Here is a 115,343-nt window from a genome sequence, read left to right on the forward strand (position 1 = left end):
AACCGAAAGGCTACGCCGCCTTTCTCCTATTTCCACACCTAAAGATGATACCTCTGGGGCTTGTCCTAACATTTCGTGAGGGGATGTCTGTAGACGTGTACATACCCGTTGATGCAGATGTCAGTGCCGCCTCTGCATGTTGCAGCGTTCAGTTCCTTTGGGAGAGCGGCGGCCAGAGTACCTATATGAGCCCGCTGCTGGTAAGAGCCTGAGCAATCGGAAGCGCTGAGACTGCCAGTGCTGTCCGCGAGTGTGAAAGGGGGTTTTTTGAATTTGATGTATGAGCGTTGTGGCAGGAGGATATCTATGTCTGAGTCTCAGCAAGAAAGTCGGCGAGCGAAATGATGGCACTGTTTGCGTGGCGTTTGAGCGCCAGGAGGTGCCGATCGCCGGAAACGATCCATTCCGCCTGAGCGGCCATTGCACATTCAAGAATGCGGTTGTCTGGCTCGTCTCGTAGTAGGTGTAGGGTCGGGCGGGGGCGTAACACTTTGGCAATGTGACTGATGCTCTGAATCGCCTGCCGAGTCCTGTCTTCTGCCCAATCGAACTTTGTCTGGAGCACTCGTGCGGTTTCTGTCAGGATTGCGACTGAGGTGAAGAGTTCAAAATGGCCTTTGATCGCTCGGAGGTAGGCTTCCTCGGCGTTCCCTCCAGGAATAGCAAAAGCCGAGATGTAGATGTTGGTATCAAAGACGACACGCACGATCAGCGGCCTTGGAAGACGAGTTTCTCCACGTCGGCTTCGGTCAGCACTCCTTTCTTTCTGGCTTTCTTTGCACCGTATCGCTGTAATTCGTGGAATTGCTCTTCTCGACGCCGTTGTTCATAGACCGTGAGCATTTCCCTGAAGAGTTGGCTCTTATTCTTGGCCTCTGCTTTGGCCAGTCTGTCAAAATTCTCAGCCAGATTGGACGGGAGGGAGACCGTCACTGGAACGCGCGAGTGTTTCATGGGCACCTCCTGTATGACAAAATCATACAGTGGAGGATGCGGCGAGGTCAAACGCAAAGCCGAAGAGATAAGAGGGTGAGTCTCGGGGGGCAGAAATCTTGCCTAGGCGACAGTATGCTACCGTACTTTGGCTGTGGCCAGGATGGATTTGGCTGCCGCGATGCCGGACAGCGCTGCGCCTTCCATAAACCCTTGCCATTCATAGAACGAATTCGTGTGTTCTCCAGCGAAAAAAAAGGTTGCCCGCCGGCACTCCCTCCAGACCGGCCATCGTTGTGAATTGGCCGGGGCGGAGAAGTCTGAGCCCTGAGTCAGTTCTTACATCGTTCCGACGGCGTCGTCAGCCGACCAGACTTGACGCTTGGCCAGCAAGGCGGCTGTCATTAATCGTGCGGATGAACGAAATGCAGCGGTTCAAACCATCGGCCAGACTCTCGGTTGCGAATGGTCAGGGGCGGTATCTTACTGAGGGTGAGGCAAGCGGAAGGAGATTGGATACGAGCGGTGGTACCTCTATTCGATCGAAGGAAGGGGCGAACACCGGCCAGAAAAAACGGCGTAGGGGAGTGTCTGCTCCCTCATTCGCTTTCAATCAGCACAGGCCTCGATGAGTTCTGTCTTGACGAATAATCAGAGAGCACCACGGTCGACTGTTGGAGTTCATCGACCACCGGATGGGAACCCATGTCGATGGATCCTTTAAAGAACGCGCCTTCTTCCAGTGAAAACGACGGGGAGGCAATATCGCCGAGCAGGACCGCCGGCTTCAGGAGCTGGATCTTGCTGCTCGCGGTGACGTTCCCTTGGATTTTCCCTCTGCAGACAACGGATTCAGCAACGATCGAGCCTCGGATGAGCGCATTTTCGCCGATGACCAACATGCCCTTGGCGTGGATTTCTCCTTCGATGGAACTATCGATTTGAACGGTGCTGTGAAAATGGACGATGCCTTTGAACGTGACGTCTTTCCCTAGAACTGTAAAATTTGCATCGCCCGTTTCGAGCTCTCGTTTTTTGTCCCACATGATGGCGATCCTCTTTTAAGCTGGAGATGAGCGTATCCAATCCCTCTGATCGACACAGGCCCTTCATCCTAACGAAGTGGGAATAGCCCGTGCGTCCTGTCAGCAGAAATCGAAGGACAACATACAGGAGTCGAGGGAAAGAATCAAAGGCAGGTTTGTACGTATCTCTCTTGGTCTGGATCGAGGGCTATTTCTTGGCGGAGGGGTGTTGCTGAGTTGGTTTCTTTTCCGAACTAGATCTGGTGATGGAGGTGACGGTCTTGCCGATCGCCGGTCCGATCGTGGGAATTTCTTGTTCGATGTTTTGCGCGGCGCTCCGTACTCCGCGCGCGAGGTCTTCGACGGTCAGGACCTTGCTGCGTTCAGTCTGCTGGGATTCAGCCGACACGAGCCCGCTTCCAACCACAGAGAGCAGAGTCAGGAGCGAAAGGAACTGTTTCGTCACACCCTGTCGCGCCATGGAAAAACTATAGCATACGCGTACGAGGAACGGTTATCGGCACGATGCGTTGGATGGAGTATTCGGGTGGGATCGCGTATGATCGCCTCGCAGGATGCGGAAAAAGACCGCCAGCGGCGTTCTCGCATCGCTCAGAGGCTCAACGTACGGCCCAGAGTACGATTCGCCTCTTCGCTCGCTGCGGCCTTGCTGGGCAGCCTTTTTGCGCATCCTGCATGACTATTCAACGTCGTCTTACGCCTCAATATCCGTGACGGCGACAACAGGTCAACATGAGTTTTTCCGCAGCCTACTAGGTCTGCAACCGATATATCAGTAGGGAGTGTCCAATGGATGTCGATGTCTCATCTCGGCGGTTGATCGTTGTTGGGTGTCTCTGTGCCGGACTCGGCGTGGCAGCCGGCGCATTCGGCGCTCATATGCTGAAGGAGATCCTAGAGCCACCAATGTTGGCCGTCTACGACACGGCGACCCGTTACCAGATGTATCATGCCTTCGGCATGGTCTTGAGTGGGTTTGCGGTGCGTCTCGGCCGCGATGCGGGAGCGGCCAAAGCGGGCTGGCTGTTTTTGGCAGGGATGGTGTTATTTTCCGGGAGTCTGTATGGCGTGTCGTTGTTGGGAGTGCGCTGGCTCGGAGCGGTGACGCCGGTCGGTGGCGCGCTGTTTATCGTGGGGTGGTCGGTGCTGGCTTGGCGCGCCTACCGTGGGGCAGGATGTTGAAAAATCCTGCCAGCTTTGTTCTCGCATCGCTCAAGGCCTCAACGTGAGGAAGTCGAAGGCGAAGTACCTATCCGCTCGTATGTGATCGAAACGAGCGGTTCAAGCGAAGCTTGGTATGTACATCCTCGGCCTTTCGCTCGCTGCGGCCGCGGTCGGTGGAATGCGCGTCTTGGCGCGCTGGGGTGGGAGGGTGAGAACGGCAGAATTTTTGAACATCCTGCAGGGGATGTGTTGGCAACTGTGCGTTAGGGCTGACAGGGGGCCATGCGTTTGGCGCTAATCGGTCCCCATCCTCCCATGTTGTTCACGAACGACCCTTCGATCTTCGCATCGTCCTTGATGAACAGCAGGCTGTCCTCTTGGAGCTGGCCGTTATGCTCCCAGCGTAAGTAAATGGCATCTCCCAGGATGATGATCTCGGTCGGTGCTGCGGCCTGAGGCGAGACCTGTTCGAGTGGGGGGAACATGATGGTGGACTTCTGTTCTCCGTGCTTCTGGTGGTTGTGAATGGTCCATTGCCATGTCCCGCACAGTCGAGCCCGGCCTTTGGCCTGCCGGATCCGTTCCTTCCACGCATAGATGTCCCACCACGCGGCGGTTGCCTTTTGACTGGCTTCCAGCGCGGTACGGTTCGCAGCGAGTAACAGCTCCGTAGTCTTCGGCGAGACTGTCGCTTGAGATGGTCCTGTTTCCTGGTCTGTCTGGATGAGACGGAACAGGTCGGAGAGTGAGGTCATCTTGCTGCGGCTCGTTACCCAATCTTGCTGTGTGGCGTGTAGGGAGGTGCTAGTCGTGGAAGGCTTCTCTTCATTGCCGATCGAATCAGCAAACTGCCAGACGGCCATGGCTGCCATCAGTTCAGAGATGGATTGGGACAACTCAGCCAGGCGCAACTCCTTGACCAACTTGCTTGAAAGTCGTTTGGCCCCGACGGCCCTTGCCGCATCGTTGAGACCGAGAGCAGGGCCGATGGTTGCGGTGAATAACGCTTGGGCACTCTCGTCTGAATCGATTGACGCGAGTTGGTTCCCCTTTTGTGAGATTATCTGAGAGAGCAGCATCGGCGACGCGTCTTCCGATCGGACCGGAGAGGACGATAGAAGGATGGAGATCCCCATGATGATTGCAAGGAGCCCGACTGTGGCATCCCGATGTATGCCGAGCTCTCGGCGATGACAAGATGGGCCAGCGAGAATTGAGTGGGTGTGAGTCTGGTTGCGCGGAGACGGTGTGCCTTGGGTCATGTTCCTTGGAAACAAGACTTTAAGAACATCGCGGTTCGTTCCCAGGCGAGGGCTGAATCGCTCGGGTCATAGGAGGCTGGCTTCATCTCGTTGCAAAAGGCGTGGGCCGCCTCAGGGTAGCGATGAATCTCGACGCGCTTGGCATATTCGGCGGCGGCGCTGCGCAGTTGCTCGACGTCGTCCTGCGTTGCCCAGGTGTCCTTCCCTGCCTGGTGATAGAGCACCGATGAAAAGAGGTCTTTCATCAGCTCTTTGGGCGTGACCGGCTTGCCGTAGTAGGAGACGGCCGCCCGCAGCCGTTTTCGATGGCAGGCAAAACGGAGCGCATAGGATCCGCCCATTCCGTAGCCGACGACTCCATGAATGTTTTTCTTCACGAAGTGGGTTGTATTCAGGTATTCACAGCAGGAATTGATATCCGTGATGACATGCGCGTCGTTCTGACGTTCCTGCAGCGCGGCCGCCACGTCATCGTTGGCGGTCACCATTCCTCCCAACCGGCCGTAGAGATTGGGAATGATCACTGCATACCCTTCACGGGCCAGCTGAGCGCCCACATCCTTCATCTGTCCAGTTAATCCCCACCAATCATGCAACAGGACAAGCCCTGGATAGGTCCCCGGTTGTTGCGGCCAGAAGAGCAACGAATCGATTTGGTGTTCCTTCGGCATTCTGCTCTTGAAGTAGGGATCCACCATCTGATCGGTGTGCGTGGGAATCGGTACGCCGCTTGGAAAGCGGGCTGTTCCTGTTCCGATCTGTTCTAAGGTGAACGGTGTGGCGTGTGTCGTGGACATGGTTGGAATGTGTTATCGGAGCGGCTTTGTACTCAGCATGATCGTACTATATGAAGCCCCTTCCAGGAATGTCAAATGAGTGTCATTGACGGATGTGCCACGCCGTTTTACAGTGACGGTCTTGTGAGGTTGCGTGAATAAGGATTGCATCGGTGTGGGGTTAATCGGCGTGGGTCGGCATGGGATGCGCTATGCCCGGCACATCGTGCAGGATCTGCCCATCGCTTGTCTCAGGGCCATCTGTCGGCAGCATCCCGAACAGGGGTTTGATCTTCCCGGAGCTCCCTCGGTCACAGTGTACAAGGAGCCTCAGTCGCTGATTGCCGATCCCCTGGTCGATGTGGTTCTTGTCGTCACGCCGCCAATCTATTCCCTGGATATCTGTCGGATGGTGGTCCTGGCCCGCAAGCCCTTCTTGATCGAAAAACCGCTGGCAACTACCGCTGCCGATGCTCAGGCGATGGTCGTCCTGACTCGTGAGGCGGAGGTGCCGTTGATGACGGCGCAGACCCTCCGGTTCGACCACACGATTCAGCAGATGAAGACCCTGCGGCATCGGATCGGGCGGTCGGAACGATTGGACTTGATCAGCCGGATCGAGTTCAAACCAACGGCTCCTGACCATGCCGATGGCTATGGCAAGCGGGGAGCCCTGCTGGAAATCGGAGTGCATATGCTTGACCTGGTCCGATTTCTGACCGGGGAAGAAGTATCAGAAGTGCGTTGTACGACGGACATTCTTCCGTCTGCCGGGCCGGAAACCTCAGCCTCCGTTGACCTCACCACTGGGGGAGGAACGGTATGCCGGATCGAAATTGCACGGGTAGCCGCGGGGCGTGTTGGGCGAGCAGTATGGAGCGGTTCGTATGGACGACTGGAGGCTGATTGGGGCCAGCGTCGGCTCCAGTGTTCCGACGAAACCGGAACAACTGATTTCGATCTCCCTCCGGCCCAGACGGTCCTTGCCACCCTCACGGCATTTTTGCAGGCGGTGAACGAGGATACACCAATGCCCATCACGGGCGAAGATGGATTCCGTGCGGTGGAAATTGCCGAAGCCTGTTACCGCTCAGCGCAAGATACTGGTGCGCCGGTCACTCTGCCTGTTCTCCCGTCTCATTCCGCGACGATGTGAGTATCAGTTTCTTCGACGCCGTCGACTGCATGGACCTTGGTGATGACGACGTCGGACAGCGCGCGTTCATCCTGGACACTGATAAAGAGGAAAATATCTGGACGGCCGAAACAGGAATGGGCTTGTTCGACTCCGGGCATGCGCTTCAGCGTGGCGACGACATCTTTGGTTTTGCCCGCTTTGACCTTGATGAGAATGTAGGCTCTCGTTGCCATGTGTTCCTCCTTCTAAATTAGGTGTGCGATATGAGCTAGAAACTAGAAATCTGAAACTTGCAAGGCCTATCGTCCCCCCGCTCCCGGCATCGCGTTCCGTCGGGAGGTGTAGATCTCTTCAAACGTGTTTCCACGCGCGGCAAGTGCCGACCGGCTATCTTTCACGAGCTGCATGAGTCGCGTGAAATCATCGATGGACAGGTTGAACTGTCGTAGTCCTGTTGTCAGCCGCTGTCGTTCTTCGACCGCTGTCGGCAGGTTCGCGTCCGCGAGCGCCTCCAGCATGTCTGCAGTCCATCCGCTTGAGCGAAATCGTTCCAGGACTGTTGAGGTGTTCTCGCCGTGTTTGGCAGTCACGGCACGGTGCGCAAAATCCTGCAAACCCCCATCTGTACCTGTGGCGAACGCGGATTGAAGCTGAATGACGGACTGAATGATACGATCAGCTTCTCGGCTGCCCTCAGGCGGCAGCACCTGAGCCTGTTCCAGTGTCGCGAGAACGGCCATGGCCGATCCGACATACGGAGATGCGCGCTTTGACTGCTGCATCGGGATTGCAGGGGATTGGTATTCTGCAAAGGCTGAAGCCTGTTCCATTGTGAAGGACAAGAGTACGAGGCTGACGGCCATGATCAGGCCAACCAGCCAGGTGGATGGTGATCGAATTGAAGGGACCGTTCCCTCGGGGGAGTGCCAGAAACGCATAGGAGGATTATGACAGAGTCGGTAGGAGAGGCGATAGAGAGGACTTGGCAGCCGGCCCTCTATTGAAAGCTCCGTAGGGACTTCATATAATTGTCAGGTTTGGCCGCGGTCCGGCCTACATTCATTCATGACGATTCGTAACGAAACCGCCAAGACGCCATGCGAGACGGGCACGCGGAGCCCTGAGGGACCGAGGCATACTTGAAACAGTATGTCGAGGTCACGAACGGGCGAGCCTGCCCGCTTGGGCCGCGCGAAGTTAGCGGCCAAGCTGGTCGGAGCGGCGTATCGGCGGTTGCAGTAGAAGCGCTCATGAATAATGTGGGCTAGAAAGGCAGTGTGGTTATGCTTGCCAAGGTGAGGAGCGCGGCACTCGTCGGGCTCGATGCGCATCTGGTGGATGTCGAGGTCGATATCTCCGGAGGCCTTCCACAATTCTCAGTCGTTGGCCTGCCGGATGCCACGGTCAAGGAGAGTCGTGACCGCGTGCGTTCCGCGCTGAAGAACACGGGATTTCACTTTCCCGCCAAACGGATTACCGTCAATCTTGCACCAGCTGGAGTCAAAAAAGAGGGATCGGGACTTGATCTTGCGATCGCGGTTGGGATTCTCGTCGCCGAAGAGGTGATTCCACAGGCGATGGTGGACAAGCGGGTTCTGGTCGGAGAACTCTCGTTGGACGGTCGTGTGAGACCGATCATGGGCGCGCTCTCGTTTGCGCTCGCCTGCCGGGCCGGATACGATCTGTTGCTGCCGGCTGACAATGGCGCTGAAGCTGCGTTGGTGGACGGCATCAGCGCCTATCCACTCCATAGTCTGCCCGAAGCCGTGGAATTTCTGAAGGGGAATCAAACCATTCTGCCGAGCTATTCGAACCATGCGTTGCTGGAGTCTGCCAGGACGGCGGAGGACGAGGACTATTGCGACGTCCGTGGGCAGGACCATGCCAAGCGGGCATTGGAAGTGGCTGCGTCGGGTGGACACAATGTGCTGATGGTCGGTCCCCCAGGTTCCGGCAAGACGATGTTGGCGCGCCGACTCCCTTCGATTCTTCCGCTGCTGGAATCAGAAGAAGCTATTGAAACGACCCGTATTCACAGCGTCGCCGGGCAACTGGCTCCGGACCGGCCCTTGCTGACGGTGCGGCCCTTCCGCGCTCCTCATCACAGCATTTCCGATGCCGGTCTTGTCGGAGGAGGCACCGTTCCGAAACCTGGAGAAGTCTCCCTTGCGCATAACGGCGTACTGTTTCTGGACGAATCTCCTGAGTTCAAACGAGGTGTGCTCGAGGGATTGCGGCAACCGTTGGAAGATGGCCATATGGTCCTGACCAGAGCCAGCGGAACCCTGAAATACCCAGCCCGGTTCATGCTGATTGCCGCAATGAATCCTTGTCCCTGCGGATATTATGGCGATCGAACCAGACCTTGTATTTGTACCGTCACTCAGATTCGCCGATATCGCGCGAAACTGTCCGGGCCGCTGCTGGATCGGTTGGATATCCATCTGGATGTGCCGCCTGTTCCGGTGCGAGAGCTCCGTACCGAACTACCGGCACCAGAGGGATCAGCTGCGATCCGATCGCGTGTCGTCGCAGCTCGAGCACGTCAGCGGCGACGGTACCAACAGGACGGAATATATACGAATGCGCAGTTGAAGCCGCGGATGATAAAGCGGTATTGTGGGCTCGATCAGCCCGCTCAGGAATTGCTGGAGCAGGCGATGGCGAGGTTGCGACTGTCGGCGCGAGCGCATGGCCGCATCTTACGGGTTGCGCGCACCATTGCCGATTTGGCCGACTCGGAGAGGATTGAGACCGTGCACATCGCGGAAGCCATTCAATACCGTTCATTTGACCGTAATCCCGAGCTGTGAGGTTTCGGTGACGTCGACAAGAGTCTTTCTGTGGTGGTTCGTGATAGGTGCGACGATGGCGCTGGCTGTCATCATGGTGCAAGGGGGCGTCAGGGAAGTGATGCAGGCTCAGGGGTCTGTGTGGGAGCTGAAACTGGTTGAGTTGCTGACCACCATCATGGGCGGTGGGTTGTTGGGGGGCTGTATTGCGTTGATCCTCGATCGAATCAAAAAGTCCTAATTCTCTGTAGTTCCGAACATGTACTGAGTATTCACATACCTCCAGCTCTCTGTACTTCAAAACAATATGGATATTGAAATCGGCTCCAACCTCTATCGCAATTCAAACGGCACCATTGAAGTTGAGGGAGTTCCACAACTTCAACTGGCGCAGCATCCCACAAGCGGTGCGCTGTTGGTGAACTTTGCGCTGTTTGACTTGAATGGCCGGATGCTGGCCAAGGTGGTGGACAGCACCATGATGTTCAACGAACGGCGCGCCTATGAATTGACGAAGACGGATAAGAGCGTGTCAATGAAGGAAGCCGAGTCCGGCAAGATTCTTCTCCAGTTCGACGTGAAGGCTCCGGATATAGTGTCTTTGTCACGCGGGGAGTTCCATACGATGAAAGGCCACCTTTTCCACGTATCGCCGACGGGGTGGAAGCTTGAGAAGCAGCAGAAAAGTGGACTGATGCACGATGCCAAAGGGGGTGCTGTGTCTATCGGCTAGGTTGAGATGTCCGCTCGCTCGTGATAGTCGGCACCACGACAAGCTCCCCATTTTGTGCATCGACCGACGCCGTATCCCCATCACGCAACTCGCCTTTGATCAGCAACTTCGCGATCGGTGTTTCTAATTCCTGTTGAATGAGGCGTTTGAGCGGTCGGGCTCCGTAGACCGGATCATAGCCACGTTCTCCTAGGTGCTTGAGCGCGGACGGGCTGATTGCCAGGGGAATCCGCCGCTCGGCCAATCGAGTGCGGAGACGTTCCAGCTGAATTTCTACGATCTTGATCAAGTGTTCGGTGCCGAGTGGATGGAAGACCACAAGTTCATCCACCCGGTTCAAGAATTCCGGGCGAAACTGTTGCCGCAGCTCGCCCATCACCACCGTCCTCACGTGCTCATGGGACGCGCCGCGTTGCTGTGCCTCGAGGATCTGAGGGCTGCCGATGTTGGAGGTCATGATCAACACGGTGTTCTTAAAATCGACCGTGCGGCCTTGTGAATCGGTCAGTCGCCCATCATCCAGCACTTGCAGCAAGACATTGAAGACGTCGTGGTGCGCTTTCTCGATTTCATCGAATAGGATCACCGAGAAGGGGCGCCGTCGAACGGCTTCAGTGAGCTGGCCACCTTCCTCGTACCCGATATAGCCGGGAGGCGCGCCGATGAGGCGGGCGACCGTGTGTTTTTCCATATATTCAGACATATCGATTCTGACCAGATTTCCTTCGTCGTCGAACAATATTGCGGCCAGCGCACGGGCCAATTCGGTCTTCCCGACACCGGTGGGGCCTAGGAATAGAAAGGAGCCGATCGGGCGATTCGGGTCTTTGATACCCGATCGCGCACGCAGCACGGCATCTGCAACGGCTCGGACACCCTCGTCTTGTCCCACGACGCGTTGATGCAGCAATTCTTCGAGTTTCAACAGTTTATCGGTTTCCCCTTCGAGGAGACGAGAGACCGGAACACCGGTCCACCGGCTGACCACGGCGGCAATCTCGTCTTCATCGACCTCTTCCTTCAGTAGCCGTGTTTCATCCTGCTTCTTTCCCAAGTGCTGCTGTTCCAGCTCCAGTTCTCGTTCTAACCGAGGCAGTTCTCCGTACCGAAGTTCCGCCACGCGATTGAGGTCGTAGGCCCGCTCGGCCTGCTCGATCTTGAGCTTGATGTCCTCGATCGCCTCACGTGTTTTACGGAGCCTGGAGACGGAGGCTTTTTCAGACTCCCATCTGGTCTTCAGTACCTGTAAGTCGCGTTGCTTTTCGCTCAGCTCCGTTTCGAGGGTGGTCAACCGGGCGGCACTAGCCGGATCCCTCTCTTTCCTCAACGCTTCCCGCTCAATTTCCAGCTGGAGCACCTTGCGTGACACTTCGTCCAACTCCGCGGGAAGGCTGTCTATCTCGGTTCTAAGACGAGCAGCGGCTTCATCGACCAGGTCGATGGCTTTATCCGGAAGAAACCGATCTGAAATGTACCGCTGTGACAGCTTTGCCGCAGCGACGAGTGCGCTGTCTTTGATGCGCACGCCATGATGGACTTCGTACCGTTCTTTCAGGCCGCGCAAAATAGAAATGGTGTTCTCCACGGATGGTTGGTCGACCAGGACTGTCTGAAAGCGACGTTCCAACGCGGCATCTTTTTCGATGTGTTTTCGGTATTCGTCGAGCGTCGTGGCGCCGATCAGATGCAGCTCACCACGTGCCAGCATCGGCTTCAGCAGGTTGGCTGCATCCATCGCCCCTTCAGCCGCTCCGGCCCCGACGACTGTATGTAATTCATCGATAAACAGGAGGATTTGACCTTGAGACGATTGAATCTCCTTCAACACGGCTTTGAGCCGTTCCTCGAACTCGCCGCGAAACTTGGCTCCGGCGATGAGCGATCCCATGTCCAAGGCGAAAAGCTTCTTCTGTTTAAGACTTTCTGGAACATCGCCTTTGACGATACGGATCGCCAGCCCCTCCACGATCGCAGTTTTCCCGACTCCCGGTTCACCGATAAGCACGGGGTTGTTCTTCGTGCGGCGGGAGAGAATTTGAATCACTCGCCGGATTTCATCATCTCGTCCGATGACGGGATCAAGCTTGCCGTGCCCCGCTAATTGGGTCAGATCGCGCCCGTACTTCACCAGCGACTGGTAGGTGCTTTCCGGGTCCTGACTGGTGACACGCTGATTGCCGCGCACCTGTTGCAATCCGGACAGGAGACGGTCCCGGGTGAGTCCCAGTTTCTTGAGCACCCCTCCTTCCTGGACCATGGCCAATAACATATGCTCGACGCTGAGAAAGTCATCCTTGAGCGATTGCTGTTCGTCTTCTGCGTGGGCCAAGACCTGGTTGAGGCGGGTGGCCACATGTATTTGACCAGGCGAGGCGCCGGCGCCTTGTACCTGGGGCAGCTTGGCTAAGGCCTGTTCGACTGCTTGTCGAACAGCAGACAGAGCGAGACCGGCGCTTTCCAGCAGTGCTGGGGTTGTTCCGCCTTCCTGATCGAGCAGTGCCAACAGCACGTGTTCGACGTCGATGCCCTGATGGCTCCGACGTTGAGCATGCCCAGAGGCGGACTGTAAGGCCTCCTGCAGCTTGACGGTCATTCGATTCATGTCCATGGCGATTCACCTATCAAAGTGGACTAAGGCACTCTCGCTGAATGATGTGATAATCATTTGGCCTGGTAAGTCAACTACGAAGGCAGTTCTTCTAGCCCACGCGACTAGTTCTTGACCTCTTGGGCAATCCCGATTAGGGTACGCACCGGAATGGTCAACCTCGTGTCAGTGACGCTTCAACTGTATCGACAAGTCTTGTACTCGACGGGACGTTCGCTCACCCGAAGTTGGGTGACGATGGTCGTACTTATGGTGTTTGCTGTGTTGTTTGTGGGGGTATCGAGAATCGCCGCTCCATTGGGAATGGCCGGCGGGTTCATCCTGGGTATGGTGAACGCCTTGTTGGTCGGGGCGACGCTGCGGTTGATTGAACAGTCTCTCAGCGCGGCCCGGACGATTCAGTTCAAGGATGTGACCGACAGCTTTGGGCATTACTTTTGGGATGTGATCGGCGTCGGGTTTGTCTTATGGATTCCGACGATGCTGCTCGATATGGGCATGCAAGCCAATCCGTACGGCCACTTTCTTTCGTCCGCGTTTCTGCTTCTGGTGTTTATCCTGCTGAACCCGGCCCCGGAAGTGATCTATCAAGTCCGACACGATTCATCTCTGGAGGTCCTGAAGACCTCCTATCAATTCATCCTGGAACATTGGGTCGAGTGGTTTCTCCCATTCGCGATTCTCATGTTGCCGGTGGTGCTTTCTCCCAGCGGCCTACTGGAGTTTTTTTCGTTGTCCGATCGTGTCGGTCGAGGAGCCGGTCTCGACTTCTTCCAAATTCTGCTGCTCCCATTCACCGCGATCGGGGGGTGGTTGTCCTATGTCGGATTTGATTCCGAAGGACAAGAGATTGTGCTCCTCCTCCTCACCCCACCAATGGCCATGGTCATTCTATTGTTCCGCGGCCATCTGTTTGCTTTGCTCCATGGATCTTCCAGGCGGCAACGTCTCTTTTCTCGCCATTTTGATACGAGGCACTAGGGTCTGAAGTCACGATAGGGCGTCATCGAGAGGTGTTTCATGGTATTGGTCACTGTACCAACTTGAGCCACTTCTTGGGTCATGATGGTTCTTGGCTTGTGATTCTGAAGTGAAATAGCGTATGGTTTACCATACACTTGAGTTCTACCCCTTCATAATGTGGCCAGGATACGGTGCGGACTCATGCAGCTTTCTATCTTTTGGCGGTTGGTCATAACGTCTCTCATCATTATTACGGTCATGGGAGGAGTCAATATTTATGCGCTCTTTCAGCTTCGGCAGTTGACGGCAATGAGCACGCAGATGGCGTCCTACCATTATCCAGCTGCCGAATCCGCGAAGAGGCTGTTGGGGTCGCTCTATGCCCAACTGAACAGTGAAAAGAAATACCTTGCGACAAGAGATCGCACCTTTCTGACGAATCTGACAGAAGAGGTTGATGAATTTGAGCGCAATCTTCAGCTGCTGCGAGGGCGGGAAAGCTCTTCTCAGGGGTTGACGCTGCTCCAAAAGACGCATGAATTACTCCAGGAGCGGCTGAAACTTTTCCAGGATGAATTCGAGACCACAAAGAGGAAGATCCGTCAGACCGCTCCGGAGTATGAACACCGACGTGATGGCCTCATGGATCGGATGTCCGCCTCGATTCAGAGCTACATCGATCTGCACGAGGCTCGAGTGAGTGTCGGGGTGACGGAATCTCGAGCCAGCGCGGCCCAAGCAGAGGCTGTCACGGAGCAACTGGTCCTAGTGGCGTTAGTGTTCGGGGTGGGGCTTGCCGGTATCGCCAGCTATACGATTTTGCGTCCACTGCGACAGCTGCAAGGGCATATTAAACAGATTGGGCAAGGCAATTTGGGGGCATCTCTTCAGATCAATGCGCCTGCGGAGTTACGGGAGTTAGTCGATAGCGTCAATTGGATGGGTAGAAAGTTACAGGAAATAGACGATATGAAAACGGAGTTTTTGGCGCACGTGTCTCACGAATTGCGTACCCCCATGGCCTCGATTCAAGAAGGCACGCATCTCTTGCTTGATGAGATTCCAGGTCCACTCGTCCAGGAGCAACGAACTACCCTTCGGATTATGGCCGACAGCAGCCGGCGGCTGATTCATCTGATCTCCACGATTCTGGATTTGTCAAAAATGGAAGCAGGGATGATGGAATACCACATCGTCCCGGTGGATTTCCAACGAATCGGGGAAGTCTCCATCAACAAGGTTCGTCTGTTGGCGGACTCCAAACATGTGCAGCTGGTGCTGGAAAATATCGGGGAGCGTTCCTGGGTCAAGGCGGATGCCTCTCGTCTCGAACAGGTGCTCGACAACTTGCTATCAAACGCTTTGAAATTCAGCCCTGAGGGGGGTGTGGTCAAGGTGCAGGTGAAACCCGACCTCCAAGCCGGAGTGCTTGAGGTGACTGTTTCGGATACGGGACCCGGGATCGCTGCAGAAGATCTCCCACATATTTTTGAACGGTTTTATCAAGGTCGCACGAAAGGGAAGCATACGGCGGGGAGTGGGTTGGGCTTGGCATTGGTGAAGAGGGTCGTTGAGGCTCACGGCGGAAGGATTTGGATCGAAAGTGAGAAAGGCAAGGGGGTAACTGTACGGTTTATCCTACGGTTGGCAAAACCGGAAAAGGTAGGGCACGCGTGATTAGAACAGCAGTGTCTCTGACAATATGCTCTCTCATCATCAGTTCTCTCTTGCTAGTCGGGTGTGCGGCATGGATAACGCCAGTACCTGGCTCGCGTCCATATTTTTCGGCAGAGCCGCGAGAAGTTAAGTTGTTTCAATCATTTTCAACAAGACAAGAGAGTATGGCCTTAAAATGTGGTGAATCGAATTCCTGCGATCACGTGTACTTTACGCGGGGGTTGCTTGGCCTGTATGAAAGCCGCGAAATTGCGGAGAAATATTTCGGGAAGGTCGTCGCTCTTGCTCCCAAGAGCCAGCTGGCTGCGTCAAGCAAAGCCTGGCTGGCGTTGTTACAACAACCTACTCCTGGGAACAGATCATGGCCGGAAGCCGTTTTCAGAGCACCAGTTCTTGCGGAGGTCAACACCTCATTCGCCGTGACCACAGATCGTCTGGTGCGAGACTTGCTTGATCAGGAGATACTCATTCAACAGAGTCGTGCATCCAAGGAGGGCGAATCCGAGACCATTGAGGCGTTGCAGCGCGAGTTGACGGATCGAGATCATAAGATCGAGGCACTCTTGTCGAAGAAAGATTCGGCCAAGACGTCAGCCGACCCAGCATCGATTCAAACTCTGCAAAAACAGCTTACTGAGCGGGACAGAAAGATCGAGGAGCTGTCTGCGCAACTCGAGGCATTGAAGCGAATTGATCAGGAGATGCGGGAAAAGGTGCGCCCGATACGTCCACCATTGACCACGGTTCCCGTGCCAGGTCCCGAGACGACACCGTAACGAACCGCAGAAGGAATGATGATGATTATGGAACAAGAAAATATTCTCGTAGTCGACGACGATGAGGGGTTGTTGCATTTATTGAAAATGCGGTTGTCCGCGATGGGGTTTGCCGTCACCCCCTGTACGACAGGGCAGGATGCTGTTGGTGAGGCGAAGAAAACGATGTTTAACTTGGCGATCACCGATCTGCGCCTTCGCGGCGAGGATGGGCTGGAGGTGACCGAAGAGCTACTTCGAAGTCACCCGGGGCTTCCGGTCATCATCCTGACGGCCCATGGGAGTATTCCCAATGCCGTCGAGGCGATGCAGCGGGGGGCGTTCGGGTATCTGACGAAGCCATTTGATGATAAGGAGCTGAAAGCCACGATCGAGAAAGCACTCGCGCAACAGCGGATGAGCCGGGAAATTCAGCGGCTCAAGTCGCTGGTCAAAGAACTATACGGACTCGAAAATGTCGTGGCGCGGAGTCCGGAGATGCAACGGCTCTTCCAGCAAATTGCACAGGTGGCCGAGTCGGATGCGACCATTTTGTTGCTTGGAGAAACCGGAACTGGCAAAGAGGTGATGGCTCGCGTCATCCATACGAACAGTCGGCGCGGGAAAGGTTCCTTCGTGGCACTCAACTGCGCCGCCATACCTGAAACACTGTTTGAGAGCGAGCTGTTCGGACATGTGAGGGGCGCGTTCACGAGCGCTCATGGTGCGAAGCGCGGATTGTTTCAAATGGCCAATGGCGGCACGTTGTTTCTCGACGAGATCGGCGAGATGCCGCTGTCCATGCAGGTCAAATTATTGCGCGCCGTACAGGAACGGGAGATTCGAGAGGTGGGGGCAGAGACCTCGGTCAAAGTGGATGTTCGCATCATTGCGGCGACCAATAAGGACCTCGGTGAGGCGGTGAAGAACGGGACGTTCCGCAACGATCTCTACTATCGAATCTCAGTGGTTCCTCTGTCCATCCCACCGCTGCGGGATCGCCGGGATGATATCCCGCTGCTGGCTCAACATTTTCTCCAACTCAGTGTGAAACGGTCGAATAAGGAGGTGAAGGGATTCACACCTGCAGCACTGCATCGATTGATGATCAATCCCTGGCCCGGCAATGTGCGCGAGTTGGAGAACGTGGTCGAGAAGGCCGTGGTGATGTCGCGGCAAGATATGCTCACGCCAGATTTGTTGCCGGCGGTCAGTGTGTCGGCCGAGTCACCGCTTAAGCCGCTGACGGAGGCCAAAGAAGAATTTGAGCGGACCTACTTGAAGACCGTCCTCCAATTGACGAGCGGAAATATCTCTCGTGCTGCGCAGTTTGCCGGCCGGTACAGAGCCGATTTTTATAAGATGCTGAGAAAATACGGCCTTCACCCGTCGACGACGAAGGGAAAGCCTGATTCCGAAATGGGCGAGCTAGAATCCGAAACAAGTTTGACCGAGGCGGAGCGATAGACCTCATTCCTCCGGTCTGCGGTGATTCCTCTGTGGAGCTGTAAGGCCGCGTCTCAGGTGACGCAGCCTTTGTCTTTGAAGCAGCGCTCAGCTCGTTACGTTGCGTTCCGTGGTATCTCGTACAACCGTGGTTACCTGTGATGCGTTGTGCCTTTCCCGCGTGCCTGCTGTGGACACGTGAAAGAGCGTGTCCACGAACTCAAGAAAACGGCGGTTTCTGGGTTGTGTGGGCGAGAACTCTCTATGCGCATGTGATGATTCTCGTCGAGAGGTACCCGTCACCCTAGCAAAACGCCAGGATGGGGGACGGGAAAATATCTGTCATAGCGGGATGGCTGTCAGATCGAAAGATGGGGTCTACGGCGGGGCGCATCATGTCGCGCTAAACACGTGTTCTGTGGATTCTGGATGGCGATAGGGAGTGGGGATGAAGTTCACGAGTGATATTCATCTGGCGGCGTAATTGCCATCGCGCAATGAAGAGCCGCCAGCACGGAGGAAGTGCGATATGGAGCTGGCGAGAGGAATCGAACCTCCAACCTGCGGTTTACAAAGACCAACCCATACAGATTCTCCGAGTGATACAACGCCACCAGAATCAGCGGAAAGTGGCGATCAGCTTGCTTCCTAGCTGATGGGGAATGTTGCATGGCGTTGCATGGGATGGGCAGAGATAGGCAAGGGGCGGGCACAGGTATGGGCACACCTGATTAATCGGCTAATGAGGGGGTGCGTCCATAGGTTGATTTCACGTCTTTGAGATATACACGGATTGTGAAGTTGCCGATTTTATAGGTGCGCACTTCGCCGATGAGGGCGAGTGCGGTGTCCATGGTGATTGGTTTACGCATTGTGTGCTCCTTGGTTAACACAGCCAGCCGGTTTTGACGCACCACCAGGCGGTAGTGACAGAGGATACTCACGCCAGATAATAAATCAAGCTACTTATGATTCACTACACTAGCACTGTTGGCTCTGGAAAAGTCCCAGTCGTTTCCCCAGGGGTAGCGTCGGCTGTCGATCCCTCGTGCAGCCTTCTCCCATTCGGCTTCGGTGGGGAGGCGCTTCCCGGCCCAGCGGCAATAAGCGGCGGCATCTTCCCAACTCACGTTCACGACAGGATGGTGTTCGATGTCTGGGATGGGGCGATTGTTCCTCCAGAGAGTTGCGGTCTGGCTTGCATTCACCGGAGAGCGATGCCCTGTTGCCTGGACGAAGGTGTCATAGGCGTGGTTTGTCACCTCAAAACGGTCAAGGAAGTATCCACTGAGGAAGACCCGTCGTTCCGGACGTTCATCAGGGAAACCATCGCTTCCCTCGGGGCTTCCCATCGTAAACTCTCCTGGAGGAATCAGGGCCATGTCTGTGGGAATCTCAGCGCCTGTAACTGATGGATGATGGCTGATGGCAAGGAAGAATACACACCAGGAGAGGAAAGCTCGGGTCATGAAAGTTGCTTGATGCCACAGGCCCGAGCGACCGCATCACGATAGTTCAGCCATAGAGACAAGCTCTTTTTGACCCCTGTCAGCACTGATTGCCGAAGCGCAGGCGGTGTGTAATTGAGGACTATATCGTAGGCATCGTGCCGATGGCCTGCTTCAACCATCTGGTGGGCTCGGATCAGGTCCATTCGGCTTGGCGAAACTCCATGATACCGGACCAAGGGATGAAGGCTGATGATGGATTCGATGTCTTCCGGATGTTTGCTCTCAGGTGGCGCAAGAATCTCCTTGCGATCCTTCACGCTGCCTTCAACGAAGATGGTCAAGACCGCAGCGGCAATCACCCACTGGCGATGGCTCGACATGTGCTCTAGCCAGGTACGATAGGTTCGAGCTGCGGGCAGCAGGCGGGCGTGTTCAAAATCCCGTCGGCGGAAGCCCAATCCTTCCATCATCGTCAGGAAAAGCTCAGGATGAGATTGTCCCAGTGAGAGCCCTCCGGTTTCTTCCTCATAGATGTTCTCCGCCAACATATGGCGGACTGAAAGCGGGGGATTTGTTCCAAGGATTCGTGATAAGAAGACGGGAAAGTCTCGAACATAGACGGCGTACTCATGCTGAAAGTGAGTTTTGAGCTGGGTTTTGCTGAGTTGGCCGGAAGAAAAATGCTCCCAGGCCCAGTGATGCTTGTCGTCCATGACCCGGAGGAGCGATTCGAGAAACGCAGATTTCTTCATGTGGACGGGCACGATGTCTTGCCTTCTTCGGTGGAGCGTCGTTACAATTCGGATTACAGAGTAACAGCCGATGAATCCAATAACGATTCAGAATCCTGAAGAAATCCTCACGGTGTTGGCCGACGTGACCCTTCGTGGGACGGGCTTTACGACCGAATCGCTACTCGACTACGTATTAGAAGAGGGATTTACCGAGCCAATCTTCCTCAATGCCAATGGCGTGGACCCCACGGCGTTCTTCAAGGGCCAACCGAATGCCTGGGCCATTTACCAGATCCGTGAGTGGAAGCGCGTGCTGACTATCTCAGGTGGTCCTGGGCAGGAACGGCGCGCGCGAATTACAGAAACTCCATAACTCGTGTTCGAGTGTAAAGCGAGAGAGGCCAAAGTGCAACCAATGGGCACGTTTCGCGCATGAACGGCCGATCGGCGGGCGGCTCGTGCGGATGATTCATCTCACCAATGCCCAAGACGTCGGCGAGCTGGCGATGATCAAGAGCTTGCTCGACGGCAACAGCATCGCCTACGTCGTCCACGGGGAACATGTCAGTAGCCTCTATCCCGGTATGCCGTTCTTTGTCAGCCGTGTCATGGTCGACGCATCAGATCAGGCGCGTGCCGAAGTCCTTCTGAGCCGGCTCCGACTGTCTATCCGGGAGACGTCAGCCTAACTGCAGCTGAATCAGGCACAGTCGTCGTTCGTGAAGCCCGCTTTGCCCACGCCCAGCGAGCGGAAGCATAACTGTGGCAGATGCGTTCTTAACGGCGCGCGAGAGACGCCGATTCACGAGGTCGCTTGCCTGTTGGAAGGCTACGGCTGAATTTTTGGGTGCGGTTTTTCTGCAGGGAAATCGCCTGAGCGGCGTTCGCGCGAACCTTCGTACCATCCGCCCATCAGAGTCCCTTCCTCGAAGTAGAGATAGCGGTGACGGACAATCGCCGAGCTTTCCCAATCTTCAAAAATCCATTCTTCTTGCCGGATTCCATCCTTGGTGAACGTCGTATTGATGGTCTGTGGTCCGCCCCAGGATTTCAGTACTTGTTCTTTGGTCATTCCAACCAGGACACGGTGTTGCTCGATGTGCTTCTGAAAGTCCGGATCGCTCAGTTGAACGACCAGTGGCCAGACCACAACCATGAGGACAAACAGCGCAAGCCCAACATAGATGATGACTCGGACTGGGCGGCGGCGAATGAACGACGGTTCCTCAGTGTTGGGATCAAGGGCAAGGGGTTGAGATTCAGTAGTCATGGAGAAAAAAATTTGAATGCTAACAGCGTGGTTCCTCGCGAGTCAAGGAACGGCCAATAATATTCAATAAAATCATAGTGGTATGGGATGCGCTATACTTATCAAGAGGTTTCTGAGCGCTCCTGCAATATTTATGGTTACACGCAACAGCCAGATGGTCACAAAGCTTCAAAATCTGATCCTAATGATGTGTCTGTGCATCATGCTCGGACAGGGAGTCTGCGCTGAGGCGTGGGCTACGACTATTTATTCTTATATTGATGATCGCGGGAATCTTGTCTACACCGATTCCTCGGAAACAATTCCTGAAAAGTACCGCGCGAAAGTGAAGACGCATGAGCAGTCTGATTCTGTTTCAAAGGCTCCTTCCATGATGCAGTCGATGCAACAGAAGGTCAGAGAGCAAGTCAAGAATTATGGATGGAGCATGCCGTCGTTTCACTTCGCGATGGAAGGTCTGACCCCGGCTCAATCCAAGATTGTGACCTATGCCGGCGCCGCTGCGGTGGTCTTGTTACTGATGATGTATCTCAGCAAGAGCCAGTTCATGCGGATGTTAGGATTGTGTCTCCTCATGGTGATTGGAATTGGAGCCCCGGTGTTGATCTATGTGAGTGATAGTGGTCCTATGGATGTCATGAAAAAGAAAGCCGTGTCGTCTGGACAAGTGCAGCAAGATCGACTTCAACAAGTCTCGCGGTAAGCCCCTCTCTTCCGGTATCTCTTTCAAATACTACTCCGCATACTTAGGAACTGGGATTGATGTGACTGATGGCTTGAGGGGAGGACCTTGCTTGTCGAATTGGTGGGAGTATGGATTCGGAATCCGTTCATGGGTGTGCCGCTGTTGGAGGGTCACCAACTGCAGACTCTGAGTGCTGATCTCCACACGGTCTATCAACGCCTCGGTTGGTAAGCGATCAGGAAGCCCTTGCATCGAGAATAGTTGATAGCAAAGCGTCCAATCGAGCTGCTCCTTCCCTGGCTCTCTCACGATAAAACGGGCATCAGACGAAGGGGGGCCTTTGAACAACAGCACCCAAATGTTGGATCGAAAAGCGGGATTGGTCGGATCGGTCGAAGGATGAAACTCCGGAATCAAACCTGGGAGTCGACTGATCAGCACGGCCGGGGAAAATTCGATGTCTACTAGCCGTACGGTCAGCAGTCGGTTCTCACTGTGATCGTTCGGGTCAACCGCATAGCTGAAGGAATAGCGGATATCGATACCCTCACGCGAGAAGGTGTACACATCTTCGCCGTTTTCAGGCGACACGAGTTTGCTGAAGTACGTTGACCAGTCGGTAATCGGATAATATGTAAAAACGCGCAGGGCAGATTTTCGGTCCCGCACGGCCTGCGGTATGCCAAGTTTCTCGTGCAGTTCTTTCTGAGAAAGCCCCAAGAAACCATCTTCGAAATAGGACGCTCCATGAGAATGGCCGGGAAGGGTAACAGGGATTCCAAGAATAGACAGTGCCAACAAAATTCTTGAGACAAGATGCGGAATCAACATGGCTGTCCATGGTATGTGGATCGGCTGAAGACTGTCAATTTGTAGTCTGGCCTGGCAGAGATCAACTGCCTGTGGGGGCGCAACCCAGCCGAGGAGCCTTGGCCATGATGATTTCCAGCTCTGATGAGCCCGATCGAACACATTGACGAGTGCTTCCGTCCTGACCGATGCATGGCTTATGGCTAGGACAGTTCCCTTCGCATAGTTCCTCAGTTGCCAGATAATGCTCGTGACTTCATCCTTCCTCTACCGTCCTGTGATTAACTCTGGGGACAGCGCTACCTTGGCAGGGCGTGACCGCTTTGAGCGCCGGACCCTTTCCTTTCAGAGATCAGAACCGAAAGCCGACTCCGACTGCCACGCAATGGGATTGAAATTGAAGGCTATGGAGCGGAGGCGTCGTACAGTTTGCTCGTCTTTGGCAACTGTACTTGGTACAGATAGTACACCTGTCACCTTCCTTTCCAGTAAACAGCATAGGTTTATATTCCACGAACCCGAAGAGATGGTTTGTGACAAGCAGCCGTACTCCAATGATTCCTTGCAGGGCAAACCCCGCAAATCCGTCGGGTTCGAGAATGCCGTCGGAGCTTTGTGTGTAGCCGTCCAGTCCCAGAATAGAGAATCCTAGTCCGACACCTGCGTAGGGCTGAATGATGTCGCCGGGGTATCGAGCGAGGGCATTGACCATGAAGTTGAACTGAGTTGTATCCAATTGAGTGGAGCGTACGGTGTTGCCTACTACCGTTTGAGGTGCCGTGATTGATCCCCCATGACCAGATAGCTCAACCTCTGCACCAAACACAGACTTGTATGAGGGGAAGACGCCTATCTTGAGACCTCCCCCCGTTGCGCTATTAAAGCTGGTGTCCGGAATCTTGTCGCCATCGACTTTGAGTGAGCCGCCGATCGGGTAACTACGCAAAAGAAATCCGCTTACATACCATTCCTTCCGCAGAGGCTCAGCGGCTTCTTCAGCCTCGGCCTCGTCGAGTTCGGCGATGGGACACATAATCAGTATTGGTAGGTTGAAAAGGATGAACCACCAACGCGAGTCGGAGCTGTTGAGAAACACGGCAATAATTTTCAGCGTGGATTTGCCTGATCTGGACTGCCGGGCACGTTGGGAGGCCATAGTCACCTCCAAGGTACGTACACTCAATGCAAGAATCACATGATGACGTCATCGTACTAAGCGAAAAATGGGTTTGCCAGAGGAGTCGCAAAAAGAAATTGTAAAAGGAGATATGAGCAACACTTGCGCCAGGATGCCGTCTGAACGCTCTTGCGGGAACAGGCGTGCTCCAGTTAGGATCGAAGGCGATATCCTATTGCTGAAGAAAGGATTGTTGTTGATGACGGTTGCCCACACGAATAGCAGTATTGAGCAGCTTCTTCATGAGCGGATTCTAATCCTCGATGGAGCGATGGGGACCATGATCCAGCAACGTAAGCTGGACGAGACCGCCTTTCGTGGCGAGCGCTTCAAGGATTGGAAAAAAGATCTGAAGGGACACAACGATCTGTTGAACCTTACGCAGCCCACCATCATCGAAGAGATTCATCGACAGTACTTAGAAGCTGGTGCGGATATTGTTGAAACCAATACATTTAATTCCCAGACGATCTCCTTGGCGGATTATGGGATGGACGCCCTTGGCTATGAACTGTCCAAAGCTGGTGCAGAGTGTGCCAAGCGAGCCGTCGAGGCGGTGCAGCGAGCGCAACCTGGACGGCGGTGTTTCGTCGCTGGAGCCATCGGACCGACGACCAAGACCTCCTCGATTTCCACCGATGTCAACAATCCGGCAGCTCGAGGGGCCATCTATGAAGAGTTGGTGGGTGCCTATGGCCAACAAGTTAGGGGCTTGCTCGACGGCGGTGCGGATCTTCTGCTCGTGGAGACGATCTTTGACACGCTGAATGCGAAGGCCGCATTTTTTGCGATCCAACAGGCGTTTGCATCCGGCGCGCGCCGGGTTCCAATTATGGCATCGGTGACGTTCATCCAGGCCGGCAGCAATCGTGGAGTGACTGGGCAGACCGTCGAAGCCTTCTGGAATTCGATCTCCCATGTGCCATTGTTGAGCGTCGGGATGAATTGTGCACTCGGCCCAAAAGAGATGCGTCCGTTGATCGAAGAATTATCACAGATCGCGCCGATCTATATCAGCGCCCATCCCAACGCCGGTCTGCCGAATCCGTTGTTGCCGACAGGCTTTCCCGAAACGCCAGAGACCTTAGCGCCGCAACTGCGCGAGTGGGCTGAAAATGGGTGGCTGAATATCGTCGGTGGCTGTTGCGGCACCACGCCATCTCATATCAAGCGCATTGCCGAAGCCGTGCGTGGGGTGAAGCCGCATGCGCTCTCTACGGTTGATCCCTACACAAGATTGAGCGGCCTTGAAGCCGTCACGATCAGGCCCGATTCGAACTTCGTGAATATCGGTGAACGAACGAATGTGACCGGTTCGCCGGCCTTTGCGAAGCTGATTCTGGCCGGTGATTATGAGGCAGCGCTGTCGGTGGCGCGTCAGCAAGTGGAGGGCGGAGCCCAGATTGTTGACATCAATATGGACGAAGGCATGCTTGATTCCGAGGCTGCCATGGAGAAGTTTCTTCGTCTGGTCGCGTCGGAGCCGGACATCTGCAAAGTGCCTATCATGGTGGATAGTTCCAAATGGGAGGTGCTGGAGACTGGCTTGAAGAACATTCAAGGCAAAGCCGTCGTCAACAGTATCAGCATGAAAGAAGGCGAACAGAAATTCATCGACCAGGCGACCCTCATCCATCGCTATGGTGCGGCTGTTGTCGTCATGGCGTTCGATGAAAAGGGCCAGGCCGATACGTTGGAGCGGAAGCAGGAGATCTGCGCGCGCTCGTACAAGATCCTCACGGAGCAAGTCGGCTTTCCTCCGCAAGACATTATCTTCGATCCGAACATCTTGACTGTCGCAACGGGGATTGACGAGCACAACAACTACGCGATCAATTTCATCGAGGCCACGCGCTGGATCAAACAGCATCTGCCGGGTGCGAAGGTCAGCGGGGGGATCAGCAACATCTCCTTTTCCTTCCGTGGCAACAATGTGGTGCGGGAAGCGATGCACGCCGCCTTCCTATACCACGCCATCAAGGCCGGGTTGGATATGGGCATCGTCAACGCTGGCCAGCTGGCGGTGTATGAGGAGATTCCGAAGGACTTGCTCGAACTTGTCGAGGACGTGTTGTTTAATCGACGACCCGATGCGACCGAACGACTGGTGAATTTTGCCGAGACGGTGAAGGCGAAGGGGAAAGCGGCTGTTAAGGACGATGAGTGGCGTCAGGGGACGGTTGAGGAGCGGCTCTCCCATGCGCTGGTCAAGGGCATCACCGACTACATCGATCAGGATACGGAAGAGGCGCGTCAGAAATACCCAAAGCCTCTGGAAGTGATCGAAGGCCCGCTGATGGCCGGGATGAATATCGTCGGCGACCTATTTGGATCAGGCAAGATGTTCTTGCCGCAGGTCGTCAAGAGCGCGCGGGTCATGAAGAAGGCCGTGGCCTATCTCATGCCGTATATGGAAGAAGAGAAGAAGCGGTCCGGTAATTTTCGGGCGCAGGGGAAGGTCTTGCTTGCGACCGTGAAGGGAGATGTGCACGACATCGGAAAAAACATTGTCGGCGTTGTCCTTGGCTGTAACAACTATGAGGTTATCGATCTTGGTGTGATGGTATCCTGCGAGAAAATTCTTGCCGCGGCTCGTGAGAACAAAGCCGACATCATCGGCCTGAGCGGGCTCATTACGCCCTCACTCGATGAGATGGTCCATGTGGCGAAGGAAATGACGCGCGAGGGGTTCGATGTGCCTCTCTTAATCGGCGGCGCCACGACCAGCAAGGCCCACACGGCGGTCAAGATTGCTCCCTCCTATGCGCCGGGCGTGGTCCATGTGCTTGATGCCTCTCGTGCAGTGGGTGTCGTGGGGAGTTTGGTGAGCCAAACCAAGAGGGAAGGTTTCGTTCGACAAGTACAGGACGACTATGCGCGAATGAGACAAGCGCATCAGGATCGAGGAGCCAAGCCGCTTCTTTCGATCGCCCAGGTGCGCGCCAATCGGTTCATGTCCGACTGGGCGAATGTCGATATTCCCGTGCCCAGGGCGTTGGGCGTCCGGACGATTGCCGATCAACCGTTGGTCGAGTTGATTCCCTACATCGATTGGTCGCCCTTCTTCCATACGTGGGAACTCAGAGGTCGGTATCCGACGATCTTTGATGAACCAACTGTCGGCCCTAGGGCGAAGGAATTGTATGAGGATGCGAGACGCCTCCTGGATGAGATTATTCATAAGAAACAACTCAAAGCCAGAGGGGTCTATGGGTTCTTCCCTGCATCGAGTGTTGAGGATGATATTGAGCTCTATCAGGATACGTCTCGAAAGACGGTGCTCACCACGATCCATCATCTGCGACAGCAATCGGAGAAGCCTGCCGGACAGCCCAATCTCGCACTGGCTGATTATGTTGCACCGAAGGAATGCGGTCGGCAGGATTACATCGGAGCGTTTGCCGTAACAACCGGCATCGAGCTAGATGAGCTCTGTCGGAGGTTTGATAACGACCATGATGATTACAATTCGATCATGGTAAAGGCTCTTGCGGATCGACTGGCAGAAGCCTTTGCGGAATGTCTCCACAAGCGAGTTAGAGAAGAGTGGGGATACGGGAAGCATGAACAGCTGACGAGTGACGATCTGATCCGTGAGAAATACCGCGGCATCCGGCCAGCACCTGGATATCCGGCTTGTCCGGACCATACGGAAAAGGGGTTGCTGTTTGACCTCTTATCGGCAGAACAGAACAGCGGCATCACTCTGACCGAAAGCTATGCCATGTTGCCAACCGCGTCAGTGAGCGGGTTCTATTTCGCCCATCCGGAGGCGAAATATTTCGCAGTGGGGAAGATCGGGAAAGATCAGGTCGAAGACTATGCCCGTCGTAAGGAAATGGATCTGTGCACCGTCGAACGCTGGCTCTCGCCGAATCTGAATTACGAGCCTGAATGAAGAGTGGGAAATTCTGGATCTACGTAGATTGTTCAGTCGGACAGATACCAGGCGTAACTGGTAGGACGATTCTTCATTAGAGTTTCACCGTCAACCATCCCATCACACGTGTGCCGAGCAAATCCCCGAGCGGGTGTTCGCGGTGGGTATCATTTGAATGGATGCCATGTCGTACTGAGACCGGCATTGATCTTATGGTACGGGAAACCTCGACGACTGAATCCAGTGAAAAATTGACCAACTTCCTGATACGCATACTTGGCAAATCCAGGAAACCAGGGGGTTAAGAAGACTTCTACACCCGCTTCTCCTCCAAATACATCTGCCACACGGCCATTGATTGGGCGTACAGGATTCAACGGTGGAGAGGGCTACATCAACATCTCACTCGCACGACAACTGTATAGCCTACATGGCTGATTTCAGTAAATCGTCCTCGAATTCTGTCATCTTGCTGTGCAGCGCATGCACAAGCTGCAGATATCGCTCTTCAGCCCAAGCATTGAATGACTCAGCGTCTGGGAAGACGAGGTCCCAGGCCTTTGCTGCTTCCAGCATCAAGAGCTGCTGCGGCTTGTTGTGTTCGGGGAACAAGACGATGAGTACGGCGGAGTTCCCGGTGAGGCTGATGTCGGTGAAGATATGCAGCAGGGAGGCGGAGGGGAGCACGATTTCCCGAGAGGCGGCCTCGACGAGCGGTTGATAGAGGCGATGCAGTAATTGCGCGGTGACCTCGTGTGGATTGGTGGGAGTCAAGAGGCGAGGGTTTGGCTTTTCTCCGAACAAGTTCTCTGTGAGATAGGTGGCTGCTTCCCAGGTCGGCATGGTGCCTGAAGCCACAAGGGATTCACAGAGGTAGGCGATCCAGTTTCGGTTCCGGGGACGTTTACGAATGGCCGTCAACTTTTTCGCCATACTCGGCAATCCCTTCTGCCTCTGGTCTCTCTGGTTGGGAGCTTACTAGGTTATTCGGTAGGTTTAATTAGGTTTAAAAAGTATAGCGGTGGCGCCACAGTCGGTCAACGAATTGCTGACAATCGAGCAATGTGTCGGGGCAGCTGCGGAGAGGCGTTATGGTTGGCGGAACGTATTGGAGTGTACTCGGTCTGCGTATTGATCGTGGATGCGCACTAGTTCCTCCGTAGATGCGACAAAGACATCGAGCAGCTCTGGGTCGAAATGTTCACTTCGGTGCTTGAGCATGAGCTCAATCGCATGGCTGACTTCAAAGGCCGGCTTGTAGACCCGCTGCGTGGTCAGGGCATCAAACGCGTCAGCAATCGCGGCAATGCGGCCTTCGATGGGAATGGCCTCGCCTTGTAACTTGCGAGGATATCCTGTGCCGTCGAAGCGCTCATGGTGGGTGTAGGCGATGACGGCCGCGACTTTTAGCAGCTCTGCCTCCGACCCGCTGAGGATTTTATACCCAATCTCGGCGTGCTGCGCGATCACCCCGAATTCCTCTGGTGTGAACTTCCCGGGTTTCAGCAACACATGATCCGGGGTGCCGATTTTTCCGATGTCGTGCATGGGGCTCGCTGTCCGAATTAAGTCGCATCGTTCAGGCGACAGACCGGCTTTGCGTGCGAGCATCTCACAATAATGGCTCATACGTTGAATATGTTGAGCGGTGGCATGGTCCCGGAACTCCGCGGCAATGGCGAGCCGCTGAATGGTTTCCTCGCGAGACAGTCGGAGCTCTTTTTCGCTACGTTCGAGCCAGTCCAACGCTTGCTGTAACGCGAGTGTTCTTGTTCGGACAACATCCTCAAGATTCTCACGATGGAGGCGGTTTTCCATCTCAAGCCGGCGGCGGCGGAGGGCATTGGCGACGTCGATGAGCACTTCATTGGATTCGAACGGCTTGACGATATAGCCGAACGCGCCGCCGTCGAGTGCGGCGTTGGCCAGGACGGAGCTGTCGAGGCCTGTGACCATGATGGCTGCTGTATGGTTCTGGTCTGAGAGAAGGTTGCGCACCAGGTCCATGCCCGATTCTCCCGGCATATTGACATCGCACAGCATCAAGGCGAAAGGCTGATCGCTCAGCTTTTGCCGGGCCTCTCGGGCATCAGCGGCGCAGTCGACCGTATACCCATGGGATTGGAGCAAATAGGCGAGGAGGCGCCTAATCGACTCTTCATCGTCAACCACCAGAATGTTACGATTATCGAGCAGGGCTTGATGAGTGGTCTGGTCTAGGAGGGTTGCCATGAGTCGGGTATTCTTCGGGTCGTCTGGGTCGAGGACTGTGTCGTTTCTTCTTTATCGGCTCATTGGAGTATAACCTGAGTGATGCAGGAATCTCACAGTGTTCTGCACTTTGTGTGCCATGGAATTCCCCCCGTGTCTTGAACTATCAGCTTGTCTTTACATCGTGGTTTCGCGGGAGCGAAAGTTGGAATCCTCTTACCTGGAGCGGTCTTCAGCGTTAGCTACTGCGATCAGGATCAGATATCAGTGCTAGAGTTGGTGGGCTATATGCCCGTGGGATGTACGGAATTCGCCAAACGCGGGGGGTGGGATTTGTACAAACTAGAAGACGTTGGGAGAATCTGACCTCTTACTACCGCTGGCGATGCTTGGCCGGCCGATCGGTTTGCGATTTCTTAGGGCCTTCACTATAATTCCAACCTTACTCTTGAGGAAGGGGCCTACGAATGAGCGCAATTTCAGGGTTGGTCCGTTTCGATGGGCGTCGCCGAGATCAGGTTCGCCCGGTGAAAGTGACCCGCAACTTTACCAAACATGCCGAAGGTGCGGTTCTGATCGAAATGGGAGATACGAAGGTTATTTGCACGGCGTCTGTTGAAGAAAAGGTGCCACCTTTTCTCAAAGGCAAGGGGACTGGATGGGTGACAGCCGAATATGCCATGTTGCCGCGTGCCACTCATGAGCGATCGCCACGAGAGGCGGTCAAGGGAAAGCAAGGCGGCCGGACTCTGGAGATTCAACGCCTCGTCGGACGTGCGCTGCGGTCGGTAACGGATATGTCGCAACTGGGTGAGCGGTCCATTTGGATCGACTGCGATGTGATCCAAGCAGATGGGGGGACCAGAACTGCGTCCATCACCGGCGCCTTTATCGCTTTGGCGGATGCCTGCGCCATGCTAAAAAAAAGGGATCTCCTGAAGAAGATTCCCCTGACCGATTACTTGGCGGCCATCAGCGTCGGAAAAGTTGGCGGAGAAGTGATGGTGGATCTGGCCTATACCGAAGATTCTATGGCGGAAGTGGATATGAACCTCGTGATGACTGGTCGTGGCCGGTATGTCGAGGTACAGGGTACGGCGGAACGTACGCCATTCGCAAAGCAAGATATGGATGAGTTTCTGAATTTCGGCTGGCAGGCCATCCAACGATTAACCGCCATTCAGAAAGAGCTGATCGGTGCACTCGACTGAGAGCCCGATCAAAGAGATCCTCCTCGCGACCAGAAATTCTGACAAAGTCAGGGAGCTCGCGGCTCTTCTTGGAGATCTTGGCATTCGCATCCGTACCCTGGCCGATTTCCCGACCGCACCGGAAGTCGACGAAGACGGTGAAACCTGTGAAGCGAACGCACGAAAAAAGGCAAGAGAGATCGCTGCTGTGACAGGCCTCCTGTCGGTTGCGGATGATACAGGACTCGAAGTTGATGCGTTGGGTGGAAGGCCAGGTGTCTTTGCGGCCCGATATGCGGGAGAAGGCGCCACCTACGAAGACAACTGTAGGAAGCTGATCAAGGAATTGGATGGCGTGCCGCAGGCCAGGCGGACTGCCCGGTTTGTAACAGTCGCTGCCTTGGCGATGCCGGGAGGAGAGACTCGAGTAGCTACTGGCACGCTTGTTGGTGTCATCGCTGAAGCGTCGGTTGGTGTGCAAGGGTTTGGGTACGACCCTGTATTCTTCGTTCCGGAGCTCGGTCGTACGTTGGCTGAATTGACGGCTGAAGAAAAGAACCGTATCAGCCATCGGGCTAAGGCATTTCGAGCCATGGCCGACATGCTTCGACCGTTAGCCGCTGAAAGGCTCTGAGCCGCGTGGTGCTGGCACATGGTCCAATTGTAGGTGTTGCCTGGACACCAATCGGAACATTCCTGTATATAAGGACCTGCAGCTCGTGGTGCCGTTGCTCTAAGAGTTGTGAAAGTGAAGAGCTTGTCGGGGCGTAGCGCAGCCCGGTAGCGCGCCTGCTTTGGGAGCAGGATGTCGGAGGTTCAAATCCTCTCGCCCCGACCAAACCACACGTCGTGTGGTTTGCGTGCCAACCATCTCGTCATCGTGATTGATGCGCGGATAATACCATTCAGCTAGTCCTACTCTTCTCTTTCCAAACCAGGCTTGCTCGAATGGAAAACGAATGTGGCTGATAGGTAAGACCGATCTTGACGCATTGAGAATCGATCCCGCAGATTGCGAAGCAGGACTCCCCAGCGAAATTGAACGGATTCGTGACAGTGTTTGACCTGTTCGATACGAGCCGGAGGGGTGACACCCTCATCCCGGCTCGCATCCAGACCCATTCCTCACGATGAAAACTTCTTTGGTGCGTGATCAAAACCAGTCGCTTCACCATTGATTACTTGCGGTCAGGGCCAAGCGCGCCATACATGAGGAACACCGCACCGATCACCAGCACTCCAATATTCAATAGCATCAACATCATCATCACCTTTCACCTCCTTTCGTCGTAAGCTGCGCCGTGCAAGATTGAGTCATGTCTTTCGCATGAGCATCGCCAACATCGTCACTGCGAAACATATCGCGCCAGAAATCGTTAACATAGCCATCTCATCACTCAGCATATTCATACCCGTTCTTTCTATGTTCCCTCGTGATTCATTCACATGGAGGTCGAAGTGGTCGATCATGAAGTCCGAATTCCATGGTGATCATTTCTTCATGCCAAGGACTAAGCATTTCTTAGGCCACGCGCGACAGGCATCTTACTTCTAATATTTTCAGCACTTGCACAGAGAGGCCCATGCTGTGGCGACATGTACCTGAATCTGAATGGATTCCAGGATGGATCAAATTAGATGCGGACGTGGGGAAACGACGGTCGATGATATGGTGAGAAATCGAACGGCGAGATGAAGCTTTTGTAGGAGTATTGTTCTTTCAGTCTGAGGGATCAGTAGGCGGCTTGCTTGGAATCTGCTTCTGCCGGAGCAGTTTGGTCAGGTAGGTCCGTTGCAGACCGAGTTCGGCTGCCGTCTTTGTCTGATTCCACCCATTCCGATTTAAGGCCGCCTCAAGGAGTTTCTGGCTATAGGCGTCCATACTCTTATGATAGGAGAAAAATAGTATGTCAGAAGTAGGCTCCTGATTTACTGGGGATGTGGCGATTCTTGACGTCGTTGGAGCAGTCAAAGCGAGGTGTTCTGGTCCAATCGTGTCGCCGGGGCATAAGATCAACGCACGAGTGAGGACGTTTTCTAGTTCACGCACGTTGCCTGGCCAGGAGTACTGATGCAGCGCTTGGAACGCGGCATCGCTGAGCGTCAGGTGTTTGCACGGACCCACATGACTGGGCCGGTTGAGGAAATGGTGGATCAGCGCAGAAAGATCTTCCATCCGTTCCCGGAGTGGCGGCAGGGCGAGAGGAATTACGGCAAGGCGAAAGTACAAGTCTTCGCGGAACGTGCCGTGATGAATCGCCTGTTTCAGATCTTTATTCGTGGCGGCGAGAAAACGCACGTTGGCCTGTACTTCTTGCGTTCCACCGACACGGTAGAATGTCCGATCTTGCAGAACTCGTAAGAGATGGCTTTGCATGGTGAGGGGCATATCGCCGATCTCGTCAAGAAACAGCGTGCCTCCCTCGGCGATCTCGATTTTTCCGGGCTCCCGCTTGATGGCTCCGGTGAACGCACCCTTCTCGTGGCCAAAGAGCTCATTCTCCAGTAGGTTCTCAGGGAAAGCAGCGCAATTGACGGCAATAAATGGTTTCGTGGAGCGAGGGCTCCACCGATGAATGGCGCGGGCGACGACTTCTTTCCCTGTCCCCGTTTCGCCAAGCAACAAGACGGTCACGGAGGAAGGCGCCGCCTGTTTGGCCACAGCCAGTTGTTCGCTCATTTTCTTGCTGGTCGAGACGATCGGTTCGAACTGATCATCGACCTCCTTGCGGAGCGAATCGACGTGTCGGTGGAGGGCGACGGTGGCCAAGGCCTTGTTGATGACGACGGTGAGGTGGTCCGAGGTGAATGGCTTCGGCACAAAGTCGAAGGCGCCGAGTTGCATAGCTTGTACAGCGAGTTCGATGGTTCCATATGCAGTCAGTATGACGATCAGCGGGGTCGTATAGGGGGGTGTCTGGGCTGCCTCCTCATCTGTTGGTTCGCTCGGAACTGATGCCGCACTGACCTGCCGTAACACGTCAAGCCCGGTTATCTCTGGAATTTTCAAGTCCAGCAGGACAAGATCTGGTTCCTCTTCCCCAATAAAGCGCAAGGCATCCCTGCCGTTCGTCGCCGTTAGGGGCTCGTGTCCCATAAAACTGACACGATTCTGCAAGCTCAGGAGGATATCGGGGTCGTCGTCGACAACAAGAATTTTAGCGCGCATCGTCGGTTGCTCCTTTCAAAATAGACAACGTTGGGCTCGCACACGACTGGGACGCCACTGGCTCGTCAGGTTGTTTTGCCGGTTCATTCTGTGACCCAGCGAGTGGGAGCGTGAAATAAAAGCGTGACCCGACCGCCGGTTGACTCTCTACCCAGATCTGTCCACGATGCATGGTGACGAGTGTCTTTGTAATCCAGAGGCCAAGTTGCGCACCCTGTGACGTGGGCATCGCTGACGGCACCCTGGAAAACTCCTCGAAAATGTTCGGCAGGTAGGACGGGTCGATCCCGCAGCCGGAGTCGGCAATACACGTTTGTACGAAGCCTGGTGGCGACACGCAAAACTCCACCGTCACACGACCGCCAGCCGGGGTGAATTTAATCGCATTCCCGATGAGGTTCCACAGAATTTGTTCCAACTTGTCGCGATCACCTTGGACCGGTGGAAGCGACTCGGCCGACGCCACGGTAAGGGTTACGGTTTTCTCGCCGGCCACCATCTGTAAGCTGTCAGCCGTGATCGTTGCGATCTGGTGGATGCAGACTTCCTCCACACGAAGCTGGACGCTTTCGGTATCGAGACGCGACCAATCGAGCAGTTGCACGATGATTCTCCCAAGGCGGGCGACATTGTGTTGGATACGTGTGAGATAGGTATGTTGCAGTTCGGTCAGCGGCCCCGTCACGCCGTCTAACATATTTTCCGCAAAGCTGCGAATCGCCGTCATGGGCGTTCGCAGCTCGTGTGAGACGACAGAGAGAAACGTTGACCGGTGCCGATCATGTTCCTGGAGCTGTGTGTTGGCGCGCGACAGCTCGTCGGTCCGTTGCTCGATACGCTCTTCCAGATGTTGGGTAAGCTCGGTTAAGTCAGAATAAGTCTTGGCATTGTCGATAGCAGCCGCCACGTGGCCAGCGATCGTCAGTAAAATATGAAGATCATCTTCTCTACATTTGAGAGGACCTCGATCACCGGCTAAGTATCCGAGGATCTTGCCATGGTTCTGGAGTGGTACCGCAACGATCGACTCTAAACCTGAATGGCGCATCAATGCGAGCACTGGTGGGTATAAGCGATGAGCGACAGTTTCGATATCATGAATCAGTAGCGGTTTGCCGTGAATAAGTAGCTCCTCCGAGAAGCCGTCTTTCACGATAGGGATAGTAAGCTTTCGAGCTGCTTGCTCAATCTCCGGTGGAACTCCAATCATTCGAGCGATGGAAGCTCCGTTTCGGTCGGGGTGGTAAAGGAGAAATGCCATTCTGGAAAAACCAAGGTTCTCGACGAGTAGTTGGAGCACGGTCTCGAGCAGCTGACTCATGTTCAGCATGCTGGTGCTTGCGATTGCGGTGCTGGCCTGATGCACCGTGGTCAAGTGCATGACCTGCCGCCGGATCGTTTTGATATTCATCGTGATGGCTTGATTGCGATCATGCAAGGACTGCGTCATCACGTTGAACATATCGGTCAGCTGACCAACCTCATCGTGAGTGGATGCACGAAGAGCCGCTGGTGCATCATCCCCTTTGGCGAGTTGGCGAGCCGAGTTGGCGAGGATTCGGAGCGGCGTCGTAATGCGCGACGTGAGTAGTGACGCACTGAAGAGGCCTGCCGTGATAATGAGTATCGTGAGAAGCGACACATTGTGCACGACTTCCAGTAAGGCTTTCTTGGCCTGTGCATCCGTAATTCCGATCCGCACGAGGCCGACGACCGGAGAGCGTCTCATCGGCAGAGGGACACGGTTTTCTTCCACTTCGACTGAGAGCTGAGGCATGGCAGTCTCGGTCACAGATTTACGGAGGACGAGCATGGCGAAGTCGTAGAGAGTTTCCTCTCTCAGGAGAAAGGGCAGAAGCCAGTCTGAGGATTCATCTTGAGGGGTGAGCGTCTGCTCTGAGGAAAATATGAGCTGGGTCATGAGCGGAGTCGTCAGTGGAGCCTGCAGCAGTGATTCTGAGATTCGATCATTAGGATAGACCGGCTGTGGGGCTGGTTGAGGGGATCTATTGGACGGTTTCTGCGTTCGTTTGCTCTGCTGGTCCAGAATGCGGCCATCGGCTGTGGTGATGACCACATAGACGATGTGATCAATGGCCATGAGACTTTGTACAAATTGATCAAGCGTGACGCGATCTTCAAGTACAACCCCGGCAATACGGAAGTGTTCATTGCGTACGGTGTTGGTCAGCAAGATTGTTCCCAGTTCTTCCAGGCTGTCTGTCATCGCGTGGCGCCTGGATTCTATGAAATACCAGCTCAAGGATGAGCAGGTTATGATGAGAATCAAGCTGAACAGGACCACGAATTTCATGCGGAGGCCGAAGAATCGACCGGTCGGCCTTGATTCTGGATTCCGGTCTACCTGGAGCGTTGTGCTGCTCATGGACTGGTCCATTCAATAGGTCTCGTCGATCATGCTTTCCAGCTCTTTGGGAATTGTGATGCCCAAATACCGCGCCGTCTTCTGATTCACTGTGATTCTGATCCGTTGAACAGAGATTGGCTTGAGCGGCAACTGTCGTTCGCCATTCACGATGCGCTTGGCCAAGAGACCGGCTTCTCGACCGACTTCGCCGTAGTCGATCGACATACTGAGCAGGGCGCCAAGGCGCGTAAACTCAGACGAAAAACCGATGACGGGAACCTGCTTGGCCACTGAGGATTCGAGGATGAAGCGGATCGATTCGTCCGTCAGGACGGTCGAGTCTGGAATGAGCCACAAAGCTTCCGATTCGGATAAGAGCGTCCGTAGTTGCTGTGGAACATCTTTCTCATGTTCAACCGGAAACCCCTGCAAGCGAAACTCATAGGTAGAGGCTCGCGATGCTGCCTCCTTCAACTTGGGTGCAGACTTGTCGGGGTCGTACATCATGCCGATCCGGCGCAGGCTAGGGAGGAACGTGCGCATGATCTTGAACTGACGGTCCGTCTGAATTTCCAGTAGGACTCCGGTCATATTGTCAGCCGTGAGGCGATGTTTCAAGGGGTCGAGAATCATCATATAGAGAATCGGGATATCCACGATCTCTAATTTCGCCGCCAGCGCCGCCTTCAGGCCGACCGCAACCACGACAGAAGAGTTCGTCGCGCGAATCTTCCTAGCAAGGTGTTTCCCTTGATCAAGATCACCGCGCAGATCATATTCCATATAGGTTGCATCGCCTGGCGCTGTTGCCTTGAATCCTTCGATCGCATCGTTGTAGGCTTTCAGGTCGGATGATTTGAGGATGGCGATTTCGGTGCCGGCAGCGGTGGCTTGGGGAGGGGCAGAACAATAAAGCGCGATGAGTATGAAGGACCCCAGCCAGATATGCAGCGAACGCAAGTTTCTCTTTCCTCGGCTTCTGAAGGGGAGTTCCGTCATCATCGTGTCACTCTGGCAGAATTTCAAGATACTGTAAAAGACGAATCCCTAGAGCTATCAAAATGTCGCATGAGAGCACGTTCTCACTCTCGACAAGTACCGCTAAAATCGTACTGTTAACCAGCCTATGACTCAACTGCCGATTGTATTGTCCAAGGGATGTTCTTTGTGCTTGTTGTTCAATGCGTTAAAATCGGAAACTGCTACTTCGGCGTCCCGTAAGTATCTTCCCGCCGCTTGCTGCTTCAAAAACCTAGGCGCGCCTCGAAGGTCGAGCAAACTGCTACAGGCTCTGAAGAAGGTTCCTCGATGGTCTTGCCCACATCCAGGCTTCATGAGTGTGGACATAGGAATGTCGACAGCGTGGAGGTCGCGAACGACATCATACTGTGGAGATGGGAGGAGGTTTAGCAGCGAGTAAGCGGGACAGAGGACTCCTCTGGGCGCCACGTGGATATGCTGTTGATTGCCGGCGAGCTGCAACATGGTAAGGATGTTTCTTGTTATCCTTCTTCGTCTCATGCGAGGGATGATGTGGTAAAGGCTGTGACATGGAGCGGCGAGTGACCTCTGTGCAATGCTCTCTTACTGCAGGTCGACCGTGTCATGATTCAGATATGGGTGGTTCTGTTCTGGATGGATACTGCAACTGCAAGTCACGAACCATCAACTCACCTCTGTATCCGCTCAGTGAGAACGAGTACTACCGATGGAATGCGCTTGAATAGTTGCGATACAGCAAGCTCCGTACCATGGCTATTGTAGGATTTAGATAGGCCGTTTCGTCAGTTACAGCTGTCTTTTGAGGGGGCAGTTGAGATGTGGACTTGTCGGTCTCGAAAAAAGTCTCCTATCAGGGTGTATCTAAAGAGATTCAACCTGAATCAAATATGATTCAGGTGATTGGAGCGAACCCAGGGTAGCAATGGGATCAGCTGATTGGAGCTGTTGTTGATGGAGATAGCGACGCCGAGAGCCACACGATGTATTCCTCTAGCAGGATGCGGAAAAAACCCGCCAGCGGCGTTCTCGCATCACTCAGGGCTCAACGTACGGCACAGAGTACGATTCGCCTCTTCGCTCGCTGCGGCCTTGCTGGACAGCCTTTTTGCGCATCCTGCATGGCTGCTCAGCGTCGTCTCAACTCTCGATATTCGTGACGGCTACAGTGGGAAGAATAAGTTTTCCCGCAGCCTGATAGAAGACATAAACGAGGAGTTGCGTGTGAAGATCTATTTACTCATGGTCTGAATGGATCTGAGATCCCAGTCCGCTACGCCGTTGAGGCCAACTTGCCTCAGGAGGGCCGCGCGCAGCCTCCGAAGCGACGGGTCCGCTGGTTCTTTTTCAATCAACGAACAGACACAGCCCATCGCATCGTACCAGAACCCGATGAGGGCATTGGTGCGCACGCTCTCCCGGTCGCAGGTCAGGTTCACTGAGGTGATCGTCAAGCATTCGCTGAACTCGCATCGCTCGATCATCCCACCGGCGACGATATCTTCCGAATGGGAGTCTGTGTTGCGCCTGGCCGATACGAACCAGCGGTATTGGACGTTCGGTTCAAGCGTGAGTCCTAGAGTCTTGAGATCAATCGATTGGACCCCTGCTTTCATGGGAGTAGGAAGGGGGCCTTCATAGAGGGGGGCAATTTTTTGGGTGTCGTTGAGTGTAAATCGTAAGGGATAGGCCGTTGACTTTGAGAGATACCAATTGAGTGTGGGGGTTTGTCTCACAGTCAGGCCTACGTGGTCAGGCACCAACGCGACAAGTTCTGGCTCATGGCCTTCAGTCCCCCGCAATGTGCCTCCGACTCGCGCGCGAGGAGTCAGTTTCTTGGGCAGTGTGTAAATGGGAGGCTGCTGGTCATCCTGTTGACCGGCCGTCGCTGCTGTCGGCGCATCGGCGGCGTTGAGGAGGTAGACTTCCGCGATAGTCAGGAAAAGGCTCAACCCTATGATTAATACGCACTTCACGGTGATCCTCCTTTCACAGCCAATTATTGAGCAGCAGAAATGGCGACCAGTAGGCCGGATGTTCATAAATCCTGTCGCTCAACAGCTTCAACTGCGCACGTTGGAGTGCCACGGCTTTCGAGCGATCGGGATTGCGCAGTTGTCGATAAAATTCAGAGATTAGTGTGGCCGATGCTTCGTCATTGATGAACCAGAGGGTGGCTAAGGCGCTGCGGGCTCCGGCCTTCAGCGCGACGCCGGCCAGGCCAAGCGCGGCACGATCATCGCCGACACCGGTTTGGCAGGCGCTCAAGGTCAATAGTTCGAGTGGCTCTTGCCGGAACCGAAAGAGGCCGATCAGTTGGTCGAGGGTCTGCATCGTCAGTTTCCCATCGAAGGTCAGGAGAAACGAATCGTTCACCTCAGTCGAGAACCTGCCGTGCGTGGCGATATGCAGGCCACCATACCGTCCTTCACGCAATTCCCGTTCCAGTCTGGAGGCTTGAAAGGCGTTGTTGAGCAGTTGGTCGCTCTTATAGTGCCGTTGGATGGATTCGATCTCGTCTGCGACGTAGGGAAGAGCGGGAAATCCCTGGACCGATTTGGTAAGGCCCGCTGTGAGAAACCGGAGCTTGTCGCGGTTCAGCGGTCGTGGGTCGGTCAACGTCAAGCCGGGTGTCATGGCGAGCGCGAACTTGCTGATCAGAAACGATGCACCGTCGTGGAGCGCAGCCAGTGGGATGGTTCGAAGGGCGCTATCCGGCACGAAGACCAACGTGGTGATGTTCAACCGTGAGAGGTCAGTTTCGAGCGGGCGGATCAGCCAGTCGTACAACTGTTGCGCATGGGGCACATATTCACGCGTCGTACGTTTTTCAATCAGGCGGCGAAATTCCCGGATTTCCTGTGTCAATCGCTCAGCAGTCACAGGCACTGAGATACGCTTCAGACCGGACGGAAGGCTCATGAGCAGTTCCAGCCGTGCACTGAACATAATGGGATAGATCACGGCGGTGTCCGAGGACAAGCGATCAAATGTGGTCAGCCTGGACCGCACGGCGTCGACACAGTCATCTTTGAAATAGTCCCGCAACTCAGCTGTTTTGTAGGCTTCGATCGCATCGCGAGCGGAGAGCAAATACCCTTCGGCTGCTTTAGCGTCTTCCGTCAGTGAGGCTCGTTGGAGCAAGAGGTCGGCCAGCTCAAAGAATAGAGGCTTCACGGTGTCTTGGTCGGCGACATGACGGTCAGAAGAGGCGTGCGCGAGTTCAACGCGAAGCGGTTGAAGTGTCGATGCAGCTTGTCGATAGGAATCGATGGCCTTATCCAATTGCCCGGTTGCGGCCAGCTGGCGTCCTAACTGCCATTGCCAACGATAGAGTGACTCGGGAGCATCCACTGCTTGCGCGACGAACAGGGCCCGCCTAGTGAACTGCAACGCCTCGTCCATGCGAAATTCTGTTTCATAGAGATGTCCAAGATATCCGAGGGCATAGGACAGCGTTCGTTTGTCGCCCTGTTGCTCAGCGAGGGTGGCCGCTTCCTGGAGCACACCCGCGGTTCGCAGCACGAGCGGGTCATGAGCTTGTGGCAGCTGAGGGGTGAGGTGTTGGTAGGCCAGCGCGATGCCGATCAAGCCGAGTGATTGATCACGAGATGGGGGCAAGTCTTTTAAGTGATCAAGCGCGTCGTCGAGGGCTACGCGACTGTTGGCTGGTTGGCCGAGTCGCAGCAGGACTCGCGCGGCGTTCGTGCGGGCTGTTGCGGCGAGCAGGAGAAGTCCAGCGCTCTGTGCGTGAGACACGCTGTCCTGAAATGCGTCCAGTGCGCCCTTGTCCTGCTGTTTCAAGACTGAAAGAATACCAAGATCATTCAGTGTGGTCGCCATGAGGGGCGAGGCCTTCTGCTTGTTTGCGATGTCGGCTGCTTGCTGGAGGTATTCCGAGGCCTCGGGAAGTTGCCGCAGGGCCAAGTAGATCCGTCCCAGATGCCCAAGGATGGGAGCTTCGATGAGCGGATCACCACTCTTCTGTACGAGCGCAAGCGCGAGCTCCAGTGACTGGAGTGCTTGTTTGGATTGTCCCAAACCCATGGAGGCCTGAGCCGAGAGGACCAGGGCCTCGACCTGTGCCGGGGCGTTTCCAGAACCCTTGTAGAGCTCCACGGCTTGTTTCCAATGAGACAACGCTTCACCGAATGCTCCACGTTCGAACGCTTGGGCACCTTCTTTCATGGCTAGGCCGGCAGGAGATGATGTTTCATGAGAGTCTGATCGTGTCACGATGAGAACCGGGATGGTTGCCAACAACAGTATGATGGTTCCTCGTAGAACGAACTGAATCAATGATCGATTGAAGGTCGGCATGGAGTCTCTCGTCATTAGAAGACCTGGACGACTGCCTGGAGATGGATGCCATGGTCTTGGAGGTTGCCGGCAGGATGGGTCACGTGATTGAGCGGCACCCCCCAATAGAGTTCAAACCTCGCTCGATCTCGTGGCAAGACAGCCCAACGCAATCCCAGTCCGACACTTGCTAAGGTCTGGGGATCGGGAGTTTCGCCTTTGGTTTGCCAGGCTCGACCGACGTCCACAAATTGAGCAAATTGCAAGAGCGGTTCACCACTAGCATATCGGATGAGCGGAAATCGCGATTCGACGGAAAAGAGAAAGCCATTGTCTCGGATTAATGTATTTTCGCGATACCCGCGAACACTGAATCGTCCTCCCAGGGGGATCTGCTCCAACGGAAAGAGCCGATCGTTGGCCAATTGTAAATTAAACTGTCCCAAGAGCTGCATGCCCCACCAGTCGTCAAACCGTCGAACAGCCTGGAGCTGTCCCAGCCAGGAAAAGAAGCGACCGTCCGGCAAAGGACCGCTCGGTGAGATGCCGGAATTCGTGGTGGCATTCAACACATCCAGTCCCACGGAAAATCGAGAGCGTGCTGCGATGACCGACGTGGCGGTGCGATGTACGTACTCCTGAACGAAGCGCAGAGCGCTCACGGAACTGACGCCGGTGTCCGATGAGCCGTTGATAAATGGCGACGGTGAGCCAGGGTTGTCAAAAATAGACGTCACTTTATTGTAGAGGCGTTCGCCCGTGATGGCGATGGCCAGTTCATCGGTCAGCGTTCGATAAAGTGGATGCCGGAGCGTGAATCCGATGATTTCGGATGTGGAGTTGATGTCCAGGGCTCGAAATTGACTCTCGACGACGGCGAATTCGTTCCGACGATAAGAGGCGGTGAAAGTCGTGTCGTAGCGGTTGATCGGGAGCGTGTAGGCAACATCGATAACAGGATGCACTCCGCGCGAGCCGCCGTAGGTGATGCTCAGAGGATCTCCATGGCCGGTCACATTTTGATGGGCAACCGTCATCAGCCCTCGCTCGGCTCCGACGGCCGGTGTCTGGTAGTTGCTGAACTCCAGCCACATCTTCCAAGGACTCTGTTCTTTGACTTTGACGTTCAGGATGCTTTGGCCGCGCTGGTCGCCGGGACGCAGTTCAGCATTGATCCGTTCAATGCGGGGATCTTGTTGGAGGAACTGCAACCTCGTTTGGAGTGGGGCCATCTGCAGCGGGGAACCGGCCCCCAACGCAATGCGGTCACTGAGATACCCTCGGCGAAACCAGTTCGTTCCCTCGATGTCGATTCGTGCCAGGCCCCCCTCGACGATCTGAATCTGAATCACCCCATCTTTCACGTCTTGATCAGGGATGACGGCACCGGACGTAATGTAACCCTTATTGACGTATAAGAGCGTGAGTGCGAGCCGTAACTGTTCCAGATCTTCAGTGGCGAGACTACGGCTTTCATAGGGTTTGGTGACGGCGTTGATTTCCTCGCTCGAGAAGACTGTATTCCCTGTGACATGGATCGTCTTTACAAACACGTGGATCTGGCCGAGCTGTTGCTGCGCACCGTCCTCCGGTGATGTCGGTGGCACCGGTGGCAGCACGGGGCTCGGTGGAGGCATGGAGGGTGGTGTGAATTCTTTTTTGAGTGGGGCAGGGGGCTCACCGGATCGCAGTGTGGGATCGAAGACAGGAGGAGTGACCTGAGGAGCTCCCTGCGCAAAAACCGGCGAGGATGTCACTAGGGTTGCCATAAGCATACCGCTGGACAGGAATGCTGGGACGATATACTGACGCCGGGCTCGATGCACCGATCTACCAAGGTCGACTGTCATGAAGGGCAGCCTGTAGAGCCGGTCGCAAACGCCCGCACCAGAAATCCTGGTGGGGTCAGTCGTCGCAGTGAGAGAATTGTGGGATCGTTCTTGTGCGTGGCTATTGATGGTAATCTTTTTGATTCTGTCTTTCGCGCCATTAGACCAGAGGCATGCTCTGTGTCCTTTCCGGTCCAGTGTTCCATCGAAATTGGGCTATTGAGCCATCCGCCTGGTTCGGTAGGGAGTGTGTCTCGTCCGGCAAGAAGAAAGGTACTCTGTTCGCCGCCGGCCAAAGCCACGCACCGGTTTTGTAGCAACACCTGAGGCGGACTCGTTTTGGACACGAGCTGGCCGACCGTTCCACTCAAGTTCGATGTCGGCGATTGAATGGTCACCGTTCCGTTTACCCCACGCCCGGCATCCGCATTAACGACCGTGTTGGCATCAGATACAAATGAATCTGCCCTGATTGCGATGCGACCACCTGTGCCTTGGTCAGCCTGTGCCAGAACAGTACTGTTCTGGAAGAGAACGAGTTTTGGATCAATCGAGATATTCCCTCCACCACCTGGCCCGTCAGAAACTGAAGCACTAAGGGTACTGTCGACAAGCCGGATACGATCGGTGGCCTGGAGATTGATGTTCCCACCGCTGGCTTGCTTGGCTTCGGTTGTGATTGAACTCTTTCCCATGAGATCAAGCTGTTGGCCTGCATTGATTGAGATGGTGCCGGCGTCGGCTGGTCCCGTGCTACGAGCAGTGATCGAAGCACCATCGGTCAAAGTCACCTGATCCGTCGCAGTTATATTGATCGAGCCGCCAATGGCACTGGCACTCGTGCCGGTCGTTTCTGCTGATATCGTGCCACCGTTCTGAAGGGAAAGAGAGCGTGTCACTAGATCTATGGCTCCTCCAGGACCGATGCCTTTAGTGCCTGTAAAAATTCCGCTGCCAGGTCCATCCACTGTTACCGAATCGCTTGAGCCTACGAGACCTTGAATACTAATCCCTCCACCTGCACCAGTGCTGGCCGCCTCAGCATTAGCAGAGAGCTTGCTTCCTTCCAAGATTTGTATCTCCGAGGCTTTAATGATCATGTCGGCCGCACGGGCCTTACCTAAGGTAGTAGTGCTCTCAATTTCTGAGCCGCCAGTTAGTCTAAGTCGACCCCTCACCAGAATATCTATGGGGCTTGCCACTTGTGTCGTTTTATTATCGCTATCAATTCGAGATGCTTGGCTCAACTCGAGATTGTTGGCGGTAATCCTCACGCCTCCTATCCCTTTAGCCTCTCGATCTGTAGAGGGGAAGATAAGTGAGGAAGTTTCAAGGCGAATGTCTCCATTCTGCGCCTCTATTTCAATGCTTCCGGCATTTCTGCCTCCAGTGAATGCTTGGGAAGTTATGGTGGCATCATTAGAAAGAGTAACGTTTCCTTGGCTGGTTCTAAATGTGATATTTCCAGCATCTCTCGAAGCAACAAATGTTTGGGACTCGACTCTCGCATGAGAATCCATCTTGATGTCTCTTGCAGCTCTTAAAGTAATATCGCCCGCATTTGCCGTGGCGGTTGTATATGTGCCAATCAAAGCAGAGTTCTTGAGTGAAATAGAAGTCGTATCGAACGAGATGCCTCCACTACCTGCGAAGATTTTTGAGTTATCAACAACCAGGTGACCTCCTCGGATGCGAATCGTACCGCCATTCTGGTTGCTGGTGTCGATCTTTGATTCATGAGAGATGTGAACTGTACCAAGGGTCCCTGGAAATTGCCGAATAATATTTTCCGCAGGGGCTAAGGTTCCTGCCAAAAGTTCTCCTGGCGACGCGATGCTGCCGATATAAACTTGATTTCCTGGTGCTGATGGATCAGCTTTGTCAATCAGCATGCCTGATTGAACGGTGATGTTGCCACCAACAAGGGAAATTGATTGCCCAGGCTGCATGGCTAACGTAGTTCCTTGAGCTTCAATGGCTACCGGATTTTCTCCGAGGAAGCCAAATGCTGCGACGGAAGCACTGGTTAATAGGTTGGTGGCTGTCGTGTTTGCATGGAAAATTCCTGCATTTGAGCCATTGGCATTAGCAAGCCGCAGGTAATCTGCTGTCGTAAAGGCGACGGAACCGCTTACATTTAATATCGCGCTGGGTCCGAAAACGATCCCAGCTGGATTCATGAGAAAGAAATTCGTGCCTGGATAACTTGAGGTATCGATGGTGCCATAGATACTCGAAAGGCTTCCTCCAGTTACCCGGCTGAGAATGGCGTCGGTGTGGAGAGATGGTGTCGTGTTCAGAAACTTGGCCGTATCACCGCCTCCCACATTGAATTGCTTGAAGCTATGGAAAAGATTTGTTCCGCTGCCCTGGTCTGATCTGGTTCCTCCGACGATCAAGATCGTGTGATCCTGTGTTATCGTCCTAGTTCCGAGGTCACCAGCACCTGTCGTGTAAGTGATGGTAGTAGTAGGTGTTTCAGCAAAAACAAACAAGTCTTCCACCAATACCGAACCAAATATCAAGAACAATACTGTTGCCAGTTTGTTTACGCTAACAGGCAGATGAGTAATTGTACCCATATTGTTATCTGGCCCCATACCTCATGCATTTTCATTTACGGCACACGCAACCCTGTGGTTTATGTGTACATGTGTCACCGTTCCAATTACATGAGGGAGACGCGGGTCCTGTGGGTAGATCTTCCTTGTCTCCCTTTGGCCCGCATTGGGCATCGACCTTCACCTCTATCAAGGGTGTATGACATGCTGGGAGAACCGTAAGAAACAATAAAGAAAGTACTAACCCTGAACCGATCTGAAACCACCTGCGTTCTTTCTTCATGTTCTCTCTCCTTCGTTATGTATAGGGATGAATAGGCCAGTCAGCCATTTGCCTTTTAGCGCGGACTGTCGCCGGCATTATTTGCCTCAGGAGTAAGTTTCAGGAATGCTTCCTTGGCCGGCAAAGGACGTCCTTTCGTGAAGAGGTAATCAGAAGCCAGAGGCACTAATTTAAGGTCTGTATCATCCACATAGCCCAGAAAGTTGCGGTTAAGCGATGGAATCGATACAAGAATGCCTTGTGTGTGAGGGGGTAATATTTCTGTCAGTTGCTTAATCAGTTTAGGACGCCCCCAGCGGGTGATACGCCATCCTGTTGGTTGGTCCGTTTTGCTCATTTCTCCATGTTCCTCTAACAGCCGTATGGTTACTGAGGATTCAACCTTGTTTTTGATCTCAACAGGAAAGAGCAGTTGATTTGTAAATATCAATAGATCAGATGTCTCTTTGCCAGGATCAAACTCGCGTAGATTCTTCAGGCCCACATAAAATATAAAGAATGGAAGGGCCTTGGGTTGTATCCTGGCACTCTTTGGGTCAGTTCCAAATCCCAGTTCCTTAGCCCGAAAGAGATTGTTCCCCAATTGTGAGGAAACTATTTCTAGATTCTGGTTTAGCGCGAGACGGGTAGCCTGCTCATCGGCCTTGAAGAAAGCGTTTAGCAACATATTAAAATCAAGCTGACTATTTGGCTTTTGGGTTGTCGGTATGGATTGAACGATCGGCTCGGCAATTGCGCTTGTGCTGGAAAGTACTATTATGCTGATCGTGGCGGTCAGAGATAAAAATGATCGTATTGTCATGGCTTGCCTGTGGATATAGGAACAATCTGCACATACGTTCGGTCATGAGAAAATTCATAGGACCAACCTGGTTTCTTTGCAGAACCACGGACAAACTCGTCAAAGGTTAGATCCTGTGGATTATCATCTTCATTGGGGTCTTCTATTTCGACTACCCGTTGTAGGCCAGCACTGGCTGGTGACTCTCGATAGCCGGTGACGACAAGGGTGTGCTTACCGCCTCCACTCCACTCAATGACAGAAATAAAAGGATAGTCGTTGCATATCTCTGTCTTTAAAACGTCCCAATTGTCGAACCGACCATCCACCCACTCGTAGTCAAATTGATAGTTATCGAGGACCCAGTGTGGCCAACCCCCTCGAACACAGGTCCATGGAGTATCAATAGAATCAGGGGAATTCTTTCTTTCACAACAATTGGCTCCACCCAAACGAAGGCCAAAAACATTTTTCACAATGTCGCATTGGGGGGCGGTAGGTTCGGGTTGTATCTTCTTTTTGTTGCGGTATTCCATTACCGTCCGACTCGATGCCGCCCAGCACCAGGCTATCGTTTGTTGCTTTTCGTGATTAATGGGCAATGAACGGTCAGGCGGGCACACCGGTCTTTTACCTGGCCTCGAAGCATGGAGTTCCTCAAGCTTTTCGATCGAAATAGATGGCTTATTTGGCAAAGACTGCCACTTATCAAGACGACTAGTATCTGAAGATGTCACTGTGACATCGACCTTCACGCATGCTGAAGTGAGCCCAAGGCACAACGCAATGCACAGTCCAAGGGTTTTCTGCATGGTCATTCCCATCATCTTTGATCGATCCTTTACTGTCCGCACCCCACTATGCCGAGTAACCTTGTTTCCATTGTGTGCTCTGAGCGACATCTCCTCACTGCCTGATTGAAAAATTCTAACTAATAATTTCACACAGTATCTTGTGGCTCTAGTTTGCGTAGGTCCACGTGTCTAGATTGTGCCCTGTACTATAGAGTCCTTCGGCCTAAGTCAAGTTGTAATATCCTCGCCACGGCTTTTTGTTCTTAGCCGAGTCAAGGGGAGGTGCCGCACTTTCATCGATACGTCGTTCCACTGGCTTGTGCTCATGTTTTCCATGTCGAGCGTGGTGTTTTTCAACAAACGAGGCTTGAGTAAGACGAATCGAACATGGTCGTTGAGATTCACTAGCTCTCCGAATGTCGTCATCATCCCTCTCCTAACGTGATCGGCCTTTTAGCCCTATGATCTGGTAGCAACAGCAAAATGCAGGCCATATCACCAGACCCGAATGGGTGGTCCCTACATATCATGAAAATACGTAGGCTATGGTGTGGGTTATGCCCCTTCACTCTGGGCAGGATTGATGATGGTGGATGCGCGAGCTGAGAGGGAAGCTGAATCGAAAAGGATTCAGGGTGGATCTAAACCGATACACCACACATCATCTTGAGCATCGCTCGCCGTCGAAGATCACAACTGTCTCAATTGTGGACAGTCAAGAAGAGCAGTCTGTGGAGCCACTGGCAAATGTTCGCACTAAGAAACCTGGCGGCGTCAGCCGTCGGAGCGATAGCACGGTAGCGTTGTCTTTTAGTGTAGCCAGTGATGGCGATGACTTGGACCCTCGGTTTCGCGCGATGAGGCCAGAGGCATGCTCCGTGTTCTCTCCGGTCCAGTGTTCCATCGAAATCGGGCTACTCAGCCAGCCACCTGGTTCGGTGGGGAGGGACTCTCGTCCAGCAAGGATAAAGGTGCTCTGCTCGCCACCAGCCATGGCGATACAGTGGTTATGTAAGAGTACCTGCGGGAGACTCGTCTTCGATGCAAGTTGTCCGACCGCACCACTCAAATTTGATGTCGGCGATTGAATCGTCACGGTGCCACTGGGGCCGCGTTGCGAGGAGGCGCTTACGACGCTGGTAGAGTCAGCCAAGAACAGGGGAGTGACGAACGTAATGTTTCCTCCGGCCCCTCCGACCGCTTGCGCAGTGACAGTACTACCCTGCAAGACCACCACCTTGGGATCGATGAAGATGTTCCCGCCGCTGCCGTCGGTGCCACGAACGGAGCTGCTGAGGGTGCTATTCACGAACCGGACCTGGTCGATGGCCTGAATGGTGATATTGCCTCCATTTGCCTGCGTTGACTCGGTAGCCGTCGTGATGGAAGAGCCGTCTCGCACTTCCAATTGCTGGCCAGCGTTGAGGGTGATATCACCCGCATTGCCGGCGGCTGTGCCGATACTGCCGGCCCTGATCGAGGCATGGTGCGTCAGCGCTACCCGATCCGTGGCTTGGATGATGATGGATCCGCCGGTCGCGGTGGGGCTAGTCCCGCTTGTTTCGGTGGAGATTGTACCGCCTTTATCGAGGGTAATGGTGTTCGCGCGAAGCGTGATCGTGCCGCCTAAGCCTTGCCCTTGCGTATCGGTGAAGATGCCACTGCCGGACCCGTCGATGTGGATGGATTCAACGGAATGCGTAAGGCCGTGGACCGTCACTGTGCCGGCTGAACCAGTCGGGGGCGTTTCGGGAAACTCCACCAGACTGCGACTGGTCACTCTTCCGCCAGACAGCAGCTGAAGGCGGTTGGTAGTAATCGTAATCAGGCCGGCGTTTCCGGTGAGGCTTGTTGTGCTGGAGATGGTGCCGCCGTTCTCGACCATGACCAAGGGAGCATTGATCAATACGTGTCCGGCATCACCGGACGAAAACTCCATGCTGTTGCTGACGAGTTGTGTGCCGGATCCGGAAACTCTCACGGAATCGGTCGCCCTGACCGAAATGTTGCCGGCGTCTCCCGTGCTGCCGCGCGAGGTGCTGTTCAGCTGGCTGGCACCACTGAGGCTCAGTCGTTCCGTTCTGATCAATATCTGTCCGGCCGGCCCTTGGGTATTGACGCCGTCACCAAGAGTTTCACTCACGAGTCGGCTGGCGTCAGACAGGGTTACATCCTGCGCGTGACTTTCTGCTCCGGTGAGTCCTCGAATCGTGATGTCTCCTCCACGTCCTTCGGCTTGTGTGCCTGTGAGAACAGAACTGTTCGTCGCGAGGGTAATCTGATTCCCTTGAAGATCCACATTTCCCGCGGCACCACGTCCTCCAGTGGCAGTCACGATGTTCGATTCGGCCTGCAATAGAATGGTGGGTGTTGTGACACTGACATGTCCCCCGCCTCCAGCGCCCATTGTCCTTGTGGCGATCGAGGAATTTGCGCGCAGGGCTACACTCTCTTCCGAAATGATGTGGACGTCGGCGCCAGGCTCAGTGCCCGAGGTGGCGGATACCATCTGACTGCCCGTGTTAAGCACGATGGTTCCGGGAGGCCCAAGGCGCCCAGCGGTGCTGATTGTCGCCTCGCTCACATCTAGAACTAATTGGCCTCCTTGAATTGAAACCCTGCTCGTCTCGCGGACATTGACGGTTGAGCCTGGTGCCAAGACGATGGAACCGAACGAGGTAAATGAAGCCTCGTTCAGGTTCGGAACAGACTGAAGTGTCATTGCATCGAATTCTCCGGGGGATACTCCGCTGGCCAACCGAATGGTGCCGTTCGGTGCGGAGAGTTGTGCTCGTTGGACCGTGCCATTATCCCGAGCGTCGGGTCCAATGGCGATGGTTCTTCCAACCAACGAAATCTCTGACGCGATCAGTTCGCTGCCCTGGATGGTGATGGTACCGGGATTGGCACTCAAGAATCCGTAGGCGGCGATAGGCGTCGTCGACAGCAGGGCGTCTGCTGCCGCATTGGGAACAGCATGGAACCGACCATTGTCGGTGAAGCGCACATAGTCTGCTGTTGCAAAGGCGACCGATCCCCCTACGTTCAGTGATGCCTTGGGACCAAAGACAATACCAGCTGGATTCATCAGAAAGAGATTGGCCTGCCCAAACCCACTGGTTTGAATGACGCCAGAAATAGTGGAGGGCTGCCCTCCGATGACACGGCTGAGAATAGTCGTCGTATCCAAACGGGTGTCGTTCAGAAAGTTTGCGATAGCGCCCGTGGGAACATTGAAGATGCCGAAACTGTGAAACAGGTTTGTGCCCACTCGGGTTCCACCGGTGATGTCGTATTGCATTCTTCCAGTTGGTGGAGTCGAGGAGAGATCAACCTGCGTTGTAAGCCCTGACGGTGTAATGGGAGGTGCCGTTTGAGCAAACCCTGGTACGCACCAGGGGCTTGGCAGATAAAACACCATCGCCAGAAGAATACAGCCTCTCCATCTGGAGTAGGCTACGGGTGGAGTCGGGGGAGTACCCGACTGCGTCAGATGAAGCTCTGGTGTTATGACTCGCATAATTCTGTTTTCGTCTAGCAAGTGCGATTGCACGACGAGCGTACGCACATAATGGCTTCTAGCACACTACTTCTCTCTTTGTCAGCTTCACAAAGAGCCGGAGAGCATGTCCCTGTGACGTTGAGTCTATTTTGGAAATGCCAAAGACGTCGACTGCAGCAAGAAGGCAGAAGGACTAGTGGCTCTCGACGGGGGTGTCGAGATGAATAATCGAGCGGAGCAGTTTAGATATGCGAAGGAGGGCGGCGCCAACGAAAAACCGTTCTCCCTCCTTCTGCTATCCGCTGTCACTGGGTATGCAGAGAGAACCTGCTCGTGCCGGTGAAATTGGAGGACAATTACAGCGCCCCATTTGTTTCGGCAAGCAATCTTGGAGTTGTCATGAGCGTCTCATGTTCACCGTGCTCGTCATCGATCTCACACAGCAGTTGATAGTAACACCTGACGGCGGGGGCCGGAAGTTGACTGTCATAGATCTTTATCACCTGCTTCTTTGTGAGACCCGTTTGGAGCTGAAATGGTCCGGTGAGTAAATCCCACGTAGGCTCTTCAGCTTCTTTTCCCAAAGTTCCAAACCTGACCCAGACCCGCCGAACATCATGAGCCGTGGAATCGAGGACGATCTCATAGCTGTCCTGTATCACTCGATGTGCGTCACTCACTGGATCTTGTAACATGGTGCCTCCTTTACGCTACAGGGCTTTGTTTAACGTGCATATTGTAGTCAATCTGGCAGACTGTGTCCGAATGCTTATGATGGCTGAGACCTGAAATAATTGCTCGTTCCCACCCATGTGCTGCCATCGGATTTTCGATATATTACCTGACAGTAATAGAAGCCATTGTCTGCAGGTAAGCCAGTCACAAGGCATGTCGAGATGGGGACGGTCTTCCATGTGGTTTGTGTCTTTAATGTTCCTCCACCGGAGATGGCAGTTGTGACGGTGACCTTCCACTGACTGATGTTTGATATGGCTGGGTGGGTTCCGTGCGCATTGGTGGGGACAAAGCTGTAGGCTGTCGTGTGCGACGCTCCGTTGGCAGCTGGAACGGTAATGATGGGCGGCATGTGAAGACCTCCTTTTTATATTGGTTAACGAATACACCAAATCGGCGACACTTAGATGTACGCTCGCTGGTGTTGCAACGCATCACCGTCTTCTGTTTGGTGAGCGTACTCGATGTTCTGTTTGCATAGGCAAGGTCTAGGCCACTGACGGCGATAGCAATACTGGTGTTTGCAGTAATGCGCGAAACAGCTGGACTGTCGGGCCAATGTGGCGTGTTCTCTCTTACAGAGTTCCTGTTAATGACATGAGGACGGGAGGTCGGTGGTGAACCTAAACAGATACACTCTGGATCGAATCCGATTCACCATGGATCGATCCACGAGGTTCATGCGTGCGTGGTAAGGGAAGTAGAGGTCCATCGAAGCCACGTCTCAACACGGTGGGTCGTCACCACTCTACTTGACGTCGACCTGCCTTACGATTCAGACTAGCCTTACTCAGACAGTGCTGAGTCCAGAGCGGTTATGGAGACATCTGATCACGCTCGATACTTAGGACTCAGTACTTGAATAGTGCGCCCGTAGCTCAGTCGGATAGAGCATCAGCCTTCTAAGCTGAGGGTCGTTGGTTCGATTCCAACCGGGCGCACCATTTCGGAGTTGTTATTTTCGAGATTTCCTAAGAGGCTGAAGGGCAAGGATAAATCCTCGCTTTTGGCGGTTCGATAACCCTGATTCAGGTCATAGGGTAGTTTCCTCGAAAAAACCAGCCTTAGCACCATTAGTTTGTCATCCAGCCGGTCAGAACTCCAGAGATAACAAGGGTTTGCAAGAAACGTCATCGCGGTTCGATAAGTTTCGTCGAAGGACTTGAGCGGACGCCCGCAGCTCTGGATTTTTTCCTTCAGCAGAATTTTCTGTTCATCCAGCCGCGTGAGTTCACTCTCGTAATGTTTGATCGCCGTGGGGTTCTCGGTCTGGATCAGACGCTCTACAACCTTTTGAGCCTGCTGGTCGATCTTCAGCCGTTGCGCCTCCAGGGAATGCACGTCCTGTTTAAGCCGGTCCTGGCGGTCCTCCCACAGCTCCTTGAACATCTCCCTGGCCATGGCAAACACAGCCGGGGACGGTCGAAGCTGTTGTAACAGCGTCTCGAACTCCGCTTCCATGATTTCCGCCCGCGTCGATTTGCCGGTAGCAGGGCAGCCTTTCTTTTGACAATGGTAATAGGGATATTTCCCACTACGGCCAGTAGCCCAGCAGGCGGTCAAAGGCTTTCCGCACCCGCCACAGGTCACAAAACCCCGCAGCGGAAAATCCTTATTGAGGTTCTTGCGTGCCGGAGCCTTCGCTTGTCCCTTCAGGCGGCTCTGAAGGGCCTGGAAGGTCTGGAAACTAATCAGAGGCTCATGCTTGCCCGGTTGCAGGCTGATGCCCCATTCCGGGTAGTCGATATATCCGGTGTACAGGAGGCGGCAGAACATATCGGCCAGACGCTGAAAGTGAACACCGCCGCTTTTGCTTTTGGGGTAGAGAGGCTGGGATTCCAAAAAGCGTTTGACCTCGCTTTTGGTCTGGAAGCGCCCCGAGGCGTATCCTTCCATGGCTTCGGCCATGATGCTGGCGACCGGCTCATCGCGCACTAAAATCTTGCCGTGCCCGTCTTTCTTCTCGTAGCGGTATCCCATGGGGGCCTGGAAGACCCAATAGCCGTTCATCATCCGCGCCCGCATGCGGTTCATCACCTGTTCTTTATTTTTCTCGCGCTGATGCGCAGCGACGGAGGCCAGCAAGTGTTCGACCAGGCGGCTATCGGAGTCCTCGGCAAACTCAATCGAGGGACTTTCGAGCTTGCCGCCCGCGCTGCGTATGGCGGCGCGTAATTTGATGTGCGTTTCGATGTCGCGGGCCAGACGGCTGATGTCATCGATGATGACCACATGCGGCTGCTTGCGCTTGTGCTGGTTCAGGAAGGCCAGCATTTCTTTCATCTTCGGGCGATCCAGCAAACTGCCCGTCACGCCTTCATCGTGAAAGACCTGAACGACTTCATATTTTTTGTGGCCCGCGAACTCGCGGCAGCGGGTTTCCTGTGAAGCCAGCCCCGTGCCTTCGCTGACTTGTTTGAGCGAGGACACGCGGCAGTAAATCACAGCCCTGGAGCCTGGTTGCGGCTCCCATTGATCGAAGGATTTAGGAGGTTTTTTCATGGCGGGTCTATCCTTTTCAGGTCTTCATACCTGATGGGTTTCTGTTGATTGAAAGGGTGGTGTCCCGCCGATTCTATGGATTCACCTGGGTCCTGTAAATGATTATGTTCAAGGACTTTGCCGCACTGCTGGAGGGGATGCTGCCCAAAGGCGTGATCGACAAACCCTTCCAGAATGGCCCAGACGCTTTGGATTAATTCAGTCTGTTCCTGATCGGAAAGATTCATTCCGGCGAGAAAGGGTTTGTATTTTTCAACGTCTAACGTCATGGGCAGACCATATAAATGCTGCAAGAGCCGTAGGGGCCGAAAAGTCGTGGCCATGATGGTTTTAGCAGCATCCCGGCTTGTTTCCGGGAAACAGGCGGTGTGGTGCGTCATCCGCGAAAGAGAGACTGAATGTTTGAAAGTCTGTCGTCGGCGGGATACGTGCACGAGCTGTATCTGTTTCCAGAATACAACTAAAGATTTAATGGCAGGTTAAAAATGTCGGAATTCTGCGGGTTTCCGGGCATATTTGTTTGCGGCGATGCACGAAGCGGCACTGTTGACGGGTAAGGCAAGTAATGATCTGATCGGAAGAAAGTATGTCATGCTCAAGATCATGGTGAAGCTATAACCCGCGTTCCCTTGACGAAAGAAATGATTGAAACGCTCAAATCCTATCGCGAGAAAACGGGGGTGGGTAGTGTTGCGCTTCTCAAAAATCAGAGCGACTGCCCTGAGAATCTTACTCCGCGCCACATTAAGAGTTGGCTGGAAGGGCGATTGATATCTGTGCCGCCGGAACACCTGAAGTATGTCCTTGGAAGATGGGAGGCCTTGCCCGTTTTTGAATTTGGCAAAATCACCGAAGACATTTTGGATGTATTGAAAGAGCATTGGCACCGTACAAAGGTTGGCCCAGTACCTTTGCTTAAAGACGCTGCGGCCAAGCCGGAAGGGTTGCGGCCTCATATCATCGCCGCATGGCTAGATGGCCGTAGCCGATCCTATCGCAAGGATCATCTAAAGTATGTCTTAGAACGCTGGAGCGCCTTGCCGGATGCCCTGAACACGAGACGGGTGCTGTCCGGCTATGCCGAAATTACACCGGCCCAGCGTGATCGTCTTCATGAGCTAAAGAATAGAACAGGTTTTGGCCCCAATGCATTAATGAGGGGGGCAAAGGATGCGCCGCGCGGACTTGGCTCAGGCAAAATCTGGGGCTGGTTGGATGGAACTATCAAAACAGCAAAGCCGGAGCAGTTGGCGTATGTCTTTACGCGGTGGGAATCCCTCATAGGGAAAAAGTGAGCCTCTCAGCCAAATTTCGCGCCGCTGGATTGATCAAATTTTGGCCGTATTTTATCAATCCTTAATAAAACTTTAACCATTTCCATATTTAATAAATCTTTCACCTTCTTCTGACATAATGGGTCCGTACTAAAGCATAAGGCGCGGCCAACGCGCCGTCCGGGGCAGCGACTTAGCGTGCCGCTGGGAATAAGCGGGGATGTTGAAGGTGTGTGATGGGATACGATAACGAAAACGATCAGGTCGATGATGAGGCACGCAAGGAAAGAGAGCGTGTCGAAACCGATCTCAGGCGCGCTGTTTTCGGCAGCGACACGAGCAAGAATAATTCACGCCTGAGCCGCAGCCCCAAAACTGAAAAGGCTATTCTCATAGCCGATGAAAAGAAAAAGAAAGAAGAAGAGAGTAAAACACGCGAAACCCTCAAGCGGGCGCAGGAAGCGCTTGATCGCCACCTTGAGCGGTGCCCACCGAATGGTTGACGAGCAACAAGGGCACCGGTGGTTGGTCGATTTAAGTACAGATTCCCTACGTCGAACCGCTCGCGGGCCATCGCAAGATTGGCAGGACTCCTGGCATAGACCCCTCCGGTCAACGCATACTCGGTTTCGTTGGCCACGCGGATCGCATCGGCAAAACTGTCAGCTTTCATGACGGCCAACACCGGTCCAAAGATTTCCTCCTGGGCCACACGGTGATGTGGTTGGATATCGACAAACACCGTCGGCCCGACAAAATATCCATTCTGATCTGCGGTGCGCTGCACGAGGAGCGGGCCTTCTTCGAGACCGAGTGAAATATAGCGTTGGATGGTCGTTTGGGCTCGTGCGTCGATCACGGGCCCCACTCTGGTACCGGGTCGCGATGGGTCACCGATGTCCAAACTCAGCACGGCCTCACGCAGGCGGGAAACAAAGGAGTCGTAGACGGTGCGATGGACGATGACTCGGGAGCAAGCCGAGCATTTCTGCCCCGCGTAGCCGGAGAACGATGCGACGACGCCGGCAATCGCTTCGTCGAGATCCGCGGTGTCATCGATGATGATGGCATTCTTCCCACCCATCTCAGCAATCACCCGCTTGACCATCGGTTGTCCTGGGCTCACGCGCGCTGCCTCGGCCAAGATATGGAGGCCCACGCTCTTCGATCCGGTAAACGCGATCGTTGCGACCTGGGAATGTGCGACGAGCGCTTGGCCGACTTCCGGCCCACCTGGGAGGCAGGTCAAGCATCCAGCCGGTACACCGGCCTCGATGAAGATGTCCGTGAGCAGCATTCCTAAGCCGGGCGAGCGGTCCGATGGTTTGAAGAGCACTGGATTGCCGGTCACAAGTGCCGCAGAAACCATTCCGACGGGGATGGCGAGTGGAAAGTTCCATGGCGCGATGACGACGGTCACACCGCGCGGTGCATAGGTGCGCTGGTTGAGCTCTCCCGGACGGTGGCCTAATCGTACTGGTTTGGCCAGACGGTCCATCTCGTCTGCATAGTAGCGAAGGAAGTCGATCGCTTCTGCGACATCTGCGTCGGCCTCCCGCCAAGTCTTGCCGACTTCGAAGATCTCCCAGGCCGCAAGCTCGTAGCGACGGCGGCTCATCTCCAACGCTGCCTGACGCAGGATTTCAGATCGCGCTTGCGGAGCTTTCTGTCGCCAAGGGTCCCATTCTTGGAGCGCCTGTTCGATAACTCGGTCCAGATCGGATACCGCTGCGCTCCGCACCCGGGCCACGATTTCAGTTGGTTGACAAGGATTCCGGGATTCCAGCCATGGGCCGGTCAGTCTGATACCGGGTGCTCCACCGTGCCATTCTCGGCCCAATTGAGATTGAACCGATCCAATACTTGCCTGCATGGCCTTGCGCACCTCTGTCTGTGAAAAATCGCTGTGTGGTTCGTTGTTAAAACTCTTCTCGCCATTCGTTGGCGTGTGGTGGAGCTGGACCGGCACTGTTGGGGGAACAAGGAGCTGGGCCAATGGCTGGGACTGGACATACTCTTTCTGAAGAAACGATTCGTTCGACGTATTTTCCAAGAGCCGTCGCACCAGATAGGCCATACCGGGGAGAAGCCGACCCACAGGACTGTACAGGCGGACACGACGACCTAATTTGACCATGGATTGCTGGAACGGCTCCGCCATGCCGAAGATCATTTGGTACTCGCGCGCATCAGGGGCCAGGCTCCGTGCTTCCGCATGGGCTTCGATGGCAGCTAACGTGCGAAGATTGTGCGTGCCGAACGCGGGGCGGATGAGATCGGCATGCTCAAACAGCACCGGAATCAAACGTTCGTACTGAATGTCGGTCTCTGCCTTATGGCCAAACAGCGGAGGTGGCCAGCCTGCTTGCCGATATCGGACCGTGTCTGAATCCCAATAGGCGCCTTTGACTAATCGGATGGTAATCGGCGCCTGACGTGTTCGTGTCCAGGCTACGAGATCCTGTACGTCTCGTTCGGTGTCTCGGTGATAGGCCTGCAGCGCGAGTCCGGCATAGGGATAGGATCGGTAGGCCGGCTCTGCGAAGAGCTGCTTGAAGATATGCAGGATCAGGTCTTTGGTCTCCGCCTGCTCCATATCGAAAATCAATCCGGCTGGCAGCGACTGGGCAAGGTCCACCAGTGGCCGAAGACGTGTGGCGACCGACTCGTAATTTCCATCGGGATCGATTGGGTCCAGCCGAGAGGAGAGAGCCGAAATCTTGAGTGAGAGTTGCACGCGCGGGATGGATCCCAGGTGGTCTCGTTCCAGCAAGTGATTGGAAGACCAGGTCTTCGTGGCGCGCTCCAGTTCAATTAAGGCGTTCAGGCACTGGTCACGATAGCGATCAGCCTCCTGCTCGCTGATGGTGGCCTCGCCCAAGAGATCAACAGACCAGGCTCGCCCGTCTGTCCATAACTGTGACAAGGCCGGAACCGCTTCTTCAACTGACGCTCCGGCGATGAACGATGTGGCCATCTGTTCGATCTGTTTTCTGATCGATTGACCGGTAAGACGGGCACCCACCCTGGTTGCAGTCAGGGCCTTCCATCCCCACTGAAGGCCGAAGAGTTCTCCGATGGTGTGGCCAAAATATTCTTCGGCCAGTGCGACGACTCGTTCATCGTCCTGAATGACTGGAAGGACATCAATGAAGTGGAATAGCCGAGTCTTAAACGACGCATCCTTCATCGCCAGATTGATCACCGAATGGGACCACCAGCGGCCATCGAAAATGGAGGGTGAAAGGCCGGCCGACAGTTGCGCAAGCCGTTCGCCAATGCGGAGGATGGCTGGCTCAAGAGCAGGTGAGGTGGTCATCGATCATCCTGAAAATAATGATTCTGTATGGTTTCAGTATACATCCCAGTCGACTGGTGGTCATTGTTCTTTGCTGCCCCAGTCGGCGCATGGAGGATAGCCCGACCGGCCCATTTCATTTCACGTGGTGCATCCCTTATGATAATGGGATCAGGCGTGATGGCGCTTCGATGAGAGGCGTCATTACTGAACGATGCGGTCCAACATACCTGAACTGGAGACTATCTATGGCTGATGAACATGCCCATGGGACGCAGCAACCCCAGGGAAAAGATAATTTGATTCCCGGTGTCAAACATGTCGTGGCGATCAGCAGTGGGAAGGGTGGAGTCGGGAAGTCCACCGTGTCGTCGAACCTGGCGTGTGCCTTGGCGCTAGCCGGTGCGAAGGTCGGTCTCTTGGACGCTGATCTCTACGGTCCTAACATCCCCATGATGATGGGGTGTACCACCGGCCCTGAACAGAAGGACGGCAAAATCGTTCCTGTTGAGAACTACGGGGTAAAATTAATTTCCATGGCGTTCCTCGTGCCGGAAGAGACCGCACTGGTCTGGCGTGGCCCGATGGTCCATCAATACCTGCAAGCTTTTTTCCGAGATGTGCTCTGGGGTGAGTTGGACTATCTGCTGATTGATCTACCGCCAGGCACCGGTGATGTGCAGCTCTCCTTGTCACAAATGGTTCCGTTGGCTGGGGCGATTACCGTGACCACGCCTCAAGAAGTTGCGCTCTACGACGTTCGTAAAGGCATGGCGATGTTTCAAAAAGTGAATGTTCCGCTTCTGGGCATTATCGAGAATATGAGCCATTTTGTGTGTGGCCACTGTGGTGAGCGGACGGAGATTTTCTCCTATGGTGGGGGCGAGCGGGCAGCCGCCAAGGTCGAGGTGCCGTTCCTTGGCCGGATCCCGATTGATCCCGCCATTCGAGATGGGGGCGATACCGGCCATCCCATCGTCGTGGCCAATCCGGCATCCCCTCAGGCTGAGGCGTTTCGGGATATTGCAAAGAAGCTTATGGGAGCACTCGGTGGTGCTGAGAAAAGTGGCCTGTCAGTCGATAGTTTGCTGAAGAAGATCAAGCAGCCATTTAGTCCCAATTGAACGGTCTCATAGTGGAGGGAAGGCATGGCGGAGTTCGTACGTATTGCAGCCCTAACAGATGTAAAGCTCGGGCATGGGATTATGGCAGAAGCCAATGGGAAGACGTTGGCCGTATTCAATGTGGATGGGACGATCCATGCGATCAACAACACCTGTTGCCATCGGGAGGGGCCATTGGGCGAGGGCGAGTTGGAAGGCAATATTGTCACCTGTCCGTGGCATGGCTGGCGGTTCGATGTGACGACCGGCTCGTGCATGAATAACCCATCCTCGAAGGTGGAAGCCTATCAAGTGAAAATCGAAGGCAATGATGTGAAGGTATTACTGGATGTCTGACGTCATGCTCTCGCTATTGGCCGTTACCTCAGACGGAGGGAGAACGTATGCCTGTCTCTACGAATGATCAAACGGAAATCGCGGCCGCGCTCGTGCGCCTCTACGTCTTTTTGACTCAGTACCTCGATCGCTGCTTCGATGAAGCAGCTCGGAAGAGCTATCCGGATTCCGAACTCCAGGGGCATCTCGATGAAACACGACGCCAGCTCATGGAGATTGTGTCGGTGAATCCTGTTGTGAAGAGAAAGCTCGCCGACGAGTGTGACCGAATTCTGGCGCTCGGCGCCTCCTGTCTCAAATCTGGTGCGGCCGATCCCAAGATTCGAGAGATGATTCAATCGGAACGGGCCATACTCAAGAACAAGACTATTGCGTTGAGTGACTTGGTTGCCGTGTATCGAGCCTTAGCATGAATGATGGATGGGGAAGGGCTCGACAAACATCAGCTCGCTGGGTTGGACAACCGGGAACGGGGATTTAGCAGACCGGTTGAGTTTGATCGTGTAGGAGAAGGCTATCGAGCGTTGTTACGGTATGAGACCGTCCGTGTCACGACGGAGATTCATCCGACCCAGGATGACGCACTCACCATCTTGATCCAGACGTTGCATAGTCAGGGTTACCGGCAGCTCAAAACTCAAAGGAGTTTTCGCGACGGAATCTATCTGGGTTCACAGGAGCTGTGGGTAGAATATCCAGATCCTCCACAAGCTGAGCCTGCGCGATTTAGCCTTTTGGGAAAAGTTCTCAGTTGGTTCTGGCCCAACTCTTCGGATGGATCACGTTCATGAGTTTTGTCCCATTGAGCGATCTCCGATCTTCAGCGACAGGTGCGCAGCCCCTCGTAGGTACGAGCCGGCCTCGCCTTCCATCATGGTTTAAGGTCAATGCGAAGACAGGATCAGACTATCTTGATATCAAACAGACGATGGAGCGGCTCAAACTCCACACGATCTGCGAAGAGGCTCGTTGTCCAAACCGATGGGAATGTTGGAATGCGCGTACTGCGACGTTCCTGATCCTGGGCGATATCTGTACCAGGCGATGTCACTACTGTTCAGTCGAGACAGGAAGGCCGCTCGCAGTAGATGAGAAGGAACCAGGTCGTGTCGCGGAAGCGATTCAGGCGCTTGGTTTACGCCATGCGGTGATTACCTCGGTGAATCGTGATGAGTTAGAGGATGGTGGGGCATCGGTCTTTGCCGAAACGATCAGGCAGACGAAACGGCTGAACCCGACATGCACGATCGAAGTGTTGATTCCAGATTTTGAAGGCAACGAGGAGGCACTGGCGACGGTCTGTGCGGAAAAGCCGGAAATTCTGAATCACAACATTGAAACAGTACGGCGGCTCTTCCCATCGATTCGCCCGCAAGGCAAATATCAACGGTCAATTAACTTGCTCGCGAGGGCGAAGCAGCAAGGGATGAAAACAAAGTCAGGTTTGATTCTTGGCATGGGGGAGACACTCGACGAAGCGCGTGACGTAATGCGTGACCTTCGGGCAGTCAATTGCGACATCATCACGATCGGCCAATACCTCCAGCCGACGAGAGAGCATCTGCCCGTCGCTCGGTTCTATGATCCCTCCGAATTTGCTGCACTCAAAGAAGAAGGCCTCGCCATGGGTTTTAGCCATGTCGAATCTGGGCCGTTGGTTCGCAGTTCCTATCATGCTGAGCAACAGGTAGCTGGCGCATAGTTGTGGCCGAGCTTCATCTAGTCTGGAAAACATTCCAGCCTGTGTCGTTGTGTCTCCGCACCGACTCTTTCGCTTGTTTGGTTGATAGCATATATGCTATCTTCAGACAGGGGAGCGAATGGCGCATCCCTCAAGTAAGTCACCATTAACCCGGTTGGTCTATGACGGCACGGTCCTCCGAATTGAGTTTTACATTGCTCCCAATGGCACCATGCCAGCAGAAGACTGGCTCGAACAGCTTTCGGTTGCAGCTCAGCAGAAGTTCGCCGCTCTGTTTGTGCGCATGGGGGACACTGGAAAGATCTGGAATGAGCGTAAGTTTAAACATTTGACCGGGACCGATCAGCTCTTCGAGTTTAAAGTCGAGGCTGATCGCATCCTGTGCTTCTTTTTTGTCGGTCGTCGGCTGATTTTGACGCATGGATTCAGGAAAGCTGGAGACAAAACACCAAAACGAGAAATTGATCGAGCCGAAACGTGTAAGAAAGACTTTGAAGGGAGAGTTTGGTATGAAAGCTAGAGCTGTGGGAATGGGCAAAGGCTGGTTGGATAGGAAGCTCGCGGGTTCAAAATTCCGCAAAGGATTTGAAGAAGAGCTGCAAAAGCTGGCCATCGGTGAGCAGCTCGCTCGGCTGCGCCTGGGGGCAGGATTGACCCAAGCGCAAGTGGCGAAACGTACTGGCACTACAGCCTCGGCGATCAGCCGTTACGAAAATGCGGAATATGATCGCTATGAGCTCCGCACGTTGCAAAAGATTGTCCGTGCTTGTGGCGGTCGACTGGAGATTTCCTTAGAGCCAGGACCAAACACCGACCGAGCTGCCTAGTGCATGGTTTCGTCACTCAATAGTCAGGCCAGACTCCACTGTCGCGTGCCGCAAGGAAAATATCAGCGGTCGATCGATTTGCTCGCGAGGGTCAAGCAGCATGGGATGAAGACGAAGTCCGGATTGATCCTAGGAATGGGGGAGACACTTGACGAAGCGCGAGCGGTCATGCGGGACCTCCGAACAGTCCAGTGCGACATCATCACCATTGGTCAATATCTCCAACCGACCAGAGAGCATCTGCCCGTCGCCCGATTCTATGATCCTTCCAAATTTGCGCTGCTGAAGGAAGAAGGGCTTACGATGGGTTTTACTCATGTCGAATCCGGGCCGTTGGTGAGGAGCTCCTATCATGCAGAGCAACAGGTTTCTAGCAAGTAGTTGTTATAGTGCCTCCATCTGCTGAAGCCGTTGCAAATGGTATGGAATCGCCGTACAGTGGTGATAGAAGTTCACTGAGAAAAATCGCCATGCCAAAATCAGTCGGCGAATTAGAACAAGAAGCAAGCCGGCTACCAAAGAAGGATCGTGCGGTTCTGGCGCACCATCTCATCGCAAGTATTGACCCCGGAGAAGACGTTGATGCGGAAGCGGCTTGGCTAGACGAAGCTGAACGTCGCTATCTGGCATACAGACAAGGGAAGTTAACAGGCAAACCCGCCGAGCAAGTTTTTCGCGAAGCCAAATCTAAACTCGGATGATGACAGCTATCTTTCTGCCCTCTGCTGAGGAGGAAATGATTGCTGCGGCTCAGTACTACCAACAACAATCAGCCGGTCTCGGATCCGAATTCCTCATTGAGGTCGAAAGGACGGTGGCCGCCGTCCTGACCTATCCGGAAGCCGCGCCCATGGTGAAGAAGGAGATCAGGCGCCGCCTCTTGAAGCGGTTTCCATTTGGAGTTCTGTACGCGGTTACCGCTGATGAAGTCGTCATAGTCGCGGTGATGCATCTTCGCCGCCGGCCTGGTTACTGGGAAGATCGGCTCCATTCTTAACAAAGCCAAGCTGAGAGAGTGTTCCCCGTAGCGGTCTTCGAGTCAGCATAATCCATTTGCTCTTCCGGCCACCAATGCCGTGTCAGTGCTTACGGCCTTGGTGAGCATCACTATGACCTTAGCATTAAAGCGGATCGGCCTCAGAGTGGGTGACTGAAATACCGGGCGGGAAAGAAAGCAAGCGCGGTATAGAAGTCGAGGGGATAGGGAGTACGTTCGAGGTGTGATGTGTCATACGCCCGCGGAAAATAAGTCCATACTCATGTCAGAACATCCCGCTAGAAATTGCAAGAGCATGTTTTAAGCGGGGGCCAACCCCACGAGCCACACCTCCGTCAGGAGCCCGTATACCCGAATGACGCCGCCCTGTCACCTGCAAATTCCCATGGTAGACCCTATATTGATGATTCATCCGCTACCGAGCTCCATCAATCGCTGCTATTTCCACCTCCCCTGGGTTGACACCCTCAACGGCGAGAAGTAGCCTGTGCAACACGATGCTTATCTACTCCCTTTTGGTTAAGTCTTCGATTGGATAACAGGCAATGGCATTCAAGGTGCTTGATCAAGAAGTTGTTAGGGAGATACTGGTCACAGGCGAATTTGAACGTCTGATCGGTGGCATTGAACACCAAGATCTTGAGTGCAAACTCACCCCATATTGTCTACAAGACGCTTCGCAAAATCGAGAACTTGCCAAGGACATTTCAAGCTTCGCAAATGCTTCTGGTGGGCTGCTACTTCTCGGCGTCAAGACTGAGAAGTCTTCGTTTCACACAGGAGATGAGATAAGGAAACTTCACCCATTTTCAGAAGATAGGATCGATTTCGAAGTCTATAAAGACGTGCTGGACCGATGGGTATACCCGGTAATAAGAAATATCGAATGGAAATGGTGGCCTTCCAAGGGGAATTCTAAGGAAGGCATCGCTTCGATACGCATACCACCACAGCCTTCATCCATCCGGCCTTTTCTCATAACCAAAACGGTCGAGGAAAGGGCAAACGGGAATGATGGAGACAAGAAGAAAACGAAGACGCTTGGAACACTGTTTGGATATGTTGAACGCAGGCGCGATGACAATATTCCCATGTCTGTTATTGAGCTGCACGCAAGGCTAAAGGACGGTCTTAATTTTAATGCTCTCAATACGCAGTTAGAGGAAATCCGTGTAGCTATCGAACAGGCGTGGCGGGATCAGCCAGGTCAGCTATCGTCAGAATCCGATGCAATTGAAACCCTCGATCAGCGAATAGGAATTGTGGCAGGAGAATTGGAATTAGGCCCAACTCATCCAACCTACCTTCTAGCTGCCATCCCATCCCATAAAGTCAAAATTCCGAGTCTGTTCACTTCAAACGATGCGCCAGTGGTGAAGTTGCTTGAAAATCCGCCGCAGATCCGGCCATCTGGTTTCGACTTAAATGTGGATGGCAGGGCAGCACGGATCGTTCCAGGCGGGCATAGACGCAGGTCCCTCGAAGTCAAGTATAAGACCCTGAATCTGTGGGATGATGGCACGCTGATCTTCGCCGCTGATGCACTCGACTCTGTCTGCTGGCGGCTCACTCAGAGGGAGGGAGTTCCACTTAGGATTCAGCCGTTGGCTCTGATTGAGACCTCTCTTCTCTTTTGCCAACTGAGTGAAGCTATTTTTGCCCAGGCTGATCCTAAGCCGGGTGATGTTTCGTTTGATGTGCATTACGTTCTTGAGCTTCGGAATACGAAAGTTGGTGAAATGAATTGTGGCTTAATTCCGGGACCAGTAGGCGGTGATCCCTGGAGGTTTGGACAGAATATACATTACGCCGCTGAATCACAGTTGAGAGCAAAGGCATTGTGGCGATCTCAGGACATTAATCCTGGCCGGATTGCATACCTCCTTGTTGCATCACTGTATGAACAGTTCGGACTTGATCATGAGGCTATCCCGTATAGGGAGAAAGTAGGACGTGACTTTATTATCAGCGCGGAAGAAATCCGAAGACTTCATGCGCGGTAATCAAGTTGTCCGCCTCGACGAGAGAGTTTGCGGGCACGACAAGAAAGTGCGATAAGTGACTTCGCCGAATGGATATCCCTCCCATCTCATCGATCCGGCTGCTGCGCGTTAAGTCAATGGTCATGCAGGCCTCGATTCCCACAGTCGTGGCTGTATGATGATGTTGAGGGCATAGAGAGTCGGAGGGAGATCCAGCTGATCCTTCCATTTGTGGAAAAGCTCGGCGGCATTCGCTATCATGACGGCAGTGGGCTCTTCGGAGGTCTCAACGGATGTCGGGTGTTCTCACATTTCCACCGGTCACAGACCAACTCCTCGTCGAAGTGGTCCGTCGCATTCTCACTATTGGCTCTCCCGTCAAGATCGTCCTGTTCGGCTCCTATGCCAAGGGCACAGCCCGTCCGGACAGCGATTTGGATCTGCTGATCATCGAAGAATCCGATATGCCTCGCTATCGGCGCTCGGGACGGTATCGGCGGGTGCTCTGCGGGATGTTTCCCGCCAAGGATATTGTGGTCTGGACTCCTCAGGAGGTCGAAGAATGGAAGACCGTGCCCAATGCCTTCATCTCCACCGTGCTGGCCGAAGGCAAGTTGCTCTATGAAAGATAGGTCGGCTCTAGCTGAACACGTGCACGACTGCGTACTTGCTCGCATGCCGACGGGCACCCGCTCTTAACCCTCGCAATCGGCATTCGGATTCCGTCTCCATCCTGAGAGCACGCAACGTTGCGCGATCAGCGGGGTGAATCGGGTAATGTCTTGAGCGATGTCGATCATGAACTGCTCGGCGAGGGACTGATCCTCGAAACATTCGTACACGTCATCGAGAAAGCCGCCACGAAGTAAAGGATGATAGAGAAACTCTTGACCAGGGCCAGTCGCCACTTCAAGCGGATACTCGATAGCCTCGACCCGTTCAAGATCGAGTTCCTTAAACCATCTTCGTCCATCCTGAGCTGACGGACGTTCCTTCAGATAGTCCTGGAATCGCTCTCGTTCGTTGATCAGCCCTTGTTGAACCATCGCCTGATCCACCCGCTGCCACAGTGAATCGAATGTTCCATAGGACGGAAAGGTCAGGACGAGTTGACCGCTTGGATGAAGTCGTTCGATGAGTCCCTGCACTGCTTCATACCGATTGGGGCGAAAGAACATGACGGAGAGATTGCCTGTGACGCGATCGAAGGTCGGCAGATCAGGAGGCAGGGCGCGCATGTCAGCACAGGCGAAACGGAGCCATGGTAATTGTGAGCCTTGAATGGCTCTTGCGCGAGCGACCTGCCCGGCGCTCACATCGATGGCTAGTACCTCGCCGGAAGAGCCGATCTGCTCAGCGAGATAGAAGGCCGGAATGCCGTGGCCGGATGCGACATCGAGGATTTTTAGACCAGGGCGAAGGTCTAGATGTTGAAGTAACGATTCGGCAAACGGTGTAGACCAATAGTCGTGCTTTGGCAGGGGCCAGCGAAGAGTAGGTGAAACAGTCATGCTAGAAAAATGAGGGGATCATGCTTGGTGTCACACCCGCACAAAATATGGAATTGCCATTAACACCACTCCAACAAAGACGAGCACGTAGACGTTCTCGATAAAATAGGGAAAGACACAGAGGGCCACTCCAATGCACAACGGGACAATGGCCTTTTGTCTTTTGCCATAGATGGCAAAACCGGTACCAATCGATCCGAAGATCAGACTCCAGATTAGGGCTGCGGTATTCCCCAGCTCAAACATAGCTGGTTTCTCACGTGGCTGACGCCAGGGCCTTGGCAATCAGCGCCTGCGCTTCCTCTTGTATCTGCTTCAGATGCGTGTGCCCCTTAAAGCTCTCCGCATAGAGCTTGTACACATCTTCTGTCCCAGAGGGCCTGGCGGCGAACCAGCCGTTCTCGGTCACAACTTTGAGGCCACCGATCGCCGCGCCGTTGCCTGGAGCCTTGGTGAGCATCGCCACGATTCGATCGCCAGCCAGCTCTGTTGGCTTGACTTGATCCGGAGAAAGTTTGGACAGAATGGCTTTCTGCTCTGGCGTGGCCGGGGCGTCGATCCGTTCATACACCGGCTCGCCCAGTTCGTTCGTGAGGGCTCGGTACAACTCGGATGGATCAAGGCCGGTTTTTGCCATCATTTCAGCGGCCAGTAGATCCATGATGATGCCGTCCTTATCAGTCGACCAGACTGTTCCATCACGGCGGAGGAACGAGGCACCGGCGCTTTCCTCGCCGCCAAAGCCAAGCGAGCCATCGAGTAGACCGCTGACGAACCACTTGAAGCCAACCGGGACTTCCACCAGTTTCTGTTTCAGTCTAGCCGCAACTCGGTCGATCAAGCTGCTGCTGACTAAAGTCTTGCCAATCCCGGCGTAGGATTTCCAACCGGGACGACTGGCAAAGAGGTAGGCAATCGAGACGGCCAGGTAATGGTTCGGATTCATTAAGCCTGAACGAGTGACGATGCCGTGCCGGTCGTTATCGGCATCATTGCCGAAGGCCACATCAAAGCGATCTTTTAAGGCAATGAGATTGGCCATGGCGTAGGGAGAAGAGCAGTCCATCCGAATCTTGCCGTCCCAATCCAAGGGCATGAAACGGAACGTTGGATCGACTTCTGGATTCACGACCTCGATGTTCAATCCGTAGCGTTCGACAATCGGCTGCCAGTAGGCTACACCGGACCCGCCGAGCGGGTCGATCCCAAGCTTGAGCCCCGCAGCTTTGATAGTATCCATATCCAACACGTTGCTCAGATCGTTCACGTAGGCCCCGATATAGTCGTGCTGATGTGTGGTTGATGCCCGTCTGGCCTGTTCAATGGGAAGACGTGTCACTCCGTGGAGGTTGGCGGCTAGAAGGGAATTGGCTCGATCCTCGATCCACTTCGTAATCTGTGTATCGGCCGGGCCACCGCTCGGCGGGTTGTACTTGATCCCGCCGTCTTCCGGGGGATTGTGCGATGGGGTGATGATGATGCCATCGGCCAGACCGGAGGTTCGGCCTCGGTTGTAGGTGAGGATGGCATGAGAGATGACCGGGGTCGGTGTGAAGCCCCCGTCCTTGTCGATCATGACCTCAACACCATTGGCCGAAAGGCTTTCAAGGGCGGTTGCACATGCGGGTTCTGACAGCGCATGGGTGTCTTTCCCTAAATACAGCGGCCCCGTCGTGTGCTGCGCAGCCCGGTATTCGCAAATTGCCTGAGTGATCGCCACGATATGGTTTTCATTGAAGCTTCGTTTGAACGAAGAGCCACGATGCCCTGATGTACCAAATGACACGCGTTGTTCTCGGACAGATGGGTCAGGTTTCTCGGTCGAATAGGCAGAGAGGAGTTTTCCCACATCCACCAGAATCGAGGCCGGCGCTGGTTGTCCTGCACGGGAATGAATTGCCATAGGAGAGGTGTAGTTCTAATGTCTGGTCGCTGTCAACTGTAGAGGGCCCATGTATGCGAAAATAAGATCGCACTCTTGTCCGGTATTAAAAAATGCTGGTGACCCCGGAGGATCTTTCCCGTCTTACGTATGGATGGCGATCGGACGAGGGGTGTCCTGGAACGATGAAATCGGAGTGGAGAAACCCCTTATAGAACGCTGAGTTCATGGATTTTGAGCGATTGATCCGGTAAGATGCCCATAAGAACCTGTCCGTAATCTGAAGGGGGTGGTGTGTTCCGTCTTCGGCTTGCGTTCGTGATCGTACTCGCCTTCGCGGTGTTGGCCGTTGCGTTCCTCTCATTTTCGAGAGAGCTGACTGGCCAAGACTATCTCAAAGACTTTGTCCTGGAACAGCTCGAGGAGAGTCTGGGTAGAAAGATCGACGTGCATCGCGTCAAGTTTGTGATCTTCCCGAGTATCCGCGTGGAGCTTACCGAGGTCAAGATTCATGATCCTCAATCAGAGCAGGTCGTCCTGACGGCTAAGCGTATTGATTTGGTCTTACGCCTCCTGCCACTCCTCAAAAAACAAGTTGTCGGCAAGCGATTGTTGATCGAAGAGCCAACGCTGACGCTTCGGCGGAACGAACGTGGTCGATGGAATCTCTCCGATGAGTTGAACGGGCCCGTGGATGTCGACCGGGACACGATGGATATGATGGCGCGGACACTCATGATCAGAGAGGCGACGCTCGTCAATGGAACGATTACGGTCATTGATGCCGCCAGACCTGATGGCATTCGGTCTCTCAAGCTGGAGCACGTTGAGTTTAGGCTGCTGGTCCGGCCTGATCGTGGTCTGGCCGAATTGCATGTATCAGCAGCGCATCAAGGAGGATCAGGCCCATCCGCCGTGTCCCTAGACGGTGTCGTGAAACGAGCAGAACCCTCGGTGTCATTGTCCGGTGAAGAGGTTGCTGAATCGGCCACCGGGTTTCAGTTTGAAGGACAGATGGACGCCGCTGACCTCAAGATACGGGACGCGGCTGATTTTCTCGGCCCCAGGCCGGTTTCTCAGCATCTTCAAGGGGCATTGAACCTCAAGAGTACCGTTCGCGTGATGCCCGGTGTGTCCGGATATGACATGGTTCTCTCAGACATGACCGCGCATTTGAATAACATCACCCTGAGAGGAAAGGCCAATCTAGCCGGACTGCTGACTCCTCAGCCGACGTTTGCCGTCACGTTCAGCAGTTCTCTGGTTTCCCTCCCGCAGCTCCTGAAAACCATCCCCCCAGACTGGATCCATTCGCAGCTCCCCGCCCTCCTGATTGATCGCCAGATCGATGGCAAGGTGCAAGTGGTGCATGCAACGCTCACTGGGTCCGCGACGAGGGGCCCCCAACTTTCGACGATCGGAGAGTTTCATGTCAGCGAAGGTCGTAGCTTGATCGGTAATGATCGTATCGCCGCGAAAGACCTCGCAGCGGCGGTGGTGGTCGAGACTGGGCGTGTTCGCATTGCGAAGATCACTGGAATGTATGGGGCCATGCAGATCACTGACGGAAAAGCGGAGGTGTCGTTTCTGGATGCTGGTCCATGGCTGGAACTGGAGATCACAGGAGAGACGGCGGCGGCGCAGCTCGTTGAGTTTCTAGCGAAGACTGTGAAAGCGGAGCGAGTCACGCAGTTGCTCTCCGGTATCCGCGATGCTGAGGGGACGGCGCAATCCACATTTCGCCTCGTGGGACCGTTGAATCAGCCCGGTGGGATCACCTTTGCAGGTGGGGAGATCAACGCCCGTCAAGTGAGTTTCACTCATGTGAATGTACCGGATCGTGTGACCGGGATGCAGGGACGATTTATCTTGGCCGATGGAACCACACAGTTCGACCAAGTTGCCGGACATCTTGGGGGAACTGCTGTGCAGGTTCACGGGACCGTTACTGGAGGACCTCAAAGCCACTATCAGGATTTTGTTATTCGTACGCGCGGTGATGCCGCGCAGATGGTTCGGTTGTTTCGTTCCTCGGTGATTGAACAGAGTGCATTCGAGGGGGTGTTCAGCTCAACGATTGCAGTCTCTGGTTCGACGGCGAGACCGCATATCCAAGGGTCCGTTGTGTTGGATGAGGCCAAAGTCGCGTTCGGGGTGATTGCAAAACCCGTCGGTCCTCGCGCCACTGTGGAGTTTGAAGGGGTGATGCCTCAGTCTACCAGCCTCAAGCTGCATCGCATCGAGCTGGTGTTGCCCTCTGTGACTATTCCCGGTAAGGGAACCATGCAGTTCGGGAATGGTTTTCTGATTGATATGGCCGTGGCGACCGGTACGGTATCGGTATCCAGTCTTCCGGAATGGCTAGCCACAGATGGGTTTGAAGCGGGGAATATCGAAGTCTCGCTTGATGTCAAAGGAAAGGAGCTGGATTGGAAGACCTGGCGGGTGACCGGATGGATGGGAGTGACGAACGGGCTGATGCAGGTCAAAGGGATTGATGGGCATCTACAAGATTTCTATGCCCGCGTAAAGTTTGCCCGCAACGAGGTCGAACTCAAGCGGTTGTCGTTTAAGGTTCAAGGCAGTGACGTCGCCATAGAGGCCACGGTCAGAAATTGGATGGCGAAGCCGATTATCACCGGCAAGATCGAGTCCAACCAATTAGATCTGAGTCTAGTGATTCCCAAGGGGGAACGAACTCCGATTCGGGAGGTCCTCGAAACGTTGGCGGCAACCAGCCACATCACCATGGCTGTGGGCGTCGCACGTGGCCGATACAAGCATCTGAAAATCAGCTCACTTGCCGCCCGAATCAACCTTCAGGACGGAGTGCTTGATATCGATCGACTTTCGGGTGAGTCCACCCATGGGCAAGTGGCCGGACGGCTCGTCGTGCAACTTCCTCCCAAAGCACCTGCTGATTTTGACCTGTCAATCAGGGCTACCGGAGTAGATTGTGAAGACCTGCTGCGGCTGACTAAAACTCAAGTCCAGGGCGCATCGGGAGAAATACGTTTCAGTGGTGTGCTTCGCGGGCATGGGCGCAACCCGCATGGGGTCTATCCTTCATTGAACGGCAAAGTCGAGGTGTTGTTGGAAAATGGGCGCATTCTGAAAACAAATGAGCGAGCAGTATGGAAGATCATTAGTTTATTGAACCTGCCGGCTGTGTTGCAGGGGAAGGTTGACCTTGAGAAGGAGGGGCTTCCATACAACAGAATTTCTTCCACCGTTGCCATTCAAGATGGAATGTTTCAGACAGAAAATCTGATTATCGACAGTCCCATTCTGAAAATTACAGCTGCTGGGAATTACGACTTGCCAACAGACCAGCTGGATCTGGCCGTTGCCGTGAGTCCGTTCGGGTCATACTCCCAATTCCTTAAGACGATTCCGCTCTTTGGGCGAATCGTGGCGGGGGATCGCAAGGGCATCGCTACGGCGATGTTCACTGCGAAGGGAGCGCTGGACGATCCCGAGGTCACCTATTTGCCGGTCAAGTCCTTTGCGTCCGGCCTGTCGGGGTTGGCCCAACTCGCCGTCGATGTCCTCACGAACACTCTGACGCTGCCGATAGATTTGATGACGCCGGATGAAGAATCCGGAGTGCGACCGAGAGATATGACTCCATCGCCGGCTCCCGCCGTGCCATGACGAACGTGAATTCTTGACCGACCCGCGTCCCCATGCTAGCATCACAAATTTTGAGGCTTTGTCATCCCACGGGTTTCCATTCAACTCTGTTGTCCCACTAACATACATATGAAACGCGCTACCGTCTCCCAACCAGAATTGGCCACACTGTTCATCGCCGCCAGCGAGCAGGACTCGAATCTATACTATGCTACGCGCTTCATGGCGCCAGACCCGTTCATCTATCTGGAAATCAAAGGTGAGCGGTTGATGGTCATGAGCGATCTGGAAATGGATCGTGCCAGGACTCAAGCCTCAGTGGATCGAGTCTTGTCCTACTCGGAAATCGAACAGAAGGCGAAGAAACAGGGAATCAAAGACCCGACCGCAGTTGATATCGTCCATGTGGTGTTAAAAGAGTCCAAGATCCGCCGTCTTTCGGTGCCGGCGAATTTCCCGGTGATCCATGCCGCGCGATTACAAGAGCGAGGATACAGTCTCAAACCAAAGCGAGACCCGTTTTATGAACAGCGTGTGCTGAAGACGGCGGAAGAAGTACGTCATATCGAAGACGCGCAGCGGGCCACAGAAGAAGCCGTGGCCGCAGCCCACATGCTATTACGCCGAGCTGAGATCAAGGATGAGCAACTCTGGCTCGATGGCGAGGTGGTGACCTCGGAACGGATCAAAAAGTTTGTCAACGTGAAGCTCATGGAGCGGGACTGTATTGCCCAGCATACGATTGTGGCAGGGGGAGAGCAGGCCTGTGATCCACACAATGAAGGAAGCGGACCGTTGCCGGCTCATCGCAGCATTATTTTTGACGTCTTCCCTCGGTCGGCTATGAGTCGCTATTTTGCCGACATGTCAAGGACGGTGATCCGCGGGAAGGTGAGTGCGGAACTCAAACGGTTGTATAGCGCTGTGAAGGATGCCCAGGAAGACGCCATCGACAAGATCAAAGACGGCGTCGACGGTATGAAGATCCATCAGGGCATCTGCGCGCGTTTTGAAAAGGCCGGATACAAGACCGGTTTGGTGAATGGACGTATGCAAGGGTACTTTCATGGAACTGGACATGGTGTGGGCCTCGATATTCACGAAGCGCCACGGATCAGTCGAACTGGGTCACTCCTCCAAGAGGGCCACGTTGTCACGGTTGAACCAGGGCTGTATTATCCAGGATTGGGGGCAGTCCGAATCGAGGACATGGTGCTCGTCACCAAGGACGGCTGCCGGAACCTCACCAATTTCCCAAAAATCTTCGAGCTCGGATAGCTCACTTCAGGACTCGCACTCTCCCTACGATGGGTTCAAATTTGCGTATCACTTCGAGTGACACTCGATGTCCCACTCATTCTGCTTTCTAGACGACATTGCCACGGCTGACTTGGCGTTTGATGCGTCCGGTGATTCTCTCCAAGAACTCTTTCACGGGGCTACGTGTGCAGTCATCGACGCGATGGCCGATCCTTCGACAGTCGGGTCTGCCTGGCGGAAATCAGTGGAACGAACAGAAGAGGATCCTGCCGAACTGTTGTTCGATTGGCTCTCGGATCTGGTGTACTGGAAAGATGCGGATGGAGTCGTATTCAGTACATTCACACTCACGATCACATGCGGAGACAACGGCTCTTGGCATCTGAAGGGGGAGCTGTGTGGGGAGTCGGTCAATGGATTGGTGCAGGTGTTACGGAACGATGTGAAGGGGATTACAAAGCATCTGTATCATGTTAGGCAAAAGGGGATGTGTTGGCATGCGCGGGTAGTGGTGGACGTATGAAGCTTCACACAGAGATGAAAGTCAATCGGATTACTGATGAGGTGTGGGAAATTCCTATCAGTGAGAAGGCTGGCATGTTGGTTCCAGCACGGATCTATGCGACACCGACTATTCTGCAATCGATGGACGCCGGCGTGTTCGAGCAGGTGACGAACGTCGCCTGCCTCCCCGGTATTAGACGTTATGCTCTGTGCATGCCAGATGGACATTGGGGGTATGGCTTCCCCATTGGAGGTGTTGCTGCCTTCGATGTCCGTAACGGGATCATCTCGCCTGGTGGTGTTGGGTATGACGTGAATTGCGGCATGCGGCTAATGAGGACCAATCTCACGCAGAAGGACGTGCAGCCATTGCTCGAACGATTGATGACGGAACTATTCCGGAGAGTGCCTGCCGGGGTCGGTGCGAGCGGGTCCGTACAGCTGGACCGCTCGTCGTTCGAGGATGTCATGGTCCGCGGGGCCCGATGGTGTATTGAGAATGGCTATGGCTGGCCTCAAGATCTTGAAGCGATGGAGGAGAGAGGCTGTATCGGCGGGGCCGATCCATCCAAAGTCAGCGACCGGGCGATCAGTCGAGGGATCAATCAACTAGGGACCTTGGGATCAGGGAACCACTATCTTGAAGTGCAGGTGGTATCAACCGATCGAATCTTTGATCAAGAAACAGCCTCAGCCTGGGGCATCACCGGTCATGACCAGATTGTTGTGATGGTCCACTGCGGATCTCGCGGGTTCGGTCATCAGGTCGCAAGCGATTATCTCAAAGTATTTGAGAAGGCGATGCGACGATATGGAATTTCCGTGAAAGACCAGCAGCTAGCCTGCGCCCCGTTCGCATCAGTCGAAGGGCAGGACTATTTTTCGGCTATGAACTGTGCGGCCAACACCGCTTTTGCCAATCGCCAGGTCATCACCCATCAGATCCGAGAAGCGTTTACCGCTGTATTCGGCCGATCGGCAGAGGAGCTGGGTATGGAGCTGGTCTATGACGTGGCGCACAATATTGCCAAAGTCGAGCGATATCCGGAGGGCGAGTTGGTCGTGCATCGAAAAGGATCGACAAGAGCGTTAGGGCCGGGGAGTCCTGAGCTCCCGCCACGATATCGGACGACTGGTCAACCGGTCATTTGCGGCGGCTCCATGGAAACCGGGTCCTATTTGTTGGCGGGAACGGCAGGAGCAGTACGTGACACCTTTGCATCAACGATGCACGGGTCTGGTCGCACGATGTCACGGGCGCAGGCGAAGAAGGCCATCCGAGGGGAGCAGGTGCAGAAACAGATGAAACAGCGAGGGATCCTCGTGAAGGCCGTCTCCATGTCGGGCCTGGCCGAGGAGGCCGGGTTTGCGTACAAAGACATATCCGAGGTGGTCGAGACCGTCGATCGTGCAGGAATCACCAAGAAAGTGGCGGAACTTCGGCCGATTGGGAATATCAAAGGATAATCCGATCCTTCCGTTCAGATTCGGATCACCAGCCATATTTCATGAAGCACGTCGCACTCCTTCCTCATCAGAAAGAGTCCTTCAATGGCGCACAGATAATAGTGTGAGAGCGCTCAGTCACTAGCCTTCCTAGCGGGAATATGAGCTCTCCTTCTCTATCCGCTCAAGGGCACTGCTGGTTTTCAACCAATTCTTTACCAACCAGCAATTGCTGCTATCGTCGCTTTAGATGCACCCAGAACGATAGGTATTCGCTGCTTGTCCTTTTAGCCAGAGGTGAGCATGGCCATGAAAATTAGGCACATGCGTCGAGCAGTGCGATGGTCGGTGCAATGACTTTGGTTGAGTGATTGAAAGGATTCAAAGCGATGGCTTGCTCGGGAGATGTGTCATTAGTCTCAGTTGCGTTCACTGAGGCGGAATATCACTGCGTTCGGCGAGCAAGAGAGGGGTTGTCGGTGAAGAGGGCTACGCAGGTCGCTTGTGGTTGTAATCCTGACCAGCCTAGCCGTTTGTTCGTTGGACTGTACTGGATTTCTGCAAACCGTAAGGAAGAACTATCCTGACATGAAAGATGAACACGAGAAAACTTCCGCATTGATTTTGGTTGTCGATGACGAAGAGTTCTTCAGAGTATTCGTCCGTGAGGCGTTGGAACACGTAGGGTTCGAGGTGTGCGAAGCATCGAACGGTATACAGGCGCTCGAACAGTTTGCCTCTCGGCATCCGGACCTCATTGTGATGGACGTCGTGATGCCGGTCATGCATGGATTTTCTGCTTGCGCGAAATTTCGTGAGTCGGCAGAGGGGAGCCGTGTGCCGATTTTGATCATGACCGGCTTGGACGACGCCGATTCTATTGCCCGTGCGTATGAGCACGGGGCGACTGATTTCATCGCCAAACCGATGAATGCGGCTATCCTTGGACATCGGGTGCGGTACATGTTGCGTGGAAGCATCACGATCAACGCACTGCTGCGCAGCGAAGCTCGGCTTGGCCTGGCGCAACGGATCGCCAAGATCGGTAACTGGGAATGGCATCCCCCTACGGATCGCTTTACGGCGTCGCCGGAACTCTGTCGGTTAATGGGCATTCGGCTCCAAGAGTTCGGAGGGACGAAGGGAGCCTTTCTCAAGATGGTCCATGAAGAGGATCGCGATCGTGTCGACCACGCACTGAGGTCGATTCTTGGGGAGCGGAAGCCGTGCGATATCGATCATCGGATCATCCTGCCGAACGGGGGTGAGTTTGCCGTGAATATACAGGCCGAGGCGGTATTCGATGATCGGCTGAAGTCGTTAACGATTGTAGGAACAGCAAAGGATATCAGCGAACGAAAGCGCTCAGAACGGGAAATCCACCGGCTGGCCTATTATGACAGCCTGACCGGGCTGCCGAACCGCGTCTTATTCAAAGATCGTGTCACGCAAGCGCTGGCCCATGCACGTCGTTACCAAACGACTCTGGCGGTCTTGTTCCTCGACTTAGACCGATTCAAAGTCATCAACGACACGTTAGGCCATAACGTCGGCGATCTACTCTTAAAGCAGGTAGCGGACCGTTTGGCGGATTCTGTTCGGCATAGCGATTCAATTGGCCGGTCGGTGGAGCAGGGCGAAACGCACGAACTCGCCCGCTTAGGTGGAGATGAGTTTACCGTGTTGCTGACCAACATACGTGATGCTCAGGATGCCGGGATGGTCGCGCGTCGCATATTGGAAGCGTTGTCTAAGTCGTTCTTGATCGATGGGCATGAGATTTCCGTAACGGCCAGTGTAGGGATCGCGATCTTTCCAACTGATGGAGATTCGGTGGATCTTCTGCTGAAGAGCTCAGACGTCGCGATGTATCACGCCAAAGACGAGGGTCGGAACAACTTTCAGTTCTATTCGAGAACGATGAATGCTTTGGCGGCAGAGCGACTTGAGATAGAAAACGATTTGCGGAAGGCGTTGGAACGCCACGAGTTCATCGTGTATTACCAGCCACAAGTAGAAATTCGGACCAAGCGGATTGTTGGTGCAGAAGCCTTGGTTCGATGGCTTCATCCTCATCGGGGAATGTTGTTGCCTGCCGAGTTTCTTCCTGTGGCGATTGAGACCGGAATGATTCAGAAATTGGACCAAGAAGTGTTGTTCGTGGCGTGCCGGCAAAACAAAGCATGGCAAGATGCGGGGTGCACTCCCATTCGGGTATCGGTCAACGTATCCAATTCATTCTTTCACGGGGCCTTGTTGACGAGCACGATCGCGAGGGCATTACAGGAAACCCAGATTGATCCGGAATGTCTTGAGTTGGAATTAACAGAATCCATCACCATGCGACATGTAGAGACGTCCATCACCATGTTGCAGGAACTCAGGGCTCTGGGCGTCAGGCTGTCGATCGATGATTTTGGGACCGGCTATTCCTCATTGAGCCATTTGCAGCGGTTTCCCCTCAATAGCCTCAAAATTGACCAGTCGTTTGTCCTGGGTATGACATGCAACGCGGTCAATGCCTCAATTGCTCGCGCCATCATCTCTCTTGCTCACAGTATGAATCTTTCCGTGTTGGCAGAGGGCGTGGAAACAGAGGAACAGTTGGAGCTACTTCGTCAACAAGAGTGCGATCAAGTCCAGGGGTATCTATTTGGTCGGCCTATGCCTGAAGAAGAATTTGTGGAGCTCCTCGCTCGGACCAGCTCTCCGCCACGCAACTGACGGGCAGCATAGGGTTTTGGAGCCGCAGTGGTGGAATTGGTATTGATCGGCATAACAAAGAACACGTAATCCATAGCATCGTGGAAGTCAATCGACGGAACAACGGAAGGATGCGCGGTTTCCCGTTCAATTTTCCCACCTTGAGTTCTAACCCGAGCAGATTGCCGGGCGGCTCCGACGCGCGTATCCTGACGACATGAGCAAGCACCTCTCGGCCGAGACCATCTATGTAGGCCTGTATGTGCTGCCACGCGGAGCGCTGCGGAGCGAGCTGTTGGCGGCGTTGCGTCAGGCACGCAAGGCCCGCCGGCCTCGGGCACGAGGCGCAGACCGCCGCGGCCAGATTCCCAACATGACGCCCATCGCCGAGCGTCCCGCCGACGTGAGCACTCGCACCGTGCCGGGTCACTGGGAAGGGCGACCTCATCAAGGGAGCGCGCAATAGATCGGCTGTCGGGACCTTGGTGGAGCGGACGACCCGCCGGGTCATCCTGGCCCGGATGGAGGGGACGGATGCGACGAGTGCCCGCCAGGGCTTGACGAAGAAACTCCGGCACGTGCCTGCCGCACTGCGGAAAACCCTGACGTATGATCGGGGCAAAGAGATGGCCGAGCATGAGCAGTTGCTCAGCGGCTCGCGATCCAGATCTTCTTTGCCGAGCCGTACAGCCCCTGGCAACGTGGCACCAACGAAAACACCAATGGCCTGCTGCGCCAGTACCTGCCCAAAGGGACGGACTTGTCCGGTTATACCCAGCGTGCGTTGAATGCCATCGCCCATCGGCTGAACACGCGCCCACGAAAATGTCTCGACGTTGCCACGCCCTTGGAAGCTTACGCGCAGTGGCGCCTTCATTCACCCGTTGCACTTGGAACTTGAAACCGCCAGGATTTTCAATCGTAACGTCAATATTGGTTCTGAGCGATCTTGCAAGTGACAACGGACTGGCCGCATCGCTAGACTGCTGAAATTCGCGGTTGTGTTTTGTAGTGTCGGCTCGCAAGGCTAATAAGATTAGGTTCTCACTCGGGGCATCGACTCAGTAAAGGGGGTCAAGCTACGATGTGGAGCGAGCGACGGAATCGTCTACTAAGGGAGTCGATTGAGGCTAAGATGCGAGCGACTACTATGCGGCTTTGGCCGCGCGGCGTTTCGCGACTTGCCCAAGAATATCAAGAGCGGCGATGCGATAGGTCTCCGCATAGGTGGGGAAGTTGAAGACGTTGTCGATAAAGGATTCGACCGTTGCCGAGCTCTGGAGAGCCAATTGTCCCAGGTGGACCAGTTCTGTGGCTGAATCGCCGACGATTTGTACGCCGAGCAGTCGGTCTCCGTCCGGATCGGCGACCATCTTGAGCAGGCCATGGCTTGCTCCTGATATCTGGGCACGCGCAACTTCCTCAAACTTCGCCCGTCCAATCAACGGATCCTTATACCGTTCTCTGGCGCTCTTCTCATCCAAGCCGATGCTGGCCATTTCAGGAATCGTATAGATTCCTAGCGGGATGGTTGACGCGGCATCACCGACCGGGAGGTTCAGCGCATGACGGACCGCTCGTCGGCCCTGTTCCATGGCCTTGGACGCCAGTGCCGGGCCGCTGACCATATCACCCACGGCGTAGATGTGCTCGATATTCGTCTGACAATACTGATTGACCGGGATGAGCCCCTTGTCCGATACCGTGACGCCGGCTGCCTCGAGACCTAGGTCTTCGATATTGGCTTGTCGCCCAAGGGCGACCAACATCTTTTCACTCTTCACGACAGTTCCGTCGTGCAATGTTGTGAGGACATGCGCCACTTGGTCCCACCGAACTTGTGTGATCTGACACTCGCCTCGATAGTGGCTGCCGCACTGTTCGAGTCCTTGCACAAACTGATCAACGAGCTCTCGATCCATGAATTGTAACGGATAGGGTGCACGGTCGATCAGTGTGACCTCAACCCCAAGCAAAGCAAATATGGAGGCATATTCGCAGCCGATGACCCCACCACCGATGACCGTCAGCGATTGCGGCAGGTACATCATGGAGAGGAGTGAGTCGCTGTCGAGGATATGTTCATGGTCGACAGGAATCTCCTGCGGACTTCTGGGACGTGACCCCGTGCCCACAACGATAGTGCCGGCAGTCAGCTGTTGCTGTGCACCATCGACGGTCTGCATCTCGATGGTGTGATCATTCAGAAAGTGCGCACGTCCATGGAGCAGGGAGATACCATTGCGTCGAAGTTGCTGGCTCATGAAAGAATCGTGGGCCTGAACGACTTGTTCAAGGCGGCTCAAGAGCGTGGCAATGTGCATGTCCGGCTTGAGACTGAATTGGAATACCTCACCGGCCCGCTTGAGTCGATCGAGTTGGAGGGCGCTTTCTCGCAATGTTTTGCTTGGAATGGTTCCACGATAGACGCAGCTGCCTCCAATCCCGCGTTCTCGTTCAATGAGGGCAACCCGTTTACCGGCCTTGGCGCCCTGGACTGCCGCTTTCTGTCCAGCGGGACCTGCTCCGATCACAATGATGTCATACGTGCTTGGTGTACTCATAGGTTCATGGCATTCACAATGGTTAACACCTGATCTTTTGTCAGCAGGAGTGTATCGATGTCTTGAGGGTACAGGTTTAATTCAGCAAAGACGGAATGATCGCGAAGGGTGTCCTCCGGCATTTCGTCAGGTGTCAGAAGATGACTGGCTAATCGATTGGCCACACAGGTCAGCAGGCACTCCTGACGGAATTCTGTCGCATGGTCGTAGTCTCCGTAGTACTGAATGGCCACTGCGACTTGTTTGGGGAGGCCCCACTTGTCGGCGATCATGGACCCCACTTCGGTGTGATAGCCGGCCATCCAGCCAGACAGGACGGGTTTCTCAAGAGCGATGCGCTGTTGACTTGCAAGGGTCGTCGCAGTTCGCAAGACGACGGGCTTTCCGATGGCGTGCAAGAGACCGCAGAGGTAGGCACTTTCGACGTTGACTCGCCTCATGCGCGCAACTTCCTTGGCGAAGGCTCCGCTTGCCAAGGAGTGGCGCCACAGTTGTTTTACATCGTCTTCATATCCTGGTACTTTGAAGGCGCCGGTTTTTAGGGATGCGGTAAAGGCGATTTCGGACAGCAAGGTAATGCCTAGCATGGCCACAGCATGCTGGAGCGAGACGACCGGACTGCGGGGCATATAGGCCGGCGAGTTGGCAATCCGGAGAACGTGTGCGGCGAGCGCTTGGTCTTGATGAATCAATGCTGAGAGCTTGGCCGCATCGGCATTTGGATCTGACGCGAGTGCCATCACTTTGCTGGCAGCTTGCGGGAGCAAGGGAAGTTCGACGTCGCCGGTTTTAATTTTCTGAACTAAGGCCTGTTCGAGCTGCTCAAGTTGACTCGCGGCCGGCTGGATGTCAGAAGGCATAGAGGGGCTCCTCAATGAGGACTATCTATCGATGACCGTCCTTTGTCGGTTGCTTCCCGAGGAAAGTTGAGCGGTGGTGACTTGGAAATGGTCGCCGACCATACAATTATCTGTTTTGAGAGGGAATGATGTATCAATATCCATTCATGATGGGGGTGTTGTGGGTGGCAATCGCCGGATTAAGCGTCCCGCAGGGCGTCGCCGCTGAGTCAAAGGCTGGGACCGAGAAGATCGTCAAAGAGGCCCGCGAGACGATCGAGGCGACCAAGGAGTATACCGTTCAGCAAAAGGAGGCGATTGAGAGGAAAGCGCATGACGAGTTGGTGGCGCTTCAACGGCAAATCGTCGAACTGCGTGGGAAGGTGACAAAAACGTCTGAAACGACACGAGCAGAGCTACAGAAGTCACTGCATGAGCTCGAGAAGAAGAAAGATGGTGCCAAAGAGCGATTAGACGAATTGAAGGGTGCCACGGATGCCAAATGGCATGACGTGCAGGAGGGGATGACGACGGCTCTGAACGAACTCACGCAGTCATATCAGAAACTGCTGTCTCATCTCCCATAAATAGCGTTGACGTATTCACTCATGGAGTCTTGAGAATGAAGGTGGTTACACTCGCCGATTATCAACAGTTCAGCAGTGACAAGATGAAGAAGAATAACCTGTTTCAAACGGAGCGGTTTTTCTGTGACATCTATTGCTTAGAGCCTGGCCAGGAGCAAAAGGGGCATGTCCATGGCCATCAGGATAAGGTGTATCTTGTGCTTGAGGGGCAAGGGACGTTTCAGGTCGGCACCGAGCAGCGAGTACTCGAAGTAGGGCAGGGCACGATGGCTTCAGCTGGGCAAGAGCATGGTGTGAAGAATCATACAAGCGGGCGGCTTAGCGTGCTGGTCTTTGTCGCACCGAATCCATCTTGATAGATTCAGGGGATTGCTGTTTGCTCTGAAAGATGAAGAGGAGAAGCGGTCTCCCGCGTTCTCCCCCTTCGTCTGTCGGATCAGAATCGGATGATTATGGCTTCTAGTCCGTATGGTCGGACGGATTTCCGTCGTGTGAATACATGTGCTGATAGGCGATGACTTGCCAAATTTGCTGCTCTGACAACAGTCTCTTCCAGGCCTTCATCTTTGTCTTGGGAACCCCTTCCGATACACGTCAGAACCAAATAGCTGTTCGAGCACGAGCAGGTGGCCCAGCGGCTCACGATCCGATCTTCTTTGCCGATCCGTACAGCCCCTGGCAACGCGGCATCAACGAGCATACGAATGGCCGACTGCGCCAGTATTCACCCGTTGCACGTGGAACTTGAAACCGCCCGGTAATTCTCGCCGTTGACTCTCCTCGACATGTGTTAGGGCTATAGTGTCCCTCCGTAACTTCTCCACTTCAGTCTTTTGCTGATCCAATTCCTTGGCATAGTCGGCAAGAAAGAAATCAGTCGTCCTTTTGAGTGCGATCAAGTACGCATCAAGCCGAGCGCCAACCTGTCTGCTATGGATATGGGTACTCTGGCTGATCGGTTTCTGAGTGATTGGGCTGCCTGCTGGCGGTCATGCCATCACAGGCTGGTCACGATGAAGGCAGCTCCGACTCCCAGGGCAAACAACAGTACGAACGATAACAGTCCCACGATATACGTCATCGCGCCCTCCAGGTTGAAGCCTCATGTGGACCAACTGTTACGTAAGGAGATGTGGCATCATCCGTACCAATAGACATCAACTAAATATTCAAATGAAATCAGTTTGTTAGCTCGACACACGGAGCGCGAGTGTTTTCACCAGTGAAGGCTGCAGAGAACGAGGGGATCGTCTAATTAACCATAAGACTGAGGCAACATTCAGAATATCAACCAGTTATATATATGGAACCGTAGCGTAGGGTTTGGCGAACAGCGGTGCTCTTTCCTTGCACAGCGAGATTCCTGCAATGGAGCTGAAGCTCACTAGCAATCAGAGGCGATCAGGAAACGTCAGTTCGGCAATCGCAGATTTATCCAGGTCACCTTTGCCCAATTCAATCAATCGTTGATATTGGCTCACGGTTGCCTGTGCGAGTGGTAGGGAGAGGCCGGCTCCTTTGGCCAAGTCGAGCGCGATGGCCGAGTCTTTCGCGGCGTGGGCTGCTGAAAAGTAACAGTCGTGCGCACGGAGCTGCATATCTTCTCCATCTGTTTCCAGTACTCGCGAGGCAGCTCCGGTCTGACTGAATACCTCACGCAGGAGAGTCAGATCGATTCCCAGTGCCTTCCCCAGGCCTAACCCTTCTGCCAAGGCTGCGGTATTGCTGTTCATCACCATGTTGACGAGCGCTTTAACTGTTGCCGCTTCTCCAGCTGGGCCGATATATCGTACTATCGTACCGAGGCTGTTCAGCACCGGGCGAGCCCGGTTGAACACGTTCTGCTTGCCCCCACACATGATATACAAGGTGCCCTGCCGAGCCTGGGTGATGCTGCTTGCTATACAGGCTTCAAGGACTGCGCCACCCCGCCGTTCAACGGCCTGTTCGATGTCGATGTGAAGTGCCGGCGTAAGAGTCGCACAGTTGATGAAGAGTCGATCTTTCGCGTGAGCCATCAGACTGGTCGAGTCCACTTCCGAATAAATGTCCCGCATCGCCGCGTCGTCCGATACGACGGTGATGACGATATCGGATAGTTCCGCGACCCGCGCTGGTGACGCGGCTGCTTCCGAATCCAGTTCAAGTGCCAGCGACTGCGATGCGGTGGCATGATGATCCTGAACTGCCGCGATGCGGTATCCGTGATCCTTCAGGCGTCTGGCCATATTGGCCCCCATCCGACCGACACCGACGAATCCGATGCGAGCTTTTGTGTCAGCCATGACAGGGCATCCTTTCTGGAGGCCTAGGATCAAAGATGGGATCGCTAGCCCACATTATTCATGACGATTCATGACGAAACCGCCCAGACGCCAGGCGAGACGGGCACGCGGAGCCCTGAGGGGCCAAGGCATACTTGAAACAGTATGTCGAGGTCACGAAGGGCGAGCCTGCCCGCTTGGCCGCGCGAAGCTTGCGGCCAAGCTAGTCGCAGCGGCGTATCGGCGGTTGCAGTTGAAACGTTCATGAGTAATGTGGGCTAAAGTTGACGGTCTTCCGTCGGTTCAGAACGAACTTTGGTCCATCGGAGGTTGCTCTTCCCATCGGCCGTGGTAAATCCTCGGTCATGGAAGGCAATGACGCTGACACGTTGATGCTGCTTTTGAACAGGTTGGAGTTGAGGGATGCCATCTTTGGTGTACACGGTCCCGCGGAGCGTATTGACAATCAGCAGATCAGTCGCGGCGGAGGGTTTGATGAGCCACACGAAGGCGGCGGAACCTCCGGCATAGGTGCCGGATCCCTCCCATTGGCCGACGAGATCAGAATCAACAGTCTTGAGTTGAAAGACCGGTACGCTCGTGGCGTCGCGTCGGAGTTTCCAGAGCTCGGCTGGGATGCGCGTGGGGTTTTGATCGATTGAGAGTCTTGTCCAGTTGGCCTGAACACTGCCGGTACTCGCAAACGATTTGGACGTCGCCTTGCGGTAGGTCCCTTTCCATCCAAGGCCCTTGAACGTGTTGGCGCGCTCGAGTGACCACAGACCTGCTTCAGCGTTCAAAATTCCGTCAAACTGCATCATGGATGAGAGTGACCACGTGAGATTGGGTTGAATGATGAGGAGCATGTCGTGCTGGGTCGTCCCCTGTGTGAGATGCGTATGCCAGGTTCCCACCAGGCTCGTCGGATCAAATGACGTCGCTTTCTTTGGTCCAACTTGGGCACCTGACGGGGCAGGACGTGTTTGTGTGAGCGTGACGGGGGCCGGTGGAGCGACGGTCTCGGTGTGGGTTCCACGGCCAGACATGGAGGGTGGGGCGGAGGGAGGGAGCGTGGCCGTCAAGGATGCGCCATATCGGGTTGCGGCGGTCCTGCTCAATTGGGTGACCAATTCACCAAGTTGTTTCTGTTGGGTCGAAGAGACGATCACGGTCACAAACGCGTCTCGATGCATGAAGGTCAGTCGGGACAGGGTCGGAGAGGAGTCAATTCGCACCGCTCCATCGCCCAGGCCTGGAATAAGATGGCTGTCACGGCGCAGACGCTCTTTATTGAACCATGCCCGCCGGTCCGTACCAGGTGCGTTGTCCAGCTGGACCGTGACGGCATTTCCCGCATTCTGGTGGGCTTTGAAGATACAGGTTGTTGGATCAGCTAGAGTCCCCTCCCGAACCGGTTCTCCAAGCACCCGTTCCACGTCTGCAACGGTTATCAGGGAACAGGGGGATGTTTTTGAGCTGAACAGGCTGGATGACTCACTGCATGAAAAAAGCAGCGGAGCCAGCCCAAGAAATGTGTACGGTAGTATGCGGGAGAACATCGCGACGTTGCCTTGATGATTCGTGGTTGGGGATTGTACCGTGAATGAGCGGCGGAGTGCCAGTGGGGCTCAAGCTGCGGCACGGTGTGCGCTGTGGTGGGCAGGAACCCCTTTGATCGAGCGGGAAATGGTAACGAGTTGTACCGATCAGCCGGCTACGAATCGCAAGGCCACGCCGTTGATGCAGTACCGAAGGCCGGTGGGTCTCGGCCCATCCTTAAACACATGGCCCTGGTGGCCCTCACATCGCGCGCAATGAACTTCCGTTCTGGACATGAAGAATTGGGAATCGGTTCGCGTCTCGATCACGCGTGGATCGATCGGCTGCCAGAAGCTGGGCCAACCGGTACGGCTGTCAAACTTGTGCTCGGATGAGAAGAGCGGCAAATCACAGCCGGCGCAGTAATAGATCCCTGACGCATGGTTGTCATGCAGTGCGTTGACGAATGCTCTCTCTGTATCTTCATGCCGCAAGACACGATAGGCGGCGGGGGACAGTTGTTTCTTCCATTCCTCATCACTCTTCGTGATCTTCACGATTGGATCGATCTGAACTGTAGGTGGCATCGGGGCTCCCTTCATTGGTTACGTGTGTCAGTCGAACGGCACGCTGAAGTCTTACAGGGTTCCTCATGAGCACGGCAATCCCCTCTGTATGGTGTAATAAATGGTACGGTTCGGGAATTCAGAATGCAAGGGTTCAAGGGGAGGTCTGGTATCGTTCCTCGGCGTTCAAACCGGTGAAGGCCAGGAATCGGCCATCCAGCGTGATCCCGTCCCTACGGAACGGTCATCACCGCCTGGAAAGGATGCCGGTCTTCTCAGGTCAATCAGGGGCAGAAATCTTCCGAAGAAGTTTCCATATTGTCCAGAGAGATGGGTTCGGCTCAGTCAGTTCAGGTTCTGCAAGGTTGATGTGAACGTCATGCAGGGGAGTGTTCAGATTCTCTACTTGGGTCACGGGGTACCAATATTCGTACGGCTGCTCCCAGCGATCACGGCAGACTAATCTCAAATAGCACCGGCTGAGTGGTTTCACGCGGATCGGCGTGGCCGGTCCCAGCACGATGGGAATCGAGTGTTTGTGATACCGAGGCCCATGTGAATACAGGGCTTTGACGGAAAAACTGCCCTCCCATCCGCTGAGCTGAAGCAGGCAATCATACGCGACTCCTTGCCCAACGTTCTCCAAATCAGGCGTCAGTGTGATGACATCTCCGGCGTGGAACGTCGAGAGGTTGGTGATGCGCAGAGCGGGCTGCTCAGCCCGGAAGTCGTTCCTCAGTCGATCAACGAATCCACGCCAAAAGTATATCCCTGCTCCTGCGCAGACGATGAAAGTCAGAAGGCCGATGAGTAACGACCAGTCCATGGTGTGCGTGTCCGGTTGAGTCAGTGCGTGGTCAGAAAAATGGAAAACCTACGTGGCGGAGAGGCGAGTGTCAACTGGACAGTCTACGTGCATCACGACCGTTACATGGGCGAACGGCGTTTCGCTCGGATAAGGTCTGAAACGGGAAAGCCGAGTTGCTGAGCTTTCCCGACCACGCGTTGGTAGGTCACGTCGTCAAGATGTGGGCTGCGGGATAGTATCCAGAGATAGCGGCGGTTCTGCGTGCCGACAAGAGCCGTCTGATAATCCGGATCGAGATCGAGGATCCAATAGTTACCGTCTCTGGAGGGGCCGACAAGCCGCGCGAAGAAATTGTCAAATGTGACTGCCAGTTTTGCATTTGTTTGTGTATCCACTATCGTCGCGATGCCGTCGGCTTGATCGAGCCCGCCGGTATCGGTCACGCATTCGTTGTGCACGCCGATCGTACTATCAGGACGAATCGTATAGATGGCCTTTGAGTCGATGCAGTGGCGCTGAAACCACATGGGGAGCCGCGCAATCTCATACCACGTCCCGGCGTAACGGGCGAGGTCCACCGACGCCACAGTTTGCAGGGGCGGTCTCGACTCTATTCCTGCACAGCTTGCCAGGATCAGTGCGCACATGCTCATGAGCATCGAGAGACTTGTCTTCACGGCTGACTCTTTTCGAGTGACCAAGTCGTGACCTCTCTGAGCCTGATGCTCGAGCTCCCATCCACTGTATCGCATACATGGAAGTAGGAGAGAGTCCATGAAAGACGAGGGAAAACGGTCGGCCCTCATACCCCCGTCACCTGGCCAGGATACTCGACGAGATGGTCGTTCAAGAAATTCGCGAGGGATAATGGCGGAGGGGGCGAGATTTGAACTCGCGGATGGGTTACCCCATCTCCGGTTTTCAAGACCGGCACGTTCGGCCGCTCCGTCACCCCTCCAAACCGACCTGTTGAGTTCTATATGATGACCACGCTCGCTCGACCCCGGAGCATCCTGTTCTTTTCAAGCGGTGACGAGATCGCGCAGTATACGGCGTTCCGGTGGGCTTGGTAAACACCCATTCGCGTTTCTTCGAGAACCTTCAGCACGTTGGCATCAGCGCTTGAGATGTGGAACCAGACCGGAACACGTGTCCTGCTCCCTGTGCAAGTGAGACCTTCTCCAACAAAGTCTCACTACTCACGAGCCGCAGCATCCGTTCTATTCGGAATAGAGAACGAGTAGAAGACCAAAGAGAACGACGCCTCCTCCCCACCCAACCTCAAACCACTTCCTCACCTGAGGCGATGCACCAGGTAGCCAGGAGGCCAGGCCCTTGGACAGACCCGCAATGACCCCCACGGTTCCCAACACTGCATGATGAAGGTCGATCCTGGCTGCGCCGGGATGGTTCGCATGGGAATGGACGAAGAGTAGGAGGCTTCCGGCCAGGGCTAAGAATACCAATGGAGCTGCCCAGGCTGGATGTCGCACACGGCCGGTTCGTCGGAGTGCCTCGCACACGGCTATGGCGATGGCAAGAACTGCACAGAACTTGTGCTCGATCATTTCCCGATCCTGGCCGAAAAATGTGTCGGCAAAGCTGAGGGAGCCGATCGGCCAGGCGTCATGGTCACTCCAGATCATATTGTAGACTCCGACTACACCGAGGATAGTCGGCAGGGCAAGGCGGGTCCACAATGGCAAGGGATACTGTAGGGCGTAGCCTAACTCTGCAAACCCAAACAGCATGTCGCAGAGACCAGTGAAATGATGGCTAAACTCCGAATAGGCAATGCCTTCCGGTGATCCTTCCCAGCGTCCACTGGCATGACCGTGATGATCAGTGGTGCCACCAGTTTCAGCGGAGACATCCTGATGACCTGATGGTGCTTGCGCCTGCGCACCTGAAATGCTGGTACAGGAGACAATAAAGACGAGAAGGCTAGATAGTAGGTAGGACCAGCGCATTGTACTCAATGAGGAACTCCACCGAGAGGCGTCCGCCTCTAGTCGAGCGCACCATAGCACGCATCCTTTTTCCAGGCTATCCAAAATGCAGCAGAAGCTGATCGAGAGAACGCTACGGGGGCGGATGCCATTGCTGCTTCTCAAACGTGATGCAGTTGATTTGCGTACATCAGCAATCGTCGTAGCGTGCTACAGGACTGAGTTCTGGTTCGGACAAGTCTTTGAAACTATATTCGATGATAGTAGGGAACTATATGGTCCTCCTTTTTGTCCTGGTGGTGCAAATCGAACATGGGACAAGACCCCATGACTCGGTGGAGGCATACCGATTGTGGAGGGGAGTCGTGTGCCTGTGAAGTCTGCGAAGCTCACACATCCATTGGGCGTCTATCGCTCAGCGTGACCCAGCCGCGAATGATCCGATACACGAACCAGAGTCCGACCAGACCGATCGGGAGCCACATGAAGAGGAGGCCGATCCCCAATGTCGCGATGATGAAGGCCCCGCAGAGGGAGATCCAGAGCAGTCCAAACCAGAAGGTTCGGATCTGCCAGTGAAAGTGCGAATCGAGCCAGGTGCCGCGAGCCTCGCTCCGCTTGATGTAGTTCAGAATGACCGCAATGATCGAAGGCCAGCCGGTGAGGAAGGCGCCGACCACTGTGGCCGTGCCGATGATGCCGGTCAGCAGGCTGAACGCGTGCAGGGCGTACACGACCTTCGTCCAGGTGACAAGTGAATCCATGAGTTCGCTCCATTCTGACGTGCTGTGGGGAGTGTGGCCTCTATCAGGACCCTCCGTTCAGCATAGTCACCGGCTTCGGTGCAGTGCAAGACCACCAGTGACCGAGCAGATATGATGCCGCTAGGCTTGTTGGAGGCGGGGAGTAACGGTCACGTTTGAAGCGGTGCCGCTAAGCGGAAATGGTATCTGAGCGTATGCCGGAGGGAGAGTGTGCCGATTCTGAGGGAGGCAGGCGACCATGTCGCCCAGTTCCAGAAAGTCTCCACACCGCACCTTGTGGTTCTTGCCCGATCCATGCCCGGTTACGTTCAAGCCTTCTGTTTCCCGCGTTTGGCTGCATGTCGGGGATTTTCATACACCAACTCTGCCCGTTCATGCTCTGACCAGAGTCGCACGCCATAGACTTCTTGTAATTCCAACGTGGCTTTCGCGTCGCCCTTTCTCGCCTTTCGAAAGAGAGTCTGGCGATGCAGGTCTTCTTCTTCTTGACTCAGGGACCATTGTGCGGCCATCTCGACTCCTTTGGTGTTGTCTTAAACGGAGGCGGGTTTGTACACGAGTTCGATTCACAATTCAAGGTGTGAAGAATCGGAGCTGGGGTGCTGGAAATTGTTGAGAGTGTTAGCACGAGGCTCCTGAGTAGTAACCGAACGATGCTCGATCAACGCACAAGCTTGGAGATTTGAGTCAGATCCTCGAATCACACCGATTTCCCGATACCCATTCTGTGTCGCATGCACAATACAAGATCTGCCCCCCAGCTTTTTTGATTAACGCTTGAGTACATTGATTATCCTGAAGCATCTACAAGCGTTTCTCTATTGTCTCTCAGCAACTCTCTGTCGAATTTCCTTCACTTCTTGAAATGCTTTCTGGGCTTCAGCAATCTGTTGCTTGGCACGGTAGAGCTTTCCAAGATTATTAAGCGTCACCGCCAGCGCAGGCTCATGAACAGCAGGATTGGTTTTGGATAGCTGCCGATAGAGAGCGAGTGCCTCAAGATAAACCTTTTCTGCTTCGTCGAGGCGTTGAGTATCACGATAGAGGGTTGCCACATTGTTGAGTGCTAAGGCCACATATGACTCATAGACAGCAGGATCGACCTGAGCCAGCCGCTTGATTATAGGGAGGCTTTCTTGAAACGCTCTTTCTGACTCACTAAAGCGCTGAGTGTCGTGATAAAAGCCTCCTGCATTCATGAGTGTCCCGGCGAGTTTTAACTCATAGACAGCAGGATTGTCCTCTGCCAGCTGCCGGTAAAGGCAGAGGACTTCATCATATGTCTTCTCCGCCTTAGTGAACTGCCTAGTTTCGGTAAAGTTAATTGCCAAATTGTATCACTAGTGTCCGGTTAAATTGCGGCGTGCCGGCGGCAACATCAATATGGATAAGGGTTTTAAGAGATTCATGGATGTCCACGATTTGAATTTCAAATTGAGCATTGGCGATCATTTCGGGTGTAACCAACCTGGAGTGCCGTATGAACGTGGGCAAGACACTGTTTGCGCAAGTCATGGAGTACGTTCCGTGGAAGACCTTTGGACGCATCATCGACCGACACGACGGAGATGCGGGAGTGCGCACCTTGGACTGCGCCGATTTGTTTCGCGTGATGGCGTTCTCGCAATTGACGTGGCGCGAGTCTTTGCGCGACATCGAATCCTGCTTGGCGTCCAACCACAGCAAACTGTTTCACATGGGCTTGAGCGGTATTCCTGCCCGATCCACGCTCTCGGACGCGCTGAACCAGCGCGACTGGCAAATTTATCATGCGCTGGCGATGCGCTTGATTCTGCGTGCCCGCGATCTTTACGCCAAGGAGCCAACCGGGCTGGAACTCGATGCGACGGTCTACGCGCTGGACTCGACCACGATCGATCTGTGTTTGAGTCTGTTCGACTGGGCACCGTTTCGCAGCACCAAGGCGGCGGTGAAGATGCACACGCTGCTGGACTTGCGTGGCGCGATCCCGGCCTTCATTCACATCAGCGATGGCAAGATGGGCGACGTCAAGGTGCTCGATATCTTGCCCATCGAAGCGGGGGCGTTTTACGTGATGGATCGGGGGTATCTGGACTTCCGCCGACTCTTCACGCTGCATCAGGCCGGCGCGTTCTTTGTGACCCGCGCCAAACGCGGTATGGACGCACAGCGTGTGTACTCGACCAAAACCGACCGACGCACGGGAGTGATCTGCGATCAATCGATTCGGCTCAACGGTTTTTACGTGTCCCGCGACTATCCCGAACATCTGCGGCGCATCCGATACAAAGACCCCGTGTCGGGCAAGACGCTGGTATTTCTGACCAACAACACGACGCTGCCGCCGTTGACTATTGCCGCGTTGTACAAGAACCGCTGGCACGTGGAGTTGTTCTTCAAATGGATCAAACAACATCTGCGCATCAAGCGTTTTCTGGGCACGAGCGAGAACGCGGTGAAGACGCAAATCTGGTGCGCCGTGTCCACCTATGTGCTGATTGCCATTGTCAAAAAGGAGCTCCACCTCAATGCCTCGCTCTACACGTTGTTACAGATATTGTCGGTCTCGATTTTCGAGAAAACCCTTATTTCATGCGCCTTGCAGCCTGACACTACCGGAATCATGGCACCACCACCCCATAACCAAATGATTCTGTTTGATTTTTAACCGGACACTAGTGAAATTGTTTAGAGTCATGGCGAGATCGGAATTATAGACAGCGGGGTTAACTTGAGCCAGCCGTCGATAAAGGGTGAGGGCTTCTGTAAATGAATCCTCCGCCTCGGTAAACCGTTTCGTCTCGCTGTACAAATTGGCCAGATTGTTAAGTGCCAGCGCAACATTAGGCTCATGGGCAGCGGGATCAGTTTTAGCCAACCTCCGGTCGATGGCGAGGCTTTTTTGAAACGCTCTTTCTGACTCGCCGATTCGCTTGAGATCGGAATAGAGATTGCCTAAGTTGTGAAGCGTCTCCGCGAGTCCCGGCTCATAGGCGGCTGGATTCAACGTGGCCAGCTTCTGACGAATAGTGAGAGTTTCCAGCTGTGCTTTTTCTGATTCATCAAATTTCTGCGTCGTTCTATAGAGACTTGCAAGGAGGTGAAGCGTATCCGCCACTGTTGATTCGTATGCGTTGAGATTTGCCTTGGCCAGTTTCCGCCGGAGGGTGAGCGCTTCTTGGCCCGCTTCTTCCGCTTCTCTGAATTGCTGAGCGGTTTCGTAGAAATGAGTAAGGTTGTTGAGCGTTTCTGCCAGAGCGGACTCATAAGCAGTGGGATTTGCCTTGGCCAGTTTCCGCCGGAGGGTGAGGGATTCTTGATGCATCTGTTGTGCTTTGACAAACTGCTGGGTTGAGCCGTAGAGATTGGCTAGGTTGTTCAGCGTGGCAGCAACATCAGGCTCATAGTCGACTGGCTTAGTTTGTGCAAGCCTCCGACGGATAATGAGCGCTTCTTGATATGCCTTCTCCGCTTCGTCAAACTTCTGAATCTTTCGGTAGAGACTCGCGAGGTTATTGAGGGTTGCTGCAATAACGTATTCATGTGCGTCGGTATCAGCCGGGGTGAGTTTGCGCAGAACGGATAACAATTCAATATACACACGCTCAGCCTTGGTATAGTCGTTCTGTTTCAGTAGTGTGGTGCCGTACGCGAAGAGGTAAATCGGATTTTCGGTTCTATATTGGGATGCCTTCTCATAATGCGGTAAGGCTTGATCGGGACGAAACTCTAATTCATAGATTCGACCTCGATTGAAATGATTCTCCGCAATTTTAAGTATTTCTTTTTCTTGTCGTTCTAAGGCCTGGTCATATAGGTGGCCTGCTTGTTCAAGTTCACCTTGATCGAGCAACGCTTTTGCCTGTTTGGCGAGTTCATTGGTCTCGCCGGCTTCGGCTAGTCTCGCTTCTGTCTCTTTGTACTTCTTGATCCATTCATTGGCTTCTTGGATTTTCTCGTCGAGAGATCGTCTTGCTTTCCCTAATTCGTTGTCTTTTTCATCTAGAAATTCATTAAGCCGCTTGACGACTTTTGGATCAACTCCAGTGCAGTTAATTGTTACCTTACCTTTAACTCCTGCTATGGCGGGGCTACACCAGCCCTCGGTGCGCTGGGTCGTGGACATAGGCCACCCTAACGTTGGAAAAAGGAGGATGCCGACTATGAACCACCATCGAAACATCATGGATTGGTAACCGTAATAGTGACGTCTCCCCTGGTGTTGGCAATAGCAGGACTGCCCGGACCTGAGGTCTTTTGGTCAACCTTGTTATCACCGAAGGTCTTTTGTTGAGAAATTTCTTCGTGGGCGTTCGGTCTCGGCAATGGTTCTTGCGTAGTGGCTGTTTTCTCAGCAGTGGGCGAAGTAGTGCTGATGTATGCTAAGCAAAGGCCTCCAATCAGTGCGATGAATGCCATGACGATGAACGATACCTGCGCCCAAACTGGTTGAAAGGAAGTTCGTCGCCATGTGAGGAAAAGCAAAAAAGTAAAAAGCGCAAACCCAGCCAGCCCTAGCGGATGAGTAACGACCTTTGCCCATTCACCCATGTTGTATTTATCCCAAGATGAGGGTCTGAAGAATACATCTAAACATAATTAAAATCGAGGCTGTACCTGTTGCTTAACGAAAGGCCGGAGGCGGTTCCCAGGCGAGGGGATAAACGGGGGGAATAGAATGCGGTATCAGGCGGTAAAGGACGGGAATCGGCGGTAGAAGACGGTACTCAGGTGAGCAGGGGAATCGTCAGTGTTCAAGCGTGGTTTCGAAGTTTTTCGCGGGGTTCAAGGACTGATGCTTCGGGATTTTCAAGACAGGCACGTTCGGTCGCTGTGTGGCGTTCGTTGGGAGGGCGATGGGATAGACTCACTCTTTGGTGATTCTGTCCATCCCTCCCATATATGGCCGCAGTACCAGAGGTACCTCAACCGAGCCATCCGACTGTTGGTAATTCTCCAGGATCGCTACCACGGTTCGCCCGACAGCTAGGCCAGACCCATTGAGCGTGTGGACAAAGTCGGCCTTGGCCTCTTTCTTTCCCCCGGTTGGCCTATACTTGATGCTCGCTCGCCTGGCCTGAAACGATTCAAAATTGCTGCAGGACGAAATCTCTCGACTGAGGCGTGCACAGACAGATACCGGGAGCCTATTGTGTGGTTGGCCCCCTCAGTAAGCCTTCTGAAAATCCGGTTTACTCAGCACGCGCACGATGTCAATGCGGGCCCCAAATCGCTTAAAGACCACCCGATAATCGCCCGCTCGTAATCGATACAACGGCTCCTTAAAGCCCTGCAACTTCTTGATCCGTTTCCCGTCTGGAAAGGGATCGTCGGCGAGGCGGGCACAGTCGGCAAGAATTTGGTTGGCGATCTTGACGGAGAAGATATCCAGATCGCGTTGTGCTTTCTCGGACAGAAACACCTGGCAGGTCACGCGGTACGGACTTTCTTTCTCCTCCGTGTGGCCTTGTAGTCGGATAGGGACATGGACCGGCCAGCGCGGATGTCTTTCAACCCCTCTTCGATCTTCTTCCGCAGTTTTGGGCTATAGGCCAACAAGGCATCCTCGATGTCGTCTTCCGTTACGGGAACCAGCATGGCGGTCGGGCGCCCGTGGGTGGTGACGAGGACGGTGTTCCCTCGTTCGACGGTCCTGAGCATTTCAGATGTCTTGGCCTTCAGATCGCGTACGTTGGTAAATCTCACGACTCTCTCCTGTAGTTGCAAGTGTGGCTACATCGTAGAGTCTCGCCGCAACGAAGTCAAGGACCGTTGCGCTTAGTCACTTCAGTGGTGTACGGAAGCTAATTTGCTCTGCCACAGAAGGATAGTGGGGGTTAGGGGGGGGGATAACTTTTCAACCAAGATTGCTCGACCCTAGAGATCACGCGCGACAGGATCATGCCACTCTTGGGATTCTATTCTTTCTGTATTCTTTCCAGTCCTCCCATATATGGCCGCAGTACAGATGGGATCTCCACCGAGCCGTCAGGTTGCTGGAAATTTTCCAAGATAGCCACCACGGTTCGTCCGACGGCTAAGCCGGAACCATTGAGGGTATGAACGAAGTCGGTCTTCGTGTCTTTCTTTCCCCCGGTCGGCCGATACTTGATGCTCGCGCGTCTGGCCTGAAACGATTCAAAATTGCTGCACGACGAGATCTCTCGGTATTGTTGCTGTGAAGGCAGCCACACCTCAAGGTCGTAAGTCTTCGCCGAAGAAAATCCCATATCCCCGGTGCAGAGTGCGATGACTCGATAGGGGAGGTTCAACCCCTGCAAGATCGACTCGGCATGACCCGTCAGCCGCTCAAGCTCGTCGTATGAACAATCCGGTGTCGTAAATGTCACGAGCTCGACTTTGTTGAATTGGTGAAGCCGGATCAGGCCTCGCGTGTCCTTGCCATAGGACCCAGCCTCTCGCCTGAAGCAAGGTGTGTAGGCCGTATAGCGGAGCGGTAAGCGGTCTCCACCCAGGATCTCCTCACGATGCAGGTTCGTCACCGGTACTTCCGCAGTCGGAATCAGGAAGTAGTCTTCGTCTTTCATGCGGAAGAGATCTTCTTCGAACTTCGGAAGCTGACCAGTCCCAGTCATCGACGCACGGTTCACCATGAGGGGAGGCAGCACCTCTCGATAGCCATGCTGGGTGGTGTGCAGATCGAGCATGTAGTTGATCAGCGCTCGTTCCAGCCTAGCACCGGCTCCGGTCATGACGGAAAACCTGGCTCCGGCAATCTTCGCGGCTCGATCGAAATCCAAGATGCCGAGCTGCTCTCCGACTTCCCAATGGGGTTTGGGGGGGCTCGAAAAAGACGGCACGGTGCCCCAGCGACGGACTTCGACATTCTCCGAGGCGTCAGCCCCCACCGGGACCGAGGCATGGGGAAGATTGGGAATGCGAAGCGCGACGTCAGTGAGCGACTCCTCGACCTTGCGGAGGGCTCCCTCGGCGTCTTTGATGCGATCCCCCAACTGTTTCATCGCGGCCATGGCCGCTTCGGCCGGTTCTTTGGCTCGTCGCAGCCGAGCCACCTCTTCCGAGCCTTTATTCAGCTCGAATCGGAGCTGCTCAACTGCGGTCGTCGCGGCTCGCCGTTCCTCGCTCAACTTTTGGAGATCAGCCCACGGGACGTCGTTCCCACGTCGTCCGAGAGCAGTGCGGATGTCGTCGAGGTTTTCGCGGAGTGCCTTCAGGTCGTACACAAGTCGCTCTTAGCAGGCTGCTGAAAACATTTCAGAACTCACGGACGTTCGGCCCCTCGCAGGTGATGGACTGAATCGGATTCGTGCGCAGGATGTTCAAATAGGCCTTTCAGCAAGGCCGCAACGAGCGAAGAGGCGAGGAGGTACATACCAAGCTTTGCTTGAACCGCTCGCTTCGATCACATGCGAGCGGATAAGCACCTTTCCATCGCCTTCTACGTTGAGCCTCTGAGCAATGCGAGAACGAAGCTGAAGGCCTATTTCAATATCCTGCTAGAAAGCGGTTGGAATCTAGCACTCGATTTCTACAGAGTCAATGAATGGCCAGCTCAGGGGACATGAGCCGATGGCTTCCCTATGGAATTGACATCGAATGGGTGTGAAGAACAGGATGTCGACCATGCGCCAGATCTCCAATCCTCCCAACCCATTTGAGTCGCAGCATCGGGACCTTCTGGAACCGGTCGCCTCGCCGCAATTGATGGTGTATACAGACGAGACGCGAGAGATTCTGAGCCGTAACGACAGTCCGGATTTACCGTTTCGATGGAGTGTGAATCCCTATCGAGGCTGCTTTCATGCCTGTGCCTATTGTTATGCACGTCCTTCGCATGAATATTGGGGGTTCGGTGCGGGAACCGATTTTGAGAGCAAAATCGTGGTGAAGGAAGATGCTCCACGATTACTTCGGCAGCAATTTGAGAAGGCTTCATGGCCTGGAGAGCTGATCGTCTTTTCAGGAAACACGGACTGCTACCAGCCGATTGAGGCAGAGTACGAGTTGACCCGAGCCTGTCTGCAGGTCTGTGCAGACTATCGGAACCCTGTCGGTATTATTACGAAAGGCGCGTTGGTGTTGCGCGATCTTGATGTGCTCATGCAGTTACACCATGAGGCCTGGATCCTGGTTTACTTTAGTATTCCCTTTGCGTCAGACGAGATGGCTAGAAAGGTAGAGCCCCAGGCTCCGTCCATTACGAAACGGTTCTCTGCCATGAAGGCGCTTTCCGACGCCGGCATCCCAACCGGTCTTTCGATTGCGCCGATCATTCCTGGTCTGAATGAAGATGATATTCCTGAACTGTTGGATCGTGCGTATGGTGCCGGCGCCCGTACTGCGACCCATAGCCTGTTGAGACTATCCGGCAGTCTGGAGGCGGTATTTCTGGATCGGATGGGGGAGGCCTTTCCAAAACGGATTGGAAAGATCACCAATCGACTCCGTGAGATCAGGGGCGGGTCGTTGACGGAGAGCCGATTCTTCACGCGGCAGGTAGGGCAAGGACCCTATTGGGAGTTGATCGAACAGCTATTCGATCTGGCGAGACGGCGGGCAGGATTTAATGACGATGTTACGATCGCGGTTCCACAGACGTTTCGTCGTCCGGGCGGGGAACAGGGCTCACTCTTTTAGCAGGATGCTGAAAAAGGCCGCCAGCGGCGTTCTCGCATCGCTCAGAGGCTCAACGTACCGAAGCGTACGCCTTCGTCTCTTCGCTCGCTGCGGCCTTGCTAGCAGCCTTTTTGAGCATCCTGCCATCAACCCAGTTTCCGCAGCCTGGTAATTGGAGGAGATATAAAACATGAAACATAATCCGGGGTTCTTGCAACTTGTCGAACAGGCAAAACGACGTGTGAAGGAGTGTAGTGTGGCTGAGGTAAAGGCTCGTCTCGACCGGGGTGAGCGGTTCCACTTCATCGATATTCGGGAAGATCATGAATTCGCCAAGGACCATGCCCAAGGCGCCCGCCACCTGGGGAAGGGAATCATTGAGCGGGATATCGAGTCGGTGGTTCCTGATAAGCAGGACTCAGTGGTGCTCTATTGTGGGGGAGGCTATCGATCGGCGCTAGCGGCCGATGTATTGCAGCAGATGGGGTATGAGAACGTGATCTCCATGGATGGAGGAATTCGTGCGTGGCGGGAGGCCGGATACCCGCTGGAATAGGGTGACGGCCTCCCCACACATTGTTTGATTACTTGTTCGTCCGATCGAACTCCTTGATGACCTGCTCGGTGAGATCAATCGTATCCTTGCTGTAGATCACGATCTTGACGGTCTGTTCGCTCCCTTTGTCGACGACGATGGACACGCCTCCTTTTTCAGCGACCGTTTGTGTTGCCGAGGAGATTTTCTTCATGTACTCGTCGACCAGCTCCTTTTGTTTTTTCTGGAGTTCCATGTTGAATTCTTGCGCACGCTTCTGGAAGTCCTGAACCTTTGTCCGGAATTGCCCCTCTTTTTCCTTCTTTTCCGTGTCGGTCCACTTGGGGGCCTGCTCTTTCAATTGTTTCTCGGTATTGCGAAGGTCTTCTTCATCTTTGGCGAGAAGCTTCTGCCTGGTTCCTACGTATTCCTTCAGCGTTTCGAGCGCGCGTTTCCCTGCCTTGGATTTTTCTAAGACGGATTGCGGGTCTACCACACCCATCTTAAACTCCGCGGCTTGGGCGTGAGGCGCAGTGAGTAAGAGAACGGGAGAAAGGGCTATTGCCAGAAACAGGGATCGCAGAGCAGAAATACGCATCTTGGTTCTTATGCCTCCTGGCCTAGTTTGTGAAATCACGCGAGAATACCCGCGCATCGTGGGTCTGTCAAGCGATGGGATCGCTACCATGAATCAAAACTGATTGACTCTTCCGCGATCCAGATCTCGACGCCGTAGCGCCACTTGAGGCGTCGAGCAACCGCTCGCAAGGCGTATTCATCTGCGTGGACTGGATCAAACGGATTCTTGATCTTCTGAATCTTTTCTTTTCTGAACGGCGGTGGATAGCCAAGGTCTTTCATGGCAAGGGCCACGATATTCAACTGAAAAATGCGTGGTGTTTGGTTCAGTTGCGCCAGGATGACCTCGGTCGATCCATCTGAAGTCGTGTGGGTTTTGTAGACTTCAAGCACTCGGCTTTTGAGCTGAGACCGTTGTGTGTCTGTAAACTCAGGGATGGCTAACTCTATCAACAGCGCATTGGTAGCTCCGTTGAACGATGGCATGTTGAAAAGTCTGCTTAGTAATCCCATGACCTTCCCTACGACTACGGTGTTGTGAGTAAAAAGAGCCGCTTGTCATCGTGGCAAGCGGCGACAGAGTCGGCAGAGTGTACCGAAAATGGGCCACAGTATTCCACTGTTTGCTAGGAGTGTGATCCGAGCTCCGGTGAGGGTATGGTGAGCAGAAAAAGAGGGGCAGGCAGGCCTCTCTAGTCTTCATAGTCTGGACAAGATCTTGTCGAGTAGGCGCTTGACGGTCTTGGCAGGGGGAAGCTTGGCCTTGTCGATCTGCGCAAACTCCAGCGTGACGGAATGGTTGCTCTTAAAAGCGGTGCAGCCGACCTCATAGATGTGCTTGCCATTCATTGGCCCCGAGAACGTGGAGCAGTCGATTCCCTCGATAGTCAGACGTTGTTCCGAGTCCCCAGCACTCTTTTTCTCGTTTTGGTCAAGCGCGTCAGCCATCTGTTCCCAGGCCTTCTTGTCAATCGGATCTTTGGTGGTCGAGACCGACCAACGGACGGGAAAGGCGGTGTACTGCCCGGCCATCTCACTCGTGCATTGGTCCATCTGCATATCGGTGATCAACCCCGGCAGTGAGCCCTTCTTGAGTGACGCAGAGTCGTCCGGAAATAAGCTGGTGACAGCGACTCCTACGCTTGCCAGCTCTTCACGGGTGAGCAGCGTGCATATCTTGAGCGAATCCGACAGGGCGAGGCTAAGGGAAGGGCTCAATATGATGGCGGCGACAACGGTTGAGATGAAGCAGCGAACTCGCATCGGGTGGACCTTTCTTAGGATTGAGCATGTTTCAACTATAATCGATCATAGCCCTACAGAAGCAATCATTCTTCACATGAGCGCTGGGAATGTGTCGTGTTTATGACGATATCAGAGGTTACGCGGTGGGTGGACTCTCTCACGCCCACAGGCCGGAACGGCAGCCTCCTTACGCCGCATGGCGACGGGCAGGGCTTGAGGCTCAGCCAGCATTGCGATTACGTGGGGAAACGGACTTGACGATAATGGGGGAGGTGGCTGAGAATGTGTGCGGTTCTTCTGCTATCTGAGAGATCGTGTGAGGCTGAGGCGCACAATCCCGGGCAGCCTCTTCCACAGTAAGACCGCAGAAGCGAGCAGCCTGCTCTCATCAACCAAGGAGTTCCATTGTGACGCAGATTTACACGAGAAGGGTCATGAGCACGTGTGTAATGGTGCTCGCCCTGTTCATGGGGCTCCCGACATTTGCTCATGAAGATCGGGCCCCGACAGGCTCGTGGAAAGGAGTGCTCCGTTCCACCACGGAACAGCGTCCGCCATTGACCACCCTCTTGACCTTCACCGCCGATGGCAATCTCGTCGAATCACGCCGTCTCTATCTGCCGGAGTCTCCGTTAGGTCCACTGCTTGCGACGCCGGGTCACGGCGAGTGGCGCCGTTCCAAGAACGGCGGGTTCGACGCAACGATCGTGGTGCTCTACCAAGGGGCTTCCGAGCATCCCACATCGCCTGGAATCGTTATCGGCAGGGAGAAGGTGCGGTACAAGTTGCAACTGCTCAATGGTGGCCAACAACTTCAAGGGACCATCTTGGTCGAAGTGCAAGATGCCGAGGGCAACGTCGTCTCTTCTGATCCAGGCACCATCGAGGCCACGCGCATCCGGCCCGAACCCTTGCCGTAACAGCAGGCGTCGCAAAGCCGAGACATTTTTTCGGGAATGTGCTCAAGCGATGGACGGTCGTGTTCAACTCGCGCTGGGTGTAACAGGACCAGTCCCTCTTCTTGGGCAGGTATTGGCGCAGCAGGCCAGTGGTATGCTCGTTGGTCCCACAAAGGCAATACTGATGTCTGACCCCAAGGCTTGGTATTGGGTTAGGGAGTGTGGGAGGTGACGGAGGGTATGGGAGTCGTCAAGGCCTCGTTTCCTAGATCCCTTATCAAGCGGTGAAACTCTGGATCGTTCCGAAGTAAGCGTGATCCCGCCAGCAACAGATGATCGACTTCCTCATCGGTGAGTGCCAGGTTGGTGGCGATATTCATCAGACGCGCTTCTTCCACCGGATCCGTCACTTCGGTCAGACTGGCATTGATGAAGTAGATGTCTGCGTCGGGTGCGAAGACACTGGACACACCTGCTGATCGGTGCTGCAATTGGACGCGCCATTGCTGAATAGCTCGATTCATGAGTTGCATGGTGTCCATGGAGTAACGATTGATGGGAATATCGATCAGGGCTCGGCTCACCCGCGAGAGGCCGGGAATCTCATTGAGTGTATATTGATTGAGGTCCGGCGCGGTCTCTGCGCTCACCATCAGATAGACCAGTTTTGTAATCTTCTTGGCGCCGAGCATCTGAAACGTCGATTCCAGATCCCCCACGAGCGCGGTGGTTTCCAACACACTGCGCATGCCGACGTTATCGGACAGGCCGCCGTCCAGCAAATGGATATAGGGGCGTTTTTTGGCGTCAAGATAGGAGCGGAGTTCGTTCGCCCGTTGTCTGCCCCATGCGGTGGGCCGGTCTTCTATCAACCGAGCCGGTGGCTGAAAGCCGCATTGGCCGGCATAATTGGTCATTGAAATCGGGCTGAGAAGCAGCGGGAGCGCGCTCGACGAAGCGGCGGCAACGGACAACGGCAATCGGTTCAGGTCTGAGCAGATCACGTCGAATTGCCGTTGGTTGAATTCAAATCGAGAAAGGGAGGCCATGTCGGAGGCATGCAGATTGATGATGGGCCGCTGGTGTCTGACGACCAGATCGCCGAAGGTATGGCCGTCGAACAGTGCCTCGTCCAATAACTCAGCAAAGATGTGGGCGCGGCCAAAATAGGGAGACCAGAGTCGGAGCCAGTTGGATGGAGACCGGAAGATTCGTGAGCGGAGCTCGCTCTCCCAGTTCTTCCGTAGAAAACGGACCTCGAAATCTTGAAAGATCCGGTCTCCATATAGGGCGTAGTAGGTAGCGGGAAAACTGCCTCCAGAGACGGCATTGATGATATTCAGCTCGTCCACGAGCCGTTTTTGGCGTCCCTCCCAGACAATCGGCGTGCGTGCCAGTTCTTGTAGTACGCCATAGGCAAGGGCTGACGCACGCGCGCCGCCACCGGAAAATGACGCGATGATGAAAAGGCTGTCTGAGCTGCCGGTTCTGGATGGAGGTAGATTGATGGAGCGATAGCCGTACCCGGCGTCCCATCGGGCCAACGGCGCATTCATGGTTGGGCGGACGTATTCGCAGCCGAGCAACAGCATCGCGCAGCCGATCAAGAGCCAGGCGCCAAGCGGAGGCCTATGGGCTGTCGAGAGAGAGAGGACTGGTTTCATGCGAGGGGGAGGGTACGCAGGCAAGTTGGTACTGTCAACTGTCGCTTTCTGACAAGCAACGAGCTGTGTACACATTTCTCTAATCCGTCTTTGAAACGCTTGCGGGTCCGGCTAACACGTCCTTGGCATCGTACAGATTAGCAATCCCAACCTGTTCTTGATCTTTGTACATCGTGACCGTCATGGCCGTGCGGCGTGAGAGTCCCAGCACATCTGTCCGCTGAGCCAGGTGAAAATAGTCGTATCCCTCGCGGAGCGTCAGCTCCGCGCAGCGTCGACGCAGATAGTAGTCAAGCTGCTCCTGGGACGTGAAGGCACTAGCCCGATATTCCACCCGGTACACGTTTGCCTTGAGCTGCTCAACTTCTGCACTCGCCGCGTCACCCAGTGGCCTGTATTGTCCAGTCATACAACCGGTAAGAGCCGCAGCCAAGAGCAGTGCAGTCGACGCATGCATAGCGAAATGGATTTTCCAAAGATGTGTCCACATATCGGGCGGTCATCGTAGCGAGATGAGTGTGGGAGGTCAATAGTAGCTGTGAGTTATGTAATAAAAGACTCCCGACCCCATTTATTCTACAAACCTGTTTTGGAAAGATACGTCCGCATAGTGGGTGGCCACCGTAGCGAGATGAGTTTACGAGATCAACAGCCGTTCCTCCCATTCATCTCTCCTTCGAGAGCGATTCGCTTCTGTTGGAATGCGATCTAGAGGAAAGGATAATATCTATTGTCGCGAAGATTTCCTGCGTAATCTTTTGCGATTATTCAATTCGGTGGGTCGCATTTCAAAACTCAGGAGCGTATTCTGCAACGAGGCCACATGAAAATGGTCTGTCATTGCAATCAACTCTGGAGGGACAGATGACGACCTTGGAACGGCTGCTTAACGGTGAGTTTATCCATCCCAGCACATGGTTTGGAGTCATCTTCTACGCGCTGGTGTTCCTCACGTCGGCGTGGGTGGGGCTCCGTTCGCTGCGTCTCGCGCTGGCACAGCTGGAAGGGAGTTTCCTGGACCGCACGTCGGTAGGATTCTTGCGCCGCATGGGGGGAGCACTCATCTGGGTGCTGGCTGTGATTCTCTATGCGAATGTGATTCCTGAGCTTCACGCGTTTGGGACAGCGCTACTTGCGGGTGCCAGTGTGGCGTCAGTCCTGGTGGGATTGGCGGCGCAGAGTACCCTGGGCAATATGATTGCCGGCTTGTCGCTGCTGATGTATCGACCGTTTCAAATTGGAGACTCCGTGCAGTTGACCGTGCCGGTGGGCGTCCAAACTGGCACGATCGAAGACCTAACGCTCGGCTACACCGTGATTAAGACGCAACAAAACCAGGAAATCGTGGTTCCGAATAGCGTGATGGCGAGCCAAGCCATCATTAAGTTGGCGTAGAGAATGAGGCGCTGCCTCGATTCGAACGGTGCGGTGGGTTGGCGGGGCAGGAAATCTATAGTGGGGTGGGCGAGCCAGGAGAGCTCTGCGTGGTTCTATGCTATGTGCGATAGAAGAGCTGACACGAAATTGTGTACTCGGTCACGTGTCTTTAGTATGGGTCATCAATGGTAACGACATCACGGTCATGAGACATTCGATATGATGAACATCTTCCTCGTGGCAATCGTCCTTTTCCTGGTCCTCCTGCTGATCGGAGTCGTGCTGTACGTGCGAGTCCCCCGCACATATCAGTCTGCCGATTCTGTCGCCAATTCTTATGATGATTGGACGAATGACGGCATCCTTGAGTTCTACTGGGGCGAACATATCCATCTGGGACACTATGGCTCTCCACCCGGCAACAAGGACTTTCTCAAAGCCAAGTCAGACTTTGTGCATGAAATGGTGCGTTGGGGTGGGTTAGACAAGCTTCCGTCCGGTACGACGGTGTTAGATGTGGGCTGCGGCATTGGCGGCAGCAGTCGCATGCTGGCGCGGGAGTATGGCTGTGCGGTCACCGGAGTCACCCTCAGCCCTCAGCAAGTCAGACGGGCTCAAGAACTGACCGCCCCAGAGGTGAATGCCCACTTTCAGGTCGATGATGCGCTGGCACTGTCGTTCCCCGATGCCAGTTTTGATGTGGTCTGGTCGGTCGAGGCAGGACCGCACATGCCGGATAAGGCACAATTTGCTCGAGAGCTTATGCGCGTGCTGAAACCGGGAGGAATTCTGGTTGTGGCCGATTGGAATCAGCGGGACGATCGCCAGGTTCCACTCAATGGTTGGGAAAAGCCGGTGATGCGGCAGCTGCTGGATCAGTGGTCTCATCCGGCCTTTTCGAGCATTGAAGAGTTTTCTGAATTACTGGAGGCCACCGGACTGGTGGCGGGTGACGTCACCACAGCCGATTGGACTGCCGAAACCTTACCCTCATGGCTCGATTCGATCTGGCAGGGCGTCATCCGTCCAGCAGGGATTGTTCGATTCGGCGTGAGCGGGTTCATGAAATCTTTGCGGGAAGTGCCCACGATTCTGTTGATGCGTCTGGCATTCGGGGCAGGGCTCTGTCGCTTTGGCATGTTTCGGGCTGTGCATGCCAAGGTCCCGACGAGTGCGCGGTTGTCCGCGCAGACGGATGACAGGCTGGTACGGTCATAAATCTGAAGACGCTGTGAGGTGGGAGCTATGAGTTTCTACGACATCAACCTCGTCACGATCGACGGCACGCCGCAGAAGATGGAGGTCTACCGCGGCAAGACGCTGCTCATCGTGAATGTCGCGAGCCAGTGCGGCTTCACGCCGCAGTATGAGGGCCTTCAGGCGCTCTACGGAACATTCAAAGATCGAGGTTTCGTGGTGCTCGGGTTCCCCTGTAACCAGTTCGGCCAGCAGGAGCCGGGCGGCGAAGCGGAGATTGAACAGTTCTGCACCAGGAACTTCAGTGTCACCTTTCCGATGTTCGCCAAGATCGACGTCAACGGCGTGAACGCACACCCGCTCTACCAATATCTGAAATCGGAGAAGCCCGGGATTCTCGGGACCGAGGGGATCAAATGGAACTTCACCAAGTTCCTCGTCGGTTCCGACGGCACGGTCTTGAAACGCTATGCGCCGAGTGAGAAGCCGGAGATGATCGAGGCCGATCTCGCTACGAAGCTCTAGACGACCGGGGTCGTCGAGAAGCGAAATCTTTACCTGCTCGAAAATTCAGAATGTCCCCGTGTTATCTTCCTGTTCTCGAGGCCTCAAGTGTATGACACATCGTGTATCGCCATGTTTCAGCCCCTGCTAGGCCTTCGAGGAGGGATTGATTATAATGAGCCCTATCGCAGATCTGGGATTCGATTCGAGTGAGGGAATGGGCAATGGGAACAAGAAGCTATACGGCGATCGTCGAAAAGGAAGGAGCGAGTTATGTCGCGCTCTGCCCGGAACTGGACGTAGCCAGCCAAGGAGAGACGGTCGAATCGGCCACGGCCAATCTCAAAGAAGCGGTCGAACTGTTTCTCGAATGCGCCGATCCCGCCGAAGTCGAACGCCGGCTCCATACACAGGTTTTTGTCACCCGCTTCGAAGCGGCCCATGGGTAAACTCCGCGTCCTTTCTGGGCGAGACGTCTGCCGCATCCTCGAACAACACGATTTTCAGATCGTCCGTCAACACGGAAGCCATATCGTGATGGCGAGCCAAGCCATCATTACGTCGGTGTAGAGGAGTAGGCGATGCCTCGATTCGAACGGTGAGATGAGTTGGCGGGAGTGGAAATGTATGGTGGGATGGGCGAGCCAGGAGGGCTATGCGTGGTTCTATGCCATGTCAGATACAAGAGCTGACCCCAAATTGTGCGCTGGAGCATTCTTCTCAGCGATAGACTTCTTTACGGTCGCCAATCTTGACGATCAGGACGATCAACTCCTTATCTTGGATCGTGTAGATGATCCGGTAATCGCCTTCGCGAATACGGTAGAGAGAGTCTTCGCCAGTGAGTTTCTTCACCCCCTGCGGACGTGGATGATGCTGCAACATCTTCATGCGCTTGACCAGGCGTTTCTGGATCGCTGGAGCGAAGGATCGAAGTTGGCGTTCAGCAGACGGGGAGAGAAGAATTGAGTAAGACATCGGGCGAGGCTAGAGGCCAAGGTCCTTCAGAATCACGTCCAGCGATTTCGCTCCCTTTTTCTTCGTTTCGGCCAACGCAGCCCGCGCATCAGCCAGGTCAATACGATCTTCTAAGTCTTCCAAGAGTCGTAAATCGGCAATCGGCACAACTGCGGCCACGTCTTTTCCGCGTCGGCGCACCACCACACGCTCTTTCCCATAGGCCGCACGATTGATCGTATCCGCAAACCCTTGCCTAGCTTTGCTGGCCGGAAGATGACCCATAGCAGTTTCCCCCGTGAAGGAGCTAAGGAAGCTCCAAATGAACGAATTGTACAAATTGTACGGCAGGGCTGTGAGGAGGTCAAGAGAGAGGTAGACATGGCTCAATTAGAATAAGATCCCAGGAGGGCGTTGATATATTGGTCAGCCCACTCAAAAAGAAACTGCGACCGCCATTGGACGGCTTCCTTCGACTTGTTCAGGACAAGCAGGGCAGGAATGGCGTGGCGGCGGCTGGGGGCGTCGAAAAGTGAAGTCTGTACCTGCTCGAAAATTCAGGATGGCCCCGTTTTATCCCTTCGTAAGTAAAACGCAAGAGTACAACGACATTGTGGTTCCGAATAACGTGATGGCGAGCCAGACGATCATTAAGTCGGCGTAGAGAATCAGGCGATATTTCGATTTAAACGGGGAGGTGAGTTGACGGGTCAAGAAATGTATGATGGGGTAGGCGAGCCAGGAGAGCTATGCTGGTTCTGTGACATGCACGATACAAGATCTGACACCAATTGTGACCCCTATTATGCGGTCTTACCAATTACGGGTTAGTTCTTGATGAAGGTTTCGACCAGGGTTAACAGCGCATAGAAGCCGGTTGGGAGTGTAACTGCGCGGAAGACCGGCAGTTCGGTGATCGGCATGAAGGCTCCTTTGGAAAAAGCCGTTACTTCCTCGATGGCATATTTAATTTCATTGGCGGAATCCGATGGATATCGTTTTCGATATTGACGGGAAAGATTCATAAGGACGCGTTGTCGAGCGACTTCCGACGCTTTCCTTAATTGAATAGTGCTCGCAACAACGTAAGAGGCACTGAGACCTATGACAACCATGAGTCAGATAGGAAAATCCCAATTGTCAATAAATTCTGAACGAGCTATCACCATCAGTACCAAGAGAGCGGCAGGGAAATAAATGAACTTGTCAATACGATCTGTTAGCTGCTCGATGATCTGTATATGAGGAAAAGTTATCGTGGAATCTTCTTCCTCAGTTGTTTCTGGGACGAGCTTCTCAATGAAAGCACTGGCAAGTTGGGTGACGTCGAGTACATAAAAGATGATACCGATCATTCCTAACACGGACGGCAGTAAGAGGATGAGATTAACTTGCCAGGCCACCTCACCACGAGATGGGGTGAAAGGAAACCCAGTAATCCCTAGCACTATTTGCCCAACCACCCAGAACGCAAAGCTTACAGGCGTAACCCTCATCAAGATCCAGGTCCAATGCAGTCGTTTTTTGTATTCTGCCCAGCGCATCGAGATTGGTGCATCTTTGTCGGGCGTCCACGTGTCTATTAATATCTGATCCGGTGCCTTCCATACTTGTTGTATTGTGTCCATTAGTGAGGATGACAAATTAGAAGGCGGTGTCTCGGGCTTTAGGATTTCAGGAAATTGTTTTTCCATCTGGTTGCAAGTGCGGTCACTATGCTGATAGAGCAGCCATCCAAATAGTACTGATAACCCAATCACAGCGCCCCTAAGTAGTTGGCTTGGCCAAATACTGACGCCGTCTAAGAGGGAGAAAGGCTCGCCTTCGTATGAATCTGAGATTAGATAGCGCAAAATCATAGCCAATAGGGAGGCAAACACCACAAGGCCGATCATTGTCTGAGCAGGGGAAGAGGCACTTTTGGTCAGCAGTAGCGCTGAGCACTTAGCGATCATTACACTCGCTGGAAGAAGCAGTATCCATACCAGCAGAAGGACAGCGACCACATAAGCGCAATTTGTGAGAGTTTTGCTTAGATTCACAGGCGCTGGTCGCACTGTATTGATTGCCTCAAGGTCTCGTCGCTGATTGTCGCTATCGGGCACACTAATATCAACCGGTCCATTGCGGCCGATCTCGTGGAGTTTTGTGCGAGGAACTGGTTCAAAGGTTTGTGGCTCTCTGCCAGATGGTTGAAACGTAAGCGTCGTGTTATTGCCGAAAGACGATTGTTTCTGCAGCGAGGTGGATTCTTTGAGAACACCCAATGCTCTCAGTACGGTGAAAAAGGTTGCTGTCTGGTAGGTATCGCGGAACTGCGGGATGGTCCCCTGGAGTTGCTCATGCAGCATCAGATCAAAGTGTGAGGCTACGACCAGATTGCGTGTCCATGCCAATTCGCTTGGGTGAAATAGTCGAGCATCGAGATCAGTCGTGAAGAAAATCACATGTGGAAAACTCTTCTTGAGCGCTTGCATGATGAGCAGCTTGTCGTAGACGTCACTGCCTAGCACGCCGATAGCTCTGAATCCTGGGCAGCGGTTCCATTTCCAGAGGCCACATTCTGTCTGAATGCGATTTTCTTTCTCGCGGATCAGTTCAGCCAGTTGTCGGATGTAGTCCAGTTGGCTGCGTCCTTCGGGCCGCTCCATGCGGGTAACATCTTGCTGACGATCTTTGGGCGATAGTATTGATGGAGTTGTGTCAGGGGAGGAAGGTTCTGAGTTATTCTTAGCCTTTGTCTGGGGAAGCTCTCCGTCTAAGCCTCGGAGATAACTGTATTGATGAAATCCTATGAGTTTTCTATTATTGCCATCTGATATTGTGCCCCTCACGAGTTCGGGCAGCATTCGCCCATAGAGCGTGTCCCATTCTGAAATGACTGCAATGTGGTTGCAGGTCTCCCCACTCTTGCATTCGAGGGCGACTCCTCGTCGTTCCAACTCATCGAATAGCGCGTCGATCAGCTCCTTATCGGTCGGAATCGTACGGGTGAATATTGTCTTCACTTTTTCAAGGTGTTTGGCCACGGATTGGTCATCACCGGTCAAGAAGCCCTCAGGCGCGGTTGACCATGGAGAATAGATGAGGAGAGCGTCCTGGCTTTCTGCCTTCTCTGTCATGCCAATTTCACCAATCATGGCCTGAAGTGTCCCGGAAAATCTCGGTCCGATCACTTTGAAAGAAACGGTGGGACGAAATGGAGGAAAAGCGTTCATCACTGTACGTTGGATTGCCCTGAGACTTTCGGTTGGGCGATTACCTAAGTCTTGGTCCTTGATCCAGAAAACCAATACATCTTCATCGAGCGCAGTCTTCTTAGACCGATACCATTCCACCGGTACGGGAGCTTGACGCCAATATTCGTACTTACCTGCTTGACCATGCGCAGGAGAACAAGAACTCTTGAGGGAAGCCGATATGGATGTCTTGACGTCCTTTGTTGAGCTGGACCAGTACATCTGGAGAGATGTTTTCCCCTGCTGGTCAGAGGACGTGCCTTGACAAAATGTTTCATCCGGCCAATGAAAGAATCGGATATGTTCGCTGTCCACTGGTGTATAACCAGCTTGTTCCAAACCGGATAGAACAGCGAAGCGCTGTCTCAACCTGGTCTCCCGGCTTTCTGCATGAGGACTTCCGTCCGCCAGGACAGTCAAAACATGAACATGTATTGGGAGTGGGAAGGAGTCGACGAGTTCTGCTGTCACATCCTTCAGTTGGTGGGAATGCGCAATTGGGCCTTGTTCTGATCCTCCCTTCTTGGCAGACTCCTCGATCTTGATGTGAGTGTCCACCGCCTCGAATGGGTCTTGCCATAGGCGAGCTTCAACCCTGAGATCGACTACGGAGGCGCTCATTTTTCTGTCTTCACTGTGCACCGGTCGAGAACTTTTCAGTGGGCCCTCGTAGAGCCACACTCCACCGGTGATGGCAGCAACAAGAAGTACTATCTGGTTAATTTGGAGCCTGGGCTCACTGCTCTCTTTGGAGCTCATAGTGCCGTAGTCCTATGGGAAGAGAACTATGTGCGGGAAAGAAAATGGTGTTAGGCACTAGTCCGCAACAGAATTCATGGCCGTCAATTCAATCAATGGTTCCTGCCACCATTTTCTGTTCGCAGCCCGCTTGATTTTCAGGACAGTTGCTGACCCCAAATCTCGCCCGGCACCGAGAAAGCGCTGGCACCTCGTGCCCGGAGCTCCGTCTACCATTTATAAAATCGATTGCGCGCGAGGCCCAGCTCGCGAGCAAGCTCCGACGCCGGGCGACTCCCACACTCCAGTCACTGCATGGCGTCGCGTGTGTACTCCGGTGAGAGTTGCTTGCGTGCACCCATCGGACACATCCTGGAGGATCCTGTCCCCCCTTGCCAGGTGTCTGTAAATCCAGGCTATCTCATGTCTGCATGGGATGTAGTTCTATTGCTTGCTGTAAATCGAGATCGCTTCGGAAACATACTTCATGTCCTGGTATTTCTTCTCTATATTGTTGTGGATCATCGGCATGACAACCGGAGCAGTTTCTTCCAGGCTATCTAAAGCAGTTCTGATGGATGAGATTTCGTCTTTGGTAAATACTACCCCCTGCTTAAGCTGGACGATTGATTCCTCGAACAGACGGATTGATGCCTTGTACTTGACAGCTGCGTTCCGATGTCTATCTGATCTTCCTCCGAAATCCATAAAAGTTTGTAGCGCTACTAACACTGCAGCAGTAATACTCAGGATGCCTACCCACAGTTCCAAAGGTGCCTTCTCGGACACCGCTGAAAAGACTGACGTTCCAACAACTGTGGAAAGAATGAGTGAAGGAATCCCCAAGGCAAATTGCCCCTTCGCATATTTACGAGCTGCTTCGTCATGTCGATCTCGAGCTTTGTGGGAATGAATGAGCCAGCCGGTGAGGAGTTGCTCTGTTGCCTGAGGGGTAAACACGCGTTTTTCGTCAGCCATAGGCCGTCTCCTGTCGATTGCGTGGGAACTCGGAGTCAGCGAGTGTAAAAAAATGCCCGGTACAGTTTCTAGTTTCTTAAGATCACTAGTTATCAGCAATCTAAGCGTTTGATCCTAGAACGTTCCATTCAGTGCAAAGTATTTTGTCGCCGTCTCCACCACTCTCAATCCAGCTTCGTATTGCTCCCGCTTTGATCCTTAGGCCAATTTCTCGTTTGAGACTCCTAGCGCTGGCGTTAGCTGGAAAGTTTTCCCTGGTGATGATGGTTGCAGGCATGCCGACCTCCGTTCTGTTGCGAGTATCAATGTGTGTTATTGGGTGGCTCTGAGTGCGGCCTTCCATGCTCGAAGGTCTACTTCGCTTCTTTCAGCAAGGGCAGCTCTCATCTTCAACATCTTTTTGGCCACGTCAGGGCTGTCAACTTTCCCATCGCGGTCGGCATCGCGAACGGTCTTGGGAAAGGCTGCGTCAATTGCAGATTCAACGGCAGGATTTCCTTTAACAGGTGGCGTATCGGCTAATAGTCGAGCTTTGGTTGAATCCAAAGCATCAATCAAATCTATTATCGTCTCGATTTGTCCCTGTCGTTGTACTGCAAGGTCATTGGAAGTCTTTAGAAGTGGTGTCGGCAAGAACCTTTCTGGATAGCTTGCGCCTATATTGAAAAGAGACTGGCAAAAGCCATCGAGTGAGGTTAGCAGAGGCGTTTTTGTAGCGGGCTGAAAGGCCGCACCATCTTTATAAAAGTCGATGCATTCGTAGTACATGTCAGGTTTAAACATGTCTTTTACTATAGAATTGACCGTATCTATCATCTTGTCGTTGTTGTTTTCGGTGAACGTTGAGCAGCTGCGCGAGCATGATCCCGACTCAATCGTACCGCTCGTTGATGATTTGGCGGTGAGGCTCTTGGCCGCCTCAAGAATCTCCTGCATTTCCTCTACCATTGTCTTCTTGCTATTTTTCGCATCGGTCTTGTGCTCTAAGGTCTTTTGGGATGCAGCAACTTCATCGTCGAGGTCCTTGAGCTTCTTATTCTGCTCCTCCGTTCGTGTCGCGGGATCAGGATGCTGCTTCTCATAATCTTCTTTGGCGGTCTTAGCTGCGGCTAGTGCGACCTTCGCCTTAGCTTCTTCATCCTCAGCGGTCTTTAAATTGTCTTTAGCTTCTTTTACATTTTTTTCGGCTTCGAGAATCCCTCTTCCTGTAGTGGCCGCACTTTCGCCACGCAAGACCACTTGTTTGGGAGTGACCACGTCTGTCAGCGACTCAATCGCTAGAAGTCCAGACATCATGATCTGATATCGACGTTGCTGTCCCATGTATTCCTTCCGATCTAAAGCTCCATTCATGTAAGCCTCACATAGTCGATACATGCCATCTCGAAGGAGTTGAATACTTTGCGTGCGAATGCCGATATTGCTGGCAACTTCCGAAATAGACCCTGCGAGTTGGGCGCTAATTTCTTTGTAGGAGCCTGACGCGCTCGCTGCCGCGCTTAGAGCCGAGAGTGCATCAGGGCTGGGCTCGGCACAGAGACGAGTGGTGGTTTCGGTGGCCGTAATTTTCCCTGAAGAATCTTTTAGGTCTGTCTTGCTTTGGGTGACCGCGATTACTCGCTGTTTGGCATCGATCAGCACACTGTCATCCTCCGTTTCGAATTTGCGATAAATCGAATTAAAATTGGCTCCACAGCCATACGTTGTCCAGAGGGTTAGTAAAATGATGATGCGTGTCAGCATAAGTACGCTATTCATTCGGTCATCTCCTTTTGATCGGGACAAGGGGCGAAAGTTTTGCTTGGCTAATTCTCATAGATGCGAACTCAGTGCCAGGCCTGACTATTGACTTATCGCCTTGCCCATTCCCGCGTTGTGCGGCACCAAAATTCACCGGGCGGTCAGCGTGACCGTGAGCAACAGGAGCAACCACCCACCAACGTCCAACCACAGTGAGCTGCGCATCGAA

Annotated in this window: 107 protein-coding genes, 3 tRNA genes and 5 pseudogenes; 49 read left to right on the top strand and 66 right to left on the bottom strand. The window is 54.1% G+C overall.

All coding sequences use genetic code 11. From position 1 onward, the window contains the following. Positions 1–304 precede the first annotated feature (304 nt). From E8D52_10775 to E8D52_10795, 5 genes and pseudogenes are all read right to left on the bottom strand, one after another. Complete coding sequence (locus E8D52_10775) at positions 305–706, bottom strand: putative toxin-antitoxin system toxin component, PIN family (GenBank protein TKB67759.1); 402 nt, start codon at positions 704–706, stop codon at positions 305–307. A 2-nt stretch (positions 707–708) separates the two neighbouring features. Then, the gene (locus E8D52_10780) at positions 709–954 is read right to left on the bottom strand and encodes a ribbon-helix-helix protein, CopG family (GenBank protein ID TKB67760.1); all 246 of its coding nucleotides are present in this window, start codon (positions 952–954) and stop codon (positions 709–711) included. 117 nt (positions 955–1,071) lie between these two features. After that, a pseudogene (locus E8D52_10785) lies at positions 1,072–1,246 on the bottom strand (FAD-dependent oxidoreductase). Positions 1,247–1,532: 286 nt separating this feature from the next. Beyond that, on the bottom strand, positions 1,533–1,979 hold the full coding sequence (locus E8D52_10790) for a polymer-forming cytoskeletal protein (GenBank protein ID TKB67761.1): 447 nt from the start codon (positions 1,977–1,979) through the stop codon (positions 1,533–1,535). 187 nt (positions 1,980–2,166) lie between these two features. Beyond that, a complete protein-coding gene (locus E8D52_10795; GenBank protein ID TKB67762.1) occupies positions 2,167–2,439 on the bottom strand; it encodes a hypothetical protein in 273 nt (90 codons plus the stop codon). A 329-nt stretch (positions 2,440–2,768) separates the two neighbouring features. Here E8D52_10795 and E8D52_10800 point away from each other — a divergent pair, with 329 nt between their 5' ends. Next, positions 2,769–3,161 carry a DUF423 domain-containing protein gene (locus E8D52_10800; GenBank protein ID TKB67763.1) on the top strand — a complete coding sequence of 131 codons (393 nt, stop codon included), beginning with the start codon at positions 2,769–2,771 and terminating at the stop codon, positions 3,159–3,161. A gap of 245 nt (positions 3,162–3,406) precedes the next feature. Here E8D52_10800 and E8D52_10805 read toward each other — a convergent pair whose 3' ends face one another. Together E8D52_10805 and E8D52_10810 are read right to left on the bottom strand one after the other, a co-directional pair. Then, complete coding sequence (locus tag E8D52_10805) at positions 3,407–4,405, bottom strand: hypothetical protein (GenBank protein TKB67764.1); 999 nt, start codon at positions 4,403–4,405, stop codon at positions 3,407–3,409. Next, positions 4,402–5,202, bottom strand: a complete 801-nt coding sequence (locus tag E8D52_10810) for a dienelactone hydrolase family protein (protein ID TKB67765.1) — start codon at positions 5,200–5,202, stop codon at positions 4,402–4,404. Before E8D52_10810 ends, E8D52_10805 begins: the two co-directional genes overlap by 4 nt. 133 nt (positions 5,203–5,335) lie before the next feature. Between E8D52_10810 and E8D52_10815 the strand changes: the two genes are divergently transcribed. Continuing rightward, positions 5,336–6,337, top strand: coding sequence for a Gfo/Idh/MocA family oxidoreductase (locus E8D52_10815; protein ID TKB67766.1), 1,002 nt, complete (start codon positions 5,336–5,338; stop codon positions 6,335–6,337). On the opposite strand, the gene E8D52_10820 is transcribed toward E8D52_10815, so the two are convergent. Continuing rightward, positions 6,319–6,552 carry an Lrp/AsnC family transcriptional regulator gene (locus E8D52_10820; protein ID TKB67767.1) on the bottom strand — a complete coding sequence of 78 codons (234 nt, stop codon included), beginning with the start codon at positions 6,550–6,552 and terminating at the stop codon, positions 6,319–6,321. The genes E8D52_10815 and E8D52_10820 overlap by 19 nt on opposite strands. A 66-nt stretch (positions 6,553–6,618) precedes the next feature. After that, positions 6,619–7,059: a hypothetical protein gene (locus tag E8D52_10825; GenBank protein ID TKB67768.1), complete on the bottom strand. Its 441-nt coding sequence runs from the start codon at positions 7,057–7,059 to the stop codon at positions 6,619–6,621. Here E8D52_10825 and E8D52_10830 point away from each other — a divergent pair. The 4 genes from E8D52_10830 to E8D52_10845 all read left to right on the top strand — a co-directional run bounded on the left by E8D52_10830 (position 7,058) and on the right by E8D52_10845 (position 9,844). Beyond that, positions 7,058–7,270, top strand: coding sequence for a hypothetical protein (locus E8D52_10830; protein TKB67769.1), 213 nt, complete (start codon positions 7,058–7,060; stop codon positions 7,268–7,270). The two genes, E8D52_10825 and E8D52_10830, sit on opposite strands and share 2 nt — an antisense overlap. A gap of 332 nt (positions 7,271–7,602) precedes the next feature. Continuing rightward, entirely contained in the window at positions 7,603–9,132 is a 1,530-nt protein-coding gene (locus E8D52_10835) for an ATP-binding protein (protein ID TKB67960.1), read from the top strand. A 7-nt stretch (positions 9,133–9,139) separates the two neighbouring features. After that, a complete protein-coding gene (locus E8D52_10840; protein ID TKB67770.1) occupies positions 9,140–9,352 on the top strand; it encodes a hypothetical protein in 213 nt (70 codons plus the stop codon). Between the two features lie 66 nt (positions 9,353–9,418). Continuing rightward, entirely contained in the window at positions 9,419–9,844 is a 426-nt protein-coding gene (locus E8D52_10845; GenBank protein ID TKB67771.1) for a hypothetical protein, read from the top strand. Here E8D52_10845 and clpB read toward each other — a convergent pair. After that, a complete protein-coding gene (gene clpB, locus E8D52_10850) occupies positions 9,834–12,452 on the bottom strand; it encodes an ATP-dependent chaperone ClpB (GenBank protein ID TKB67772.1) in 2,619 nt (872 codons plus the stop codon). The genes E8D52_10845 and clpB overlap by 11 nt on opposite strands. Before the next feature lie 150 nt (positions 12,453–12,602). Between clpB and E8D52_10855 the strand changes: the two genes are divergently transcribed. The 4 genes from E8D52_10855 (at position 12,603) to E8D52_10870 (ending at position 17,314) form a co-directional block, all read left to right on the top strand. Then, positions 12,603–13,433 (top strand): hypothetical protein, encoded by an 831-nt coding sequence (locus E8D52_10855; protein TKB67773.1) that lies wholly within the window; start codon positions 12,603–12,605, stop codon positions 13,431–13,433. A gap of 183 nt (positions 13,434–13,616) precedes the next feature. After that, a complete protein-coding gene (locus E8D52_10860) occupies positions 13,617–15,092 on the top strand; it encodes a HAMP domain-containing histidine kinase (GenBank protein TKB67774.1) in 1,476 nt (491 codons plus the stop codon). Between the two features lie 164 nt (positions 15,093–15,256). Next, entirely contained in the window at positions 15,257–15,868 is a 612-nt protein-coding gene (locus E8D52_10865) for a hypothetical protein (GenBank protein TKB67775.1), read from the top strand. Between the two features lie 27 nt (positions 15,869–15,895). Then, positions 15,896–17,314 carry a sigma-54-dependent Fis family transcriptional regulator gene (locus E8D52_10870; GenBank protein TKB67776.1) on the top strand — a complete coding sequence of 473 codons (1,419 nt, stop codon included), beginning with the start codon at positions 15,896–15,898 and terminating at the stop codon, positions 17,312–17,314. Between the two features lie 941 nt (positions 17,315–18,255). On the opposite strand, the gene E8D52_10875 is transcribed toward E8D52_10870, so the two are convergent. After that, the gene (locus E8D52_10875) at positions 18,256–18,762 is read right to left on the bottom strand and encodes a formylglycine-generating enzyme family protein (protein TKB67777.1); all 507 of its coding nucleotides are present in this window, start codon (positions 18,760–18,762) and stop codon (positions 18,256–18,258) included. Beyond that, positions 18,759–19,496, bottom strand: a complete 738-nt coding sequence (locus E8D52_10880) for an iron-containing redox enzyme family protein (GenBank protein ID TKB67778.1) — start codon at positions 19,494–19,496, stop codon at positions 18,759–18,761. Before E8D52_10880 ends, E8D52_10875 begins: the two co-directional genes overlap by 4 nt. A gap of 70 nt (positions 19,497–19,566) precedes the next feature. Here E8D52_10880 and E8D52_10885 point away from each other — a divergent pair, with 70 nt between their 5' ends. Together E8D52_10885 and E8D52_10890 are read left to right on the top strand one after the other, a co-directional pair. Continuing rightward, positions 19,567–19,851: a hypothetical protein gene (locus E8D52_10885; protein TKB67779.1), complete on the top strand. Its 285-nt coding sequence runs from the start codon at positions 19,567–19,569 to the stop codon at positions 19,849–19,851. Positions 19,852–19,942: 91 nt separating this feature from the next. Continuing rightward, a complete protein-coding gene (locus E8D52_10890; GenBank protein ID TKB67780.1) occupies positions 19,943–20,167 on the top strand; it encodes a DUF2007 domain-containing protein in 225 nt (74 codons plus the stop codon). Positions 20,168–20,307: 140 nt separating this feature from the next. Here the strand turns inward: E8D52_10890 and E8D52_10895 are convergent, their stop codons facing one another. Beyond that, positions 20,308–20,748: a hypothetical protein gene (locus E8D52_10895; GenBank protein ID TKB67781.1), complete on the bottom strand. Its 441-nt coding sequence runs from the start codon at positions 20,746–20,748 to the stop codon at positions 20,308–20,310. Positions 20,749–21,130: 382 nt separating this feature from the next. Between E8D52_10895 and E8D52_10900 the strand changes: the two genes are divergently transcribed. Beyond that, on the top strand, positions 21,131–21,451 hold the full coding sequence (locus tag E8D52_10900) for a hypothetical protein (protein ID TKB67782.1): 321 nt from the start codon (positions 21,131–21,133) through the stop codon (positions 21,449–21,451). 30 nt (positions 21,452–21,481) lie between these two features. Here the strand turns inward: E8D52_10900 and E8D52_10905 are convergent, their stop codons facing one another. Together E8D52_10905 and E8D52_10910 are read right to left on the bottom strand one after the other, a co-directional pair. After that, complete coding sequence (locus E8D52_10905) at positions 21,482–22,264, bottom strand: hypothetical protein (protein ID TKB67783.1); 783 nt, start codon at positions 22,262–22,264, stop codon at positions 21,482–21,484. 331 nt (positions 22,265–22,595) lie between these two features. Then, positions 22,596–23,399, bottom strand: coding sequence for a porin family protein (locus tag E8D52_10910; GenBank protein TKB67784.1), 804 nt, complete (start codon positions 23,397–23,399; stop codon positions 22,596–22,598). Between the two features lie 220 nt (positions 23,400–23,619). On the opposite strand from E8D52_10910, the gene metH reads away from it, so the two are divergent. After that, positions 23,620–27,318: a methionine synthase gene (metH, locus tag E8D52_10915; GenBank protein ID TKB67961.1), complete on the top strand. Its 3,699-nt coding sequence runs from the start codon at positions 23,620–23,622 to the stop codon at positions 27,316–27,318. Positions 27,319–27,467: 149 nt separating this feature from the next. Here the strand turns inward: metH and E8D52_10920 are convergent, their stop codons facing one another. The 3 genes from E8D52_10920 to E8D52_10930 form a co-directional block, all read right to left on the bottom strand. Next, positions 27,468–27,647, bottom strand: coding sequence for a hypothetical protein (locus E8D52_10920; GenBank protein ID TKB67785.1), 180 nt, complete (start codon positions 27,645–27,647; stop codon positions 27,468–27,470). A 79-nt stretch (positions 27,648–27,726) separates the two neighbouring features. After that, positions 27,727–28,233, bottom strand: coding sequence for a hypothetical protein (locus E8D52_10925; GenBank protein ID TKB67786.1), 507 nt, complete (start codon positions 28,231–28,233; stop codon positions 27,727–27,729). Between the two features lie 156 nt (positions 28,234–28,389). Then, positions 28,390–29,532, bottom strand: a complete 1,143-nt coding sequence (locus E8D52_10930) for a response regulator (GenBank protein ID TKB67787.1) — start codon at positions 29,530–29,532, stop codon at positions 28,390–28,392. Between the two features lie 464 nt (positions 29,533–29,996). Between E8D52_10930 and E8D52_10935 the strand changes: the two genes are divergently transcribed. The 3 genes from E8D52_10935 to E8D52_10945 all read left to right on the top strand — a co-directional run bounded on the left by E8D52_10935 (position 29,997) and on the right by E8D52_10945 (position 31,539). Continuing rightward, positions 29,997–30,722, top strand: a complete 726-nt coding sequence (locus E8D52_10935; protein ID TKB67962.1) for a ribonuclease PH — start codon at positions 29,997–29,999, stop codon at positions 30,720–30,722. A 7-nt stretch (positions 30,723–30,729) separates the two neighbouring features. Continuing rightward, positions 30,730–31,335 carry an XTP/dITP diphosphatase gene (locus E8D52_10940; GenBank protein TKB67963.1) on the top strand — a complete coding sequence of 202 codons (606 nt, stop codon included), beginning with the start codon at positions 30,730–30,732 and terminating at the stop codon, positions 31,333–31,335. A 127-nt stretch (positions 31,336–31,462) separates the two neighbouring features. After that, a tRNA-Pro gene (locus E8D52_10945) sits at positions 31,463–31,539 on the top strand. Positions 31,540–32,421: 882 nt separating this feature from the next. On the opposite strand, the gene E8D52_10950 is transcribed toward E8D52_10945, so the two are convergent. The 13 genes from E8D52_10950 to E8D52_11010 all read right to left on the bottom strand — a co-directional run bounded on the left by E8D52_10950 (position 32,422) and on the right by E8D52_11010 (position 52,373). After that, positions 32,422–33,870, bottom strand: coding sequence for a sigma-54-dependent Fis family transcriptional regulator (locus tag E8D52_10950; GenBank protein ID TKB67788.1), 1,449 nt, complete (start codon positions 33,868–33,870; stop codon positions 32,422–32,424). After that, on the bottom strand, positions 33,860–36,268 hold the full coding sequence (locus tag E8D52_10955; protein ID TKB67789.1) for a GAF domain-containing protein: 2,409 nt from the start codon (positions 36,266–36,268) through the stop codon (positions 33,860–33,862). The genes E8D52_10950 and E8D52_10955 overlap by 11 nt, the downstream gene beginning before the upstream one ends. After that, on the bottom strand, positions 36,269–37,240 hold the full coding sequence (locus E8D52_10960) for a hypothetical protein (protein TKB67790.1): 972 nt from the start codon (positions 37,238–37,240) through the stop codon (positions 36,269–36,271). Positions 37,241–38,469: 1,229 nt separating this feature from the next. Further along, positions 38,470–39,279 carry a DUF928 domain-containing protein gene (locus tag E8D52_10965; GenBank protein TKB67791.1) on the bottom strand — a complete coding sequence of 270 codons (810 nt, stop codon included), beginning with the start codon at positions 39,277–39,279 and terminating at the stop codon, positions 38,470–38,472. After that, positions 39,227–41,572, bottom strand: coding sequence for a CHAT domain-containing protein (locus E8D52_10970; GenBank protein TKB67792.1), 2,346 nt, complete (start codon positions 41,570–41,572; stop codon positions 39,227–39,229). The genes E8D52_10965 and E8D52_10970 overlap by 53 nt, the downstream gene beginning before the upstream one ends. Then, positions 41,572–43,386 (bottom strand): ShlB/FhaC/HecB family hemolysin secretion/activation protein, encoded by a 1,815-nt coding sequence (locus E8D52_10975; GenBank protein ID TKB67793.1) that lies wholly within the window; start codon positions 43,384–43,386, stop codon positions 41,572–41,574. Before E8D52_10975 ends, E8D52_10970 begins: the two co-directional genes overlap by 1 nt. Beyond that, complete coding sequence (locus E8D52_10980) at positions 43,383–45,965, bottom strand: filamentous hemagglutinin N-terminal domain-containing protein (protein ID TKB67794.1); 2,583 nt, start codon at positions 45,963–45,965, stop codon at positions 43,383–43,385. Before E8D52_10980 ends, E8D52_10975 begins: the two co-directional genes overlap by 4 nt. A 299-nt stretch (positions 45,966–46,264) precedes the next feature. Beyond that, on the bottom strand, positions 46,265–47,011 hold the full coding sequence (locus E8D52_10985) for a hypothetical protein (protein ID TKB67795.1): 747 nt from the start codon (positions 47,009–47,011) through the stop codon (positions 46,265–46,267). Then, complete coding sequence (locus E8D52_10990; protein ID TKB67796.1) at positions 47,008–47,934, bottom strand: hypothetical protein; 927 nt, start codon at positions 47,932–47,934, stop codon at positions 47,008–47,010. Before E8D52_10990 ends, E8D52_10985 begins: the two co-directional genes overlap by 4 nt. A gap of 78 nt (positions 47,935–48,012) precedes the next feature. Next, positions 48,013–48,213 (bottom strand): hypothetical protein, encoded by a 201-nt coding sequence (locus E8D52_10995; protein ID TKB67797.1) that lies wholly within the window; start codon positions 48,211–48,213, stop codon positions 48,013–48,015. A gap of 286 nt (positions 48,214–48,499) precedes the next feature. Further along, positions 48,500–51,304, bottom strand: coding sequence for a filamentous hemagglutinin N-terminal domain-containing protein (locus E8D52_11000; protein TKB67798.1), 2,805 nt, complete (start codon positions 51,302–51,304; stop codon positions 48,500–48,502). A 338-nt stretch (positions 51,305–51,642) separates the two neighbouring features. Continuing rightward, positions 51,643–51,981, bottom strand: a complete 339-nt coding sequence (locus E8D52_11005) for a hypothetical protein (protein ID TKB67799.1) — start codon at positions 51,979–51,981, stop codon at positions 51,643–51,645. Between the two features lie 74 nt (positions 51,982–52,055). After that, positions 52,056–52,373, bottom strand: coding sequence for a hypothetical protein (locus tag E8D52_11010; protein ID TKB67800.1), 318 nt, complete (start codon positions 52,371–52,373; stop codon positions 52,056–52,058). 515 nt (positions 52,374–52,888) lie between these two features. On the opposite strand from E8D52_11010, the gene E8D52_11015 reads away from it, so the two are divergent. Next, positions 52,889–52,965, top strand: a tRNA-Arg gene (locus tag E8D52_11015). Here the strand turns inward: E8D52_11015 and E8D52_11020 are convergent. Together E8D52_11020 and E8D52_11025 are read right to left on the bottom strand one after the other, a co-directional pair. Beyond that, complete coding sequence (locus tag E8D52_11020; GenBank protein TKB67964.1) at positions 52,916–54,523, bottom strand: recombinase; 1,608 nt, start codon at positions 54,521–54,523, stop codon at positions 52,916–52,918. The two genes, E8D52_11015 and E8D52_11020, sit on opposite strands and share 50 nt — an antisense overlap. Beyond that, on the bottom strand, positions 54,520–54,846 hold the full coding sequence (locus E8D52_11025) for a hypothetical protein (protein TKB67801.1): 327 nt from the start codon (positions 54,844–54,846) through the stop codon (positions 54,520–54,522). The genes E8D52_11020 and E8D52_11025 overlap by 4 nt, the downstream gene beginning before the upstream one ends. A gap of 318 nt (positions 54,847–55,164) precedes the next feature. Here E8D52_11025 and E8D52_11030 point away from each other — a divergent pair, with 318 nt between their 5' ends. Then, a complete protein-coding gene (locus E8D52_11030; GenBank protein TKB67802.1) occupies positions 55,165–55,818 on the top strand; it encodes a hypothetical protein in 654 nt (217 codons plus the stop codon). A gap of 238 nt (positions 55,819–56,056) precedes the next feature. On the opposite strand, the gene E8D52_11035 is transcribed toward E8D52_11030, so the two are convergent. Then, positions 56,057–59,116: an aldehyde dehydrogenase family protein gene (locus E8D52_11035; protein TKB67803.1), complete on the bottom strand. Its 3,060-nt coding sequence runs from the start codon at positions 59,114–59,116 to the stop codon at positions 56,057–56,059. Positions 59,117–59,343: 227 nt separating this feature from the next. Here E8D52_11035 and E8D52_11040 point away from each other — a divergent pair, with 227 nt between their 5' ends. The 12 genes and pseudogenes from E8D52_11040 (at position 59,344) to E8D52_11095 (ending at position 66,695) form a co-directional block, all read left to right on the top strand. Beyond that, entirely contained in the window at positions 59,344–60,219 is an 876-nt protein-coding gene (locus E8D52_11040; GenBank protein TKB67804.1) for an Mrp/NBP35 family ATP-binding protein, read from the top strand. A gap of 24 nt (positions 60,220–60,243) precedes the next feature. Further along, a complete protein-coding gene (locus tag E8D52_11045) occupies positions 60,244–60,555 on the top strand; it encodes a non-heme iron oxygenase ferredoxin subunit (protein TKB67805.1) in 312 nt (103 codons plus the stop codon). Positions 60,556–60,602: 47 nt separating this feature from the next. Then, positions 60,603–60,968, top strand: a complete 366-nt coding sequence (locus tag E8D52_11050; GenBank protein ID TKB67806.1) for a hypothetical protein — start codon at positions 60,603–60,605, stop codon at positions 60,966–60,968. After that, positions 60,969–61,346, top strand: coding sequence for a hypothetical protein (locus tag E8D52_11055; GenBank protein ID TKB67807.1), 378 nt, complete (start codon positions 60,969–60,971; stop codon positions 61,344–61,346). Beyond that, positions 61,343–62,257 (top strand): lipoyl synthase, encoded by a 915-nt coding sequence (gene lipA, locus E8D52_11060; protein TKB67808.1) that lies wholly within the window; start codon positions 61,343–61,345, stop codon positions 62,255–62,257. Before E8D52_11055 ends, lipA begins: the two co-directional genes overlap by 4 nt. A 118-nt stretch (positions 62,258–62,375) precedes the next feature. Next, positions 62,376–62,777, top strand: a complete 402-nt coding sequence (locus E8D52_11065; GenBank protein ID TKB67809.1) for a type II toxin-antitoxin system RelE/ParE family toxin — start codon at positions 62,376–62,378, stop codon at positions 62,775–62,777. After that, on the top strand, positions 62,767–63,084 hold the full coding sequence (locus tag E8D52_11070; protein ID TKB67810.1) for a helix-turn-helix transcriptional regulator: 318 nt from the start codon (positions 62,767–62,769) through the stop codon (positions 63,082–63,084). Before E8D52_11065 ends, E8D52_11070 begins: the two co-directional genes overlap by 11 nt. Before the next feature lie 45 nt (positions 63,085–63,129). Next, a pseudogene (locus tag E8D52_11075) lies at positions 63,130–63,465 on the top strand (lipoyl synthase). Positions 63,466–63,473: 8 nt separating this feature from the next. Then, positions 63,474–63,785, top strand: coding sequence for a hypothetical protein (locus E8D52_11080; protein TKB67811.1), 312 nt, complete (start codon positions 63,474–63,476; stop codon positions 63,783–63,785). Next, positions 63,782–64,081, top strand: a complete 300-nt coding sequence (locus E8D52_11085) for a type II toxin-antitoxin system RelE/ParE family toxin (GenBank protein TKB67812.1) — start codon at positions 63,782–63,784, stop codon at positions 64,079–64,081. The genes E8D52_11080 and E8D52_11085 overlap by 4 nt, the downstream gene beginning before the upstream one ends. Positions 64,082–64,626: 545 nt before the next feature. Beyond that, positions 64,627–66,084, top strand: a complete 1,458-nt coding sequence (locus E8D52_11090; GenBank protein TKB67813.1) for a hypothetical protein — start codon at positions 64,627–64,629, stop codon at positions 66,082–66,084. A 272-nt stretch (positions 66,085–66,356) separates the two neighbouring features. After that, positions 66,357–66,695 (top strand): nucleotidyltransferase domain-containing protein, encoded by a 339-nt coding sequence (locus tag E8D52_11095; GenBank protein ID TKB67814.1) that lies wholly within the window; start codon positions 66,357–66,359, stop codon positions 66,693–66,695. A gap of 63 nt (positions 66,696–66,758) precedes the next feature. Here E8D52_11095 and E8D52_11100 read toward each other — a convergent pair whose 3' ends face one another. Genes E8D52_11100 through E8D52_11110 form a run of 3 tightly spaced genes read right to left on the bottom strand, consistent with a single transcriptional unit; the run spans position 66,759 to position 69,477 of the window. Beyond that, entirely contained in the window at positions 66,759–67,574 is an 816-nt protein-coding gene (locus E8D52_11100) for a class I SAM-dependent methyltransferase (protein ID TKB67815.1), read from the bottom strand. A gap of 30 nt (positions 67,575–67,604) precedes the next feature. Then, positions 67,605–67,811: a hypothetical protein gene (locus tag E8D52_11105; GenBank protein TKB67965.1), complete on the bottom strand. Its 207-nt coding sequence runs from the start codon at positions 67,809–67,811 to the stop codon at positions 67,605–67,607. 19 nt (positions 67,812–67,830) lie between these two features. Then, a complete protein-coding gene (locus E8D52_11110) occupies positions 67,831–69,477 on the bottom strand; it encodes an alpha-D-glucose phosphate-specific phosphoglucomutase (protein ID TKB67816.1) in 1,647 nt (548 codons plus the stop codon). A 273-nt stretch (positions 69,478–69,750) separates the two neighbouring features. On the opposite strand from E8D52_11110, the gene E8D52_11115 reads away from it, so the two are divergent. The 6 genes from E8D52_11115 to E8D52_11140 all read left to right on the top strand — a co-directional run bounded on the left by E8D52_11115 (position 69,751) and on the right by E8D52_11140 (position 79,903). Further along, positions 69,751–73,110 carry an AsmA family protein gene (locus E8D52_11115; protein TKB67817.1) on the top strand — a complete coding sequence of 1,120 codons (3,360 nt, stop codon included), beginning with the start codon at positions 69,751–69,753 and terminating at the stop codon, positions 73,108–73,110. A 108-nt stretch (positions 73,111–73,218) separates the two neighbouring features. Further along, positions 73,219–74,367 carry an aminopeptidase P family protein gene (locus E8D52_11120; protein ID TKB67818.1) on the top strand — a complete coding sequence of 383 codons (1,149 nt, stop codon included), beginning with the start codon at positions 73,219–73,221 and terminating at the stop codon, positions 74,365–74,367. 67 nt (positions 74,368–74,434) lie between these two features. Then, positions 74,435–74,872, top strand: a complete 438-nt coding sequence (locus E8D52_11125) for an archease (GenBank protein ID TKB67819.1) — start codon at positions 74,435–74,437, stop codon at positions 74,870–74,872. Further along, positions 74,869–76,320 (top strand): RtcB family protein, encoded by a 1,452-nt coding sequence (locus E8D52_11130; protein ID TKB67820.1) that lies wholly within the window; start codon positions 74,869–74,871, stop codon positions 76,318–76,320. The genes E8D52_11125 and E8D52_11130 overlap by 4 nt, the downstream gene beginning before the upstream one ends. A 567-nt stretch (positions 76,321–76,887) precedes the next feature. Beyond that, complete coding sequence (locus tag E8D52_11135) at positions 76,888–79,023, top strand: EAL domain-containing protein (protein ID TKB67821.1); 2,136 nt, start codon at positions 76,888–76,890, stop codon at positions 79,021–79,023. A gap of 640 nt (positions 79,024–79,663) precedes the next feature. After that, positions 79,664–79,903, top strand: coding sequence for an IS30 family transposase (locus E8D52_11140; protein TKB67966.1), 240 nt, complete (start codon positions 79,664–79,666; stop codon positions 79,901–79,903). Between the two features lie 247 nt (positions 79,904–80,150). Here the strand turns inward: E8D52_11140 and E8D52_11145 are convergent, their stop codons facing one another. Continuing rightward, a complete protein-coding gene (locus tag E8D52_11145) occupies positions 80,151–81,566 on the bottom strand; it encodes a Si-specific NAD(P)(+) transhydrogenase (protein ID TKB67822.1) in 1,416 nt (471 codons plus the stop codon). Continuing rightward, the gene (locus E8D52_11150) at positions 81,563–82,426 is read right to left on the bottom strand and encodes an HDOD domain-containing protein (protein TKB67823.1); all 864 of its coding nucleotides are present in this window, start codon (positions 82,424–82,426) and stop codon (positions 81,563–81,565) included. Before E8D52_11150 ends, E8D52_11145 begins: the two co-directional genes overlap by 4 nt. Before the next feature lie 125 nt (positions 82,427–82,551). Between E8D52_11150 and E8D52_11155 the strand changes: the two genes are divergently transcribed. The 3 genes from E8D52_11155 (at position 82,552) to E8D52_11165 (ending at position 83,740) form a co-directional block, all read left to right on the top strand. Then, entirely contained in the window at positions 82,552–82,992 is a 441-nt protein-coding gene (locus E8D52_11155; protein ID TKB67824.1) for a hypothetical protein, read from the top strand. A 35-nt stretch (positions 82,993–83,027) separates the two neighbouring features. Then, positions 83,028–83,348: a cupin domain-containing protein gene (locus E8D52_11160; protein TKB67825.1), complete on the top strand. Its 321-nt coding sequence runs from the start codon at positions 83,028–83,030 to the stop codon at positions 83,346–83,348. Positions 83,349–83,506: 158 nt separating this feature from the next. After that, the gene (locus E8D52_11165; GenBank protein TKB67826.1) at positions 83,507–83,740 is read left to right on the top strand and encodes a hypothetical protein; all 234 of its coding nucleotides are present in this window, start codon (positions 83,507–83,509) and stop codon (positions 83,738–83,740) included. Between the two features lie 643 nt (positions 83,741–84,383). Here E8D52_11165 and E8D52_11170 read toward each other — a convergent pair. From E8D52_11170 to E8D52_11215, 10 genes are all read right to left on the bottom strand, one after another. Next, positions 84,384–85,277, bottom strand: a complete 894-nt coding sequence (locus E8D52_11170) for an NAD(P)-dependent oxidoreductase (GenBank protein ID TKB67827.1) — start codon at positions 85,275–85,277, stop codon at positions 84,384–84,386. Between the two features lie 257 nt (positions 85,278–85,534). Next, entirely contained in the window at positions 85,535–86,692 is a 1,158-nt protein-coding gene (locus E8D52_11175) for a hypothetical protein (protein TKB67828.1), read from the bottom strand. A gap of 270 nt (positions 86,693–86,962) precedes the next feature. Further along, positions 86,963–87,382: a peptide-methionine (R)-S-oxide reductase MsrB gene (msrB, locus tag E8D52_11180; protein ID TKB67829.1), complete on the bottom strand. Its 420-nt coding sequence runs from the start codon at positions 87,380–87,382 to the stop codon at positions 86,963–86,965. Positions 87,383–87,641: 259 nt separating this feature from the next. After that, a complete protein-coding gene (locus tag E8D52_11185) occupies positions 87,642–88,187 on the bottom strand; it encodes a hypothetical protein (protein ID TKB67830.1) in 546 nt (181 codons plus the stop codon). A 101-nt stretch (positions 88,188–88,288) separates the two neighbouring features. Continuing rightward, positions 88,289–88,828, bottom strand: coding sequence for a hypothetical protein (locus tag E8D52_11190; protein ID TKB67967.1), 540 nt, complete (start codon positions 88,826–88,828; stop codon positions 88,289–88,291). Positions 88,829–89,037: 209 nt separating this feature from the next. Further along, positions 89,038–89,127, bottom strand: a tRNA-Ser gene (locus E8D52_11195). Positions 89,128–89,389: 262 nt separating this feature from the next. Continuing rightward, complete coding sequence (locus tag E8D52_11200; protein ID TKB67831.1) at positions 89,390–90,148, bottom strand: hypothetical protein; 759 nt, start codon at positions 90,146–90,148, stop codon at positions 89,390–89,392. Between the two features lie 359 nt (positions 90,149–90,507). After that, positions 90,508–90,882: a hypothetical protein gene (locus E8D52_11205; protein TKB67832.1), complete on the bottom strand. Its 375-nt coding sequence runs from the start codon at positions 90,880–90,882 to the stop codon at positions 90,508–90,510. Between the two features lie 308 nt (positions 90,883–91,190). Beyond that, positions 91,191–91,394 carry a hypothetical protein gene (locus E8D52_11210; protein TKB67833.1) on the bottom strand — a complete coding sequence of 68 codons (204 nt, stop codon included), beginning with the start codon at positions 91,392–91,394 and terminating at the stop codon, positions 91,191–91,193. Between the two features lie 306 nt (positions 91,395–91,700). Then, positions 91,701–92,213, bottom strand: a complete 513-nt coding sequence (locus E8D52_11215; GenBank protein ID TKB67834.1) for a tetratricopeptide repeat protein — start codon at positions 92,211–92,213, stop codon at positions 91,701–91,703. Between the two features lie 149 nt (positions 92,214–92,362). On the opposite strand from E8D52_11215, the pseudogene E8D52_11220 reads away from it, so the two are divergent. Further along, positions 92,363–93,469: pseudogene (locus E8D52_11220) on the top strand (IS4 family transposase). Here the strand turns inward: E8D52_11220 and E8D52_11225 are convergent. The 6 genes and pseudogenes from E8D52_11225 to serS all read right to left on the bottom strand — a co-directional run bounded on the left by E8D52_11225 (position 93,455) and on the right by serS (position 98,069). Then, positions 93,455–95,050, bottom strand: a complete 1,596-nt coding sequence (locus tag E8D52_11225) for a tetratricopeptide repeat protein (GenBank protein ID TKB67835.1) — start codon at positions 95,048–95,050, stop codon at positions 93,455–93,457. The pseudogene E8D52_11220 and the gene E8D52_11225 overlap by 15 nt on opposite strands. Continuing rightward, positions 95,047–95,415: a hypothetical protein gene (locus E8D52_11230; GenBank protein ID TKB67836.1), complete on the bottom strand. Its 369-nt coding sequence runs from the start codon at positions 95,413–95,415 to the stop codon at positions 95,047–95,049. Before E8D52_11230 ends, E8D52_11225 begins: the two co-directional genes overlap by 4 nt. 316 nt (positions 95,416–95,731) lie before the next feature. Beyond that, positions 95,732–95,980, bottom strand: a pseudogene (locus E8D52_11235) (serine--tRNA ligase). Positions 95,981–96,031: 51 nt separating this feature from the next. Continuing rightward, complete coding sequence (locus tag E8D52_11240) at positions 96,032–96,343, bottom strand: hypothetical protein (GenBank protein ID TKB67837.1); 312 nt, start codon at positions 96,341–96,343, stop codon at positions 96,032–96,034. Beyond that, complete coding sequence (locus E8D52_11245; protein ID TKB67838.1) at positions 96,295–96,570, bottom strand: type II toxin-antitoxin system prevent-host-death family antitoxin; 276 nt, start codon at positions 96,568–96,570, stop codon at positions 96,295–96,297. Before E8D52_11245 ends, E8D52_11240 begins: the two co-directional genes overlap by 49 nt. Before the next feature lie 212 nt (positions 96,571–96,782). Further along, the gene (gene serS, locus E8D52_11250; protein TKB67839.1) at positions 96,783–98,069 is read right to left on the bottom strand and encodes a serine--tRNA ligase; all 1,287 of its coding nucleotides are present in this window, start codon (positions 98,067–98,069) and stop codon (positions 96,783–96,785) included. A gap of 373 nt (positions 98,070–98,442) precedes the next feature. On the opposite strand from serS, the gene E8D52_11255 reads away from it, so the two are divergent. Together E8D52_11255 and E8D52_11260 are read left to right on the top strand one after the other, a co-directional pair. Further along, positions 98,443–99,483: a PA0069 family radical SAM protein gene (locus E8D52_11255; GenBank protein TKB67840.1), complete on the top strand. Its 1,041-nt coding sequence runs from the start codon at positions 98,443–98,445 to the stop codon at positions 99,481–99,483. A gap of 169 nt (positions 99,484–99,652) precedes the next feature. Then, the gene (locus tag E8D52_11260) at positions 99,653–100,018 is read left to right on the top strand and encodes a sulfurtransferase (protein ID TKB67841.1); all 366 of its coding nucleotides are present in this window, start codon (positions 99,653–99,655) and stop codon (positions 100,016–100,018) included. A gap of 28 nt (positions 100,019–100,046) precedes the next feature. On the opposite strand, the gene E8D52_11265 is transcribed toward E8D52_11260, so the two are convergent. The 3 genes from E8D52_11265 to E8D52_11275 all read right to left on the bottom strand — a co-directional run bounded on the left by E8D52_11265 (position 100,047) and on the right by E8D52_11275 (position 101,839). Further along, positions 100,047–100,685, bottom strand: coding sequence for an OmpH family outer membrane protein (locus tag E8D52_11265; GenBank protein ID TKB67842.1), 639 nt, complete (start codon positions 100,683–100,685; stop codon positions 100,047–100,049). After that, positions 100,679–101,062 (bottom strand): hypothetical protein, encoded by a 384-nt coding sequence (locus tag E8D52_11270; GenBank protein TKB67843.1) that lies wholly within the window; start codon positions 101,060–101,062, stop codon positions 100,679–100,681. The genes E8D52_11265 and E8D52_11270 overlap by 7 nt, the downstream gene beginning before the upstream one ends. Before the next feature lie 213 nt (positions 101,063–101,275). After that, a complete protein-coding gene (locus E8D52_11275) occupies positions 101,276–101,839 on the bottom strand; it encodes a hypothetical protein (GenBank protein TKB67844.1) in 564 nt (187 codons plus the stop codon). A gap of 416 nt (positions 101,840–102,255) precedes the next feature. Between E8D52_11275 and E8D52_11280 the strand changes: the two genes are divergently transcribed. Beyond that, positions 102,256–102,741 carry a hypothetical protein gene (locus E8D52_11280; GenBank protein ID TKB67845.1) on the top strand — a complete coding sequence of 162 codons (486 nt, stop codon included), beginning with the start codon at positions 102,256–102,258 and terminating at the stop codon, positions 102,739–102,741. Between the two features lie 191 nt (positions 102,742–102,932). Here E8D52_11280 and E8D52_11285 read toward each other — a convergent pair whose 3' ends face one another. Together E8D52_11285 and E8D52_11290 are read right to left on the bottom strand one after the other, a co-directional pair. Further along, entirely contained in the window at positions 102,933–104,459 is a 1,527-nt protein-coding gene (locus tag E8D52_11285) for a patatin-like phospholipase family protein (protein ID TKB67846.1), read from the bottom strand. A 4-nt stretch (positions 104,460–104,463) separates the two neighbouring features. Beyond that, positions 104,464–104,874, bottom strand: coding sequence for a hypothetical protein (locus tag E8D52_11290; GenBank protein TKB67847.1), 411 nt, complete (start codon positions 104,872–104,874; stop codon positions 104,464–104,466). Between the two features lie 622 nt (positions 104,875–105,496). Here E8D52_11290 and E8D52_11295 point away from each other — a divergent pair. From E8D52_11295 to E8D52_11315, 5 genes and pseudogenes are all read left to right on the top strand, one after another. After that, positions 105,497–105,706 (top strand): annotated as a pseudogene (locus tag E8D52_11295) (hypothetical protein). Positions 105,707–105,980: 274 nt separating this feature from the next. After that, the gene (locus E8D52_11300) at positions 105,981–106,979 is read left to right on the top strand and encodes a methyltransferase domain-containing protein (protein TKB67848.1); all 999 of its coding nucleotides are present in this window, start codon (positions 105,981–105,983) and stop codon (positions 106,977–106,979) included. A 27-nt stretch (positions 106,980–107,006) separates the two neighbouring features. After that, positions 107,007–107,483 (top strand): glutathione peroxidase, encoded by a 477-nt coding sequence (locus E8D52_11305; GenBank protein ID TKB67849.1) that lies wholly within the window; start codon positions 107,007–107,009, stop codon positions 107,481–107,483. A gap of 203 nt (positions 107,484–107,686) precedes the next feature. After that, entirely contained in the window at positions 107,687–107,911 is a 225-nt protein-coding gene (locus tag E8D52_11310) for a type II toxin-antitoxin system HicB family antitoxin (GenBank protein ID TKB67850.1), read from the top strand. Continuing rightward, positions 107,904–108,032, top strand: coding sequence for a type II toxin-antitoxin system HicA family toxin (locus E8D52_11315; protein ID TKB67851.1), 129 nt, complete (start codon positions 107,904–107,906; stop codon positions 108,030–108,032). Before E8D52_11310 ends, E8D52_11315 begins: the two co-directional genes overlap by 8 nt. 150 nt (positions 108,033–108,182) lie before the next feature. Here E8D52_11315 and E8D52_11320 read toward each other — a convergent pair whose 3' ends face one another. From E8D52_11320 to E8D52_11345, 6 genes are all read right to left on the bottom strand, one after another. Further along, the gene (locus tag E8D52_11320) at positions 108,183–108,440 is read right to left on the bottom strand and encodes a type II toxin-antitoxin system RelE/ParE family toxin (protein TKB67852.1); all 258 of its coding nucleotides are present in this window, start codon (positions 108,438–108,440) and stop codon (positions 108,183–108,185) included. Positions 108,441–108,449: 9 nt separating this feature from the next. Then, complete coding sequence (locus E8D52_11325; protein ID TKB67853.1) at positions 108,450–108,704, bottom strand: type II toxin-antitoxin system Phd/YefM family antitoxin; 255 nt, start codon at positions 108,702–108,704, stop codon at positions 108,450–108,452. A 542-nt stretch (positions 108,705–109,246) separates the two neighbouring features. Beyond that, positions 109,247–109,444 (bottom strand): hypothetical protein, encoded by a 198-nt coding sequence (locus E8D52_11330; protein TKB67854.1) that lies wholly within the window; start codon positions 109,442–109,444, stop codon positions 109,247–109,249. A gap of 93 nt (positions 109,445–109,537) precedes the next feature. Beyond that, a complete protein-coding gene (locus E8D52_11335; GenBank protein TKB67855.1) occupies positions 109,538–112,279 on the bottom strand; it encodes a hypothetical protein in 2,742 nt (913 codons plus the stop codon). Between the two features lie 561 nt (positions 112,280–112,840). Next, positions 112,841–113,374, bottom strand: coding sequence for an SLATT domain-containing protein (locus tag E8D52_11340; GenBank protein TKB67856.1), 534 nt, complete (start codon positions 113,372–113,374; stop codon positions 112,841–112,843). Positions 113,375–113,686: 312 nt separating this feature from the next. Beyond that, on the bottom strand, positions 113,687–115,132 hold the full coding sequence (locus tag E8D52_11345) for a hypothetical protein (GenBank protein ID TKB67857.1): 1,446 nt from the start codon (positions 115,130–115,132) through the stop codon (positions 113,687–113,689). Between the last annotated feature and the right edge of the window lie 211 nt (positions 115,133–115,343).

This window comes from Nitrospira sp. (assembly GCA_005116745.1).
Taxonomy (GTDB): domain Bacteria; phylum Nitrospirota; class Nitrospiria; order Nitrospirales; family Nitrospiraceae; genus Nitrospira_D.

Bases quoted from the DNA above. Each gene is read 5' to 3' on its own strand.
- E8D52_10780 (TKB67760.1), bottom strand. From the start codon at position 954: ATGAAACACTCGCGCGTTCCAGTGACGGTCTCCCTCCCGTCCAATCTG.
- E8D52_10790 (TKB67761.1), bottom strand. From the start codon at position 1,979: ATGTGGGACAAAAAACGAGAGCTCGAAACGGGCGATGCAAATTTTACA.
- E8D52_10795 (TKB67762.1), bottom strand. From the start codon at position 2,439: ATGGCGCGACAGGGTGTGACGAAACAGTTCCTTTCGCTCCTGACTCTG.
- E8D52_10800 (TKB67763.1), top strand. From the start codon at position 2,769: ATGGATGTCGATGTCTCATCTCGGCGGTTGATCGTTGTTGGGTGTCTC.
- E8D52_10805 (TKB67764.1), bottom strand. From the start codon at position 4,405: ATGACCCAAGGCACACCGTCTCCGCGCAACCAGACTCACACCCACTCA.
- E8D52_10810 (TKB67765.1), bottom strand. From the start codon at position 5,202: ATGTCCACGACACACGCCACACCGTTCACCTTAGAACAGATCGGAACA.
- E8D52_10820 (TKB67767.1), bottom strand. From the start codon at position 6,552: ATGGCAACGAGAGCCTACATTCTCATCAAGGTCAAAGCGGGCAAAACC.
- E8D52_10830 (TKB67769.1), top strand. From the start codon at position 7,058: ATGGCCGATCCGACATACGGAGATGCGCGCTTTGACTGCTGCATCGGG.
- E8D52_10825 (TKB67768.1), bottom strand. From the start codon at position 7,059: ATGGCCGTTCTCGCGACACTGGAACAGGCTCAGGTGCTGCCGCCTGAG.
- E8D52_10835 (TKB67960.1), top strand. From the start codon at position 7,603: ATGCTTGCCAAGGTGAGGAGCGCGGCACTCGTCGGGCTCGATGCGCAT.
- E8D52_10845 (TKB67771.1), top strand. From the start codon at position 9,419: ATGGATATTGAAATCGGCTCCAACCTCTATCGCAATTCAAACGGCACC.
- clpB (TKB67772.1), bottom strand. From the start codon at position 12,452: ATGGACATGAATCGAATGACCGTCAAGCTGCAGGAGGCCTTACAGTCC.
- E8D52_10855 (TKB67773.1), top strand. From the start codon at position 12,603: ATGGTCAACCTCGTGTCAGTGACGCTTCAACTGTATCGACAAGTCTTG.
- E8D52_10860 (TKB67774.1), top strand. From the start codon at position 13,617: ATGCAGCTTTCTATCTTTTGGCGGTTGGTCATAACGTCTCTCATCATT.
- E8D52_10865 (TKB67775.1), top strand. From the start codon at position 15,257: ATGGCCTTAAAATGTGGTGAATCGAATTCCTGCGATCACGTGTACTTT.
- E8D52_10870 (TKB67776.1), top strand. From the start codon at position 15,896: ATGGAACAAGAAAATATTCTCGTAGTCGACGACGATGAGGGGTTGTTG.
- E8D52_10875 (TKB67777.1), bottom strand. From the start codon at position 18,762: ATGACCCGAGCTTTCCTCTCCTGGTGTGTATTCTTCCTTGCCATCAGC.
- E8D52_10880 (TKB67778.1), bottom strand. From the start codon at position 19,496: ATGAAGAAATCTGCGTTTCTCGAATCGCTCCTCCGGGTCATGGACGAC.
- E8D52_10885 (TKB67779.1), top strand. From the start codon at position 19,567: ATGAATCCAATAACGATTCAGAATCCTGAAGAAATCCTCACGGTGTTG.
- E8D52_10890 (TKB67780.1), top strand. From the start codon at position 19,943: ATGATTCATCTCACCAATGCCCAAGACGTCGGCGAGCTGGCGATGATC.
- E8D52_10895 (TKB67781.1), bottom strand. From the start codon at position 20,748: ATGACTACTGAATCTCAACCCCTTGCCCTTGATCCCAACACTGAGGAA.
- E8D52_10900 (TKB67782.1), top strand. From the start codon at position 21,131: ATGCAACAGAAGGTCAGAGAGCAAGTCAAGAATTATGGATGGAGCATG.
- E8D52_10905 (TKB67783.1), bottom strand. From the start codon at position 22,264: ATGTTGATTCCGCATCTTGTCTCAAGAATTTTGTTGGCACTGTCTATT.
- E8D52_10910 (TKB67784.1), bottom strand. From the start codon at position 23,399: ATGGCCTCCCAACGTGCCCGGCAGTCCAGATCAGGCAAATCCACGCTG.
- metH (TKB67961.1), top strand. From the start codon at position 23,620: ATGACGGTTGCCCACACGAATAGCAGTATTGAGCAGCTTCTTCATGAG.
- E8D52_10925 (TKB67786.1), bottom strand. From the start codon at position 28,233: ATGGCGAAAAAGTTGACGGCCATTCGTAAACGTCCCCGGAACCGAAAC.
- E8D52_10930 (TKB67787.1), bottom strand. From the start codon at position 29,532: ATGGCAACCCTCCTAGACCAGACCACTCATCAAGCCCTGCTCGATAAT.
- E8D52_10950 (TKB67788.1), bottom strand. From the start codon at position 33,870: ATGCGCGCTAAAATTCTTGTTGTCGACGACGACCCCGATATCCTCCTG.
- E8D52_10955 (TKB67789.1), bottom strand. From the start codon at position 36,268: ATGGACCAGTCCATGAGCAGCACAACGCTCCAGGTAGACCGGAATCCA.
- E8D52_10960 (TKB67790.1), bottom strand. From the start codon at position 37,240: ATGATGACGGAACTCCCCTTCAGAAGCCGAGGAAAGAGAAACTTGCGT.
- E8D52_10965 (TKB67791.1), bottom strand. From the start codon at position 39,279: ATGAACATCCGGCCTACTGGTCGCCATTTCTGCTGCTCAATAATTGGC.
- E8D52_10970 (TKB67792.1), bottom strand. From the start codon at position 41,572: ATGACGAGAGACTCCATGCCGACCTTCAATCGATCATTGATTCAGTTC.
- E8D52_10975 (TKB67793.1), bottom strand. From the start codon at position 43,386: ATGACAGTCGACCTTGGTAGATCGGTGCATCGAGCCCGGCGTCAGTAT.
- E8D52_10980 (TKB67794.1), bottom strand. From the start codon at position 45,965: ATGGGGCCAGATAACAATATGGGTACAATTACTCATCTGCCTGTTAGC.
- E8D52_10985 (TKB67795.1), bottom strand. From the start codon at position 47,011: ATGACAATACGATCATTTTTATCTCTGACCGCCACGATCAGCATAATA.
- E8D52_10995 (TKB67797.1), bottom strand. From the start codon at position 48,213: ATGATGACGACATTCGGAGAGCTAGTGAATCTCAACGACCATGTTCGA.
- E8D52_11000 (TKB67798.1), bottom strand. From the start codon at position 51,304: ATGCGAGTCATAACACCAGAGCTTCATCTGACGCAGTCGGGTACTCCC.
- E8D52_11005 (TKB67799.1), bottom strand. From the start codon at position 51,981: ATGTTACAAGATCCAGTGAGTGACGCACATCGAGTGATACAGGACAGC.
- E8D52_11010 (TKB67800.1), bottom strand. From the start codon at position 52,373: ATGCCGCCCATCATTACCGTTCCAGCTGCCAACGGAGCGTCGCACACG.
- E8D52_11020 (TKB67964.1), bottom strand. From the start codon at position 54,523: ATGAAAAAACCTCCTAAATCCTTCGATCAATGGGAGCCGCAACCAGGC.
- E8D52_11025 (TKB67801.1), bottom strand. From the start codon at position 54,846: ATGGCCACGACTTTTCGGCCCCTACGGCTCTTGCAGCATTTATATGGT.
- E8D52_11030 (TKB67802.1), top strand. From the start codon at position 55,165: ATGATTGAAACGCTCAAATCCTATCGCGAGAAAACGGGGGTGGGTAGT.
- E8D52_11035 (TKB67803.1), bottom strand. From the start codon at position 59,116: ATGACCACCTCACCTGCTCTTGAGCCAGCCATCCTCCGCATTGGCGAA.
- E8D52_11040 (TKB67804.1), top strand. From the start codon at position 59,344: ATGGCTGATGAACATGCCCATGGGACGCAGCAACCCCAGGGAAAAGAT.
- E8D52_11045 (TKB67805.1), top strand. From the start codon at position 60,244: ATGGCGGAGTTCGTACGTATTGCAGCCCTAACAGATGTAAAGCTCGGG.
- E8D52_11050 (TKB67806.1), top strand. From the start codon at position 60,603: ATGCCTGTCTCTACGAATGATCAAACGGAAATCGCGGCCGCGCTCGTG.
- E8D52_11055 (TKB67807.1), top strand. From the start codon at position 60,969: ATGATGGATGGGGAAGGGCTCGACAAACATCAGCTCGCTGGGTTGGAC.
- lipA (TKB67808.1), top strand. From the start codon at position 61,343: ATGAGTTTTGTCCCATTGAGCGATCTCCGATCTTCAGCGACAGGTGCG.
- E8D52_11065 (TKB67809.1), top strand. From the start codon at position 62,376: ATGGCGCATCCCTCAAGTAAGTCACCATTAACCCGGTTGGTCTATGAC.
- E8D52_11070 (TKB67810.1), top strand. From the start codon at position 62,767: ATGAAAGCTAGAGCTGTGGGAATGGGCAAAGGCTGGTTGGATAGGAAG.
- E8D52_11085 (TKB67812.1), top strand. From the start codon at position 63,782: ATGATGACAGCTATCTTTCTGCCCTCTGCTGAGGAGGAAATGATTGCT.
- E8D52_11090 (TKB67813.1), top strand. From the start codon at position 64,627: ATGGCATTCAAGGTGCTTGATCAAGAAGTTGTTAGGGAGATACTGGTC.
- E8D52_11095 (TKB67814.1), top strand. From the start codon at position 66,357: ATGTCGGGTGTTCTCACATTTCCACCGGTCACAGACCAACTCCTCGTC.
- E8D52_11100 (TKB67815.1), bottom strand. From the start codon at position 67,574: ATGACTGTTTCACCTACTCTTCGCTGGCCCCTGCCAAAGCACGACTAT.
- E8D52_11110 (TKB67816.1), bottom strand. From the start codon at position 69,477: ATGGCAATTCATTCCCGTGCAGGACAACCAGCGCCGGCCTCGATTCTG.
- E8D52_11120 (TKB67818.1), top strand. From the start codon at position 73,219: ATGAAACGCGCTACCGTCTCCCAACCAGAATTGGCCACACTGTTCATC.
- E8D52_11125 (TKB67819.1), top strand. From the start codon at position 74,435: ATGTCCCACTCATTCTGCTTTCTAGACGACATTGCCACGGCTGACTTG.
- E8D52_11130 (TKB67820.1), top strand. From the start codon at position 74,869: ATGAAGCTTCACACAGAGATGAAAGTCAATCGGATTACTGATGAGGTG.
- E8D52_11135 (TKB67821.1), top strand. From the start codon at position 76,888: ATGAAAGATGAACACGAGAAAACTTCCGCATTGATTTTGGTTGTCGAT.
- E8D52_11145 (TKB67822.1), bottom strand. From the start codon at position 81,566: ATGAGTACACCAAGCACGTATGACATCATTGTGATCGGAGCAGGTCCC.
- E8D52_11150 (TKB67823.1), bottom strand. From the start codon at position 82,426: ATGCCTTCTGACATCCAGCCGGCCGCGAGTCAACTTGAGCAGCTCGAA.
- E8D52_11155 (TKB67824.1), top strand. From the start codon at position 82,552: ATGATGTATCAATATCCATTCATGATGGGGGTGTTGTGGGTGGCAATC.
- E8D52_11160 (TKB67825.1), top strand. From the start codon at position 83,028: ATGAAGGTGGTTACACTCGCCGATTATCAACAGTTCAGCAGTGACAAG.
- E8D52_11165 (TKB67826.1), top strand. From the start codon at position 83,507: ATGACTTGCCAAATTTGCTGCTCTGACAACAGTCTCTTCCAGGCCTTC.
- E8D52_11170 (TKB67827.1), bottom strand. From the start codon at position 85,277: ATGGCTGACACAAAAGCTCGCATCGGATTCGTCGGTGTCGGTCGGATG.
- msrB (TKB67829.1), bottom strand. From the start codon at position 87,382: ATGCCACCTACAGTTCAGATCGATCCAATCGTGAAGATCACGAAGAGT.
- E8D52_11185 (TKB67830.1), bottom strand. From the start codon at position 88,187: ATGGACTGGTCGTTACTCATCGGCCTTCTGACTTTCATCGTCTGCGCA.
- E8D52_11190 (TKB67967.1), bottom strand. From the start codon at position 88,828: ATGCTCATGAGCATGTGCGCACTGATCCTGGCAAGCTGTGCAGGAATA.
- E8D52_11205 (TKB67832.1), bottom strand. From the start codon at position 90,882: ATGGATTCACTTGTCACCTGGACGAAGGTCGTGTACGCCCTGCACGCG.
- E8D52_11210 (TKB67833.1), bottom strand. From the start codon at position 91,394: ATGGCCGCACAATGGTCCCTGAGTCAAGAAGAAGAAGACCTGCATCGC.
- E8D52_11225 (TKB67835.1), bottom strand. From the start codon at position 95,050: ATGATGTTTCGATGGTGGTTCATAGTCGGCATCCTCCTTTTTCCAACG.
- E8D52_11230 (TKB67836.1), bottom strand. From the start codon at position 95,415: ATGGGTGAATGGGCAAAGGTCGTTACTCATCCGCTAGGGCTGGCTGGG.
- E8D52_11255 (TKB67840.1), top strand. From the start codon at position 98,443: ATGGGTGTGAAGAACAGGATGTCGACCATGCGCCAGATCTCCAATCCT.
- E8D52_11260 (TKB67841.1), top strand. From the start codon at position 99,653: ATGAAACATAATCCGGGGTTCTTGCAACTTGTCGAACAGGCAAAACGA.
- E8D52_11265 (TKB67842.1), bottom strand. From the start codon at position 100,685: ATGGTAGCGATCCCATCGCTTGACAGACCCACGATGCGCGGGTATTCT.
- E8D52_11270 (TKB67843.1), bottom strand. From the start codon at position 101,062: ATGCCATCGTTCAACGGAGCTACCAATGCGCTGTTGATAGAGTTAGCC.
- E8D52_11275 (TKB67844.1), bottom strand. From the start codon at position 101,839: ATGCGAGTTCGCTGCTTCATCTCAACCGTTGTCGCCGCCATCATATTG.
- E8D52_11280 (TKB67845.1), top strand. From the start codon at position 102,256: ATGAGCACGTGTGTAATGGTGCTCGCCCTGTTCATGGGGCTCCCGACA.
- E8D52_11285 (TKB67846.1), bottom strand. From the start codon at position 104,459: ATGTGTACACAGCTCGTTGCTTGTCAGAAAGCGACAGTTGACAGTACC.
- E8D52_11290 (TKB67847.1), bottom strand. From the start codon at position 104,874: ATGTGGACACATCTTTGGAAAATCCATTTCGCTATGCATGCGTCGACT.
- E8D52_11300 (TKB67848.1), top strand. From the start codon at position 105,981: ATGATGAACATCTTCCTCGTGGCAATCGTCCTTTTCCTGGTCCTCCTG.
- E8D52_11305 (TKB67849.1), top strand. From the start codon at position 107,007: ATGAGTTTCTACGACATCAACCTCGTCACGATCGACGGCACGCCGCAG.
- E8D52_11310 (TKB67850.1), top strand. From the start codon at position 107,687: ATGGGAACAAGAAGCTATACGGCGATCGTCGAAAAGGAAGGAGCGAGT.
- E8D52_11315 (TKB67851.1), top strand. From the start codon at position 107,904: ATGGGTAAACTCCGCGTCCTTTCTGGGCGAGACGTCTGCCGCATCCTC.
- E8D52_11320 (TKB67852.1), bottom strand. From the start codon at position 108,440: ATGTCTTACTCAATTCTTCTCTCCCCGTCTGCTGAACGCCAACTTCGA.
- E8D52_11325 (TKB67853.1), bottom strand. From the start codon at position 108,704: ATGGGTCATCTTCCGGCCAGCAAAGCTAGGCAAGGGTTTGCGGATACG.
- E8D52_11330 (TKB67854.1), bottom strand. From the start codon at position 109,444: ATGAATCTTTCCCGTCAATATCGAAAACGATATCCATCGGATTCCGCC.
- E8D52_11335 (TKB67855.1), bottom strand. From the start codon at position 112,279: ATGAGCGCCTCCGTAGTCGATCTCAGGGTTGAAGCTCGCCTATGGCAA.
- E8D52_11340 (TKB67856.1), bottom strand. From the start codon at position 113,374: ATGGCTGACGAAAAACGCGTGTTTACCCCTCAGGCAACAGAGCAACTC.
- E8D52_11345 (TKB67857.1), bottom strand. From the start codon at position 115,132: ATGAATAGCGTACTTATGCTGACACGCATCATCATTTTACTAACCCTC.